General features: G+C 69.5%; 92 protein-coding genes (2 of these 92 only partly in view). 39 read left to right on the top strand and 53 right to left on the bottom strand.

Annotation, left to right across the window (positions count from 1 at the left end):
- Positions 1 to 471 carry the 5' portion of a mannitol dehydrogenase family protein gene (locus EDD31_RS07355; RefSeq protein ID WP_123303576.1) on the bottom strand. Its footprint begins 1,014 nt before the window's first position, so the window shows 471 of its 1,485 coding nt (coding positions 1–471); it begins with the start codon at positions 469 to 471; the stop codon falls past the left edge of the window.
- A 115-nt stretch (positions 472 to 586) separates the two neighbouring features.
- Positions 587 to 2,266, bottom strand: coding sequence for a ribonuclease J (locus tag EDD31_RS07350; protein ID WP_281270430.1), 1,680 nt, complete (start codon positions 2,264 to 2,266; stop codon positions 587 to 589).
- 226 nt (positions 2,267 to 2,492) lie between these two features.
- Here EDD31_RS07350 and uxaC point away from each other — a divergent pair, with 226 nt between their 5' ends.
- Positions 2,493 to 3,923, top strand: coding sequence for a glucuronate isomerase (uxaC, locus tag EDD31_RS07345; protein WP_123303575.1), 1,431 nt, complete (start codon positions 2,493 to 2,495; stop codon positions 3,921 to 3,923).
- Between the two features lie 51 nt (positions 3,924 to 3,974).
- Here uxaC and EDD31_RS07340 read toward each other — a convergent pair whose 3' ends face one another.
- Positions 3,975 to 4,436, bottom strand: coding sequence for a PPOX class F420-dependent oxidoreductase (locus EDD31_RS07340; protein ID WP_123303574.1), 462 nt, complete (start codon positions 4,434 to 4,436; stop codon positions 3,975 to 3,977).
- Between the two features lie 225 nt (positions 4,437 to 4,661).
- Here EDD31_RS07340 and EDD31_RS07335 point away from each other — a divergent pair, with 225 nt between their 5' ends.
- Complete coding sequence (locus EDD31_RS07335) at positions 4,662 to 5,657, top strand: hypothetical protein (protein WP_123303573.1); 996 nt, start codon at positions 4,662 to 4,664, stop codon at positions 5,655 to 5,657.
- Positions 5,658 to 5,717: 60 nt separating this feature from the next.
- On the opposite strand, the gene pgm is transcribed toward EDD31_RS07335, so the two are convergent.
- Entirely contained in the window at positions 5,718 to 7,397 is a 1,680-nt protein-coding gene (pgm, locus tag EDD31_RS07330) for a phosphoglucomutase (alpha-D-glucose-1,6-bisphosphate-dependent) (RefSeq protein ID WP_123303572.1), read from the bottom strand.
- Between the two features lie 134 nt (positions 7,398 to 7,531).
- On the opposite strand from pgm, the gene EDD31_RS07325 reads away from it, so the two are divergent.
- On the top strand, positions 7,532 to 7,885 hold the full coding sequence (locus EDD31_RS07325) for a rhodanese-like domain-containing protein (protein ID WP_123303571.1): 354 nt from the start codon (positions 7,532 to 7,534) through the stop codon (positions 7,883 to 7,885).
- A gap of 99 nt (positions 7,886 to 7,984) precedes the next feature.
- On the opposite strand, the gene EDD31_RS07320 is transcribed toward EDD31_RS07325, so the two are convergent.
- The 3 genes from EDD31_RS07320 to EDD31_RS07310 form a co-directional block, all read right to left on the bottom strand.
- The gene (locus EDD31_RS07320) at positions 7,985 to 9,055 is read right to left on the bottom strand and encodes a Fic family protein (protein ID WP_123303570.1); all 1,071 of its coding nucleotides are present in this window, start codon (positions 9,053 to 9,055) and stop codon (positions 7,985 to 7,987) included.
- Positions 9,056 to 9,182: 127 nt separating this feature from the next.
- Entirely contained in the window at positions 9,183 to 10,451 is a 1,269-nt protein-coding gene (locus EDD31_RS07315; protein WP_123303569.1) for an anhydro-N-acetylmuramic acid kinase, read from the bottom strand.
- On the bottom strand, positions 10,448 to 12,307 hold the full coding sequence (locus tag EDD31_RS07310; RefSeq protein ID WP_245991015.1) for a gamma-glutamyltransferase family protein: 1,860 nt from the start codon (positions 12,305 to 12,307) through the stop codon (positions 10,448 to 10,450). Before EDD31_RS07310 ends, EDD31_RS07315 begins: the two co-directional genes overlap by 4 nt.
- A 357-nt stretch (positions 12,308 to 12,664) precedes the next feature.
- Here EDD31_RS07310 and EDD31_RS07305 point away from each other — a divergent pair, with 357 nt between their 5' ends.
- Both EDD31_RS07305 and EDD31_RS07300 read left to right on the top strand, forming a co-directional pair.
- Entirely contained in the window at positions 12,665 to 12,901 is a 237-nt protein-coding gene (locus EDD31_RS07305) for a DUF6458 family protein (RefSeq protein ID WP_123303568.1), read from the top strand.
- 152 nt (positions 12,902 to 13,053) lie between these two features.
- Positions 13,054 to 14,295 (top strand): alpha-hydroxy acid oxidase, encoded by a 1,242-nt coding sequence (locus tag EDD31_RS07300; RefSeq protein ID WP_123303567.1) that lies wholly within the window; start codon positions 13,054 to 13,056, stop codon positions 14,293 to 14,295.
- A gap of 59 nt (positions 14,296 to 14,354) precedes the next feature.
- Here EDD31_RS07300 and EDD31_RS07295 read toward each other — a convergent pair whose 3' ends face one another.
- The 3 genes from EDD31_RS07295 to EDD31_RS07285 are packed head-to-tail and all read right to left on the bottom strand — an operon-like array spanning position 14,355 to position 16,500.
- The gene (locus tag EDD31_RS07295; RefSeq protein WP_123303566.1) at positions 14,355 to 15,200 is read right to left on the bottom strand and encodes a fumarylacetoacetate hydrolase family protein; all 846 of its coding nucleotides are present in this window, start codon (positions 15,198 to 15,200) and stop codon (positions 14,355 to 14,357) included.
- Positions 15,201 to 15,253: 53 nt separating this feature from the next.
- Positions 15,254 to 16,177, bottom strand: coding sequence for an aldo/keto reductase (locus EDD31_RS07290; RefSeq protein WP_123303565.1), 924 nt, complete (start codon positions 16,175 to 16,177; stop codon positions 15,254 to 15,256).
- Positions 16,174 to 16,500 carry an L-rhamnose mutarotase gene (locus EDD31_RS07285; RefSeq protein WP_123303564.1) on the bottom strand — a complete coding sequence of 109 codons (327 nt, stop codon included), beginning with the start codon at positions 16,498 to 16,500 and terminating at the stop codon, positions 16,174 to 16,176. The genes EDD31_RS07290 and EDD31_RS07285 overlap by 4 nt, the downstream gene beginning before the upstream one ends.
- Before the next feature lie 162 nt (positions 16,501 to 16,662).
- On the opposite strand from EDD31_RS07285, the gene EDD31_RS07280 reads away from it, so the two are divergent.
- Entirely contained in the window at positions 16,663 to 19,797 is a 3,135-nt protein-coding gene (locus EDD31_RS07280; protein WP_123303563.1) for a glycoside hydrolase family 2 TIM barrel-domain containing protein, read from the top strand.
- Positions 19,798 to 19,824: 27 nt separating this feature from the next.
- Here EDD31_RS07280 and EDD31_RS07275 read toward each other — a convergent pair whose 3' ends face one another.
- On the bottom strand, positions 19,825 to 20,853 hold the full coding sequence (locus EDD31_RS07275) for a LysR family transcriptional regulator (protein WP_123303562.1): 1,029 nt from the start codon (positions 20,851 to 20,853) through the stop codon (positions 19,825 to 19,827).
- A 293-nt stretch (positions 20,854 to 21,146) separates the two neighbouring features.
- Between EDD31_RS07275 and EDD31_RS07270 the strand changes: the two genes are divergently transcribed.
- The 9 genes from EDD31_RS07270 to EDD31_RS07230 all read left to right on the top strand — a co-directional run bounded on the left by EDD31_RS07270 (position 21,147) and on the right by EDD31_RS07230 (position 30,316).
- Positions 21,147 to 22,130, top strand: a complete 984-nt coding sequence (locus tag EDD31_RS07270) for a Bug family tripartite tricarboxylate transporter substrate binding protein (RefSeq protein ID WP_123303561.1) — start codon at positions 21,147 to 21,149, stop codon at positions 22,128 to 22,130.
- Positions 22,131 to 22,159: 29 nt separating this feature from the next.
- The gene (locus tag EDD31_RS07265) at positions 22,160 to 22,717 is read left to right on the top strand and encodes a tripartite tricarboxylate transporter TctB family protein (RefSeq protein WP_123303560.1); all 558 of its coding nucleotides are present in this window, start codon (positions 22,160 to 22,162) and stop codon (positions 22,715 to 22,717) included.
- Positions 22,718 to 24,220 (top strand): tripartite tricarboxylate transporter permease, encoded by a 1,503-nt coding sequence (locus EDD31_RS07260; protein ID WP_123303559.1) that lies wholly within the window; start codon positions 22,718 to 22,720, stop codon positions 24,218 to 24,220. It abuts the gene before it with no gap.
- The gene (locus EDD31_RS07255; protein WP_148058895.1) at positions 24,217 to 25,395 is read left to right on the top strand and encodes an MFS transporter; all 1,179 of its coding nucleotides are present in this window, start codon (positions 24,217 to 24,219) and stop codon (positions 25,393 to 25,395) included. Before EDD31_RS07260 ends, EDD31_RS07255 begins: the two co-directional genes overlap by 4 nt.
- Positions 25,395 to 26,132: a VOC family protein gene (locus tag EDD31_RS07250; protein ID WP_170163232.1), complete on the top strand. Its 738-nt coding sequence runs from the start codon at positions 25,395 to 25,397 to the stop codon at positions 26,130 to 26,132. The genes EDD31_RS07255 and EDD31_RS07250 overlap by 1 nt, the downstream gene beginning before the upstream one ends.
- A 134-nt stretch (positions 26,133 to 26,266) precedes the next feature.
- Positions 26,267 to 27,289 carry a quinone oxidoreductase family protein gene (locus tag EDD31_RS07245; RefSeq protein WP_211336081.1) on the top strand — a complete coding sequence of 341 codons (1,023 nt, stop codon included), beginning with the start codon at positions 26,267 to 26,269 and terminating at the stop codon, positions 27,287 to 27,289.
- On the top strand, positions 27,286 to 27,708 hold the full coding sequence (locus EDD31_RS07240) for a PaaI family thioesterase (protein WP_123303555.1): 423 nt from the start codon (positions 27,286 to 27,288) through the stop codon (positions 27,706 to 27,708). The genes EDD31_RS07245 and EDD31_RS07240 overlap by 4 nt, the downstream gene beginning before the upstream one ends.
- 9 nt (positions 27,709 to 27,717) lie before the next feature.
- Complete coding sequence (locus EDD31_RS07235) at positions 27,718 to 29,208, top strand: class I adenylate-forming enzyme family protein (protein WP_123303554.1); 1,491 nt, start codon at positions 27,718 to 27,720, stop codon at positions 29,206 to 29,208.
- Positions 29,209 to 29,215: 7 nt separating this feature from the next.
- Complete coding sequence (locus EDD31_RS07230) at positions 29,216 to 30,316, top strand: PLP-dependent cysteine synthase family protein (RefSeq protein ID WP_245991009.1); 1,101 nt, start codon at positions 29,216 to 29,218, stop codon at positions 30,314 to 30,316.
- 69 nt (positions 30,317 to 30,385) lie between these two features.
- Here the strand turns inward: EDD31_RS07230 and EDD31_RS07225 are convergent, their stop codons facing one another.
- From EDD31_RS07225 to EDD31_RS07210, 4 genes are all read right to left on the bottom strand, one after another.
- Complete coding sequence (locus EDD31_RS07225) at positions 30,386 to 32,209, bottom strand: glycoside hydrolase family 20 zincin-like fold domain-containing protein (protein ID WP_123303553.1); 1,824 nt, start codon at positions 32,207 to 32,209, stop codon at positions 30,386 to 30,388.
- Between the two features lie 76 nt (positions 32,210 to 32,285).
- Positions 32,286 to 33,050, bottom strand: coding sequence for an SDR family NAD(P)-dependent oxidoreductase (locus tag EDD31_RS07220; RefSeq protein WP_123303552.1), 765 nt, complete (start codon positions 33,048 to 33,050; stop codon positions 32,286 to 32,288).
- Complete coding sequence (locus EDD31_RS07215) at positions 33,047 to 34,399, bottom strand: enolase C-terminal domain-like protein (RefSeq protein WP_123305283.1); 1,353 nt, start codon at positions 34,397 to 34,399, stop codon at positions 33,047 to 33,049. The genes EDD31_RS07220 and EDD31_RS07215 overlap by 4 nt, the downstream gene beginning before the upstream one ends.
- A gap of 131 nt (positions 34,400 to 34,530) precedes the next feature.
- Positions 34,531 to 35,463, bottom strand: coding sequence for an amidohydrolase family protein (locus tag EDD31_RS07210; protein WP_170163231.1), 933 nt, complete (start codon positions 35,461 to 35,463; stop codon positions 34,531 to 34,533).
- 129 nt (positions 35,464 to 35,592) lie between these two features.
- On the opposite strand from EDD31_RS07210, the gene EDD31_RS07205 reads away from it, so the two are divergent.
- Complete coding sequence (locus EDD31_RS07205; protein WP_123303550.1) at positions 35,593 to 36,288, top strand: FadR/GntR family transcriptional regulator; 696 nt, start codon at positions 35,593 to 35,595, stop codon at positions 36,286 to 36,288.
- Here the strand turns inward: EDD31_RS07205 and EDD31_RS07200 are convergent.
- On the bottom strand, positions 36,278 to 37,390 hold the full coding sequence (locus EDD31_RS07200; protein ID WP_123303549.1) for an App1 family protein phosphatidate phosphatase: 1,113 nt from the start codon (positions 37,388 to 37,390) through the stop codon (positions 36,278 to 36,280). The genes EDD31_RS07205 and EDD31_RS07200 overlap by 11 nt on opposite strands.
- Before the next feature lie 142 nt (positions 37,391 to 37,532).
- Entirely contained in the window at positions 37,533 to 38,702 is a 1,170-nt protein-coding gene (locus EDD31_RS07195) for a dipeptidase (protein ID WP_123305281.1), read from the bottom strand.
- Positions 38,703 to 38,887: 185 nt separating this feature from the next.
- On the opposite strand from EDD31_RS07195, the gene EDD31_RS07190 reads away from it, so the two are divergent.
- The 5 genes from EDD31_RS07190 (at position 38,888) to EDD31_RS07170 (ending at position 47,216) form a co-directional block, all read left to right on the top strand.
- Complete coding sequence (locus EDD31_RS07190) at positions 38,888 to 40,993, top strand: glycoside hydrolase (RefSeq protein ID WP_170163230.1); 2,106 nt, start codon at positions 38,888 to 38,890, stop codon at positions 40,991 to 40,993.
- A 65-nt stretch (positions 40,994 to 41,058) separates the two neighbouring features.
- Positions 41,059 to 42,225, top strand: coding sequence for a serine hydrolase domain-containing protein (locus EDD31_RS07185; RefSeq protein ID WP_170163229.1), 1,167 nt, complete (start codon positions 41,059 to 41,061; stop codon positions 42,223 to 42,225).
- On the top strand, positions 42,226 to 43,011 hold the full coding sequence (locus tag EDD31_RS07180) for a potassium channel family protein (protein WP_123303546.1): 786 nt from the start codon (positions 42,226 to 42,228) through the stop codon (positions 43,009 to 43,011).
- A gap of 201 nt (positions 43,012 to 43,212) precedes the next feature.
- Positions 43,213 to 44,697, top strand: a complete 1,485-nt coding sequence (locus tag EDD31_RS07175; protein WP_123303545.1) for a hypothetical protein — start codon at positions 43,213 to 43,215, stop codon at positions 44,695 to 44,697.
- Between the two features lie 251 nt (positions 44,698 to 44,948).
- Entirely contained in the window at positions 44,949 to 47,216 is a 2,268-nt protein-coding gene (locus EDD31_RS07170) for an LLM class flavin-dependent oxidoreductase (RefSeq protein WP_123303544.1), read from the top strand.
- Positions 47,217 to 47,281: 65 nt separating this feature from the next.
- Here the strand turns inward: EDD31_RS07170 and EDD31_RS07165 are convergent, their stop codons facing one another.
- The gene (locus tag EDD31_RS07165) at positions 47,282 to 47,710 is read right to left on the bottom strand and encodes a hypothetical protein (protein WP_148058894.1); all 429 of its coding nucleotides are present in this window, start codon (positions 47,708 to 47,710) and stop codon (positions 47,282 to 47,284) included.
- A gap of 206 nt (positions 47,711 to 47,916) precedes the next feature.
- Here EDD31_RS07165 and EDD31_RS07160 point away from each other — a divergent pair, with 206 nt between their 5' ends.
- A complete protein-coding gene (locus EDD31_RS07160; RefSeq protein ID WP_123305279.1) occupies positions 47,917 to 48,723 on the top strand; it encodes an IclR family transcriptional regulator in 807 nt (268 codons plus the stop codon).
- Positions 48,724 to 48,732: 9 nt separating this feature from the next.
- Here EDD31_RS07160 and EDD31_RS07155 read toward each other — a convergent pair whose 3' ends face one another.
- Positions 48,733 to 49,275, bottom strand: coding sequence for a GrpB family protein (locus EDD31_RS07155; protein WP_123303542.1), 543 nt, complete (start codon positions 49,273 to 49,275; stop codon positions 48,733 to 48,735).
- Positions 49,276 to 49,460: 185 nt separating this feature from the next.
- Here EDD31_RS07155 and eda point away from each other — a divergent pair, with 185 nt between their 5' ends.
- Together eda and EDD31_RS07145 are read left to right on the top strand one after the other, a co-directional pair.
- On the top strand, positions 49,461 to 50,099 hold the full coding sequence (gene eda / locus EDD31_RS07150) for a bifunctional 4-hydroxy-2-oxoglutarate aldolase/2-dehydro-3-deoxy-phosphogluconate aldolase (protein WP_123303541.1): 639 nt from the start codon (positions 49,461 to 49,463) through the stop codon (positions 50,097 to 50,099).
- A gap of 151 nt (positions 50,100 to 50,250) precedes the next feature.
- Positions 50,251 to 51,354 (top strand): sugar kinase, encoded by a 1,104-nt coding sequence (locus tag EDD31_RS07145; protein WP_211336179.1) that lies wholly within the window; start codon positions 50,251 to 50,253, stop codon positions 51,352 to 51,354.
- A gap of 68 nt (positions 51,355 to 51,422) precedes the next feature.
- On the opposite strand, the gene EDD31_RS07140 is transcribed toward EDD31_RS07145, so the two are convergent.
- The 7 genes from EDD31_RS07140 to EDD31_RS07110 form a co-directional block, all read right to left on the bottom strand.
- Positions 51,423 to 53,471 (bottom strand): alpha-glucuronidase, encoded by a 2,049-nt coding sequence (locus EDD31_RS07140; RefSeq protein WP_123303540.1) that lies wholly within the window; start codon positions 53,469 to 53,471, stop codon positions 51,423 to 51,425.
- Positions 53,468 to 54,154 carry a DUF624 domain-containing protein gene (locus EDD31_RS07135; protein ID WP_123303539.1) on the bottom strand — a complete coding sequence of 229 codons (687 nt, stop codon included), beginning with the start codon at positions 54,152 to 54,154 and terminating at the stop codon, positions 53,468 to 53,470. The genes EDD31_RS07140 and EDD31_RS07135 overlap by 4 nt, the downstream gene beginning before the upstream one ends.
- Positions 54,151 to 55,698 (bottom strand): GH39 family glycosyl hydrolase, encoded by a 1,548-nt coding sequence (locus EDD31_RS07130; protein WP_123303538.1) that lies wholly within the window; start codon positions 55,696 to 55,698, stop codon positions 54,151 to 54,153. Before EDD31_RS07130 ends, EDD31_RS07135 begins: the two co-directional genes overlap by 4 nt.
- A 109-nt stretch (positions 55,699 to 55,807) precedes the next feature.
- Positions 55,808 to 57,469: an extracellular solute-binding protein gene (locus EDD31_RS07125; protein ID WP_123303537.1), complete on the bottom strand. Its 1,662-nt coding sequence runs from the start codon at positions 57,467 to 57,469 to the stop codon at positions 55,808 to 55,810.
- Positions 57,470 to 57,547: 78 nt separating this feature from the next.
- Entirely contained in the window at positions 57,548 to 58,483 is a 936-nt protein-coding gene (locus tag EDD31_RS07120; RefSeq protein ID WP_123303536.1) for a carbohydrate ABC transporter permease, read from the bottom strand.
- Positions 58,477 to 59,523, bottom strand: a complete 1,047-nt coding sequence (locus tag EDD31_RS07115; protein ID WP_483964251.1) for an ABC transporter permease — start codon at positions 59,521 to 59,523, stop codon at positions 58,477 to 58,479. Before EDD31_RS07115 ends, EDD31_RS07120 begins: the two co-directional genes overlap by 7 nt.
- Before the next feature lie 241 nt (positions 59,524 to 59,764).
- Positions 59,765 to 62,146, bottom strand: a complete 2,382-nt coding sequence (locus EDD31_RS07110) for a beta-xylosidase/alpha-l-arabinosidase (protein ID WP_123303535.1) — start codon at positions 62,144 to 62,146, stop codon at positions 59,765 to 59,767.
- A 120-nt stretch (positions 62,147 to 62,266) separates the two neighbouring features.
- On the opposite strand from EDD31_RS07110, the gene EDD31_RS07105 reads away from it, so the two are divergent.
- Entirely contained in the window at positions 62,267 to 63,262 is a 996-nt protein-coding gene (locus EDD31_RS07105; protein WP_342768028.1) for a LacI family DNA-binding transcriptional regulator, read from the top strand.
- A gap of 171 nt (positions 63,263 to 63,433) precedes the next feature.
- Positions 63,434 to 64,144 (top strand): alpha/beta fold hydrolase, encoded by a 711-nt coding sequence (locus EDD31_RS07100; protein ID WP_123303533.1) that lies wholly within the window; start codon positions 63,434 to 63,436, stop codon positions 64,142 to 64,144.
- Positions 64,145 to 64,174: 30 nt separating this feature from the next.
- On the opposite strand, the gene EDD31_RS07095 is transcribed toward EDD31_RS07100, so the two are convergent.
- From EDD31_RS07095 to EDD31_RS07070, 6 genes are all read right to left on the bottom strand, one after another.
- Entirely contained in the window at positions 64,175 to 65,254 is a 1,080-nt protein-coding gene (locus EDD31_RS07095; RefSeq protein ID WP_123303532.1) for a VIT1/CCC1 transporter family protein, read from the bottom strand.
- 145 nt (positions 65,255 to 65,399) lie between these two features.
- Complete coding sequence (locus EDD31_RS07090; protein WP_123303531.1) at positions 65,400 to 65,681, bottom strand: YtxH domain-containing protein; 282 nt, start codon at positions 65,679 to 65,681, stop codon at positions 65,400 to 65,402.
- Positions 65,682 to 65,785: 104 nt separating this feature from the next.
- The gene (map, locus tag EDD31_RS07085; RefSeq protein ID WP_123303530.1) at positions 65,786 to 66,574 is read right to left on the bottom strand and encodes a type I methionyl aminopeptidase; all 789 of its coding nucleotides are present in this window, start codon (positions 66,572 to 66,574) and stop codon (positions 65,786 to 65,788) included.
- A 35-nt stretch (positions 66,575 to 66,609) separates the two neighbouring features.
- A complete protein-coding gene (locus tag EDD31_RS07080) occupies positions 66,610 to 67,260 on the bottom strand; it encodes a ThuA domain-containing protein (RefSeq protein WP_123303529.1) in 651 nt (216 codons plus the stop codon).
- Between the two features lie 118 nt (positions 67,261 to 67,378).
- On the bottom strand, positions 67,379 to 68,524 hold the full coding sequence (locus EDD31_RS07075) for a GNAT family N-acetyltransferase (protein ID WP_170163228.1): 1,146 nt from the start codon (positions 68,522 to 68,524) through the stop codon (positions 67,379 to 67,381).
- Between the two features lie 124 nt (positions 68,525 to 68,648).
- On the bottom strand, positions 68,649 to 69,734 hold the full coding sequence (locus tag EDD31_RS07070) for an endonuclease/exonuclease/phosphatase family protein (RefSeq protein WP_170163227.1): 1,086 nt from the start codon (positions 69,732 to 69,734) through the stop codon (positions 68,649 to 68,651).
- A 261-nt stretch (positions 69,735 to 69,995) separates the two neighbouring features.
- On the opposite strand from EDD31_RS07070, the gene hrpA reads away from it, so the two are divergent.
- From hrpA to EDD31_RS07045, 5 genes are all read left to right on the top strand, one after another.
- Positions 69,996 to 74,690: an ATP-dependent RNA helicase HrpA gene (hrpA, locus tag EDD31_RS07065; RefSeq protein WP_123305273.1), complete on the top strand. Its 4,695-nt coding sequence runs from the start codon at positions 69,996 to 69,998 to the stop codon at positions 74,688 to 74,690.
- Positions 74,691 to 74,766: 76 nt separating this feature from the next.
- Positions 74,767 to 75,813, top strand: coding sequence for an L-threonine 3-dehydrogenase (gene tdh / locus EDD31_RS07060; protein WP_123303526.1), 1,047 nt, complete (start codon positions 74,767 to 74,769; stop codon positions 75,811 to 75,813).
- Between the two features lie 6 nt (positions 75,814 to 75,819).
- Positions 75,820 to 77,007 (top strand): glycine C-acetyltransferase, encoded by a 1,188-nt coding sequence (locus EDD31_RS07055; protein ID WP_123303525.1) that lies wholly within the window; start codon positions 75,820 to 75,822, stop codon positions 77,005 to 77,007.
- A 213-nt stretch (positions 77,008 to 77,220) separates the two neighbouring features.
- Positions 77,221 to 78,270: an FAD-dependent oxidoreductase gene (locus EDD31_RS07050; RefSeq protein ID WP_123305271.1), complete on the top strand. Its 1,050-nt coding sequence runs from the start codon at positions 77,221 to 77,223 to the stop codon at positions 78,268 to 78,270.
- A gap of 70 nt (positions 78,271 to 78,340) precedes the next feature.
- Positions 78,341 to 78,661: an antibiotic biosynthesis monooxygenase family protein gene (locus EDD31_RS07045; RefSeq protein WP_123303524.1), complete on the top strand. Its 321-nt coding sequence runs from the start codon at positions 78,341 to 78,343 to the stop codon at positions 78,659 to 78,661.
- A gap of 104 nt (positions 78,662 to 78,765) precedes the next feature.
- On the opposite strand, the gene EDD31_RS07040 is transcribed toward EDD31_RS07045, so the two are convergent.
- The 10 genes from EDD31_RS07040 to EDD31_RS06995 form a co-directional block, all read right to left on the bottom strand.
- Complete coding sequence (locus tag EDD31_RS07040; protein WP_211336080.1) at positions 78,766 to 81,708, bottom strand: endo-beta-N-acetylglucosaminidase; 2,943 nt, start codon at positions 81,706 to 81,708, stop codon at positions 78,766 to 78,768.
- 53 nt (positions 81,709 to 81,761) lie between these two features.
- A complete protein-coding gene (locus EDD31_RS07035; protein WP_123303523.1) occupies positions 81,762 to 83,963 on the bottom strand; it encodes a glycoside hydrolase family 3 N-terminal domain-containing protein in 2,202 nt (733 codons plus the stop codon).
- Positions 83,960 to 85,258, bottom strand: coding sequence for a glycoside hydrolase 5 family protein (locus EDD31_RS07030; protein WP_123303522.1), 1,299 nt, complete (start codon positions 85,256 to 85,258; stop codon positions 83,960 to 83,962). The genes EDD31_RS07035 and EDD31_RS07030 overlap by 4 nt, the downstream gene beginning before the upstream one ends.
- The gene (locus EDD31_RS07025) at positions 85,255 to 86,148 is read right to left on the bottom strand and encodes a carbohydrate ABC transporter permease (protein ID WP_123303521.1); all 894 of its coding nucleotides are present in this window, start codon (positions 86,146 to 86,148) and stop codon (positions 85,255 to 85,257) included. Before EDD31_RS07025 ends, EDD31_RS07030 begins: the two co-directional genes overlap by 4 nt.
- A complete protein-coding gene (locus EDD31_RS07020) occupies positions 86,145 to 86,990 on the bottom strand; it encodes a carbohydrate ABC transporter permease (protein ID WP_123303520.1) in 846 nt (281 codons plus the stop codon). The genes EDD31_RS07025 and EDD31_RS07020 overlap by 4 nt, the downstream gene beginning before the upstream one ends.
- Before the next feature lie 101 nt (positions 86,991 to 87,091).
- Entirely contained in the window at positions 87,092 to 88,438 is a 1,347-nt protein-coding gene (locus EDD31_RS07015) for an ABC transporter substrate-binding protein (RefSeq protein WP_211336079.1), read from the bottom strand.
- A gap of 2 nt (positions 88,439 to 88,440) precedes the next feature.
- Entirely contained in the window at positions 88,441 to 91,587 is a 3,147-nt protein-coding gene (locus tag EDD31_RS07010; RefSeq protein WP_123303519.1) for an alpha-mannosidase, read from the bottom strand.
- Between the two features lie 110 nt (positions 91,588 to 91,697).
- Entirely contained in the window at positions 91,698 to 92,723 is a 1,026-nt protein-coding gene (locus EDD31_RS07005) for a LacI family DNA-binding transcriptional regulator (RefSeq protein ID WP_123303518.1), read from the bottom strand.
- 317 nt (positions 92,724 to 93,040) lie between these two features.
- Positions 93,041 to 93,583 (bottom strand): nucleoside deaminase, encoded by a 543-nt coding sequence (locus EDD31_RS07000; protein WP_123303517.1) that lies wholly within the window; start codon positions 93,581 to 93,583, stop codon positions 93,041 to 93,043.
- Between the two features lie 10 nt (positions 93,584 to 93,593).
- Positions 93,594 to 94,877, bottom strand: coding sequence for a cytosine permease (locus EDD31_RS06995; RefSeq protein ID WP_123303516.1), 1,284 nt, complete (start codon positions 94,875 to 94,877; stop codon positions 93,594 to 93,596).
- Positions 94,878 to 95,281: 404 nt separating this feature from the next.
- On the opposite strand from EDD31_RS06995, the gene EDD31_RS06990 reads away from it, so the two are divergent.
- Complete coding sequence (locus tag EDD31_RS06990) at positions 95,282 to 96,760, top strand: DEAD/DEAH box helicase (protein WP_123303515.1); 1,479 nt, start codon at positions 95,282 to 95,284, stop codon at positions 96,758 to 96,760.
- An 85-nt stretch (positions 96,761 to 96,845) separates the two neighbouring features.
- Here the strand turns inward: EDD31_RS06990 and EDD31_RS06985 are convergent, their stop codons facing one another.
- The gene (locus EDD31_RS06985) at positions 96,846 to 97,808 is read right to left on the bottom strand and encodes a diacylglycerol/lipid kinase family protein (RefSeq protein ID WP_123303514.1); all 963 of its coding nucleotides are present in this window, start codon (positions 97,806 to 97,808) and stop codon (positions 96,846 to 96,848) included.
- Between the two features lie 179 nt (positions 97,809 to 97,987).
- On the opposite strand from EDD31_RS06985, the gene EDD31_RS06980 reads away from it, so the two are divergent.
- Positions 97,988 to 98,503 carry a methylglyoxal synthase gene (locus tag EDD31_RS06980; protein WP_245991002.1) on the top strand — a complete coding sequence of 172 codons (516 nt, stop codon included), beginning with the start codon at positions 97,988 to 97,990 and terminating at the stop codon, positions 98,501 to 98,503.
- Here the strand turns inward: EDD31_RS06980 and EDD31_RS06975 are convergent.
- Positions 98,472 to 99,536 carry a LacI family DNA-binding transcriptional regulator gene (locus EDD31_RS06975; RefSeq protein ID WP_211336078.1) on the bottom strand — a complete coding sequence of 355 codons (1,065 nt, stop codon included), beginning with the start codon at positions 99,534 to 99,536 and terminating at the stop codon, positions 98,472 to 98,474. The two genes, EDD31_RS06980 and EDD31_RS06975, sit on opposite strands and share 32 nt — an antisense overlap.
- A gap of 246 nt (positions 99,537 to 99,782) precedes the next feature.
- Here EDD31_RS06975 and EDD31_RS06970 point away from each other — a divergent pair, with 246 nt between their 5' ends.
- On the top strand, positions 99,783 to 101,051 hold the full coding sequence (locus tag EDD31_RS06970; protein ID WP_123303513.1) for an MFS transporter: 1,269 nt from the start codon (positions 99,783 to 99,785) through the stop codon (positions 101,049 to 101,051).
- Positions 101,052 to 101,318: 267 nt separating this feature from the next.
- On the opposite strand, the gene EDD31_RS06965 is transcribed toward EDD31_RS06970, so the two are convergent.
- A complete protein-coding gene (locus tag EDD31_RS06965; RefSeq protein ID WP_148058892.1) occupies positions 101,319 to 101,915 on the bottom strand; it encodes an NUDIX domain-containing protein in 597 nt (198 codons plus the stop codon).
- A 68-nt stretch (positions 101,916 to 101,983) separates the two neighbouring features.
- Between EDD31_RS06965 and EDD31_RS06960 the strand changes: the two genes are divergently transcribed.
- A complete protein-coding gene (locus EDD31_RS06960; RefSeq protein WP_170163225.1) occupies positions 101,984 to 102,931 on the top strand; it encodes a phosphotransferase enzyme family protein in 948 nt (315 codons plus the stop codon).
- 66 nt (positions 102,932 to 102,997) lie between these two features.
- On the opposite strand, the gene EDD31_RS06955 is transcribed toward EDD31_RS06960, so the two are convergent.
- The gene (locus tag EDD31_RS06955) at positions 102,998 to 104,203 is read right to left on the bottom strand and encodes an MFS transporter (protein ID WP_245990999.1); all 1,206 of its coding nucleotides are present in this window, start codon (positions 104,201 to 104,203) and stop codon (positions 102,998 to 103,000) included.
- 87 nt (positions 104,204 to 104,290) lie between these two features.
- Between EDD31_RS06955 and EDD31_RS06950 the strand changes: the two genes are divergently transcribed.
- Positions 104,291 to 106,552: an MMPL family transporter gene (locus EDD31_RS06950; protein ID WP_123303509.1), complete on the top strand. Its 2,262-nt coding sequence runs from the start codon at positions 104,291 to 104,293 to the stop codon at positions 106,550 to 106,552.
- A 71-nt stretch (positions 106,553 to 106,623) separates the two neighbouring features.
- Positions 106,624 to 107,127 carry an ATP-binding protein gene (locus EDD31_RS06945; RefSeq protein ID WP_211336077.1) on the top strand — a complete coding sequence of 168 codons (504 nt, stop codon included), beginning with the start codon at positions 106,624 to 106,626 and terminating at the stop codon, positions 107,125 to 107,127.
- Between the two features lie 46 nt (positions 107,128 to 107,173).
- Here EDD31_RS06945 and EDD31_RS06940 read toward each other — a convergent pair whose 3' ends face one another.
- The 3 genes from EDD31_RS06940 to EDD31_RS06930 form a co-directional block, all read right to left on the bottom strand.
- Entirely contained in the window at positions 107,174 to 109,438 is a 2,265-nt protein-coding gene (locus EDD31_RS06940; RefSeq protein WP_123303508.1) for a SpoIIE family protein phosphatase, read from the bottom strand.
- A gap of 124 nt (positions 109,439 to 109,562) precedes the next feature.
- Entirely contained in the window at positions 109,563 to 111,314 is a 1,752-nt protein-coding gene (locus tag EDD31_RS06935) for an ABC-F family ATP-binding cassette domain-containing protein (protein ID WP_123305260.1), read from the bottom strand.
- A gap of 199 nt (positions 111,315 to 111,513) precedes the next feature.
- Positions 111,514 to 111,705: a hypothetical protein gene (locus tag EDD31_RS06930; protein ID WP_123303507.1), complete on the bottom strand. Its 192-nt coding sequence runs from the start codon at positions 111,703 to 111,705 to the stop codon at positions 111,514 to 111,516.
- Between the two features lie 218 nt (positions 111,706 to 111,923).
- Between EDD31_RS06930 and EDD31_RS06925 the strand changes: the two genes are divergently transcribed.
- Positions 111,924 to 112,415, top strand: a complete 492-nt coding sequence (locus EDD31_RS06925; RefSeq protein WP_211336176.1) for a GNAT family N-acetyltransferase — start codon at positions 111,924 to 111,926, stop codon at positions 112,413 to 112,415.
- 91 nt (positions 112,416 to 112,506) lie between these two features.
- A complete protein-coding gene (locus tag EDD31_RS06920; RefSeq protein ID WP_170163224.1) occupies positions 112,507 to 113,412 on the top strand; it encodes a GNAT family N-acetyltransferase in 906 nt (301 codons plus the stop codon).
- 15 nt (positions 113,413 to 113,427) lie between these two features.
- Here the strand turns inward: EDD31_RS06920 and EDD31_RS06915 are convergent, their stop codons facing one another.
- The 4 genes in view from EDD31_RS06915 to crtI are tightly spaced (each overlapping or abutting the next) and all read right to left on the bottom strand, a layout consistent with a single transcriptional unit that may run on beyond the window.
- Entirely contained in the window at positions 113,428 to 114,279 is an 852-nt protein-coding gene (locus tag EDD31_RS06915; RefSeq protein ID WP_123303505.1) for a prenyltransferase, read from the bottom strand.
- Positions 114,269 to 114,598: a lycopene cyclase domain-containing protein gene (locus tag EDD31_RS06910; protein ID WP_123303504.1), complete on the bottom strand. Its 330-nt coding sequence runs from the start codon at positions 114,596 to 114,598 to the stop codon at positions 114,269 to 114,271. Before EDD31_RS06910 ends, EDD31_RS06915 begins: the two co-directional genes overlap by 11 nt.
- Positions 114,595 to 114,924, bottom strand: coding sequence for a lycopene cyclase domain-containing protein (locus EDD31_RS06905; RefSeq protein WP_123303503.1), 330 nt, complete (start codon positions 114,922 to 114,924; stop codon positions 114,595 to 114,597). The genes EDD31_RS06910 and EDD31_RS06905 overlap by 4 nt, the downstream gene beginning before the upstream one ends.
- On the bottom strand, positions 114,921 to 115,343 hold the 3' end of the coding sequence (gene crtI / locus EDD31_RS14735) for a phytoene desaturase family protein (RefSeq protein WP_170163223.1). The gene runs 1,140 nt beyond the window's last position; 423 of the gene's 1,563 nt are visible here — the last part of the coding sequence; the start codon falls outside the window, past its right edge; its stop codon occupies positions 114,921 to 114,923. Before crtI ends, EDD31_RS06905 begins: the two co-directional genes overlap by 4 nt.

Genomic DNA, 115,343 nt, shown 5'->3' with positions numbered 1-115,343 from the left:
ATCAGCCTGCACGCCCTCGTCGCGGAGGTCGAGGCGATCACCGCTGCGGCGGTACCCCTTCTCGGTCACGGTGAGCGTCACCAGGTGGGTGGTGGGAGCCGCGAGGCGGGCCAGGACCTCACCTGTCTGCTCACCGGGGAAGGAGACCGCCCGCACGGCGCCCACGATCCGCAGGCTCCGCTCGGGCTCTCCGGCACCATCCAGACCACAGGTCAGGACTCCGTAGAGGCCGTCCTGCGGATCGAGCTGCTCGGCAACGCGGGCCGAGCGCTGGGTGACGGCATGGATGCCCCAGCCGCTCTCACCTGCTGCGGCCATGGCGTCCTCGGTGAACACCGCCTGATGGGCTCGGTGGAAGGCCCCGACACCCAGGTGCACCGAGCCGGTGCTCATGGCGCGGGGGTCGAGCGCGGGACGACGCGCGGCCGGACGGGCTTGGTCCAGCGTGGCGAACGAGAGACGGGACGTCATGACACACCCTTCGGGGTCGGACGGGACCGGACCGCGGCCCGGAATGTGCGGAAACGCTTACATCCTAGGTGTCACACCTGAATGATGTGGCAGTTTCCGTGTGTTTCCGGAGCGCTCAGTCGTCGACGACGACGGCCATGACCGCCGGCGGGCGGCGGTAGCTGCGCTGGAGGTGACGGGAGACGGCGTCGACGATCACGGACTCGAGCTTGCTCAGATCATCGATCTTCTTGGTCTGCGGGCGCGCCAGGGCTTTCTCCACCGCTGCGACCACGCCCTCGAAGGCCTTCTTGTCCCGCACGAAACCGCGGGTGAGGATCTCCAGCGGCTCCGTGAGGCTGTTGTTCTCGTCCACGACGGCCAGCACCGTGAGGACTCCGCCCTCCCGCAGCACCCGGCGCTCCTCGAGGATGCGCTCGGTCGCCTTGCCCACGGCCTGACCCTCGACATAGACCAGGTCTGCCGGGACCTGCCCGGCAATGGTGACCTGACGGTCAGCCAGGTCGACGGCAACCCCGTCACGTACGACGACGACGTTCTGCTCCGGGACCCCGGTGCGGCGGGCAAGCTCTGCATTGGCCTGCAGGTGCTTGGACTCCCCATGCACAGGCATGACGTTGCGGGGGCGGATCAGGTTGTAGCAGTAGACGAGCTCACCGGCGCTGGCATGGCCGGAGACGTGCACCTTGGCGTTGCCCTTGTGCACCACAGTGGCGCCCAGGTCGATGAGCTTGTTGATGATGCTGTAGATCGCGTTCTCGTTGCCCGGGATGAGCGAGCTGGCGAGCAGCACGGTGTCACCCTCGGCAAGCTTGATCTCGTGGCCGTTGTTCGCCATCCGGGCCAGCGCGGCCATCGGCTCACCCTGTGAGCCGGTACAGACCAGCGTGACCTTGTGATCCGGCAGATCACCCAGCTTCTTGAAGTCCACCAGCAACCCTCGCTTGATGGTGAGGTAGCCGAGATCGCGCGCGATCTTCATGTTGCGCACCATCGACCGGCCCACGAAGGCCACCTTGCGCCCACTGGCCTCGGCCGCGTCGAGCACCTGCTGAATGCGGTGCACATGGCTGGCAAAGCTCGAGACGATGACGCGGCGCGGAGCATTCGCGAAGACCCCCTCGATCGCGGGCGTGAGGTCACGCTCGGACATCATGAAGCCAGGAACCTCGGCGTTCGTGGAGTCCACGAGGAACAGGTCGACGCCCTCCTCACCCAGCCGGGCGAAGTGACGCAGATCAGTGATCCGGTCATCGAGAGGGAACTGGTCCATCTTGAAGTCACCGGTGTGCAGGACCAGCCCGGCCTTGGTGCGGATCGCGACCGCCAGCCCATCCGGGATGGAGTGGTTCACCGCAACGAACTCCAGGCCGAAAGGGCCGCTCCGGTGCTGCTCGCCGGCCTTGACCTGAACCGTGCGCGGCTTGATCCGGTGCTCCTTGAGCTTGGCGGTGAGGAAGGCCAGGGTGAGCTCGGAGCCGATCACCGGGATGTCCGGCCGTTCCTTGAGCAAGTAGGGCACACCGCCGATGTGGTCCTCGTGCCCGTGCGTGAGCACCACCGCCACGACGTCGTCGAGCCGGTCACGGATGGCGGTGAAGTCGGGCAGGATGACATCGACACCCGGCTGGGTTTCCTCGGGGAACAGCACGCCGCAGTCGACGATGAGCAGTTTGCCGTCGTACTCGAAGACGGTCATGTTCCGCCCGACTTCACCGAGCCCTCCGAGTGGAGTCACCCGCAGGGCACCACGTGCCAAGGGGGCAGGAGCAGAGAGGTCATTCGGCAACAGCACGCAGTCGTCCTTTTGTTGATTCAGTGGGGAGAGGTCGCTCAGGGGCGATGATCCTGGGGTGGTATTGCGCCCCGCAACGAGTAAGACACTACTGCCACGTCACAGTTGATCACCGATCCGAGCGGAGAACCGATCACCACGTGCTGGACGCCGGCGACTGGTAGGTTCGGGTGGAAACGCTTCCATCTCGGGACGTCCCGCCGTCCGGATCGCAATGAGGAGAGCCATGAGCTGGAGCCTGCACCCTGAGCGCGCACTGCCGTCCGGCGAGTTACGGCCGATTTCACGCGAGATCTACCACGCGATCGCCGACCTCCCCCTGGTCTCCATGCATGGTCACGTGGATGTGCGCGCCTTCGCCGAGGACGCGGCCTTCCCGGATCCGGCCCAGCTCCTGGTGGTCCCGGACCACTACCTGGTGCGCATGCTCGTCTCGCAGGGCGTGCCGCTCCCCGCGCTGGGCATCCCCCCGATGGACGGCGCGGGCCCGGCAGGCGCACCGCTGGAGACCGACCCGCGGGCGATCTGGCGGCGCTTCTGCAGCCACTGGGCGCTCTTCCGCGGAACACCTACGCGGTATTGGCTGGAACACGAGCTCATCGAGATCTTCGGCGTGACCGAGGAGCCGTCGGCGGAGAGCGCAGACCGCATCTTCGACGAGATCGCGGCAGCACTGGAGCGCCCGGACTTCCGGCCACGGGCGCTCTTCCAGCGCTTCAACCTCGAGATCCTCGCGACCACCGACGGCGCCACCGACGATCTCGCGGCCCACCGCTCCCTGGCCAGACAGGGATGGGGAGAGCGGATCGTGCCCACCTTCCGGCCGGACCCGCTCCTTCACGTCAACCGGCCGGATTGGGCAGGCCAGCTCGCCGCGCTCTCGCAGATCACCGGCGTGGACGCGCATTCCTACGAGGGCTACCTCTCCGCCCTGCGCCAGCGACGCCGGGACTTCCGCGACGCCGGGGCTCGCGCCACCGATCACGGGCACCTGCTGGCCGACACCACGGAGCTGAGCGCGGAGGAGGCCACCCGCATCTTTGCGGCCGCGCTCAGTGGCAAGGTCACGGCACAGGAGGCGCAGGCTTTCAGCGGGCACATGCTCTTCGAGATGGCGCGGATGTCCTGCGAGGACGGATTGGTCATGCAACTGCATCCGGGCTCCCTGCGCGACCACGACCGCGCCGTGGCGCGCCGCTACGGGCACGACAAGGGCTTCGACATTCCCATCCACACCGAATACACCCGGGCCTTGCGTCCCGTGCTGGAGGCCTTCGGCCACCATCGCGGCTTCCGGTTCATCGTGTTCACGCTGGACGAGACTGCCTACTCACGTGAGCTCGCCCCCCTCGCCGGGGCCTACCCGGCCATGCGCCTGGGAGCACCCTGGTGGTTCCTCGACTCGCCGGAGGGCATGCGGCGCTTCCGCGAATCCGCCACCGAGACCGCCGGCTTCTACAACACCACAGGCTTCGTCGATGACACCCGGGCCTATGCCTCGATCCCCGCGCGGCATGATCTCGCGCGACGCATCGACGCCGGGTTCCTGGCCCGGCTCGTGGCCGAGCACCGGATGGGGCTGGACGAGGCCATCGAGACCGCCATCGATCTGAGCTACCACCTGCCGAAGGCGGCCTACCCGGCGCTCCCGCACTAGCCGGGCGCGGCGGGTCGTTGGCTGAGGCACCGCCGGGTCATACGACCAGGTTCAGGCGAGCCTCGCGGGGAAACCTCCGGTGGCGACTGGCCCCCAACGCTCGATGCTCACCCGGATCAGCGATTTGCCCTGCGTCACCATGGCCTCGCGGTATTCGTCCCAATCGGGGTGCTCACCGGAGATCGAGCGGAAGTAGTCAACCAGCGGCTCGATGGATTCAGGGATATCCAGCACTTCGGCAGTGCCGTCCACCTGCACCCATGCGCCACCGAAGTCATCGGAGAGCACACAGAGGGAGGCGCGCGGATCACGCCGGAGATTCTTGATCTTCGCGCGCTCGGGGTACGTGGAGATCACCACCCGTCCTTCGGCATCGAGGCCGCAGGCCACCGGGCTCATCTGAGGGCCACCACTGGCCCGGTGGGTGAGCAGGATGGCGTGGTGGCGCTCGCGGAGAAAACTCTCGAGCTCTTCGCGGGAGGCCTGGGTGTTGGTTGCTATGGAGCGCGCCATGTTTCTCAGCCTACGATGCCCACTGCAGGTACGCGATGGTGCGAGCCAGCACCTGCGGTCGGCGAAGGCCGCAGTTCCAGCACTCATCCTGAGGGGGATCGCATGACTCGCGCACTGCGCTCGGACCAAGCCCGCCGCGGCTGGATCACTACGGCTGCATCTTTTCTGTCCGCGAGCGCCCTGGTGGCCTGCACGTCGGCTGGGGGGAGCAGCACAGGCGAGGGCTTGGCAACGGACCTCGCCTACCTGCCCGTTCCTGCTGAGGGCGACGCCGTCACCATCCAGGCCACCGATCTGGACCACGTCGCAGAGGTGACCGGGCATCCCAAGCCCGATCCGGAGGACGGTGCCGACGCCTTCCTCGACTGGGCCGTGGCGGTCGGGCCGAGCCAGGGGGGCCCGGTGACCACCGCACTGGGGCCGGACTCCCTGGGGTGGTCAGCCAATGCGGCATTCGCCGATGAGGTGCACGAAGCGCTGGGGGTATCTCTGCTCTCCGTCGACCGCTTCACGGAGGTCCTCAGCCCGCCGAACAGCGCCGCGGTGCTGCACGGGCCATACGACACCGAGCTGATCGACTCGGCGCTCGGTGGGCGCACCGAGGATGTCTGGCAGCTCGGAGATCCCGACGGAGGCCTCGACCCCGAAGCCGCCCGGCTCATTGCTCCCTCGGGCAGTGGGACCCTGATGGAGGTGGACGACCGCCTGCTGATCGCTCCTCGGCCGGAGCCGGTCACCAGCCTGCGCGACAACCAGGCGACCACCTTCGACGAGGATGCGCCGGCGGTCGCGACCGCCGAGGCTCTCGATGCCGAGCCCTGGTACAGCGCCACGTTGATCCCCGACCCGTACGGCCCGCCGGATCCCGCCATGTTGCTCGAGATGGACATCGAGGAGTTCGAGGCCGCGCTGGGCTACGAAGGGCTCCTTCCTTTTGCCTGGCTCGGGGTCGGCCTGGACCTCGACGGCGAGGCGCATCTCGTCCGGGCCGTCTACACCCACCTCGACGAGGACTCCGCCCACGCCAACGCCGAGCTTCTCGAAGCGATCGTGACCGGGGGCCGCACCCTGCAGGGGCAGCCCTACAGTGACCACTTCGAGCTACGCACCCTCGAGGTGGAGGGTGAGCAGGTGCTCATGACCCTCGAGCAGCTCGACGGCGCCCCGGGCGTGGCCCGGAGCATGCTGCAGCAGCGAGAGGGCCTGTTCTTCTACCGCTGAGGGAATCCTCTCCTGCGGAGCAGCTGGCGCGGCCGGGCGAGCCTCAGCCCTGCAGTGGCTTCAACCCTGCAACGCGGTGTCCACCACCTGCTTCGCCTCGGCCTGCACCCGGGCGAGGTGTTCGTCACCGCGGAAGGACTCGGCGTAGATCTTGTAGACGTCCTCGGTGCCCGAGGGGCGGGCAGCGAACCAGGCGTGATCGGTGGTGACCTTCAGCCCGCCGATGGCTTCGCCGTTGCCCGGCGCCTGGACCAGCTTCGCGGTGATCCCATCGCCGGCCAGCTCGGTGGCCTCGACGTCCTCCGGGCTGAGCTTGGCGAGCTTGGCCTTCTGGGCCCGGTCAGCGGGGGCATCCACGCGTGCATACGCGCTCGCACCGTGCTGCTCGACGAGTGCGCCGTGCAGCTGCGAGGGCGTGCGGCCAGTGACCGCGATGATCTCCGCCGCCAGCAGGGCCAGCAGGATGCCGTCCTTGTCCGTAGTCCACACCGTGCCGTCGGTGCGCAGGAAGGAGGCGCCCGCAGACTCCTCACCGCCGAAGACCACCGAACCATCGAGCAGGCCGGGCACGAAGTGCTTGAAGCCCACCGGCACCTCCAGGAGCGTGCGACCCTGAGCCGCGACCACCTTGTCGATCAGGCCGGAAGACACCAGGGTCTTGCCCACGGCGGCACCCGCCGGCCAGGAGCTGCGGTGGCCGAGCAGGTAGTCGATAGCCACAGCCAAGTAGTGGTTCGGGTTCATCAACCCGCCGTCCGGGGTGACGATGCCGTGGCGGTCGGCGTCGGCGTCGTTGCCGGTGGCGACGTCGAAGGGAGCGGCAGTACCGTCGCTGCCGGCCATGACCGTCCGCAGGGAGGCCATGGCGTGCGGGGAGGAGCAGTCCATACGGATCTTGCCGTCGCCGTCGAGAGTCATGAAGGACCAGCGCGGGTCGACCTGATCGTTGACCACCGTGAGGTCCAGGCTGTAGCGCTCGGCGATGGCGCCCCAGTACTCCACGGCTGCGCCGCCGAGCGGGTCGGCGCCGATGCGGACCCCGGCACCACGGATGGCCTCAAGGTCAAGCACCGAGACCAGGTCATCAATGTAGGCGGTGAGGAAGTCGTTCTTGCGCACGTGCTCCGCGGCCACCGCCTGCTCGAAGGACAGGCGATCGACGCTCTCGCCGGTCCGCAGGATCTCGTTCGCCCGGGCCGCGATCAGCGAGGTCGCCTCGGAACCGGCCGGGCCGCCGTGGGGCGGGTTGTACTTGAAGCCGCCGTCGCGCGGCGGGTTGTGCGAGGGCGTGACCACGATGCCGTCCGCGCGGCCCGGGCCCTCGATGCGCACTCCCCCGGTGGTTCCGGCGCCGTTGTCCCGCAGGATCGAATGCGAAATGGCCGGTGTGGGGGTGTAGGAGTCGCGCGCATCGATGCGAGTCTCCACGCCGGCCGCGGCGAGGACCTCGATGGCCGTGCGCCAGGCGGGCTCGGAGAGGGCGTGGGTGTCCCGGCCGAGGTAGAGCGGGCCATCGATACCCTCTGAACGGCGGTACTCCACGATGGCCGCCGTGGTGGCCACGATGTGCGCCTCGTTGAACGCGCCGTCCAGGCTCGAGCCGCGGTGCCCGGAGGTACCGAAGACGACCTGCTGGGCCGGATCGTCCAGATCGGGCGTGCGGTCGTAGTAGGCAGAGACCACCTGGTCGACGTCGATGAGGTCCTCGGGACGGGCCACCTGGCCTGCGCGCTCGTGCATGCTCTGATCCTGCCAGTCCCTTCCGCCGCGCGCAGGCCAATCCGCCCGATCCTGACGGGCAAGCTCTGGCGGCAGGAGAGCGGACCGCGGCGGCGGGTCGCGCACCGACGGATCACGCGCAATAGGCTGGGGTCATGGCCTTCTCTGCGACTCCCGGATCCGACCTTCCCGTCACTGACCTCGATACCGCGCAGCCCGTTCCTAACGGGTACGCACTCCTGGACGTGCGCGAGCAGGACGAGTGGGATGCCGGGCACGCCCCCGGCGCCATCCACATCCCCATGGGCGAGCTGCCCACGCGGATAGAGGAGCTACCCGAGCAGGACCTCCTGGTGGTCTGCCGCGCCGGCGGGCGCTCGGCGCGCTCGGTGCAGTGGCTGACCGCGAACGGCTACGACGCCTACAACATCGACGGCGGCATGAAGGGCTGGGCGCAGGCAGGCCTCCCGCTTGAGCGCGAGGACGGCGAGGAGCCCGAGATCATCTGAGCTCCTGGCGTTCGAGCGCACACGCCCCGTCGAGCTCGCACGACGTGGAAAGAACGGCCCTGGTTCTTTGCACGTTCAGGGTCCATGACAAGCGATTTATCAGGTCCGCAGGGTCTCCATCAAAGCCACGTTGATATACAGCACCTCTCGTCCGACAGGGACCGTCTCAAGCGCTCCAGCCCGCACAAGAGCTCTGAGCCACTTGGTCGCCGTGGGGCGAGACACGCCACACCGTTCCATCACGTCGCGCGTCCTGGCGTAGGGCTGTTCCATGACCACTGCCAGGAGGTCAGCGTTGACGGACCCCAAAGCCTCACGCATGACCCCGCCGATTCCGACCTGAACCTCACCTATGCGCTCGACGAGCCGACCGGTGCGAATCGATGTCTGCCGGACTCCCTCAAGCATGTAGAGGATCCAGTCCTCCCACGCAGCGGACGCAGTGACGTCGAGCAGGCGCCGGTAGTAGGCGTCCTTGGTCTCGATGATGTACCGAGAGAGGTAGAGCAGCGGCAACTGGAGGAGTCCAGCTGCACAGAGCATGAGGACATTCAGGATGCGCCCGGTACGGCCATTACCATCGGTGAAGGGATGGATGGCCTCGAACTGGTAATGGGCAACAGCCATGCGCACCAGGGGGTCGAGGGATGACTCCCCGTTGATGAATCTGGTCCAGTTCCGCAACAGGTCGTCGATCACGGTCGGGGAGGCGGGCGGGGTGTAGACACGTCGTCGTGACGAAGGATCACCGATGATCACCTCACGATCGCGAATCGGCGTCTCATGACCCCTGATGATCGAGCAGAGCCGGACTGCCGATTGCGCCGTGAGAGGACGTTGCCCAAGCTCACCGAAGCCAGCACGGAGAGCCGACCGGTACCGCAAGGCTTCTCTGGTGGCCGCTGACGCGTGAACGTCGGAGAGCGCAGCCGAGAAGAGCTCATCCGTCGTCGTCACGATGTTCTCGATCTCTGAACTGGCTTGCGCCTCCAAGAGCGGGATCGCGTTGATGAGAATAGTCGGATTGGGCAGCGCGCTCGCTCTAGCGTCGAACCGTGCCAGCGCGTCGCGGGCATCGATGGCGGCCTTCAAGACAGCGCGGGTCTCCAACTCGGCTGCCGGTGGCAGGGGAGGCAGGGCCTCGTAAGGCGCGTCAGGCGTCCAAGACATTGGCCCACCCTACAGGACGTGAAAAGAAACTGAGAAAAACTTGCCACGTCTTCGCGACATGACAAGACGATTGCCACGACTATTGCCACGACTGGTGGCGGGGTGCCGACGGGCGGCGCCCGGAAGGTCACCCCACGCGCAGCCACGCGGGCGGCTGCTCGCGGGGTTCGGGCAGCCGTAAGGGTCCGGCGCCCGGCGTGAGCGAGCCCAGGAGGCGCGGGCCGCGCGCGCCCGAGGCCGGCATGCTCGCGGGAAGGCCGTGCCAGGCGTACCAGCCGAGCAACGCCATGAGCAGCGCTTCCTTCTCCTGCTCCCCGACGCCGAGGTCCGCACTGCTCCGGACCTGCACGCTGGGTAGCGCGCGGCGCAGGCCGCTCATCAGCACGGGGTTCCTGGCGCCGCCGCCGGAGGCGTAGAGCTCACTGACCCCGGCGTCATGCAGGGCGCGGGCGACCGTGTGCACCGTGAGTTCCGCGAGGGTTGCCAGAAGGTCCTCGATAGGCAGCGCTTCGGTGTCGGTGCGCGCCAGGACCGCGCGCAGGTAGTCCAGGTGGAAGAGTTCTTTTCCGGTGCTCTTCGGCGGAGCCTGCCGGTAGTAAGGATCAGCCAGCAGCGACTCAAGTAACGGCGCGTGCACCGAGCCGGCTGCCGCCAGCGCGCCATCGGCGTCGTAGCCCTGAGGGTGGGCACCACGATCGCGCACCACGGCGTCCATCAGGGCATTGGCGGGGCCGGTGTCCCAGGCACGCACTCCCGCGTCCTCCACCACGGAGACGTTGGCGATTCCGCCGAGGTTCAGGGCGGCCGGCCGGGCGCCGGCCCGCACCCGGTCGGCGAGCAGCAGTTCGTCCAGCAACCCCACCAGGGGCGCGCCGTGCCCACCGGCGGCGATGTCCCGAGCGCGCACGTCGGCGAGGACCGGGGCGCCGGTGGCTTCAGCGATCCACGCCGGCTGGCCGAGCTGCAGGGTGCCGCGCGCCGCCGGGGTGCTCGGGGTTCCGGTGCTGCTTTCGGAGGCCGGTTCCACCCAGTGGAAGACGGTCTGGCCGTGGGAGGCCACCAGGTCCATGGGGCCGGCGCCTTCCACGGCGCGCGCAGCGAGCTCAGCGAAGGCCTGGCCGATCTGCGTGTCGAGCCGGGTGACCTCGGCCAGGGTGGTGGGGGCCGGCGGCAGGGCGGTGACGAGGCGATCCCGGAGCCCGGGTTCGTAGGCGGCTGACACATGAGTCACCACGCGTGCGATCAGGCCCTCGCCCTGCGGCGTGAACTCCACGACCGCGCCGTCGATGCCGTCATGGGAGGTGCCCGACATGAGGCCGAGGATCCGGACCGCCCCCTCAGGCTGATCTGCGGTGCTGCGCTGGTGGAGGTGTGCCGTAGGCCGCCCGGGACTCATCGCCCCGCCGCGTAGCCCTGGGCGCCGCGCGGATTGGCCGCCGCCTGCAGCAGACCGGTGGCGGGGTCACGCGTGACGGCGGAGAGCCGTCCCAGGGACCACTCGCCCGCACGGACCACCTGGTGCCCGCGTGCCTCGAGTTCAGCGATGACCTCACCGCCGAGTCGGTCTTCGACGACCGCGCCCGCCGGGGTCCACTGCCGCGGCCAGAAGGAGTTGACCAGGGAGGTGGTGTGCAGCGCGGGGGCGTCGATGGCCTCCTGAGGGCTGTACCCGCCGACGATGGTGCGCAGCAGGTAGAGCAGTTGCCACTGGTCCTGCTGGTCCCCGCCGGGCGAACCCAGAGCAGTCACCGCCTGGTCGTCCCGCAGCACCAGGGTGGGCGTCAGGGTGGTGCGCGGCCGGCGGCCCGGGGTGAGCGTGGACGCCGCGCCTTCCTCGAGCCAGGTCATCTGCAGGCGGGTGCCCAGGCAGAAACCGAGCTCGGGGATCGTCGGGTTCGACTGCAACCAGCCGCCGGACGGCGTCGCCGAGATCATGTTGCCCCAGCGGTCGACGATGTCGAGGTGGCAGGTGTCGCCGCGGCGTGCCCCGGTCGCCGGGTCGGTGACCGGGTCGCTCGGGTCCGTCTGGCTCGCCCCCGGCACGGTGGGCTCCCCGGTGCCGGCGGCACCTCCGGCGTGGTCAGAACGCAGGGGCGGGGCGAAAGCAGGAATGCCGTCGATGGCGCCGGGGCGCAGGACCGAGGACGCGTCGTCACCGATCAGGGTGCGGCGCTCGGCTGCGTACTCCTCGGAGAGCAGGGTGCGCAGGGCCGCTGCGGCGCGCTCGTCGTCGCCGTAGTAGGCGTCCCGGTCGGCCATGGCCAGCTTCTCTACCTCGAGGATGGTGTGGGCGCCCAGGGCCGTCGAGGGGTCCAGGCGGGCGTTGTCCAGGCCGTCGAGCATGGTCAGCATCTGCAGCAGTACCGGGCCCTGCCCCCAGGCGCCGGTCTTGGCGATGGTGTGACCGCGGAAGGTCGCGGTGGTGGCGGGTTCGTAGTCCGCCTCGAAGGCGGCCAGATCGGCCGCGGTGATGACGCCGGTATGGTCTTTGCCGTCGGAGTGGCGGTGCGGTTCGCGCGCTGCCCGCTCGATGGCCTCGGCGACGAATCCTTCCCGCCACGCGTTCCGGGCGGCCTCAATACGCGCCGTGCGGCCGGCGTCCTGACCGGAGACGTCACCGGCCTCGACCAGGCGCTCCAGGGTGCGGGCATAGGCCTCGTTGCGGATCAGCTCCCCCGGCTGAGGCGCGCGACCGCCGGGCATCCACAGCTCCCCGGACGTCGTCCAGTGCTCGGTGAAGAGCTCCCGCAGGCTCTCGATCTGAGCGCAGACGCGCTCGAGCACGGGGTGGCCGTCACGGGCGTAACCGATGGCCGGCTCGAGGACGTCGGCCAGCTCCCAAGTACCGTGATCGCGCAGCAACACCAGCCAGGCGTCGACGGCACCCGGCACGGCGGCGGCGAGCGCACCAGAACCGGGCACGAGGTCCAGGCCTTCGGAACGATAGTGCTCGATGGTGGCGCCGGCCGGTGCCGGCCCCTGACCGACCAGCACCGTGGGCTCGCCGGGCTGCTCCGCAGTGACGAAGACGCCGGTCATGTCACCGCCAGGGCCATTAAGGTGCGGTTCGACCACGTGCAGCACGAAGGCCGCGGCAGCTGCGGCGTCGAAGGCATTGCCTCCGCGCTCGAGGACGGACTGCGCCGTGCCGGTGGCCAGCCAGTGGGTCGTGGCCGACATCCCGAAGGTGCCGTGCAGCGTGGGCCGGGTGGTGAACGGTGCGGGCGGGGTGAATGCGGAAGAACCGGTCATGTTCCGACCCTATCCCCGGCCAACCCTGACCGATCCCGCGGCCCATCCCCGGCGATCCCGCGGCCCATCCCGCGGCCCATCCCCGGCGATCCCGCGGCCCATCCCCGGCGATCCCGCGGCCCATCTCCGGCGATTGTGGTCAGTATGTGTCGCTTCAGAAGCGATCTGCGGCCTCCATTCCGACGCGAAGTCACCACAAACGCCGGAGGGGTGAAGACGCCAAACGCGGGAGGGGTGAGGACGCCGGGTCGTCCGATGATGCCGCGCTGCCAAGATGCGCTGGCCCGGCATTCCCCCGAGACTGGCGGCTACTTGAGTCGTGCGACGGAAGCGTTGCACCTGAAAGGAGTGTGCGACATGGGTATTGGCATCGGCATCTTCCTCATCGCGCTGGGCGCGATCCTGACCTTCGCGGTCTCCGACCCCATTCAGGGTGTGGACGTCACGATGATCGGCTACATCTGCATGGGTGTGGGTGCGCTCGCCCTGGTGATCGCGCTGATCATCAATGCACAGCGCTCCAATACTTCACACACCCAGCGCGTGGAGCGCACCCCGGCCGACCCCCGCAACGACCCGCCCCCGGCGGCCTGAGCGAGAAGCCCGTCCGGCTCGGCACGGACGGGCGCATGACCGGTCCGTAGACAGAATCCTGCTGCTCCTTCGCGCCGCGTAAGGTCTTGCCGAGGACCAGGTGTCGGCCGGCCCACGACGCCGGCCCGCCACCACGAGCGCGAAGGAGCAGCATGGTCGAGCGGCAGGTACCCCGGCCCACCGAGGTCTTTGAGCTCTTGAAGCTCAAGAGGCCCGATCTCAACGCCCGGCGCCGCCGGCTCTCGGCTGCGCTCACGATCGCCGACCTGCGCGCCATCGCCAAGCGACGGACCCCCGCGGCGGCCTTCGACTACACCGACGGCGCAGCGGAGAGCGAGCTGTCGCTCAGCCGCGCCCGCCAGGCCTTCGAGGATGTCGAGTTCCATCCCGACGTGCTCCGGCCAGCCGAGGACGTGGACACCGGCGTCCACGTACTCGGGGGCCACAGCGCCCTTCCTTTCGGCATCGCGCCCACCGGATTCACCCGGCTCATGCAGACCGAAGGGGAGACCGCCGGAGCCGGGGCCGCCGCGGCTGCCGGCATCCCCTTCACTCTCTCCACCCTGGGTACCACCTCGATCGAGGCAGTCAAGGCGGCGAACCCCGCGGGGCGGAACTGGTTCCAGCTCTACGTCATGCGCGATCGCGAGATCTCCTACGAGCTCACCCGCCGGGCAGCGGCCGCCGGCTTCGACACGCTCTTCTTCACCGTCGACACCCCGGTGGCCGGAGCCAGGCTGCGCGACAAGCGCAACGGCTTCTCCATCCCGCCACAGATCTCGTTGAAGACCATCGCGAACGCGATACCGCGCCCGTGGTGGTGGGTGGACTTTCTGACCACTCCGAAGCTGGAGTTCGCGTCCCTGACCACCACCGGCGGCACCGTGGGAGAGCTGCTCGACGCCGCGATGGACCCCACGATCAGCTACGCGGATCTGGAGGTCATCCGCAAGATCTGGCCCGGGAAGATCGTGGTCAAGGGGGTGCAGAATCTGCCCGATGCCGTGCGCCTGGTGGAGGCCGGCGTGGACGGCATCCTGCTCTCCAACCACGGTGGCCGCCAGCTCGATCGCGCCCCGGTGCCCTTCCATCTGCTGCCCGCCGTGGCGCGGGAGGTGGGCCAGGACGCCGCTGTCATGGTCGACACCGGCATCATGAACGGCGCCGACATCGTGGCCTCGGTGGCCCTAGGCGCCGACTTCACCCTGGTGGGCCGGGCCTACCTTTATGGCTTGATGGCCGGCGGGCGCGCCGGCGTGGACCGCGCCATCGCCATCCTGCGCGAAGAGATCGAGCGCACCATGAAGCTCCTGGGAGTCTCTTCCCTGGAGGAACTCGAGCCCCGCCACGTCACGCAACTGACCCGCTTGGTGCCGGTGCCGCAGCCAAGCTGAGGCTCCCTGCCGCACGCTGGGGCGCAGGCTCGGCGCCTCGCGCCCCAGCGGTCAGGACCTCACGCCTGGGCGAAGACCTGGCGCTGACGACCCAGCCCCTCGATCTCCACCTCGACGACGTCGCCGGCCTTGAGGTAGGGGAACCGGCCGGACAGGGCCACGCCCTCCGGCGTGCCGGTCAGGATCACATCGCCGGGCTCCAGCACCAGGTACTGGCTCAGGTGGTGCACGATCACCTCGACCGAGAAGATCAGGTCGGCGGTGGTGGAGTCCTGGCGGATCTCGCCGTTGACCCAGCTGCGCAGCCGCAGGTTGTTGCCGTCCACCTCATCGGCGGGCACCAGCCATGGCCCCAGTGGCGAGAAGCCGGGGGCGCACTTGCCCTTCGACCACTGTCCACCGGAGACCTCGAGCTGGAACTCCCGCTCGGAGAGGTCGTTGGCGCAGACGAATCCGGCGATGTGCTCGCGCGCCTCCTCCAGCGAGGAGAGGTAGGAGGCGCGGCGGCCGATGACCACGCCGAGCTCGACCTCCCAGTCGGTCTTGGTCGAACCACGGGGGATGAACGCCTCGTCATAGGGGCCGGCCACCGTGTTCGCCGTCTTGAGGAAGACCACCGGCTGTTCCGGGGGCGCCGCGCCCGATTCGGCGGCGTGGGCGGCGTAGTTCATCCCGATGCAGATCACCGCAGAGGGCCGGACCACCGGAGAACCGATGCGCTCACCCTCGATCGAGGCGGGCGGCAGCTCACCGGCTGCCAGCGCCTGGCGCACCCGGCCGATGCCGTCAGCCGCCAGGAAGGCGCCATCGAGGTCAGCGGTCAGATCGCCGAGTTCGTAGACAGTGCCGGCCTCCTCGACCACCGGGCGCTCGCTCCCGGGCTCGCCGATTCTCAGGAAATGCATGGACGTCCTCCTTGGATCGTCAGGGGTGTGATCAGTTCTCGGAGCGCCACGGCTCAGGGCAGCCGGCCCTGGTCGGGCACCAACTCGTCGAGCTCGGCCCACAACTCGGCCGGCACCTCGGCAGCGAGCTGAGCCACGGTGTCGCGGATGCTGTCCACCCGGCCGGCACCGGTCACCACCTCGGTGACCGCAGAATGACGGCTCGGGAACTGCAAGGCTGCAGCCCGGAGGCTCACACCGTGGCGCTCGCACGCGGCGGCCATACGCTGGGCGGCCTCGACGATCCACTCCGGCGCCGGCGCATAGTTGAAGGGCGCCCCGGGCTGGGGGTCCACGAGCAGACCGGAGTTGAGCACGCCGGCCGCCAGCACATCGACGCCGTGCTCGGCACAGGCGGCCAGGAGGCCGGCCTCCGCCCGGCGATCCAGCAGCGAGTATCGCCCGGCGATGAGCACGGTGTCCGCGCCCGCCTCCCGCACGAAACGTTCGGCCACATCGGCGTAGTTGGTGCCCACGCCCCAGCCGCTGAGGAGCCCTTCGTCCCGCAGGGCGGTCAGGGCCGGCCCGGCCTCGCCCAGGGCCTGGGGCATGTGGTCCTCCGGGTCATGGACGAGCAGCACGTCCACCCGGTCGAGGCCGAGGCGTTCCAGCGACTCGTCCAGGGAGCGGCGCACCCCGGCAGCGGAGTAGTCCAAGCGGCGGGACCGCCGGGGGGCACCGAAGAAGCCCGCGGCGCCGTCCTTGGCGGCGGGATCGTCATAGAGCAGCCGGCCCACCTTGGTGGAGAGGGTGAACTCCTCCCGCGCCTTGGTGCGCAGGAAGGCGCCGAGGTACTCCTCGGACTGCCCCGCGCCGTAGTGCGGCGCCGTGTCGAAGCTGCGGACTCCGAGCTCCCAGGCGGTGTGCAGCGCAGCGTGCGCCTCCTCCTCGGTGATGGGGCGGTAGAGCCCGCCCATGCTGGCGCAGCCGAGGATCATGACGCCCCTCCGGGCAGCGTCCAGACCACCGGCAAGGACGCACCGGCACCATCGTCGGAGTAGTCGTGCACGACCTCGAGCATCTCGCCCATGCGCGCCTGCCAGGCGACATTGACCGGCAAGTGCTCCAGCTCGCTGAGCAGGGTGGCGTAGTCCGCGCAATCGATCATGTGGAAGAGGTCCTGTCCGCTGCGCCAGATGGTCCACTCCCTCACCCCGGCACCGCGGATGGCCTGCATGAGTTCCTCGGGCACCTCCCGGTGTGCAGCCTCGTACTCCTCTTCCCGCCCCGCCTGGATCCGGGTGTGTAACGCCACGCGCATCGCGCTCCTCCTTCGGGTACTGCCCCGTTGTTCTTGCCAGTATTGGCTTCTGCCGAACATACTCTCAGAAAGATCGGAGGTTTAGCGGCGCATCTCGCCGCTCGACACCGCAGCTCCAGGCCATGCGGCGACAACCGGTGCCTCTTCCGGCACAGACCTCCGATGTTCCAGTCCTGCGACCCACCCACCGACCAAGGACGGCCCGTGCGTACACCCGCATACTTGACCGATCACTCCCCCGGCTACGGCGCCCTGCCGCCGCGCGCCCGGCTCGACTCCAACGCCCCCGAGCTGGACCTCACGGGCACCTGGGACTTCCGCCTGCACCAGGTGGCCGAGCCCGGCATGGCACCGTGGGAGGACGACGACGCCGCCCCCTGGGACTCTCTGGAGCTGCCCTGCCACTGGGTGCTGGCCGGCGACGGCGCCTACGGCCGGCCCGCCTACACCAACGTGGTCTACCCCTTCCCGGTGGAGCCGCCCTTCGTGCCGGACGCCAACCCCACCGGCGATCATCGCCGTACCTTCACCCTCCCCGACGCCTGGCAGAGCGCGGAACGCCTGCTCCTGCGCTTCGACGGCGTCGAATCGGCGTACCGGGTCTGGCTCAACGGCACGGAGATCGGCGTCGGCAAGGGGTCGCGCCTGGTGCACGAGTTCGACGTCACCGACGCCGTGGCGCCCGGCGAGAACGTGCTGGCCGTCCGGGTGCACCAGTGGTCCGATGCCACCTACCTCGAGGATCAGGACCAATGGTGGCTGCCCGGGATCTTCCGCGACATCACCCTGCTGGCCCGACCGGCCGCGGGAATCCATGACCTCTGGCTGCGCGCCGGCTACGACCACGTCACCGGGCGCGGCAGCCTCGTCGCCGAGGTGGACGCCGCGGCGGCGGCCTTCCCGCTCCGCCTGCGCATTCCCGAGCTCGGCGTCGACGTCACCTGGGCAAGCTCCGAGGAGATCGCCCCGCTGACGTTCCCCGCAGTGGAGCCCTGGACGGCCGAGACCCCGCGCCGATACGGCGTCGAGCTGCACAGCCAGGGCGAGCAGGTCCGCGTACACACCGGATTCCGGACCGTGAGCATCGAGGGCGACCAGTTCCTCGTCAACGGGCGCAAGGTCATGTTCCGCGGGGTGAACCGCCACGAGATCGAGGCCAGTCGCGGCCGGGTCTTCGACCGGGCGCACGCCCGCGAGGATCTCCTGGAGATGAAGCGGCACAACGTCAACGCGATCCGCACCTCGCACTATCCTCCCCACCCCGGCGTGCTCGACCTGGCCGACGAGCTCGGCTTCTGGGTGATCGACGAGTGCGACCTGGAGACCCACGGCTTCTACCTCGAGGGCTGGGAACACACCCCGCCGAACGCGCCCGCGGACGATCCGCGCTGGCGCGAAGCCCACCTGGACCGCATCACCCGCACGGTGGAACGCGACAAGAACCACCCCTGCGTCGTCATCTGGTCCCTCGGCAACGAGACAGGCACGGGTCAGAACATGGCCGCCATGGCCCACTGGGTGCACAGCCGCGACCCCGAGCGCCCGGTGCACTACGAGGGCGACTACTGGGGCGAGTACACCGACATCTACTCCCGGATGTACACGCAGGTCACCGAGCTGAAGGCCATCGGCGGCGACACCGGCGACATCGCCTACGTCAGCCCTGGCGCTGCGGACCGGCTCCGCGCGAAGCCCTTCCTGCTGTGCGAATACATCCACGCCATGGGCAACGGCCCCGGTGGGATCGCCGATTACGACGCGGTCCTGCGCGCCTACCCGCGACTGCACGGCGGCTTCGTGTGGGAGTGGCGCGACCACGGCCTGCTGACCACCACCGAGGACGGCACGTCCTTCTACGGCTACGGCGGTGACTTCGGTGAGGAACTGCACGACGGCAACTTCGTCACCGACGGCCTCCTGCTCTCGGACGGCACGCCATCACCGGGCCTGAAGGAGTTCGCCGCCGTCGTGGCACCCGTGGTGGCCGTGCTGCACGGAGAGGGCGAGGACACCGTGGTCACGGTGACGAACGACCGGCACACCGCGGACACCTCGGACCTGCAGGTGCGCTGGATCGTTCTCGCCGACGGCGAAGAGCACGCCAGTGGGCTGGTCGACCTCGCCGCAGTACCGGCCGGGGAGCGCGCCAAGGTGGCTCTGCCCGAGGAACTGCGCGCCGCGCTCAGGTCCGCCGGGGAGACGCTGGGCGTGGGTACTGAGGAGATCTGGCTGACCCTGCAGGTCGAGCAGGCCGGGCCGACCGAATGGGCACCGGCCGGGCACGTGATCTCCGCGCGCCAGCGCGACCTGAGCGACTCGGCGCTGACCGGCCGCAGCGCTCGTGTTCCGGCGGCCGCGGCTCTGCCCCGGACGGGTCGCGCCGAGCCGGTGATCGAGGAGCAGGAGATCGTGCTGGGCCCGGGACGCTTCGATGCCCGGACCGGTGCCCTGAACTCCCTGGGCGGGGTGCGCGTCAGCGGCCCCGCACCGGAGCTGTGGCGCGCCCCCACCGACAACGACCGTGGTGGCGAATCGGCCGAGTACGAGGACGTGCCGGTGGGGCAGGAATCCCGCGCGCGCGGGGAGTCGGTGGCCGAGCGCTGGGAGCGCCAGGGGCTGAACCGCTTGCACCACCGGGTGCTCGGCGTGCGTGCTGAGGCCGACCGTCTCGTGGTGCGCTGGCGGAGCGCTGCCGCGGCGTCCACTCTGGCCATCGAAACCGTCTTCACCTACCTCGTCACTGGGCAGGGCGAGCTGGGGCTGCACGTGTCCATCAGTGCCGACGGCCGCTGGCCGGGGACCTGGCCCCGGGTGGGCGTACGCCTGACCCTGCCGGCCGAGTTAAGCGAGGCGACCTGGCACGGCACCGGCCCCGAGGAGTCCTACCCGGACACCGACACCGCCGCACTGGTGGGCCGGTACCGGCGGGCCATCGACGAGCTCGGCGTGGAGTATGCCAAGCCGCAGGAAACGGGTCACCGTCCAGAGCTGCGCGAGCTCGAACTCGCCGGCGGAGGCACCACGGTGGGGGTGCGCAGCTTCGCGGGCGGCCTGGGAGCGGCCGGCAGCGCCGTGCACGTGGGACGCCCGGGCTTCACGGTCAGCCGCCACACCGCCCAGGAGCTCACCGCGGCCACGCATCCGCACACGCTGCCGCCCTCGAGCGGAGTGCACCTGTACCTGGATGCGGCGCAGTACGGGATCGGCACGGGTTCCTGCGGGCCAGGCGTCCTGCCGAGCCACCAGCTGGTGCCGGGGAGCTACGCCTTCGCCGTCGCGCTCCGAGCGCAGGGCTGACCGCTCGCGAGGGCCGGGGCGTGGCCGTCAGGTGACGGCCACGCCCTCGTCGTCCGATGCGAGAGGTTCGTGGGGCGGGGGGCCACCCTCCGGCGCCTCACCATCGGCAGCCGAGAGCCGCCAGGGGGAGCCGCTCATCCCGGTGATGGCACTCATCACCGCCGCGACCGGGCGGGACTCAAGCAAATCGCGCGGAACCACCAGGTAGATCTCCCGGCTGGAGGGCGGCGTCACCGGGCGCACCACCGCGCCGGCGGGCAGCACGGTGCTCTCCAGGGCCAGCCGGGGCAGGATCGCCACGCCGAGGCCGGCGGCGACCATGGCAACCACTGCGCCGAAGTTGTCTGTCTCGAAGGCGATGTTCGGCTCGAAGCCCAGATGCTGGCAGGCGTGGATCACGTGATGCCGGCAGCGCGGGCATCCGGCAATCCACTCGTCGTCCTCCAGGGCGGAGAGCTCGACCAGCTGCTGGGCCGCCAGGGGGTGCCCCGCCGGGAGGACAAGAAGCATCTCGTCCACGAAGCGGGGCAGGGCGATCAGCCCGCGGCCGGCGAGCGCCGCGGCATCCATGGGCTCACCCGGATAGCTGGGGACCAAGGCCAGATCGGCCTCGCCGTCGAGCACCTGCCGGGTCGCCTCCTTGGGCTCGGCCTCGGCATAGCTCACCGCCACCCCGGGCGCAGTGCGCCGGAGCTCGCCGAAGATCGTGGGGATCAGCGTGGACGACGCGGTGGCGAAGGCCACCATGCGGACCTTCCCTGACCGGAGCGACTGCAAGCCGGCGAGTTCCTGTCCTGCGGCATCGAGGGCGCGGAGGATCTCCGGCGCGGCACGGGCGACCACCTCACCAGCCTCAGACAGCCGCACCTGACGCCCGGTGCGGATCACCAGGGAGATGCCCAACCTGGCCTCGGCGCGCTGGAGGTGCTGACTCACCGCCGGCTGGCTGGAGCCGAGCAGGCGCGCGGCGGCCGTGATCGAACCGGTCTCCTCCAGCGCGTGGATGATCCGGATCGAGTGCAGGTCGATCTCGGGTTGCCCACCGGGCACGGTCATGGCCACCACCTCATGCTACGGCCGCCTCAGCACGCGACGCCTGGCAAGGGCACCCCTCGGCATCGCGGCCGTGGTGGCCATCCACACAGCGGTCCACCATCCGTCCGCATCCCCATAACTCTCCGTTATGGAGTACATTGCAAGCCGTGCCTGCCGGGCGGGCCTTTTATCTCAAAGGACGCCGGGAGGAAATCCAATCGAAATGTCGCGGCGTTAGTTTTGCGACGGACTCGCAGGTTCTCACACGAACCACAGCCCAGACAATGGGAATGGCTTCATCAGGAGGTTGAAGAATGCACGGGTTTACTGATCTTTCAGCCGCGCGCCGCACCGGTCATCGCGCGGTCGTCCTGCTGGCCGCGGGGAGCCTGCTCACTCTGGCCGCCTGCTCCGAGGATGCCGAAGACTACCCGACCGGTTCGCTGGAGATGATGATCCCCTGGACCGCCGGCGGGGGCTCCGACCTGTCCTCCCGGCTCTTCGCGAGCCACCTCGAGGATCACCTGGGTGTCTCCATCACCCCCGCCAACGAGCCCGGCGCCAACGGCTCCCTGGGCTGGGGCAGTCTCGCCCAGGACTCCAACGACGGCTACAACATCGGGCTGCTCACCTACGACGTGCTCAGCAACGAGGTTCTCGACCCGCAGGCACCGGCCATCGAGGACTTCGACATCCTCGGCCAGTACGAGGAACAGGCATTGTTCTTCTACGTCCGCTCCGACAGCGAGTACGAGAGCGCCGAGGACCTCGAGGGCAGCTCGCTGATGATCGGCACCTCCGGCATGGGGGGCATCGACCACCAGGCACCGGCGGAACTGGAAGGCGAGCTCGGCGTCGAGTGGCAGTACACCCCCTTCGACGGACACGCCGATGGGCTGACGAACCTGCTGGGCGGAAACATCGACGCGTTCGTCTTCACCCCGAACATCGCCGCGGAGTACGTGGAGTCCGGCGATCTGCGCATCCTCGGCACCTTTGCCGAAGAGCGGGTGGAGGAGTACCCCGACGTGCCCACCTTCGCCGAGCTGGGCTACGAGGTCGCCCCCATCGCCTCCTTCCGTGGCATCGCCGCGCCCGCCGGTCTCGACGAGGACGTCCGCGCGACCCTGGTCGAGGCGATCGCCGCGACCGCCGAGGACGAGGAGTACCTCGAAGCCGCCGAACAGGCCGGCAACACGCCGTTCTACCGCTCCGGAGAGGACTTCGAGGCGTACATGAACGATCTGCGCCCGGTGATCGAGGGGCTCCTGACCGACATGGGCTTGGCCGAGAACTGACCGACCAGCCCACCGCTCCGAGAGTGCTGATGAACGAGACCCTGCTCAAGCTTGCCCTTCCCGGGGTGCTCTTCGTCTTCGCGATCGGAATCATCGTGCAGGCGTTCCAGATGACCGGACCACTGGTCGAGTCGGATGGGCACATCTACCCGATCGTGGTGGCGAGCCTGCTGGCCGTGGGTTCCCTCTCCTCCATGGTGGTGGCGGTCCGTGAACCGTCCACCGCCGTCGATGCGGAGGTAGTGGCTCCCGTGCCGGCGGAGGGGCGGGAGAGGGCGGCACAGGAGAGCGGCCCCGTGGCCACCGAGCAGGAGACCGCCACCGAGGACGCCAGCCAGGACCGCGGTGCCAGCACCCGGGTCCTCGCGGTGCTCGGCGCCAGCACTCTCTACCCCGTGATCATGCCGCTGATCGGTTTCCACCTGGCCACCGTGCTGTACGCCACCGCGCTGAGCCTGCTGCTGCAGGACCGCTCGTGGAAGGGAGCCGGCCTCGGGCTGGCGGCCGGGGTGGGCGTGACCGTCTTCTGCCACCTCGTCTTCATCGAGGTCCTCAACGCCCGCCTGCCCTCGGGGTCGGTGTTCTAGATGGATCTGCTCGCCATCCTCTCGGCGGTGTTCACCCCCGCGAGCCTGATGTGGATCCTCATCGGCGCCCTGGCCGGCATCGTGGTGGGTGTTATCCCGGGCCTGACCGCCACCGTGGCCATCGCGCTGCTGGTGCCGATGACCCTGGACCTCGATCCGCTGCACTCGATGCTCATGCTCACCGGCATCTTCGCCGGAAGCATGTACTCCAACTCCATCACCTCGATCACGCTACGCACCCCCGGTAACCCCTCGGGTGCGGTGACGATCATCGACGGCTACCCCCTGGCGCTGAAGGGGCAGGCCGGCCGCGCCATCGGCCTGGCCGCCTACGCCAGCGCCGTCGGCGGGGTCTTCTCGGTGCTGGTGCTGTGGCTGTTCTCCCCGATGCTGGCCTCGGTGGCGCTGCGCTTCTCGCCGGTGGAGTACTTCGCTGTCGGGATCCTCGGGCTGACCACGGCCGTGGCCATCAGCGGCGGATCCCGCGCCCGGGCACTGACCGCCGTCACCTTCGGTCTGGTGGTGGGCGTGATCGGCACCGATCCGTTGACCAACCTGCCGCGCTTCACCTTCGGGCAGTCTGAGCTGCGGCTCGGGGTGCCCTTCCTCGCCGCGATCATCGGCGTCTTCGCCATGGCCGAGGTGCTGCGCCTGGCCGGGGTCCCCGGCCGCAAGACCCGGGTGGTGTCCTCCATCGGGCGGGTGATGCCCACCCGCCCGGACATGCGCCGCACCCTCCGCCCGGTGCTGCGTGGTTCCGTGCTCGGCACGATCGTGGGCATCCTGCCCGGCGGGGGCGGATCCATGGCCTCCTACCTCGCCTACGGTGACGCCAAGCGGAAGTCCAAGCACCCCGAGGAGTTCGGTAAGGGGTCCATCGAGGGCGTGGCGGCCCCCGATGCCGCCAACAGCGGCATGACGGGCGGGGCCATGGTGCCGCTGCTGACGCTGGGCATCCCCGGCGACGCCACCACCGCAGTCATGCTGGGCGCCCTGATCATCCAGGGCATCAATCCCGGGCCGCGCCTCTTCGAGAGCTCCGGTTCCGACCTGGTGTACCCGCTCTTCGCCGGCATGCTGCTGGCGAACGTGGCCATGGTGATCATGGGCCTGGCACTGGCCAAGCCGCTGGCCAGCGTGGCGCTCCTGCCCCGCACTGTCCTGCTGCCAGCCATCGCGACCCTGTCCTTCACCGGCGCCTTCATCGCCACCGGTCAGACCTACCTGCTGTGGATCACCCTGATCTTCGGGGTGATCGGCTACCTGATGGTGCGGTACGACTACCCGGTGGCAGCGCTGGCCCTCGGGCTCATCCTCGGGCCCATCCTGGAGTCCAACCTGCGCCGCGGGCTGATGCTCAACAACGACGACCCCACCGTCTTCCTCACCCGGCCGATCTCAGCGGGCATCCTCGGTCTCGCCGTGCTGCTGCTGGCGCTGTCGCTGTTCAGCACGTGGCGGGCCAAGCGCCGCGCCGCGCAACAGTCCAGCATTCCGGCGTGAGCGCGGGCTCCGCAGGAGGCTCGCCGGCATCGGCCGGTGCCCAGGTGGTCGCCATCGCCGTGGCCACTGCGGTGGCCACACTCGGCGTGGCTCCGGTGTTCACGCTGGGCGCTGCCGCGGTGTTCATGCAGGAGTCGATCGACTTCGGCCCGGCGGATCTGGGGCTCTCCGTCGCACTGTTCTACGTGGTCGCCGCCTTCCTCGGTCCGAGCATCGGTGGCCTGGTGGGGCGGTGGGGCTCGCGGCGGCCCATGGCGGTGGCGGCCGCGGCGTGCGTCGTGTTCATGGCCGCGGTGGCGCTGGCACCCTCGCGAAGCATGGTCCTGCTGCTGATGCCGGTGGCGGGCATTGCGAACAGCATGGCGCAGCTCGGCGCTAACGTGCACCTCTCCGGCGCGGTGGGCCGCTCCCGACAGGGCGTGGCCTTCGGCGTTCGCCGCTCCTCCCTGCCTCTGGCCTCCGCACTGGCCGGGGCCGCGGTCCCGGCGGTCGCACTGACCGCGGGCTGGCGCTACCTCTTCGCGGTCTTCGCCGGGCTCGCCGCACTGGCGCTGGCCGGAGTACTGAGCGAACGCCGCAAGGTGCACCCGCCGGCCGGCGGCGAAGCATCCCTGAGCGCGAACCAGCGCCGGGAGCTGCGGTTGCTGGCGGTGGCGAACATCCTCGGGATGGGCGCAGCCACCGCGATGGCCACCTTCCTCATTCTCTTCCTCACCGCCGAGCACACCTCCGCCGCGACCGCGGGCACCATGGGGCTGCTCGGCGGCCTGAGCTCGGTGCTGGCCCGCGTCCTGCTGGGCGTAAGTGCTGATCGCTGGCGATTGCCGATGCTCCCCTTGATCTCGGTGATGATCCTCGGCGGAGCCACCGCGCTGAGCATCTTCGCCCTGGCCGGGGCGACCTGGCTGGTGCTGGCCGCAGTCATCCTCGGTTACGCGGTGGGCTGGGGCTGGACCGGCCTGATCGACCTGTACGTGGTGCGGAACAACCCCGAGGCACCCGGCCGGGCCACCGGGGTGACGTACGGCGGCGCCGCTTTCGGTGCCGGGATCGGCCCACTGGTGGTGGGCTGGATCATCGACGGCGCGGGGTACACCACGGCATGGTGGGTCTGTGCCGCTGCCTTCGCCCTGGCCGCCGTCCTGGCCCTGGCCACCCGATGGAGGAGAACATGATGACCGACCACACCGCCCCCGGCCCGCGACCGGTGCTGACACCGAGTGACGTCCGCTTCGACCACGCCGTGATCGGGGTGCGCGACCTCGACAGGGCCACGGCGGCGCTGGTGGCTGCCGGCCTCCGGCATTGCGGGGGCGGGGAGCACACCGGCCGCGGCACCGCCAACAGCCTCTTCGCGCTCGCCGAGGGGTACCTCGAACTCCTGACGGTCACCGATGCCGAACTCGCCCGGGCCCACTCACCCAACCGGGCCCAGGTGGCCGATGCCCTGGCCGACGCCGCCGTCGCACCGCTCGGTTTCGCCCTCCAGGTTCCCGACGTCGCGCAAGCCGGCGCTGCCCTTGAGGCCGCCGGGCAGGCCGTGACCGGCCCGGTGGACATGCAACGGCAGAACCCCGACGGCGCGGTCCTCACCTGGCGCAATCTCTACGTGGGGCCCACCCAGTGGCGGACCCCCTTTCCTTTCCTCATCACCTGGGACACTCCGAACGACGTCGTCTCCGGGCCGGAGGAACCCGCCCTGCAGTGCCTGGACCTCGCCGGGACCGACGACGCGGTGCTGCGCACCTACGCGCTGCTGGGCGCCGACACGGCCGCGGAGGGGATGCTGCTGGCCGGCGTCCAGGTGCGGTGGTCGGCCGCGGGCACGGGGCTGGAGGGGATCCACCTCACCGGACGCCCGCCTGCCGGACCGATCGGCGCCGGGCTCGATTCATTCCTACACTGGACATGAATTGCAGCAATCACATCACCAGACGTGATGAACACTATTCGCGGGCCACCGGAAGATTCACGCCCGCGAAATACTGCGAATGTAGAATGTGAATTGATTCGCACCACGAAGGGATTCCTACTGTGCCGGACACCATGAAGGCGCTCGTTCTCAGCGAGCACGGCGACCTCGATCAGCTCACGGTGGTCGACGACCACCCCCGCCCACAGCTCGCTGCCGGGCACGTGGTGCTCAAGGTCACCGCGAGCTCGTACAACTACCACGACCTCTTCACCGTCAACGGGATGCCAGGCATCAAGGTCCCGCTCCCGATCGTCCCCGGGCTCGACCTCGCCGGTGAGGTCACTGAGGTGGCCGAGGACGTGTCCGGTTGGCAGGCCGGCGACCGCGTACTGGTGCATCCGCGGCACCCGGAAAAGGGCCTGATGGGCGAGATGCTCGACGGCGGGATGGCCGAGTACGCCCTGGTCCACGCCTCCCAGCTCATCCGCATCCCCGAGGGCGTCACCGACGTGCAGGCCGCTGCCCTGCCGGTGGCCTACGGCACCGCGCACCGCATGATCATGGGCAAGGGCGAGGTCAAGGCGGGCGACAAGGTCCTCATCCTCGGCGCCTCCGGCGGAGTCGGCACCGCCTCGGTAGTGCTGTGCAAGAAGCTCGGCGCTCACGTGATCGCTGCCGCCGGCTCGGACGAGAAGTGCCAGGCCCTGCTGGAGATGGGCGCGGACGAGGTCATCAACTACCGCGAGGAGAACTTCCTCGACTGGGTCAAGGCCCACTACGGCAAGCCGCACCGCCTCAAGGGCACCGGCGGCGTCGACGTCGTCATCAACTTCACCGGTGGTGACACCTGGGCTCCCACGCTCCGCTCGGTCAAGCTGGGCGGCGCCATCCTGGTCTGCGGTGCGACCGCCGGCTACGACCCGAAGGAGGACCTGCGGTTCATCTGGTCCTTCGAGCTGCGGATCATCGGCTCCAACAGCTTCCGCACCGAGGACTTCGAGGCGCTGCTGGAGATGTGCGCCGCCGGAGAGATCGACCCGCCGGTCAGCCACGTCCTGCCGCTCAGCGAGTCCATCGAAGGATTGCGCAAGGTGCGGGATCGTGAAGTCCTGGGCAAGATCGTGATCGAGCCCTGGGCGGAGGTGGCCCGATGAGCGAGCAGGCACTGACCGCCGAGGCGCTCCAGGAGCGCCTGCGCAAGGCTCCCTTCCACGAGTGGCTGGGCCTGACCGTCACCGCTGTGAGCGAGGACAGCCTGGAACTGCAGGCCGCCTGGCGCCAGGAGTGGGCCAACTCCACCGGCATCACCCACGGCGGGGTGGTCGCCTCGTTGCTCGACCTCGCGGCGGACTGGTCGCTCGTGGCCACCCAGTCCGACCCAGCGCCCACCATCGACTTCACCATTCACTACCTGCGCCCCGCCAAGCCCGGCGACCTCACCGTGCGGGCGCACATCGTGCGCGCCGGCCGCTCGCTGACGGTGGCTGAGGCCGAGGTGCTGGACGCCGCCGGCAAGAAGATCGCCGTCGGCCGCGGCACCTACGCCTCTTTCGCGACTCAGAAGAAGGACTGAAGAAGCACCATGTCCGCCCGCACCACCACGGCCAACATCGCCGACCGCGTGGCCGGCGACCGCCCCGAGGCTCCCGCGCTGATCGCCGCGGGGGCCTCGGGCCGCCAGTGGAGCTACGCCGAGTTCGAGGCCGCCGTGCAGTCCCGCGCCGCGGACCTGCACGGCCGTGTCACGCGCGGGCAGGCCGTGGGCGTGCTGGCGGAGAACTCGCCCGAGTGGCTGGTGGCCTTCTACGCCATCCAGCGCATGGGGGCCGTGGCGGTGCCGATCAGTCCGAAACTCCCCACCGAGGGGGCCCGCGAACTCATCGCGGTCTCCGAGCTCTCGCTGCTGCTGGTCGACGGCCGCGAGCGGACCGGCGCCAGGATCGGCGACGTCGGCGTGCCGGTGGCCGACCTCGCGGCGCCGGTGGCACCGGCCACCTTCGAGACCGTGGCGGTGTCACCCGAGGACGACGCCATGGTGCTGTTCACCTCCGGCTCCACCGGCCTACCCAAGGGCGTGCGGCTCTCCCACCGCAGCCACTCCTGGGTGATCGATCAGCTCGCAGTGCCCACCGCTCCGGGTGCTGCGCGAGTGCTCATCGCGGCGCCGATGTATCACATGAACGCGCTGAGCAACTCCCAGCGCGCCCTGTACGCCGGCGCCACCGTGGTGGTGCTGAACCGCTTCGAGCCGGCCGCCTTCCTCGCCGCCGTCAGTGCGCACCGGATCACGCGGCTCTCCGGAGTGGCCCCCATGTTCGAACTGATCCTGCAGCGGCCCGAGCTCGTCGCAGCGCACGACCTCAACTCGGTGCAGGAGATCTATCTCGGCTCCGCCCCGGCCGCCTCAGGGCTCTTCCCGCGCCTGCGGCAGGCTTTCCCCGAGGCGCGGATCAAGCACGGTTTCGGTACCACCGAGTCCGGACCGGTGGTCTTCGGACCCCACCCGGAGGGCCTGCCCACTCCCGACGGCTCCGTGGGCGTGCCCCATCCGGCGGTGGAGGTCCGCTTGGTGGGCCCGGACGGCGCGGTCCGTCACGATCGCGGGGTGCTGGAGGTCCGTTCTCCGGCGCTGATGTCCGGCTACCACCACCGGCCCGATCTGGTCCCTCCGGTCACCGAGGACGGCTTCCACCACACCAAGGATGTCTTCGCCGTGGACGAGGACGGGTTCTACACCTTCCAGGGCCGCGAGGACGACATGTTCGTCTGCGGCGGCGAGAACGTCTACCCCCGCGCCGTCGAGCAGGTGCTCGAAGAGCACCGCGCCGTGCGCGAGGCCGTGGTCGTTCCCGTCCTGGATGCCGTCAAGGGATTCAAGCCGGTGGCCTTCGTGACGCTGCAGCCCGGGCAGCAGGCCGCTGAGGGCGAGTTGAAGCAGCATGTGCTCGACCACCTCGAGCCCTACGCCCATCCGCGCCGGGTCTGGATACTGGATGACATGCCGCTCACCGGCGTCAACAAGGCCGACCGCACCGGGCTGGCCCGCCGAGCGGCCGAACTCCTTGAGAGCTGATCAGAACATGGGGCAACGACGGGTCACCGAGCGGATGAGCGCTGACCGCGCGTGGGTGTCCGAGGCGGTACGGATCGTCCAGGCGGACGCCAATCGCAGCGCTGATACGCATCTGCGGGTCTTCCCCCTGCCTGCGCAGTGGGGGGTGGACCTCTACCTCAAGGACGAGTCGGTCCACCCCACCGGCTCCCTCAAGCACCGCCTTGCCCGCTCGCTGATCCTCTTCGGGCTGGTCAACGGCGACATTCACGCCGGCACCACCCTGGTGGAGGCCTCCTCGGGCTCGACCGCCGTCTCCGAGGCCTACTTCGCCCAGATGCTCGGATTGGACTTCGTCGCGGTGGTCCCAAGGAACACCTCCTCCGCCAAGCTCGCCCTCATCGAGCATCACGGCGGCACCTTCCACCTCGTGGACGATCCGGCGGACGTCTACGTCGAGGCGGAGCGACTCGGCGCCCAGCAGCACTGGTTTTTCCTCGACCAGTTCGGCCGGGCCTCCGACGTCACGGACTGGCGCGGGAACAACAGCATTGCCTCCTCCATCTTCGAGCAGATGGCACTGGAGCGGCACTGCGAGCCGGCATGGATCGTGGTCGGAGCGGGAACCGGCGGCACCAGCGCCACCATCGGCCGGTACTGCCGCTACGCCGGCACCGCCACCCGCCTGGCCGTGGCCGACCCCGAGGGCTCGGTCTACGCCGAGGCCTGGCGCACGGGACGGACGGATCTCACCGGGCCCGGTTCGGCCATCGAGGGGATCGGGCGCCCGCGAGTGGAGCCGTCCTTCGTGCCCAGCGTCATCGACCGCATCGAGAAGGTCACCAACGCCGAGTCAGTGGCCGCCATGCGCTTGTTGGCGGACGTCACCGGTGCCCGCGCCGGCGCCTCCACCGGCACGAACCTCGTGGCATGCTTCCGCATCATCGGCGAGATGCTCGCCCGCGGCGAACAGGGCAGCCTGGTCACCCTCATCTGCGACAACGGCGATCGCTACCTCGACAGCTACTACGACGAGGGTTGGCTGACCCGCCAGCGGATCGATCCCGGCCCGGCCCTGGAGAGCTTCCAGGACTTCTTACGCACCGGCCGGATCGAAGGCTCCCGCTAGCCCGCACCTGCCCAGGGCACTCCGGAGCACGTCGGCAGGTGCGGGTCAGCGGATGGTACGCGCCAGTCCCTACCTAGTGCGGTCGCTGCTGCGGGCGAGCAGTGCGTGGCGCAGTGGGTCGAGCCAGGCCAGGGAGTCGCGCAGGCCTCCCGGCCGTGCGGAGATCAACCACGCCTGCTGCTGCTCGGCGAGCAACACCTCGAGCCGGTCGGAGAGCTGCTGAGCCGCTGCCGGATCACCGGCTGGCTCCACGTACTCGCCGGCCGCGTCCACCTCGAGCACCCGTGAGGCCAGCAAATCCGCCGCGAAGATCGCCCAACGCACGGCCTGGCGGATCTCGGCGATTGCGAGGGGACCGTCGGCACTGGCCGGGCGGGCGCGGTCCAGGGCCTCCAGCGCGCCGGTGAGCACAGAGCGCGCGGCGGTGAGCTGTTCGGCGTCGGGGTACTGGTGCGGCTCCAGCGCACCGGCATGGCGCAGCACCTCGAAGAGCGGGCTGGCATTGCGCACCGGAGGCAAGTTGCTCGCCACCCGGCCCAGATCGACCAGCAGCTGCCCCAGCTCACCGGCGCTGTCCTCGAAGACACCGTCGAGCGCGGCGGCGATGTCGAGGTCCCGGTTGGCCCGGAGCGACCAGGAGACGGCGCCGGCGAAGAGGATCGGGCCATAGGTCACCGGGGGCGGGTCGTAGTGGCCGCGGTCGCCCCAGCAGGTGAGCAGGAAGCCCTCGCTGTCGTGGGCGGTGCCCACTTCGGCGGCGTCGAGGATGTTGCCCACCGCGTTGTCGAGCCGGCCGATCAACGACAGCCAGGTGCCGGTGCCCGGCGCCACCCAGAAGGGTTGGCCGGCATCGACCAGTGCCTGGGCCCGCGGGGCGAAGCCCATGATCTCGTCCGGGTCGGTGCCGTGGGCCAGGAGAGCGGTCCGTTCGCTCTCGCTCATCAGCGCTGCGACGGCGCGCATGTGCTCCGGGGAGTCGTACTGCCACACGATCGGCACGGTGCCCGCAGGGATACGGTCGATGACCTCGGGGTGAGCGGTGAGGATGTCCGCCCAGAACTCCACCGTGTACCCGGCCTCGGTCCACGGGCGGGCCACCTGGTCCACGTAGTCGAGGAAGACCGGCCCCAGCCCCTCAGCCTCCGCCCGGTCCTTGCTCACGCCGGTGCCGAGTTCCCAGGTCTCGTCCGCGCCGATGTTCAGACGGCGTGACCGCAAGTTTCCGGTGAGTTCAGTGAGGAGTTCGGTGACGAACTCGGCGTTCTCCGCGGTGGGCGCCAGGGTGGAGGGCGCCCGGATGAGGCCGGCGAAGCTCTGCGGCTCCACGTTCTCGGCGCGGGGCAGGTAGGTCTCGTGCGAGAGCCATCGCTCCCAGTGGCCGAAGGTGTTCTGGTTGGCCACCAGCTCGATGCCGCGAGCCAGGCACTGGCCCTCCAGCCAGTGCAGATCCCCCGGGGTGATCGGCGAGGCGTCCCGCCAGACCTCCTCATGACCGGCGTAGGCGAAGGTGTGCTCGGTGTACAGCTCGAGCTGGTTGTACCGGGCCAGCGCCAGGATCTCCACCAACCGCGCCAGCGCGCCTCGGGTGGGCACACGGTCGCGCGAGACGTCCAGCATGAAGCCTCGCCGGGCGAAGTCGGGCCAGTCCTCGACCACGACGGCGTGCTGACGGTCGGTGGGCTGGGCGCGCAGCTGGTCCAGGGTCTGCTGGGCGTAGCGCAGGCCGGCGGCGTCGGCGTAGCTGAGCCGAACCTGCCCCGGCCCGTACTCCAGCCGGTATCCCTGAGCGGGGAGCGCCGGATCGTGGTCGACGGTGATGGGCGCCTCCGTGGCCGGGGCGGGACCGCCGGTCACGGTGAGGTGACGGGGAGTGGGAAAGAGATGCATGGTCATCGCAGGTCCTTATCGGGAGGGCTGGGCGGGCCACTACCCAGGGTGTCACCGCCGGCCCTACCGGCCCGGGGGTTGTTCACTGACCGGGCGCGCGGACCCGCAGGCCATCCATGCCGCCGTCGACGGCCAGGGAGGTGCCGGTGGTCGACCCCGCATCCGGGGAGGCGAGATAGGCGACCGCGGCGGCCACCTCCTCGGCAGAGACCAGGCGGCCATGGGGCTGCCTGGCCTCCAGCGCGGCCCGCTCGGCGGCGGGCTCGGCAGCGCTGTCCAGCAACCGCCCCACCCAGGGTGTTTCCACGGTGCCGGGATTCACGCAGTTCACCCGCACGCCCTCACGGACGTGGTCAGCGGCCATGGCGAGGGTCAGGGAGTAGACGGCGCCTTTGGAAGCCGCGTACAGCGCCCGGCGCGGCAGCCCGGCACTGGCCGCGATGGAGCAGGTGTTCACGATCGCCGCATGCGAGGAGTGACGCAGGTAGGGCAACGCGGCCCGGGCCACGCGGACCATGCCGAGCACGTTGACGTCCAGCACCCGGAGCCACTCGGCGTCCTCGTTCTCCTCGATGGTGCCCTGGGCGCCGATGCCCGCGTTGTTGATCACGATGTCGATACCGCCGAAGTGCTCGGCGACGGCGCTGATCGCGGTGCGGACGGAGGTGTCGTCGGTGACGTCGGCGGTGAAGCCGGCGAGTGGCTCCTCGAGTCCGGCGTCAATGCTGGCGGGCAGGTCCAGCACGGCCACCTGGGCGCCCCGCCCGGCGAGCAGCCGGGCGGTGGCCAGGCCGATCCCCGAGGCGCCCCCGGTGACCACGGCGGTGAGGCCGGCGAAATCAGTCATCGTGCGGGCTCCTTCATGTCAGTCGTGGCCGTGGTCTGCGCGTCCTCACGCCAGATGATGCCGCTGGGGTAGGTGTGCTCCTCCACCGACTGGGCCCGGAGTTCCGCGCCCATTCCCGGCTCGGTGGGCGGCAGATAGCGCCCGCCGGCGATGCGCACCGGAGCAGTGAAGTGCTCGTGGAGGTGATCGACGTATTCCACGGCGCGGTCCTCCATGGACGCGGAGATCGCGACAAAATCGGCCATGGCCAGGTGCTGGACGAGTTCACACAGCCCCACTCCCCCGGCGTGGGGGAAGACGCGCACGCCGAACTTCCGAGCCAGCAACAGGATGGCGAGATTCTCATTGACCCCGCCCACGCGCGCGGCATCGATCTGGATCAGGTCCACGGCCTCGGCCTGGAACAGCTGCTTGAACATCACCCGGTTGTGGGTGTGCTCACCGGTGGACACCGGCGTGCTGATGGAGCGTCGGATCGCCGCATGGCCGAGAACGTCGTCCGGGCTGGTGGGCTCCTCGATCCAGGCGAGATCGTAGGAGGCGAGCGCGTTCATCCACTCCACTGCCTCGGCCACATCCCAGCGCTGGTTGGCGTCCACAGCGAGGTCTACGCCGGGCCCGACAGCGTCGCGGGCAATCTGCAGACGCCGGAGGTCGTCCTCCAGCGAGAGACCCACCTTGAGCTTGATGGTGCGGTACCCCTCCTCGACGGCCTCGCGGCACAGCCGAGCGAGCTTCTCATCCGAGTACCCCAGCCAACCCGGCGAGGTCGTGTAGGCGGGGTAGCCGCGGCTCTCCAGCTCAGACATCCGCTCGGCGCGCCCGGCGGCGGCCTCCTCGAGCATGGCGAGCGCTTCCTCCCGGGTGAGGGCATCGGAGAGGTAGCGCCAGTCCACGCAGTCCACGAGCTGTGCGGGATTCATCTCGGCGATAAAGCGCCACAGCGGCTGGCCGGCACGACGCGAGGCCAGATCCCAGGCGGCGTTGACCACGCCGCCGATGGCCATGTGCATCACGCCCTTCTCCGGGCCCAGCCAGCGCAGCTGGGAGTCCCCGGTCAGGTGCCGGGAGAAACCACCGAGGTCGGAGGTGAGTGCCTCGACGTCCATACCGACCACGTGCCCGGCGAGTGTCTGGAGGGCGGCGGTCTGCACGTCGTTGCCGCGCCCGATGGTGAAGACCAGCCCGTAGCCACATAGCGGCTCGCCACTGGCGGTCGGCTCGTCGGTGCGCAGCACCACATAGGCGGCCGAGTAGTCCGGATCAGGGTTCATCGCGTCCGAGCCGTCGAGGTGCCTCGAGGTCGGGAAGCGGACATCCCTGGTCTCCAGAGCGGTGATGGTCGCCATGTGCGGTGGTCCCTTCAGAGCCTGCCCCACGAGCAGGCCTTGCCGTCTGATCCTAGAAACATCCGATGTCTAAACATCCGATGTCTAGCACACGGAGCGGCACAGGCGCCAGTGGCACCCCCGGAGCCAGATCAGGCGGCTGGTGCCAGGCGGTAGATCCGGTGGGCGTTCTCGTGACCGATGGCCCGCCGCTCCCTCTCACTCAGCTCAGCCAGAAGGCTGACCTGGGCACCCATGATGTCGGCGTACTCGCCGGCGAGAGTGGAGACCGGCCAGTCACTGCCGAGCATGAGGCGGCCGGTGCCGAAGGACTCCAGTGCATGGTCGAGATACGGGCGCCACTCCTGCGCCTCGGCCGTGATCGTCGCCAGACCAGAAAACTTGGCAGCCACCTGCGGATGCGCGGCTACCTGCCGAATCTGCGCTCTCCACAGCGCAGCCTCCTCACTCCCCCACCCGGCAGTGATCGGCGGTTTGCCCAGATGGTCGAGCACGATCGGCAGACCGGGATGACGCTTCGCGACCTCGGGAAGCTGTGCGAGGAGATCGGGGCGTTCCGCCACGGCGTCAAAAGCCAGTCCCTGCGCTTCGAGCACTGCCATACCGGCAGCGACGTCGGAGCGCAGCATCCAGCGATCGTCGGGTTCATCGTGGATGAGGTGGCGCACCCCCACGAGTTCGGTGGCCGGCCGCCGGTCGATCTCCCGTTCCACCGCTGCGGCATCAGCCAGGGGTAGCCATCCCACGACGGCCACCTCCACAGGCTCAGCGGACACGGGGGAGGCGCCGCCGTGGCCTGCGGCGGGAAGCCGGGCTTCGCGGGCGACCCGCAGCAGCTCGTCGGTCTCGGCAAGCTGATCAGAGGCCTGGACCAGCACCACGCGCTCCACACCTGCTGCGCAGAGCTGCGGCTGCACTTCGGCCCAGGTGTGCGTGCGGCGCAGCGGCCCCGAGGTCAGCCACGGATAACTCACGCCATAGGGGCCGCCACGCAGGTCCCAGACATGGAGATGCGTGTCGGTGAGGGGGGCGGCAGACCCCGGCGTACTCTGCGGCTCCGGCATGATCGTGCTCCTTGAGGTGGATTGCTCCCACCTATAATGGCCCAAGACCTCCGATGTTTCGTCTCGCCAGCGACGTGCCATCCTGCTCACCTGAACCGCACACCATTTCGCCGCCGATGAGGAGATGCCATGGCCGTGACCGATGACGCCATCGCGGCCATCAAGGCCATGATCCGCTCCGGCGAGCTGCAACCGGGGGATCGCCTGCCCCGTGAAGCCGATCTCGCCGCCGCCGTCGGGGTCTCTCGCAACTCCTTGCGCGAGGCCGTGCGCGCCCTCAGCCTGGTGCGGATCCTGGACGTCCGCCAGGGCGATGGCACCTACGTCTCGGAGATGAGTCCGGAGAACCTCATCGAGGCCCTGAACTTCCTGCTGGAGTTCCGCCAGGACGCCGGGGTGATCGAGTTCTTCGAGGTCCGGCGGATTCTCGAACCGGCGGCGGCCGCGCTCGCGGCACGCACCATGACCGAAGCATCGGTGCGTGACCTACGCGCGCTGATCGAGGAGTCCAGCTCGGCCACCGATGTCACGGATCTGGTGAGCCACGACGTCACCTTCCACGCAGCCGTGGCGCGCGGCGCCGGCAACTCCGTCCTGGCCTCCATCATCGAATCCATCTCCATGCCCACGGCCCGGGCGCGGATCTGGCGCGGCCTCACCGAGGACGATGCGGTGGCCCGCACCCTCGCTGAACATCAAGCGATCGTGGATGCCATCGCCGCCGGTGATGACCAGCTTGCCTCCGCACGCACGCTCTCCCACGTCTCCGGGGTGCTGGCGTGGCTGCGCCGCGCCGAGGACGGCGGCGGGACCGTCAGTTCGTGAGCCGCCGCTCCTCGGCCGCGTGGCGTTCGTCGACCACCTCGGGCAGGAGGGTGGCCAGAGCGTAGCCGTCTCGGCCCCGCACCGTCGGCACCCCGTGCTCGGCCGAGGCGTTGCGGATCGCGGGCGGCTGCTCGATGGCCTCGGGCGTGCCGTGGGCGAGCACCTGCTCGGTGGGGGTCAGCTCACGGATCGCGACCGCCGTCACTTTCCGAGGGTGCTCCCGCGCAATCTCGTCGTAAACCATGGGGTCGTGCTGGCCGTCATCGCCCACGAGCACCCAGCGGATCTCAGGGAAGGTGATCATGAGGTTCCGGAGCTGGACGCGTTTGTGCTCCACTCCGCTGCGAAAGAGCCCGGTGGGAGTGGGGCCCCAGTTGGTCATGAGCATCGGACCCTCGGGGTAGCCGTGCTGGCGCATGAAACGGCGCAGGGTGGGGACCGTGTTCCAGGCCCCGGTGGAGAGATAGAAGATCGGGGCGCCGTCCTCCTCCTCGAGCAGTCGCTGGTAGAGCGAGGCCATGCCCGGCACGGCGTTGCGCGCGGAGGTGAAGCGCACGAAGGTGTTCCAGGCTGCGATGAAGACACGCGGCAGCATGGTCACCACGATCGTGTCATCGATGTCGGAAACGATGCCGGTGCGCACGGCGGGATCCACCACCAGCACTTTGGCGGTCACCGGCCGGGCGGCGAGCGCCTCGATCTGCACCTCCTGCCATCCCGGCTCCAGCCCGTGGTCGCGCACCAGGACGTCGATGTAGCCCGAGCGGTCGGTGGTGGTGCGGATCGACTGGCCCCCGGCATGAACTATGACGGGCAGGTAGCCCACCTGGGCGGTGAAGAAGGATCGCCAGCCGCGCTGGGCTTCGGCAGCGACCTCGGCGGGCCGAGTGGGCATCCGCGCGTGATCGTCCTCGAGGTCGTCGAAGAAGTCCGGCCCGTCCGGATCGGCCATGATGACGCGCCCGAAGACGTGCAGGCTGCGATGCGAGCCATATCCGCTCAGGCCCACGATGCGGGGAACCCAACCGCGGCGCCGTAGGTAGACCACGCTCCGGCGATTGATCGAGCCCTCGAGGGCACGGGCGGCGCGCGCGATTCCCATAGGCACCACGCTAGGGCATCACGGCCCGACGGCGACTCGGCAGCCGCGATCCTCCCGGCGTGGCCGCGATTGCGCCGCCCAACCACCGCCCATCGCGCCGGCTACTCGCGGTGCCCGCCGGCGTTTCGGAATCCGGGGCGGGTCAGAGCCCCGGCAGCTCGCTCGCGACGTCCTCGGCCGCGCCCATCACGCGGAGCACGTTCTCCCCAGCGAGCTTGGCCAGATCGCTGCGGGACCAGCCGCGCTCGGCCAGCGCGGTGAGCAGCCGGGGGTAGCCCGAGACATCCTCAAGGCCTTCGGGCAACCACGGACAGCCGTCGTAATCGCCGCCGAGACCGATGTGGTCGATGCCGGCCACCTCGCGAGCATGCTCCACGTGCGCCACCACATCCTCGATGGTGACCCGGGGGCGCGGGTGACCGGCCTCCCAGGCCTCCGCGTGCGCCTCGCGGTCACCGCCGTCGAGACCCTCCAGGGCTGCGGTGCGCTCCTGGTACCAGGGCCGGATGTCGGGATGCACAAAACTCGGCACGAAGGTCACCTGCAGGACCCCGCCGTTCCCGCGCAGAGTCTCGAGCGCGGCGTCGGAGGCGTTGCGGGGGTGGTCGCACACGGCACGCACGGAGGAGTGGGAGTAGATCACGGGCGCCGTCGAGGCCTCCATCGCGGCGAGCTGCGTGGCTTCGGAGGTGTGGGAGATGTCCACGAGCATGCCCACGCGGTTCATCTCGGCGACGACCTCGCGACCGAACTCGGTCAGACCTTGCGCTGCCGGTTGGTCGGTGGCCGAGTCGGCCCACGGAACGTTGTCGTTGTGCGTCAGGGTCATGTAGCGCACGCCGAGCGCGGCCATGACCCGCAGCGTTCCCAGCGAGGAGGCGATCGAGTGCCCGCCCTCGGCGCCGAGCAGGGAGGCGATTCGCCCGTGGGCAAAGGCCGCGCGGGCCTGGTCAGCGGTACGCACGAAGCGCAGGTGCTCGGGGTACTGCGCGATGAGCCGGTGAGCGACGTCGATCTGCTCCAGGGTGACCACGGCCGCTTCCGGCTCCGGCAGCGTGGAGGGCACGTAGACCGACCAGAACTGCACGCCCACCCGGCCCTGGCGAAGCCTGGTCAGGTCGGTGTGGAACTCCGGCCGTGACGCGGCCAAACCCTCCACCGAGGGGCGCGGCGCAGGCCCGTTCGCGGCGACCGGGTCCTCTCGCAACGCCCAGGGGAGGTCATTGTGGCCGTCCACCAGCGGAGTGCTCCCCAGCACTTCCTCGACGAGGTCGGCAGCGGACGAGGACTCGGCGTGGGCGTGTTCAGGCATGACGACCATTCTTCCGTCACCGCGGGTCCCGGGATCAACCCGTCCAACCGGAGCGCCATTGCGCCCGGACGCCGCTGTGGAGTCTGAGCCTTGCCTCACCACCACCCTGTCGGTAACGTGGGTCACATTCCGAAACAGAATCGAAATCTTTCGGAGTCCAGGACAATGGCGACTTGGAGTAGATGATGGCTGGACGTCAAGGGGGGCGCGGACGGCGCCTGCTCGCAGTGGGAACGATGACGGGCCTGGCGGTGAGCGCCACCGCAGCCGGCACGGCATTAGCCCAACCGGAGGGGGACACGCCACGCGCGGTCGTCGATTGGTCGGTGGAGCGGCAGACGGTCGACGGATTCGGAGGGTCGTGGGCCTTCCACAAGGCGGGATCCGTCCAGCGCCTCGGTGACCCCCTCGCCGGGGAAGTACTCGACATGATCTTCGACGTCGACCAGGGCATCGGCCTGGACATCGTCCGCGTCATGGTGGGCGATGGCGGCATCGACGAGTGGGGCGATGAGCTCTTCGACGGGCCGTCCGAGACGATCCAGCCGGATCCTGGCCCCTATGTGTGGGACCGGCCCGACTGGGACGAGGTCAAGGACGACTTCGACGCCTACCAGATCTGGCTGATGCAGGAAGCGCAGGCACGAGGGGTCGAGACAATTCTGGCGAGCGTGTGGAGCCCGCCGGCGTGGATGAAGGAGAACGAGAGCGTCACCGGCTCTCCGGGCGGCCTGCCCAACCGCCTCCGGCCGGACATGTACCAGGAGTTCGCCGACTATCTCGCCGCCTACGTGCAGGGTTACTCCGAGCACTTCGGCATCGAGATCACCCACCTCTCCCCCACCAATGAACCCGATCTCTCCACGAGTTACTCCAGCAGCGAGTGGTCTCCGGCCGAGCTGAGCACCTTCGTGGGTGAGTACTTGGGCCCCACCTTCGAGGCCGAGGGCATCGACACCCAGATCGTGGTTGGGGAGACTGTCGGGTTCCACGAGCAATGGGTCCTTCCCTCGCTGCTCGACCCGGGCACCGAGCCCTACGTCGACGTCGTGGCCGCGCACGCCTACACCGGGCTGATCAATGGCGCGACGACACCCCGGCCGGAGGCCTTCGAGGTCACCAACCAGCTCGGTAAGCCCGTGTGGCAGACGGAGTACATGAACCAGGGAGCACCGGCCGACAACTCCTTCCAGAACAACACCATCTCCGACGGCCTGCGTTACGCCACCTTGATCTCGAACATGTTTGAGACCTCCAGCCTCAACGCCTACTTCTGGTGGTGGCCGGTGGCCAACAACGGCGCCGACGGGTCCGACCTGATCCGGCTCGCCAACGACGGCACTCCCCAGAGCGGCGCACCGACCGAGACCGGCGAGTTCCGAACCTTCAAGCGGTACTACACGATCGGCCAGTACAGCCGGTTCATCTCCGATGGCTACGTGGTGATCGAGGCAGATCACCAACCCGTGGAGGGCGTGACGGTCAGCGCCTTCAAGGAGGAAGAGACCGGGCAGTTCACGATCGTGGTGGTCAACACCAACGAGGACGACCTCGACCTCACCGTGGATCTCGAGGGCGGGTTCCCGCTCCCTCCGGAGACGAAGGAGGACTGCAAGAACGGTGGCTGGCGGGAGTTCACCGACCCCAGCTTCCGCAATCAAGGTCAGTGCGTCGCTTCGGTCGCCTCTGGCAGTGGTACGCCGTCGGCTGTGGTTCCCTACCGGACTTCGGCCAGCGAGAACATGCGCCAGCTCGAGGCGATCGGCACCGTGGACCGGTCCTTCACCGCAACGCTGCGCGGGCAGAGCGTGACGACCTTCGTGCCGAGCGGCAGCGAGCTGCCGGAACTGCCCGATCGGAAGGACGTCTTCTCCACCTACCTCGCCGCGGAGAACGACGGGCAGTCGCCTGGTTTCGGCGTGCTCACCACCGAACGTGGCGAGGTCGTCACCGATGTGAGTGACGGGAGCTTTCTACGCTATGCGAACGTGAACTTCGCCGATGGTTCGGCCGCAGGCACTGCGGCGCAACGGGGCCAGCTCCGGATTCACGCCGAGGTGGCACCCCGGGCGGGTGGTGCCATCGAGGTCCGTCTCGGTGACCCCGGAGGAACCCTGGTGGGCACGATGGCCGTGCCCAGCAGTTCCGGTGAACCCGGCGAATGGATCACCGTGTCGACGGACATCGACACCAGCCCGGGAGGAGCGCGCGGTTTCCACGATCTCTATCTGGTGTTCACCGGGGGCCACGATCCGCTCTTCGACATCGAACTGACGCGCTTCAGCGACTGACCCGGAGGCGGCGGCTCCGGCGCCGGCCGGGGCCGCCACCGTCCACCACCCGTAGGCTTGCGCAGGTGAATCTCCAGGCCTCCCTGACTGCCCTGCTGCACGAGTCCACCCAGCCCGCCGCTGCGGGCCCCGCCCCGGCGATCGCCGCCGGAGAAGAGGCGCTGCCGGCCACCCCCGGAGCCGCAGCGGCCATCTTCCACCGTGGCGAACTGGTGGCCCGGGCGCACGCCGGCTACGCCGTCCTCTTCGACGCCGACGGTGCACTGCTGCCTGAGGCTGACCGTGAGGCGATCACCGCAGATCACCGCTGGGATATCGCCTCGATCACCAAGATCGCCGTCGCCATGACGGCTCTGGTCCAGGCCGACCGCGGCGTGATCGATCTCGAGGCCCCCGTGGTGGAGTACCTTCCCGAGTTCCGGCACGCCCGCGCCGGCGCCGAAGGCGAACGCGGCGTCAGCCCGGAGGTCCGGGCGGAGGTACGCCTGCGGCACCTCCTGAACCACACCGCCGGATTCCCCGCGGTCTCCCGCCTCTGGCAGGTCGAGGGCGGGCGGCAGGCACGCGCCGAGCACGTGCTCTCCACACCGCTGGAGCGCGCCTCGGGCAGCGAGCACGTGTACTCCTGTGTGGGGTTCATGACGCTCGGACTGGCCCTGGAACGTCTGACCGGCGTGGGCCTGCCGCAGCTCATGACCGAGTCCGTCCTCGAGCCCCTTGGGCTGTCGCGGACGTCGTACGGGCCGATCAGTGGACCGGTAGCCGCGACCGAGTATCAACCCGGCCCTGGTCGTGGGCTGGTGCACGGCGAGGTCCATGACGAGGCCGCGTGGGCCCTGGGCGGCTCGGGCAACGCCGGGCTGTTCTCCGACGCGCTCGACATCGCCCGCCTCGGCGAGGAGGTCCGCACTGGCGCGGCGGCACTCCTTCGCGAGGACACCCGCGCTCTGCTCTACCGCGGGACACTCGGGACCGCGGAGACCGAACGCGTGGGTTACGACCAGGCCCTCGGCTTCCGCCTCGGCCAGCAGAACTTCATGGACACCACCGATCGCGGCGTGATCGGCCACACCGGGTTCGTGGGGACCTCGCTGGTGATCGACGCCGCCCGCGAGCTGACCGTGGCGCTCATGACGAACCGGGTCCACCCGGATCGTTCCGCGTTCACGGTCATGCCCCTGCGGCGCGCTGTGGCCCGCGCAGCCGCCGAGTGGGCCGAGATCGAGCACTAGGTGACCGAGCGGACGCAACGCGAGGAACGTCGCCAGCGGTGGGAGCGCCGGGCGGAGTGGCCCTTGGTGGCGAGCGCCCTGCTCTTCCTGGTCGCCTATGCCCTGCCCATCAGCTGGCCCGAGGCGCCGTCCTGGGTGCCCGTGCTCTGCGGGATCACACTGACTGCGGTGTGGATCGTCTTCGGCCTGGACTACGTGGCCAGGCTGGTCCTCTCCTTCGACCGCCGCTCCTTCATTCGGGAGAACCTGCTTGACCTGGCCACGCTGGTGCTTCCCTTGCTCCGGCCCTTGCGACTGCTCCGCCTCGTCACTCTGCTCTCGGTGCTCAATCGCACCGGCTCGGGCCGCCTTCGCGGTCAGGTGGTGACCTACATGGCCGGCGGGGCGATCCTGCTGGTCGTCAGCGGCGGCCTCGCGCTCACCGACGCCGAGCGGGGCCAGCCCGGCTCGACGATCGACTCGGTGGGCGATGGCCTGTGGTGGGCGGTCGTCACCGTCACAACCGTGGGTTACGGCGACACCTACCCCGTGACCACCGTGGGCCGGATCATCGCGGTGGGCCTGATGATCGGTGGCATCGCGGTGCTCGGTCTGGTCACGGCCACGCTCGCCTCCTGGCTGGTAGAGCGGGTCACCGAGAGCAACGACGCCGAGCGCGCCGCCTCGCGCTCCCAGGTCGCCGAGCTGGGCGCGGAGCTCCGTGAATTGCGTGCGCTCGTGGAGCGGGGAGCTCCGTGCGATCACGGCGAGGAGCCGCCGGCGGCGCCATCCCCGCCTGCGCGCTGACCGCCACACCTCGCTCACCCGAGCTGCCCGGAAGGGCTGTGCGGCGCGCCGTGGCCCGCGCAGCCGCCGACTGGGCCGAGGGCATGTGACCCCGCTCTCGGTCTGAGCAGGACCACCCATCTTTCTTGACGGGAACGATTCTCACTCTCTACTCTCCGAGCAGCACGATTCACCACCACCTGCCTGAGAGGTACTGCCTTCATGTCCCGTTCCGTGACCCACCCGGGCGCACGCCCGCTCGCCCTGCGCGTCGGCGCCGGCCTGGCCGCGCTCGCTCTGCTCGCCGCTTGCGGCACCGACTCCGGCGACGAGGAAACCCCGGACACCGGCGACACCTCAGCCGATGAGGAGCACGACGACCATGACGACGATGGTCATGACGACGACCACGACCACGAGCACGACGAGGAAGGCGAGCGCGACTTCGTCGAGGTCTCCACGCTCGATCACCGCATCGTCTTCACCTACGACGGTGGCGTGGCCACCCTGGACACCGGCAGCGGTGAGGTCATCGATGATCAGGAGATTCCCGGCTTCCTCCGCCTGAACGCCGCCGGCGACGGCCGCCATGTGCTGGTCTCGACCGGCGAAGGCTGGGAACTGTTCGACGTCGGCCTGGATGCCGTGGAGCACGGCGACCACTACCACTACTACGAGGCCGATCCGTACTGGCCGGACTACGTCTTCGAGGCAGAGACCCCGGCGCACGTGGTCACCCACGCCGGCCTGACTGCCCTCTTCGACGACGGCACCGGCAACATCACCCTCTTCGACCCCAGCGAGCTCGGTGAGGGCGAACCGGAGACCGACAGCTCCTACTCGGTGCCCGAGGCCCACCACGGTGTGGCGGTGGCGCTGTACGACGACGAACTCGTCATCACCGTCGGAGACGCCGACGGACGCACGGGTGCCGCGCTACTGGACGCTGACCGCGAGGTCATCGCTGAGGCGGACAACTGCCCCGGCGTCCACGGCGAGACCGTGGCTGAGGACCACGCGGTGGTCTTGGGCTGCGAGGACGGCCCGATCATCCTGCACGGTGACCACTGGCACAAGGTCGAAGCCGACACCGGCGACAACGACTTCGCCCGCACGGGCAACCTGTTCGGCACCCACGCTTCGCCCATCGTGCTGGGCGACCTGCGCACCGACCCCGACGAGCCGATGACCAACGTGGTCCTCGTGGACACCCGCGACGACTCGATGCAGCTCGTCGAGGTGGATGCCCCGTACAACTTCCGCGGCCTGGCCCGCGGCCCGCAGGCCGAGGCCCTGGTGCTCACCGAGTCCGGTGCGCTGCACGTGATCGACCCGGAGACCGGGGAGATCGAGAACTCCATCGACGTCGTCGAGGAGTGGGTGGAGCCCGAGGTGTGGCAGCAGCCGCGCCCGGCCTTGGCTGTGGCCGGCGAGATCGCCTACGTCACTGAGCCCGCCACCAACCAGATCCACGCGGTCGACATCAGCGGCGGTGACGTGCTTGCCAGCTACGACCTCGAGGTGGTGCCGAACGAGATCACCGTCGTGACCGGGTTCCCGGGCGAACCCGGCGAGCACCCGGAGGAGCACGACCACGGTCACGACGACGGCGAGCACGCCCACGAGGATGACCACGACCACGGTGATGACGAGGACCACGACCACGACCACGACCACGGTGACGACGAGGACGACCACGACCACTGAGGTCTGATCTCGGGACTCCGAATCTGACTCACCACCACGCTGAGCCCTGATGTTTCGGGTCGATCCTTGATGCCAGACATCAGGGCTCGGTCCCGGGCATCAGGGCTCGCGCTCGTTGGAGGGGGCGTTGGGGCCTGCTCGTTGGCTCACGCTCGTTGGAGGGGGTGGGGCGCGGCGGGCGGTCGCGTGGGCCAGGGCTCACACTCAGCGCCGTCCGGAATCAACCACGACCCCCGTGACGTTGCCCTGACATGACGGATTACGGCCACGACCTCACCTTCGGGGCGTTCATCACCCCCACCGCATCGAACCCGCAGGAGCCGGTGCGTCTGGCGCAGGCCGCCGAAGCCGCCGGTCTGGATCTTGTCACCTTCCAGGACCACCCCTACAACGCCCAGTTCGTGGACACCTGGACGCTGATGTCCTGGGTGGCGGCCGCCACCGAACGCGTGACCGTGGCGGGCAACGTGCTCAATCTGCCACTGCGCCCGCCCGCGGTGCTGGCACGCGCCGCCGCCAGCCTCGACCTGCTCTCCAGCGGCCGTGTGGCGATGGGCCTCGGCGCCGGCGGCATGTGGGACGCCATCGTCACCATGGGTGCGCAACGCCTGACCCCGGGCGAATCGATCGACTCCCTGTCCGAGGCGATCGACGTCATGCGCGAGCTGTGGAACACCCGCCAGCGCGGCATGGTGCGCCTCGACGGCGAGCACCACCAGGTGGTCGGAGCCCGCCGCGGCCCGGCGCCCGCACACGACATCCCGATCTGGATCGGCGCCTACAAGCCACGCATGCTGCGCTTGACCGCCCGCAAGGGCGACGGCTGGCTCCCCTCGCTGCCGTATCTCAAGGACGGCGACCTCGAGCGAGGCAACCGCATCATCGACGAGGCCGCCGAAGAGGCCGGCCGGCACCCGGCCCAGATCCGGCGCATGCTCAACATCGGCGGCGCCATCCTGCCCAGCCCGCAAGGCCAGCTGCAGGGGCCGGTGGACCAGTGGATCGACGAGCTCACCGAGTTCGCCATCGAGCATGGGGTCGCCACCTTCATCGCCATGGGCGACGACCCCACGCTGCTGGCCACCTTCGGTGAGGAGATCGCCCCGGCCGTGCGGGAGAATGTGGCTGCCGAGCGCCGCCGCGCTGGCACTGTGCCTGCGGAGGCCCGTCGCGGCACGGCCGCGTTGTCCCTGCGCCGGGAGCACATCGACTACGACGCCATTCCCGCCAGTTTGCTCGCGCGCGCCGTCGAGCCGGGCGACAAGGAGTACGACACCGTCCGGCACAACTACCTGCGCTCCGGGGCGCCGGGCCTGGTGCTCCGGCCGCGCAACGCCGAGGAAGTGCGCGAGGCGCTGCTCTTCGCTCGCCGCCAGCCTGTGCCGCTCGCGGTGCGCTCGGCCGGCCACGGGATCTCAGGGCGCTCCACCAACGACGGCGGCATCGTCATCGACGTCGGCGCCCTGGACGGCATCGAGCTCCTCGACGAGGACGCCAGCCTGGTGCGCGCCGGCGCTGGTGCCACGTGGGGCCAGATCGCCGGCGTACTCACCCCGCGGGGGCGTGCGATCACCTCAGGTGACTATGGGGGCGTGGGCGTGGGTGGGCTGGCCACCACGGGGGGCATCGGTCTCCTCGGGCGCCGGCAGGGCCTGACCATCGACCGCGTGCGCGCCTACGAGGTCGTTACCGCGGACGGCGAACTCGTGCGCGCCAGCGCCGAGGAGAACACCGGGCTCTACTGGGCCATGCGCGGGGCCGGAGGGAACTTCGGCATCGTCACCGCCGTCGAGCTCGAACCAGGCGAGGTCGGCAACGTCATCCACTCGGTCATGACGCTCAGCGCACAGGATCCGGTGGCCCTGCTGCAGCACTGGGGCGCCGTCCTGGAGGGCGCTCCGCGCGAGCTCACCTCCAACCTCTTCCTCGGCGGCAACACCGCTCAGGGCATGACCGCCCAACTGATGACCGTGTGGGCCAACGAGGACTCCGAGACCGCCATGCCCTGGCTGGAGCAGCTGGCAGGCGCCGGGCAACTGCTCTCACACCAGGGCTATGTCATGCCGTATTCCAGCGTGGTCCAGGCCGCCGATGCGCACCACACCGGTGGCGGCGATCCCTACTCCCGCTCGGGGCTGCTCACCCACCTGGACACCGACACCGCCCGGGCGATCTCGCGCTTGGCCGAATCGGGCGCGTCGAACGTGATAGCGATCCGGGCCACCGGTGGCGCTGCGGCCGACGTCGACCCCCAGGCCACCGCCTATGCGCACCGCCACCAGAACTTCTCACTGGCCGCGATGGGCGGGAGTGCCGATCGGTTGAACTCGGTGTGGGACACCCTGATCCTTCCGGCGCAGGACGGCTCCTACCTGTCCTTCAGCAGCGACACCCGCCCGGAGCGCCTCAGCGAAGCCTTCCCCGAGCCGACGCTGGGCCGGCTGCGCCGCCTGAAGCATGAGTGGGATCCGGACAACGTCTTCAACGCCAACTTCCCGATCGCGCCCGAGCTGAGCTGAGGGGGCAGGGCTACCGCTGGGCGACGCTGAGCTGGGCGGCGCCGGCCGGGCCGCGGCCGCCCGTGCTAGTCCCCGGCTTCCTGGATGGCTTCGCGCTCTGCGGCCGAGAACTGCGCGTCCAGATCGTCGACGATGATCTCGAAGGCGGTCCCGCCGTCCGGCATCCAGAGGAGTTCGTCGCCGTGGTCGACGCTCAGACCGTCCGCAACGACGCGCACCTCCGCGCCCTCGAGCCCCTCGAGCTCGCCCTCGACCAGGAATCCGCGGAAGCCGAGGCCTGGGTGGTCCTGACGAGTCTCGGCCATGCCGGTCACCGTGTGGATGTGTTCGACCAAGTCCTCGGCGGCCGACTCCGAGAGCGCCCACTCGGGATTCTCCTGACCGGAGTAGAGGTCAGCCGTGACCTCGACGTCGATGCGATCACCGGCGTCGTTCGCGCCACAGCCAGTGATGAGGATCCCGGCGGTCAGTGACGCGACGGCCCTGGGGAGCACCGTCGACCGCAGCCTGCCAGGCACTGGAGCTGAAGCTGGATCTTCGGTCGTGGACCGCATCGCCTGACCAGCCCTTCCTGGAGCATTCCCCCGCGGGCCGCGGGTTGCGATCCATGGTGCCGGATCCGCCACGGCCTGTCGCCGGAATCGGTACCCGGGGCGATCCCTCAGCCGAGACGTGAGCGCAGGGCCCTAGAGTGGCCGCCATGGTCACCGAGGCTCGCACCACTGAGGACGGCGCCACGCCGTCGTCGCCCGTGGAGGCCGTCGACCGCGCTTTGCTGGCGCTGCAGGCACTGGCCCAGGCGGGTGCGCGCGGCGCCTCCCTGGCCGAACTCGCCTCGGTCCTGGAGCTGAACAAGACCACCCTCCATCGCACGCTCGCCGCCCTGCGTTATCGCGGCTTCGTTGCGCAGGACCCGGCCTCGGGCGCCTACGTGTTGGGGCCTTCGGCCACCCAGCTGGCCGATGATTACCTCAGTGACGAGAATCTGCCGGCCCTCCTGCATCCGGCACTCGTGGCGCTCAGTGGCGCGGCCGCCGAACTCGCACACCTCGGGGTGCTCTCCGGCAGGCACGTGATCTACCTCGACAAGGTGGAACCGGATCGGTCGGTGCGGGTGTGGTCGGCGGTGGGACGCCGCTCCCCGGCCGTGACCACCGCACTCGGCCGGGCGCTGCTGGCCTACCAGCATCTCGATCGCTCACTGCTGCCCAGCTACTTGGGGGTGGCAGAGGACTCAAGGTCTGCCGCGCGCGTGCCCGAGGCAGAGGAACTCTGGACCACGCTGGAGTCTGCGCGCGAACGCGGCTACGCCACCGAGGTCGAGGAGAACGAACCAGGCATCTCCTGCCTCGCGGTCCCTCTACTGCGCGCCGGAGCCGCCGTTGCCGCGGTGAGCATCACCGCGCCCGCGGAGCGCATGACCCCGGACCGGGTAGAAGCCCTGCACGAGCAGATGCGCACGCTCCTGCCGCCTCTGCTTCCCACAGGGCTGAACCTGCCCGCCTGAGGAAGCGGCTCAGCGGCGGGTGTTCAGGGTGAAGATCAGCGCCTTCTCCTCGTCGGAGAGGTCGGAGAGCGCGAGCACCTCTTGCAGCACGTCCGACTTCCGCGCGGTGTAGGTGTCAATGTCCATGTCGGGATCGCGAGACAGTTCCCGCTTCACTGCACTGTATCGCTCGCACAGATCCGGACGGCGCCTGAGGACATCCCGAACAGCCAGATGGTTCCGCAGGTGGAGCGAGCCCTCCACAACGACATAGACGTTTCGCCTCGGGTCATCATCGGGCGCAGCCAGCGACTCCCGGCCCGTTATGCCCAGGTCGCCGCGGTGGACGTACCCGACATCGGCGAGCGCCGAGATCGCGGCATCGACGTCGCGGCGCTCCACCACGATGTCGATATCGATCTTGGGCTTGGCGGCCAGGCCTGGCACCGAGGTCGACCCGACATGCTCGATCGACACGACGGGCACAGCTGCGAGCGCGCGCTGCAGGTCGCTCGCCACGCGCTCGAACTGCGCTGGCCACTGGTCGGAGTAGGGCACGACGTCGATGGGCACGGCACGATGATCACACACGCTGCCCCGAGGCCGAGCAAGCGGCTCCGAGAGCGCAGCCGCGGCTCGCGGCGGCCCGCATGAGAGGCGGCGCGGGTGGTCACGCCTTCCCCCGAACCGACATTCATGGCATTCTTGTTCCGGAGAGCGCGACGTGCGTTCCGCTGAGCGAAACGGAAGAACTTTCGATGACGAGTAGCCCGACCGATACCCTCGCCGCACTCAAGGCCTCCCGTCTGGTGCCCGTGGTCGTCCTGGACGACGCGAAGGATGCCGACCCTCTGGCTGGCGCTCTGGTGGACGGTGGCCTCCCGGTCGCTGAGGTCACTTTCCGCACCGCGGCCGCCGAGGACTCCATCCGCGCCATGGCCGACCGTGGCGACATCCTGCTCGGCGCCGGCACCGTGCTGACCACTGATCAGGTCGACCGCGCCGTCGCCGCCGGCGCCTCGTACGTGGTCTCGCCCGGCCTCTCGCGCGCCGTGGTGGAGCGCTGCGCCGAACACGGCATCCTCGCGCTGCCGGGCGCCGTGACCGCCACCGAGATCCAGGCCGCCCTCGAGCTCGGCCTGACCACCGTGAAGTTCTTCCCCGCCGGCACCTCCGGCGGCGCTCCGGCCATCAAGGCACTCTCGGCACCCTTCGGCGGTGTGGAATTCGTACCTACCGGCGGAGTGAGCCCGAAGAACCTCGCCGAGTACCTGGCCGTCCCAGCTGTGGCCGCCGTGGGCGGCTCCTGGATGGTGCCCAAGGACCAGATCGCCGCCGGTGACTTCGCCGGCATCGCCGCACTCACCCGCGACGCCGTCGCGCTCGCCCGCGCCTGAGAACACCCCCCGCTGAGAGTGAGGAATTGGTCGCTCGCAACCACCAATTCCTCACTCTCACGCACAGCCCTCCGAGCACAGCCCCCCTCCCGAGCACAGCCCCCCGAGCACAGACCTCTCACCCACAGCCCCTGCATCCCCGGAAAGGACCATCGTGGCTCTCGATCTCCGCCCCGTCTCCGACGTCACCTTCGACGCCGTCTCCCTGGGTGAGGTGATGATCCGCCTCGATCCCGGCGAGGGCCGCATCCGCACCGCCCGCTCCTTCCGCGCCTGGGAAGGCGGTGGCGAATACAACGTCACCCGCGGCCTGCGCCGATGCTTCGGCCTGCGGGGCGCCATCGTGACCGCGCTGGCTGACAACGAGATCGGCCGGCTGGTGGAGGACTGCATCCTCACCGGCGGTCTGGACACCCGCTTCATCCAGTGGGTCGACTACGACGGCATCGGGCGCAGCGTGCGCAACGGCCTGAACTTCACCGAGCGCGGCTTCGGCGTGCGCGGCGCCGTCGGGGTCTCTGACCGCGGGAACACCGCGATCTCCCAGATGAAGCCCGGCGACGTCGATTGGGACCATCTCTTCGGCGAGCTGGGCGTGCGCTGGCTGCACACCGGCGGCATCTTCGCCGCTCTCTCCGAATCCGCTGCCGAGACCGTCATCGAGGCGGTGACCGCGGCCAAGAAGTACGGCACGGTCGTCTCCTACGACCTCAACTACCGCCCCTCGCTGTGGAAGGGCATCGGCGGTCAGGCCAAAGCCCAGGAGGTGAACAAGGAGATCGCCCAGTACATCGACGTCATGATCGGCAACGAGGAGGACTTCACCGCCTCCCTCGGCTTCGAGGTCGAGGGCGTGGACGAGAACCTCTCCAGCCTCGAGGCGGACAAGTTCGCCACCATGATCGAGACCGCGGCTGCCGCCTACCCGAACTTCCAGGTCATCGGCACCACCATGCGCACGGTGCACAGCGCCTCGATCAACGACTGGGGCGCGCTCGCCTGGAGCCCGGAGACCGGCGTCGTGCAGTCCACCCACCGCGAGCGCCTGGAGATCATGGACCGCGTAGGCGGCGGCGATTCCTTTGCCTCCGGGCTGATCTACGGCCTGCTCGACGGTCAGGACCTGCAGACGGCCGTGGACTACGGCGCAGCCCACGGCGCACTGGCCATGACCACTCCGGGCGACACCACCATGGTGACGAAGGAACAGGTGCTCAAGCTCGCCGGCGGTGGCTCCGCCCGCGTGGACCGCTAGGGCCTGCCGAGCCGGAGCGCGACCCCACCTCTCCCGCTGAACCGCCACCACGGCCGCCACAGACGCCCCTAGGGGTGGATGTGGCGGCCGTGCTCATCGGCGACGCCGGATTTGCGCGAGAAGTAGGTGGTCAGCTGATCGCGCCACTCGACGGCCGAGCGGAGTTGCTCTGCGAAGCGCTCGCTCACGCGCTGCGCCACCGGCGCCGGAGCCCGGTGCCGCACCGTTTCCCACGCGGCAACCATCTCCTCCACCCGCTCCACTCCGGCGAAGTGGGTGTCGTAGATGTGCTGGATGACCGTCTCCCCGCTGCCCAGCCGGTGCGTGTACGGCACGTGGTGGAAGAACAGGAGCAGCTCGTCCGGGCAGCTGTCCAGCTGCTCGTAGCGCGCTGCCCACGGCAGGGGATACTGCCCGGTGAACCCCGTACCGGTGGCCACAGTGCGGTCCACCCCGATGCCCTCCCGGTCGGCGAAGTGGTAGGTGCCCCAGGGCGTGTACTCGTAGCCGTCGACGTCAGGCCCGTAGTGCTGCCCGGGGCGCACCATCCAGCCCACCCCGAGCGGTGCGGTGTAGTCCTCGTAGGTCTGCCAGGAGTCACGCAGCAGCTCGACGACGACGTCGCGCAGCTCCACATCGTCGTAGGTGGACTGCACCCATTCCCGGAGGATGTCTTCCGGCGCGAGGGCAGGGTCCCAGGCCAGTCGTCCGAAGGCGAAGAGATTGGCCTGGGCGAAGGGATGCCCGCACCAGTGCTCGTCGGCCCCCACATTGGAGACGGCAACCACGGCGTCGACCAGGCCCGAGACCCGGCGGGACTCTCCGCCACCGACGTCCTCGCCCTCGAAGTCGAAGCCGAGCACCTGGGACCACAGGGGGGCCAGGTAGCAGGCGTGCTTCTGCTGGCCGGTGTACTCCTGGGTGACCTGGAACTCCGCGGCCAGGCGCGTGCCGGGCATGGCGCCGATGACCGGGGAGACGGGTTCACGCACCTGAAAGTCCATCGGGCCGTACTTGACCTGCAGGATCACGTTCTCGTCGAAGCCGCCGTCCAGGGGGACGAAGTGGTCGAAGGCGGCGCGGGCGCGGTCGGTGGAGCGGTCCCGCCAGTCCTGCTGGTGGTTGTAGACGAAGGCCCGCCAGAACACCAGGCCGCCGTGCGGCGCCACCGCACGGGCCAGCATGTTCGCCCCCTCGGCGTGATCGCGCCCGTACCGGTAGGGCCCGGGCTGACCCTCGGAGTCGGCCTTGACCAGGAACCCGCCGAAATCCGGGATCTCGGCGTAGATCGCATCCGCCGTCCGCGACCACCACTGCGCCACATCGGGGTCGGCGGGGTCGGCGCTGGGCAGGCCGCCGAGCAGCATGGGCGAGGAGAAGTTCACCGAGAGGTGCACCGCGATGCCCTGGGCGCGGAAGATCTCGGCCAGGCGCACGACGTCCCCGAGCCGCTCGGTGAGCAGTGTGGCCTCCAGCGGGCCGACGTTCACGTTGTTGAGCGCAACCCGGTTGATGCCGGTGGACGCGAGCAGCCGGGCGTAGTGGTGCACCCGGGTGAGGTCCTCGCGCAGGGCGCCGTCGGCATAGAACAGCGAGCCGCCCGAATAGCCGCGCTCGACCTGGCCCATCACCGGATGCACGGCCATGTTGTCCCAGTGGTTGAGCATCCGGATGGCGGTGGCCGGGGCGTGGATCTCCGCCTCCGGGCCGTCGGCGGCAGTTCCGTTCCGGAGCTGACGGCGCCAGTGGTGGTAGCCGTAGAGCAGCCCGCGGTCCGATCCGCCGACGACGGCGACGCGCCCCGCCTGCCGCAGCACCGCGAAGCCCTCCTGCGACAGGCCCTCCGCCGATTCGACGTCGAAGCCAGCCAGGTCACCGGAGGCGAGTTCGTCGGCACGGTCGGCGGTGGTGAAGACCACGTCGGCCTCTGCTGTGCCGTCGACCAGCTGACCCGCGCCGGCGCCGGTCAGCTCCGCGAGCTCGGCCCGCACCGTGTCGATCAGCGGGCCCACGCCGGCGAGCTTGAGCCGGAGCGATCCGCGTTCCGGCGCCGGAGGCAGCCAGGCGGGATCGGCTCCGGAGGGCAGGGCGGGCCACGGGTAGTTCTGAGAGGTCACGGTGTTCCTTCTGTGGTGAAGTTCGTGGTCACATCGCGGATCAACGGAGCACTGGTCCGCACCAGCATCCACAGCAGCACGGGCGCGGCAAGCACCAGGATCGGCTCGAGAGTGAGCACCACGATGCCGAGCGCGATGATGACGATGGCGAGCGCGCCCAGCCCCACCAGGGGAAGCCGGGCCAGGTAGTACACGGACAGGCGGGCCACGTCCCGGGCCCGGAACGAGAAGAGCGCACTGATCAGCAGGGCCTGCAGCACCCAGACCGTCAACGCGACGCCCAGCACGAGCAGGAGCAGGCCGTAGCCCGCGGGCACCCCGGCGAGCTCGATGTTCACCAGGGTGAATCCGATGACGGTCACGGCCAGGAGGTAGGGCACCCAGAGCTTCAGCGCATCCACCACGCCGAGGCGGTACCCCCGCCAGAAGGCACGCGCCGGGCTCAGCTCCTCAGCGCGGTCCGCGTCGTGCAGGGCGAAGACGGCCGCCGAGATCGCCGGCCCCACGGGCACGAGGACCGCGGCCATCGCCGGCAGGTTGCCGGGTGAGGCATCGAGCAGCAGGACGAGCACCGCGCTGGGCGCGGTCACCAGGACGAGCAGCAGCCCGGTGATGAGCAGCGTGTACACCGAGGCGGTGGCCCGGCCCAGCGGCCCGCTGCCGAGTTCTCGAGCCTGACTCACGGCGCGCTGTCTCCATAGGGCCCGCGGCCCAGGATCCGGCGGTCGTCGAGCCACGGCGGCGTCTCGTCCTGGACTGGGTCGATCTCCACCAGGCTGACGCCGTGCCGACCGAGCGTGAGGTCGAGTGCCACCCGGCCTTCCTCGACCGGCACGCTGCGATGACGGCGCATCGGTTCGGCGGCCGCGTGCAGGAGATCCAGCTGACGGGCACGCGGTGACCGCGGGCGTCCCATCTCTTGCCAGGCGGCCCAGGCATTGCCCTCGGTCTCGTCCACCGAAGAGATCATCACGAAGGCGCTCTGGCGTGCGGTCTGCCCGCCGGCGGCCGCGCCCGGCAGCGGCACGCTGAGCCGCACCCGGTGGCTGGGCGGTTCCGCCTCGTCCTCGCTGCCGCCCACCGGCTGCCAGGCGAGCACCGCGATCCGGCCGTCGTCGTGGCGGGTGACCAGGTGGTCCTCGCCGCGCGCCAGCACCTCGGCGCCCATCCGCGCCATGAAGGCGTAGAGGTGAAAGGTCGGCTTCTTGATCTGACGGTGGGTGAGCATGCCGAAGCCGCCATGGAAGATGGCGGACGGCACCCCAGCCTCCTCGAACATGTCCGAGAAGGTCCAGTACGACATCGAGTCGACGATCTCACCACCGGCGGCGAGCACCGGTGCCAGGTAGGCGGCGTTGTACGCGGTGTCGTGCACCGGGTTGTCGGGCCGGTAGGAGGAGTTGAACTCGGTGATGTGCACGGGGAGCCCAGCGAGGGCGGTGCCCTCCAGGTGGCGACGCGGGGCGTCGAACTGCTCGAGCAGCGCCTGTGGTCGCTGCAGGCTCTGATACACGCCGAGCGGCACGTGCTGCGCCGGGCCGGAGGTGTAAGCGTGCCGGGAGACGAAGTCCACGGGAAGTTCTCGCCGCGTCACGAAGTCCGCGAAGGGCGCCCACCACTCGTCCGAGCCTGGCGACAGGGAGGGACCCCCCACCTGAAGGTCGGCGTCGACCTCCTTCACCGCGATCGCACTGGCTTCGTAGAGCTGGTGGTAGGCATCCTGATCGGCGGACCAGAACACGGAGAGGTTGGGCTCGTTCCACACCTCCACCGGCCAGGTGCGCACTTCCTCGATGCCGTAGCGGCCGATGAGGTGGCGCAGCAGCCCACGGATCAGTGCGGCCCACTCACTCAGATCGCGCGGCGGCGTGACGTTGCCCTGCCACCAGAACACGGTCTGCGCACCCGAGGCCAGCGCCTCCGGCATGAAACCGAGTTCGAGGAAGGGCTTGATGCCGAGCTCGAGGTAGGTGTCGATCACCTGGTCGATGTAGGTGAAGTTCTGCAGCACCCCCCGGTGCCCGGCGTCGTCGTAGGGGCGGTGGATGCCGACGTCGTCGCCGAGGATGCCGTGCCCGCGGATGTAGCGGAAGCCGATCTCCTGCTGGGCGAGGGCCAGGGAATCGCGGTAGTCACTCCGCAGGGCCAGGGAGAAGCGGCCCGTGCCCACGCACTCGCGCCAGGCGTTGCTGAGTTCGCCGATCGGGGTGGCCGGTACGTGGATCATGGATCCTCCTGAAGATGGCTGAATCGGTACGCCGCGGCGTGGCCGCCACCTCGAGGGCGGCGGCCACGCCGACTTTCTGCTCAGACGACCTGAGCGGTCTTCCGCTCACTCAGTCGTCGAAGGCCTCCTCATCGAAATCGCGTGTTGCGGCCTCGTTGGCGGTGTTGACGTAGTTCTCCATGCCGTAGCCCTCAAGTTCCGTCACGTACTGGTCCCATTCGTCCAGCGAGCGCTGGCCGAGGATGAATCGCGTGGTGTTCTGCTGGACGTGGTCGTTCAGCGTGTTGGCGGTCAGGGACTGCGTCTCCTGCTCGGCCTCGTCGTAGGGGTAGGGCGGGCCGGGCTCGATGATCTCCTTCTCACCCATCGCCTCGACGAACTCGGTCACCTCGTCGCGGAACATGGAGGTCAGCAGTTCCGCGCTGGCACCGTGGGTGGGCATCCACACGCCGTTGTGGAAGCCGTAGTCGGTGTTCAGCACGGAGTCCGCACCGGGGTTGAGGTTATTGATGTCGATGTGGTCGGCGAGCACGCGCTCGTCGCCCTCACGGGTGTAGGTCTCCCCCTCCACGCCCCACTTGGCGAACTCCATGCCCTCGTCGGAGTAGTACAGCCAGTCCCAGAACTGCAGGGTGGCCACGAGCTGGTCCGAGTCGGCGAGATCGGCGGAGAACATCGCGCCGAAGAAGGTACGGGTCTCCGAGGAGACGTCACCGGCCGGGCCAGCCGGAACGCGGATGAGCTGCACGTCCTCATCACCGTCGAAGCTGTCGCGGTAGGTCAGGATTTCCTGCGTGTTGGTGCCGATCACGGCGCTCTGCCCGTTGGTGAACTTGCCGATGGCGGTGTCGTCGTCCTGGGTGACCGACTCCGGATCCAGGATGCCGCGCTCCACGAGATCGTGGAGGTAACCCACCAAGTCCCGGTACTCATCCATCGCACCGGCGTAGACGTACTCCCCGGCGTCGTGGTCGTAGTGCAGGCCGTCACCGTAGTTCCAGCCGGCAGCGGTGCCGAAGCCAGCAGACATCATGCTCATCGAGGCTTCCATGGGGCCACCGCCGCTCCAGCGGTCGGACCAGGCGTAGTCGAGGTCGTGGTCGTTCATGACGGTTTCCATCATGTCCGCGAACTCGTCCCAGGTCTCCGGGTCCTCGGTGAAGCCGGACTCCTCAAACAGGTCGGCGCGGATGGCCACCGTGTACTCGGGGTTGGGTACCTCGTAGAGGCCCGGAAGCATATAGAAGTTGCCGTCGAGCTGCAGTTGCTGGTCGAGTTCCTCCTGCAGGTCCCACGCCTCGATCTTCTCCTGCAGATGCGGCATGAAGTCGAGGTACTGCGAGATCGGCAGTAGCACGCCCGATCCTACGAACTGCCCCTCGTCGCCGGGCTGGGAGGTGGGCACGATGTCCGGGATGTTGCCACCAGCGATGGCCAGGGAGCGGCCCTCGTCCCAGTCCGAGAGCGGAACGATCTGGTTGGTGAAGGTGACGTTGTGGTGCTCCTCGAGATAGGTGAAGAAGAGCCAATCCTCGTCGAGCGGGTAGTTGGGGTGATCGCGGTAGAGCACGGAGATGTTCAGCGGCTCGTCACCGGTGGCGACGAACGTCGTACCCACCTCGAAGTCTTCCATCGCGTGGGTGTTCTGGGTCTCCTCGACCTCGTCGGTGTCGACGTCGTCGCTTCCACCGCCTCCACAGGCCGCCAGGACCAGGGCCACGGCAGCGGCCGAGGCGATGCCGCCCGCCGCGCCCATTCGTGTGCTTCTCATGCTGTTTCCTCCAGGAACGTCGTTGTTCTGCTTGGTCGATCGTCGGTCAGGTCGGTTGGGGAGTGGGTTCATAGGCGGTCACTGCTTCACGGCGCCGAGCATGATGCCGGAGACGAAGTACTTCTGGATGAAGGGGTAGAGGCACAGGATCGGGAGCATCGTGAGCAGCATGGCCACGGCCTGGATATTGGCGTTGATCTGGGCCGAGTCCGTCCCGAGCATCTCGGTGGAGAGGGCGCCGGCCATGAGGTTCCGCAGATACATCGTGACCGGGTACATGCTCGCGTCGTCGAGATAGATGAAGGCCGCGAACCATTGGTTCCAGAAGGCGACCGCGTAGAACAGGATCATGGTCGCGATCACCGCCTTCGACAGCGGCAGCACGATCCGGAGCAGCACCCCGTAGGTGGTCAGGCCATCGATCCGGGCGGCTTCCTCGAGATCGCCGGGGAAATTCTCGAAGAACGACTTCATGATCAGCAGGTTGAAGGCGCTGATCGCGTTGGGGATCACGATCGCCCAGATCGTGTTCCGCATCCCCAGGTAGTCCACGAGCACGTAGTTGGGGATCAGGCCGCCGTTGAAGACCATGGTGAACAGGGCGATGCCGATGAAGACCGTGCGGCCCTTGAGGTGGAATTTCGAGATCGCGTAGGCGAACGTGGTGGTGAGGACCATCGAGATCGCCGTCGCAGTGACGGTGTAGACCACCGTGTTCCGGTAGTTCAACCAGAACCGGTTGTCCCCCATCACCGCGTTGAAGGTCTCAAGGTTGAAACCACGCGGGAAGATGTTGACCTCGCCGCGGCGGATGTACATCTCCGCGGAGAACGCCTGGGCCATCACGTTCAGGAAGGGGTAGAGGGTCACCACGCAGACCAGGATCAGGAAGGCCGCATTGGCATACCGGAAGATGGTGTAACCGCGGGTGTCTTTGACCGTGACGGGCCCCGGCGCACCGAGAATCTGATCGGCGGCCTGCTTGGCGCGGTCATCTATCTGTGTACTCACCAGAGACTCTCCCCTACAACACGCTTGGCGAAGAAGTTCGCCCCGACGATGAGCACCGCACCGATGATGGCCTCGAAGAACCCGATGGCCGCGGCGTAGGAAAAGTTCCCACCCTGCAGGCCCACCCGGTAGAGATAGGTGGCGATGACATCTGCGGTGGAATAGATGGCCGTGTTCTGCAACAACAGCACCTTCTCGAAACCAACCGCCATGAAGTTACCGATGTTCAGGATCAGCAGCACGATCATCGTCGGCCGGATGCCGGGCAGAGTGACGTGCCAGGTCTGACGCAGCCGGCTGGCGCCGTCCACCCGCGAGGCCTCATAGAGTTGCGGATCGATCGTGGTCAGGGCCGCCAGGTAGAGGATGGTGCCCCACCCGACCGTCTGCCAGATCTCCGAGGAGATGTAGATGGCACGGAACCACTCCGCGTGCTGCATGAAGGCGATCGCATCGCCGCCGAGAGCCGTGATGATCTGGTTGACGGTGCCGCGCACCGAGACCAGCTGCAGCACCATGGCTGCGACGACCACGATGGACATGAAGTGTGGCAGATAGGAGATCGTCTGCACGGTGCGCTTGAAGATCCGCGAGCGCAGCTCGTTCAGAAGGAGCGCCAGGATGATCGGGAGCGGGAAGATGATGATCAAGCCCAGGCCACCGAGGATGATCGTGTTCCAGAAGGCGTTCCAGAAGCTGGCGTCGCCCATGATCATGCTGAAGTAGCGGAAGCCGACGAACTCGTCGCCGAAGATCGAGCCACCCGGCCGGTAACGCCGGACGGCGATGACGTTCCCGAGCATCGGTACGTACCGGAAGATCAGGAACCAGATCAGCGGGATCAACAGCAGCGAGTAGAGCCGCCAGTCCTTCTTCAGCGCGGTTTGCCACTCCTGGCGGTGCCGGCGGGCCCACTGCGTGGGATTCTCCCGTCGCCGACGTGGCCCGCCGGACGCAGCGTCGCGGACCTCATCCGTGGCCTCGTCCAAGGCACCGGGGGGTGCGGCAGTGAAAGTGGAACCGCTTCCACCCGCGGCCGTCACGATGGACCGGCCTTCATTGTGTTCGCCATGTGGCGTCCCCACCTCTATCTCACATCGTCGTGGATTCCGAGTGCGAAACTATCGGCTCTGCAACTCTACTTTTCGAAACCTAGGCGACCGATTCCGCCTGGTCAACCCCTCCCGGAGACTCGTCACCGAGCTGTAACCGGGAGAAATTGGCGCAAAGTGGCGCCCGGACGGCACCTGTCCGATATCGACACCCTCCCTGCTCGTGGCCGGCTTACGTCGGCTCGACCTGCACCGGCACGGTCAGCCGACGCGAGTGATCCACCTCCCGTTCGTTGCCGGTGATGGTGACCGGGAGTGCGGCCACGACATCCGCGGAGGACCGCGCCAGCCGCAGCTCGATCGCCCCGGGCTCGACAATGCGGTCGTGTGACCGGCCGACGAAGGAGGTGACATCGGCCGGAACGCTGAAGCGCACCTGCGCCGAAGCCCCGGCAGGCAGCGGCGCACGGGCGTATCCGATGAGCCGCATCGTCGGCCGCGTGACCTGGGCGACCGGGTCATGCAGGTAGAGCTGGACGATCTCAGTCCCCTCCCGGTCCCCGTGGTTGGTCACCGTGACGACGACGTCGACCTCGCCGTCGACGGCCAGCTCCGGCGCAGAGACGCGGGCGTTCTCCCACCGGAACTCGGTGTACGACCGGCCGTGGCCGAAAGGCAAAAGGGCAGTCGGGTCGATGTTCGAGACCCCGGACTTCGCGCCGAGAGGCTGGGTCAGGTACGTGCCGGGCTGGGCGCCAGGCTCGCGCGGGAGCGAGACCGGTAGGCGGCCGGAGGGGTTGGTGTCGCCGCTGAGGATCTCGGCGATTGCCCGGGAACCCAGCTGACCAGGGAAGAACGCTTGCAGGGACGCAGCCGACCGTTCCAGCAGCGGGCCCACCGCGTAGGGGCGGCCGGTGATGAGCAGGAGCACTACGGGAGTGCCGGTGTCCAGGATCGCCTCGACGAACTCGTGCTGAACTCCCGGAAGCCGCAGATCCGTGGCGTCGCAACCCTCACCTGAGGTGCCGCGACCGAAGAGCCCGGCACGGTCACCGACGGCGACGACTGCGACCTCCGCCTCCCGCGCGGCCGCGACCGCCTCGGCAAAACCGGAGGTGTCCGCGGTGTCCACCGAGCACCCGGGCGCATAGCTGACCTCGCCATCGGGGAACGCGCGGCGGATCTCCTCGGCCACGGTCGGGATCTCGATGCCCATCTCGACCTCGGGGTGGTGCACACCGACGTGGGCGGGGAAGGAGTAGCAGCCGAGCATGGCCATCGCGTCATCGGCGCGGGGGCCGACGACGGCCACCCGTGCTGCGCGCCCGAGCGGCAGCACGCCGTCGTTGGCGAGCAGGACCACCGATTCGCGCGCGAGCTCCAGCGCCACCCCGCGGGATTCCTCGTCGTCGAAGACGATGGACGCGGCGCCGGCCTCCCGCAGAGCCGGCGGCTCGGGATCGTAGTCGGCCTCGAGCAGGCCGAGTTCGATCTTCTGCCGCAACACCCGGCGCAGCGGGGCATCGACCAGGGAGATGTCCACCTGGCCGGCCGCAATGGCGTCGAGCAGCGGCTGACCGTAGCAGTGCACCGTGGGAAGTTCGACGTCGACGCACGCTTCCAGAGCCAGACGCGCGGCCTCGGCCTCATCGGCGGCGACGCCGTGCAATGTCCGGAGGAAGTTCACGCCGAAGTAGTCGGCGACCACCGTGCCGGTAAAGCCCCAGCGCTCACGGAGGAGATCCGTGAGCAATGCCGGGTCGGCGTGCGAGGGGACGCCGTCGATCTCGGTGTAGGAGGCCATGACGGAGCCCGCCTCGCCCTCGCGCACCGCCATTTCAAAGGGGGCGAGGACAAGATCGGCAAGTTCGCGCGGCCCGATCGAGACGGGCGCGAGGTTTCGCGCCGCCCGGGAGAGGGAGTAACCGGCGAAGTGCTTGAGGGTGGCGATGATGCCCTGGCTCTGCAGGCCGCGGACGTAGGCGGTGGCCAGTGTGCCGATGAGGTACGGGTCCTCGCCGATCGTCTCCTCCACCCGGCCCCAGCGGTAGTCACGCACCACGTCGAGGACCGGAGCGAGGCCTTGATGCACCCCGGCGCTCCGCATCGAGGCGCCGATCTGCTGGGCCATCCGCGCCACCAGCTCGGGGTCGAAGGACGCTCCCCAGGACAGCGGCACCGGGTAGGCGGTGGCCTGCCACGCGGCGAAGCCCGCCAGGCATTCCTCGTGGACCAGGGCCGGGATGCCGAAGCGATTGGCCGCCATCACCTCGCGCTGCGAGCGGGCCAGTCCGGCAGCTCGCTTCGTCGGATCGACCGGCACGGTCCCGAAGGGCCGGGTCAGCTGACCGAGGCCATCCGCGATGACCTCGTCCCAGTCGATCTCGCCCAGCATGTCGGACTGGTGCGGGGCGACGTCACCGTCGGTGGCGTCTGCGCCGACCCAGAGCCCGACCAGTTGGGAGACCTTCTCCTGCGGCGTCATCCGGGCGACGAGATACTCCACGCGCTCGTCGGTGCTGAGCCCGGCGTCCTGCCACGGCCGCGACGGCGGGGCCTGGTCACTCCCGGTGGCCGCCCGGGGGCGCTCGCCGACCTGGGACTCTTGATTCATCTCGCACCTTCCGCCATTGGTTCTCGTGCGGGGCCGGGGAAAGCGCTTCCACAACCGGCCGCAGGCTCGAAAGTACCACAGGAGAATCTCGCAAGTGTTTCGACGGCGTAGACTTCGATCGTGACTACGATTGCCAGGATCGCCAAGGAAGCCGGGGTGTCCGTTCCCACGGTCTCCAAGGTACTTAATGGCCGACCGGATGTATCCGTCCCCACCCGCCAGCGCGTGGAGGAACTGCTCGCCAAGCACCAGTACCGCAAGCGCAACGGCCGGGCGAGTTCCTCACAACTGATCGACCTGGTATTCCACGAGTTGGCATCCGCGTGGGCGATCGAGATCATCCACGGCGTGGAGCGCGCAGCACGCGAGAACAACATGTCCGTGGTGCTCTCAGAACTCGCCGGTGCGCACCGGCCCCGCCAGGCGTGGATCGACCAGGTGGTCGCCCGTCAGCCTGCCGGAGTGATCCTGGTGCTCTCGGATCTTGACGCCACTCAGCGGCACCAGCTCGAGACGCGGTCGATCCCCTACGTGGTGGTCGATACGGCCGGCGAGCTCCCTGCAGGGGTTCCGGCCGTCGGTTCCGCGAACTGGAACGGCGGCCTGATGGCCACGCGGCACCTGCTGGAGCTCGGGCACCGGCGCATCGGCGCGATCACCGGGCCGGAAGACGTGATGTGCTCGCGACAGCGCTTGGACGGCTATCGCGCCGCCCTGGATGAGAAGGGCCTCAGCTTCGAGCCGTCGCTGATGCTCGCGGGCGAGTTCACCACCGAGTCCGGATACGAGCGCGGCATGGAGTTGCTGAGCCTGCCTGACCGCCCCACCGCCATTGTGGCCGGCAACGACTTGGAGGCGATGGGCCTGCTGCGGGCCGCGCGCGACAAGGGCCTGCGAGTTCCCGAGGATCTCTCGATCGTCGGCTACGACGATCTCCAGGTCGCTTCCTGGACCACGCCGCGCCTGACCACGGTGCGTCAACCCCTGCTGGACATGGCCCACACGGCCACCACCATGGTGCTGCAGCTGGCCGCGGGCCGGACGCTGGCGATGCCACGCATCGACCTCGCCACCGAGCTGATCGTCCGCGAGTCCACCGCGCCGCCGCCTGCGTAGCGGAGCGTGGCGTGAGGGACGAGGGCCACCGCAGCGCAGCGGGCGAGCAGCGCGCAGACCCAGCGCCGCCGCCTGCGTAGCGGAGCGTGGCGTGAGGGACGAGGGCCACCGCAGCGCAGCGGGCGAGCAGCGCGAGTGGCAGGGTGCCCGCCGTCGTGCGAACGTCTACTTATGAGTAAGCGATCCGACATTGTCCTCGTCCCGGGTATGTGGCTCGGCGCCTGGGCATGGGATGGCGTCATCCCGTTCTTGGACCAGATCGGCCACCGGTCGCATCCCATGACGTTGCCCGGGCTGGAGGAAGACCAGCCCCGACGACGAGTGAGCCTGGAGGAGCAGATCGCTGCGGTCCGCGAGCAGGTCGCCACGCTCGAAGGACCGGTGGTGCTGGTGGGTCACGGCCATGGCTCCACGGTGATCAACGGGGTCGCCGATCTTGAGCCGCACCGGATCTCGAGGCTCGTCTACATCGATGAGCCGCCGATGGCCACGGGTCAGCGTCTCCGCATGGAGCCGGACCCGGGCCGGGAATGGCTGGAGTTGCCCTCGTGGGACACGCTGACGGAATGGGGCATGAGTTCCAAGGGCATCAGTGCGCACACACTGGAGGTCATCCGCGACCAGGCGGTTCCACAGCCCGCCGGCGTGCTGGAGGCGCGCGTCATGCTCACCAACCCGGAGAGGAAGCAGATCCCGGTCACGATGGTGTGCTGCACCTTGCCCGCCGGCGCTGTGGCGGAAGCCCTGGAGGTGCAGAAGTCCTACGCGGCCGAGTTGCAGGGCGCCACGCCGACCCTGGTGGACCTTCCCACCTGCCACTGGCCGATGTTCTCCCGCCCGGAGGATCTCGCCTGGGCCATCGATCTCGCCGCTCGAGCCTGAGCCCGCCCCTCTCCTGCGCGGCGGCCGACCTCAGACCGCCACGCCCAGCGCCGTACCCAGTGCATAGGTGATGGCCGCGGCCCCGTAGCCGATCGCCAGCTGCCGCAGCGCGCGCTTGAGCGGTGAGGCCCCCGAGAGCAACCCCACCACGGCTCCCGTGCCCAAAAGGGCCACACCGACCAGCGAGGCGGCCAGCAGGACGGCGCCAGCACCAGTCATCCCCATCAGCCAGGGCACGATCGGGATGAGCGCGCCGGAAGCGAAGAAGGCGAAGGACGACAGCGCCGCGCGCCGTCCGGTGCCGACCTCTTCGAAGGTGTCCACCCGATCGGCAGCCGGTGCGGGAGTGCCTGCCGCGACACGAGCGATCACCTCGGTCGCGTGCTCTTCGGCCTCGTCCTGGCTCAACCCGCGTGCCCGGTACACCAGAGCGAGTTCGTTCGCGTCGACATCGAGGGCGGGTACGTGATCCTCGGTCTGCGCATCAGGGGTCGAGGCGGTGAGCAGTTCGCGCTGCGAACGTACCGAGACGTACTCGCCCGCTGCCATGGACATGGCTCCGGAGAGCAGTCCCGCCACTCCCGCCACGAGCACCGCGGACGACCCGACACCGGCCGCGCCCACGCCCATCACCAGGGCCAGGTTGGAGACCAGCCCGTCGTTGGCGCCGAAGACGGCGGCACGGAAGGTGCCGGAGATCTGTGCTCGCCCCCGTGCGGCGAGCGCCCGGACCACCTCGGCGTGGATCCGCTCATCGGCCGCCATGGCCGCCGTGGCGTCGTCGTCGCGGTCATAGCCGGAGCGGGCCTCCGCGCGCTGGGCCAGTGCCAGGACGAAGACGCCACCAAAGGTGCGAGCGAGCCACCCGAGGAAACGGGTGCGGAGATCGCCCTTGCCCGGGTTCGCTGCGTGCTCACCCAGGAGCGCGCGCCAGTGGTCCTCGTGCCGGCGTTCGGCCTCAGCGAGTTCGAGCAGGATCTCCCGCTCCTCGCCATCCCGGCGCCCGGCGAGGTGGCGGTAGACCGCACCTTCGGCGATCTCGTCGGCCAGGTAGCGGCGCCAGCGGCGGATCTGCTCTGCGTTGGGCGGCGCAGTGGATGAGGGGGGCATCCGAGAATGATGGCGCCCCGGATCTCCCTATCTCAAACGTGCCGGTCAACCGAAAGCTCGGATTTCGGGTGACCCCCTAGCCGGGCAGTCAGGCCCGCGATGCTGCGGCGTCCGGCGTGCTGCCTGGGAATCTCCGAGTAGGTGATCAGGGTTGCGGTTGCGGTGGCGTCGGGCGGGGAGCGCCCGAGTTGTCCTGACCGAAGACCTTCGACTTCACGGTCGCGGCCACCTTGTCAGTCACCATCGAGCCGTACTCCCGGCCCAGGTCGCTGGCCTTCTCCTCCACCGAGTGCACGCCCTTCTGCACCGGTCCTGACTGCCACACCTTGCTGCTGGCGTTCTTGATCGACTCGTAGCGTTCACGGCCCGCCCGGGAACCCAGGACGTATCCGATGGCGAGGCCGGCAAGGAACGGGATCTTGGCCATGGCTGCTTCCTCCGTTGATCGAGTACTTGACGACCCTATCCGGGTTGACCGCACATGCGAGCCGAGAGGGACGGGCCGAACGCCCGAGGCGTGCCCGGCGGGAGTCAGCCTGCTGCGGGCGAGGCGACGGGAGCGGTGAGCACCAGCGGTGCGCCGTCGGTGATGGCGATGGTGTGCTCGGAGTGGGCGCCACGGGATCCATCCACCGAGCGCAGGGTCCAGCCGTCCGGATCGGTGTAGATCTCGTCGGTGCCGGCCATGAACCAGGGTTCAATGGCAATCACCAAGCCGGGGCGCAACGGCAACCCGCGCCCGGCCCGGCCGGTGTTGGGCACGTGCGGGTCGCCATGCATGGTGCGTCCCACGCCGTGGCCGCCGAACTGGGTGTTGACGCCGTAGCCGTAGCTCGCAGCGACCTGGCCGATCGCAGCGGAGATGTCGCCCAGCTTGTGACCGGGCGTGGCCACGGCGATCGCGGCGTCGAGGGCTTCGCGCGTGGCACGGATGAGCTGCAGGTCGGCCTCGTCCTGGGGAGTGCCGACGACAAAGCTGCGCGCGGAGTCCGCCACCCAGCCACCCAGCTCGATGGCGAAGTCCACGGTGAGCAGATCGCCGTCACGCAATCGGTAATCGTGCGGCAGGCCGTGCAGCACCGCGTCATTGACCGAGGTGCACAGCACGTGGCCGAAGGGGGAACCACCGAAGGAGGGGTGGTAGTCGATGTAACACGAGGTTGCTCCGGCCTCGCGGATCATGCGGTGCGCGAGCTTGTCGAGCTCGAGGAGGTTCACCCCCACGGTGGCGTGTGCTTCCAGGGCATCCAGGACCGTGGCGACAAAGGCTCCGGCCGGCTTCATGGCCTCAACCTCGGCCGGGGTCTTCAACTCGATCACCCTGCCAGCCTACGTGGAAGGGCTCGCTGCCGGCGTCAGGACCACAGGCTCCGCAGTCCGCCGGCGAGGTGGGAGAGGAAACGCGGGTTGGCGTACAAATCAGGGCCGTGCCCCAGTGCGGTGTACCAGCACTGGCCGGCCCCGTACCGGGAGGTCCACGCGATCGGATGATCCGTGCCCATGCCCCCTCCCTCGTAGGAGCCTTCGTCTGCGGTGAGGAGGACCTGGACCTCGCCGCGGGGGTTGCGGTCGAAGTTGTACCACTCGTCGGTGTGCTCCCACACCTCGGGCAGCAGGTTGGTCGACCAGTGGTGCGGATCCTCCACGTGCACGCGCCCGGTCTGCACAGGCGGGTGGTCGGTGAAGCGGGCCCCGACGATCTTCGCGAACTCAGGCCAGCTGGGCTCTGCCGTGGAAGCGGCATGGATTCCCGCCCACGCACCACCGGCTGCGAGCCAGCGGGCGAAGGCCTCTCGTTGCCCGTCCTCGAGCACATCTCCGGAGGTCGACAGCCACACCACCACGGCCACGTCTGCCAACCGTTCGGGCTCGAAGATGGCGGGATCCTCGGTGTGGGTCACCGTGAAACCGTCACTCTCGGCGAGTATCTGCACCGCGGCTACCCCGGCCTCGATCGATTCGTGACGGTATCCGGTCGTGCGGGTAAAGACGAGCACTTCACGCATCAAGCCCCCCTGATGGCCATGGCCTGGTACGACGGTCATTGGTCCTGGTCAGGATAGTCGGCTCACGGACCATCGGCGTGACGGGCCGCGCAATCTGTGGACAGGCCGGGCGAGAGCCTCAAGTCGACAGTGGCGTCTCCAGCTTGGCCTGCCACGCACCTTCCAAGCTCGCCACGCGGAATCCCATACGCACGTTGATGGAGAGCATGTAGCCGTTCTCGTCAGCGTTCCAGGTGTGAATCCGCTCGACCCCAGGAAGAACGCGACCGAGGTACTGCAGATTCGCCGCCTTGACCCACAGGCCGAGACGCTTACCCCGGTGATCGCCGTGAACGAGGGTCTCCTCCTGGAAGGCATAGGGCTGGCCGTGCGGCGCCACGATGAGGGTAAAGGCCACGAGCTGGCCGGTGGGCACATGCTCGACCACGGTCTGGACGTAGCCCCGGCGAGCTTTCTCGAGACGCTCATCGATCAGCCGGACCCGCTCGGCGTCCCAGTTCTCCTCCTCGATGGCCAGGCCACCGCTGGGCACGTCGACGCTCATGCGCTGGTAGAGCGCTGCCATGGCCTCGAGGTACTGCTCGGGGGTGGTGTCCTGCCACTGCAGCAGGCGATAGTCCGCACCGGCCTTGCCTCGGGCTTCCTCGCACCATGCCTCCAGCTGCTCATCCGGGCTGCGGCCAGGCGCCTCGACCGGGACGGGCAGATGCAGAGTGGAGTGCCGCTCCACCTGCTCGAGCTGAAAGCCGTGGCGCTGCGCGAAACGTGCGCTGGCATCCACCGCAAGCGCGCCGGACTGCGTCGGCGGGACCAGAGCCTCTTCGCCGGCCTGTGGCTCGCGGCCTTCCACCCAGCCCTGCAGCACCGATCGCTGCTCCTGGCGGGCCCGTTCCTTGATCGCGGTCACGAGCGCGGAGCCGAGGCCCAGGTGGCGATGCGCTGCACGGACCATCACCCAGGTGATCACGTTGTTCACGTTGTCCGTCAGGGGAAGCAGCATCGCCCCGATACCGAGCACCTCCGCGGCGCGCCCTGGCTCGCCGTCAACGGAGGTAGGCACCGCGGCGAAGTAGATCTTGCGGTAAGTGCGCTGATCGATCCACTGTGGGAAAGCGCTCTCGGCCGGAGTGGCCAGATCGCGGTGGCCCAGCAGAGCCATCTGGTGCTCGACGTCCATCTCCTCGGCGGCGCGCACGACAGGCGGCGGGGGACCATCAGCGCTCTCGGGCAAGCGGACCTCAAGGATCCGGAAGTCTGCGTTCATGGGGTCAGCCTGCCCCGCCGACGGTTCCGGCCGCACGTGTTTTTTCGACACTGCAGTCCATGTCGCGGCAGGGCAGAGTCCCGAACGGATCGCCCAGTTCGCCCAGCTCCTGGAGCGATAGCGCTCAGCCGATGGGCTGGAGCCGCACAAGCACAGCGCGATGATCTGAACGGCCGGACTCCACGACCTGGCCGGCCACGGTCTCATAGGCCTGGGAGTCATAGAGCACCCGGTCGATCGGGGCGCCGATCAGCGCGGGGAGGTTGGCCGGCCAGGTGGCGATCCCTCCGACTCCCGCTTCCACAGCGGCGTCGTCACATCGTTGCAGGTCCTGCAGCGGCCGGTGATCGAGTGTGGCGTTGAAATCCCCGGCGATGATCAGCCCCCGGGGGCCGCGCGGCTCACACAGTTCCATCACCGTCGCGAGGTCCTCGAGCCATTCCTCGTGCAGCTCGGCGACGGGCGCGGTCACGTGCACACCGAGAATCGCCGGCCCGACGCCGTCGGCAGGCTCCACGCGCAGGGAGACACGATGGGTGCCTGGCGGCGTGACCACCACGTACTCGCCGAGCGAGCTGGAAATCAGCACGGCGATGTCCTGGCCAGGCTGGAGATCCGAGGCCTCGTCCTCCTCGTTCTGGCCCTCATCGCCGTTGCTGTCGGCGCCCTCACCCTCGGGGATCACCGGCGTGAACACCTGGTAGCTCTGCTCGGCCTGGTCCATCAGCACAGCGGCTTCCTCGGCCACCTCGGCTGGGGTCTCGTTCAGCACCAGCACGTCCGCCCCGGCGCGGCCAGCGATCTCAGCGATGCTCTCGGCACCGGTGTCACCGCCGTCGGTGTTCATCGTGAAGACGGTGATCCGGTCGTCGTCGCGGTCGGGGGCGAACTCCGCCGGGTTGGTGACGCCGCGGCTCCAGGTGTAGCTCCCGTGCCCTACGGCCACCAGGAGCATCACCAGGGTGAGGACCAGGGTGCGGGTACCGCCGCCGTACCCGATCTTGCGCACCAGCCCCGCGATGAAGAAGACCAGCGCGAGGACTAGGAAGACCGCTACGAGCAGCGAGCGCAGCGCAATCACCTGGCTGACGGGGTAGGTCACGGTCAGGTCGGCCCAGGGTGAGATGACCACGCCGATCCACTCCGGATTGAGGGTCAGCACGGACGCGACCGCTACGAGGGCCGCGAGGACCCAGCCAAGGATGCGCACCGGGCTATTCAAGCAGGTGGGGATGGTTCGCCAAGCCGGATTCCGACAGGGAGAAGGAGCAGGAGCGATGAGCCGCCACTCGCGCCGCCCCACATCGCCGGGCGCTCCACGTCGCCGGCTGCGCCACATCGTCGGACGCTCCACGTCCTTGCCATCGCGCCACTCACAGGCGCTCCCAGCTGGCGCGATCGCGACGAGGTGGCGCGCTCGGCGGGAAAAGTCCACGACTCCGCCCACCCGCTCGTGGGACGATGGGACGTCGTGAGTACCGAGGAGCAGAGTTCGCGGCCGGGGCGCCGGCGTCGGGGTGGGCGCAGGCCCAGCACCGATGGGCGTTCGGGCGGCTCGAACCAGCCTGCGGACAGCACCAAGCAGCACCAGGGGCGAGGTTCCGGTGGCGGCCGCCGTGCCTCTTACCGCCCGCACACTGCGGAGCAGCTGGCCGCCCGGCGCGGTGCCCTGCCGGTCATCACCTACCCCGAGCAACTGCCCGTCTCGGCCCGCCGGCGCGAGATCTCCGAGGCCATCCGAGACCACCAGGTGGTGATCGTGGCCGGGGAAACCGGCTCCGGGAAGACCACCCAGCTTCCCAAGATCTGCCTGGAGCTCGGCCGCGGCATCGCGGGCACCATCGGTCACACCCAGCCCCGCCGGATCGCCGCGCGCACCGTGGCCGAACGCATCAGTGAGGAACTGGGCGTGGAACTCGGCGGCGCGGTGGGCTACCAGGTGCGCTTCACCGACCAGATCTCGGCCACCACCCTGGTCAAGCTCATGACCGACGGCATCCTGCTCGCCGAGATCCAGCAGGACCCCCTGCTGCGCCGTTACGACACCCTCATCATCGACGAGGCCCACGAGCGCAGCCTCAACATCGACTTCATCCTCGGTTACCTCGCGCAGCTCCTGCCGCGCCGGCCGGACCTGAAGATCATCATCACCTCGGCCACGATCGATTCCCAGCGGTTCGCCCGGCACTTCGGCCGGTTCATGGCTGACGTCGAGGCGCCGCCGGCCGGGCCAGCCGGGCCAACCGGCGGTGATGCCGGCGGTGATGCCGGTCGTGATGCTCCTCCGAGCGCGCCGGTCATCGAGGTCTCCGGCCGCACCTACCCGGTCGAGGTCCGTTACCGCCCTCTCGTGTCCGAGGATCCCGAGGACGGCGAGGGCGACGGCGGCGTCGCGGGTGAGCAGATCGATCAGGTCACCGGAATCCTCCAGGCCGCCGACGAGCTGCTGGCCGAGGGCAGTGGTGACATTCTCGTCTTCCTCTCCGGGGAACGCGAGATCCGCGATACCCATATCGCACTGCAGGAGCATCTGGGCGAGCGCTACCTCGCCCCGGGCCACGGCACGGGCGGCGGGCATCATCCGAGCGCCGTCGAGGTGGTGCCGCTCTACGCCCGGCTTTCCGCCGCCGAGCAACATCGCGTCTTCGAAGCACACACCTCCCGGCGCATCGTGCTGGCCACCAACGTGGCCGAGACCTCGCTGACCGTTCCCGGGATCCGCTACGTCATCGACCCCGGCACCGCGCGGATCTCCCGGTACTCGAATCGCACGAAGGTCCAGCGCTTGCCCATCGAGCCCATCTCGCAGGCCAGCGCGAACCAGCGCGCCGGCCGCTGCGGGCGGGTGGCCGACGGCATCGCCATCCGCTTGTACTCCGAGTCCGATTACGCGGGCCGCCCGGAGTTCACCGAACCGGAGATCCTGCGCACCTCGCTCGCCTCGGTCATCCTGCAGATGGCCGCGCTCGGCCTAGGCGAGGTCGCCTCTTTCCCGTTCGTGGAACCGCCCGACACCCGCGCCATCCGCGACGGCCTGCAGCTCCTCCACGAGATCGGAGCCATCGAGGAAGCCCACCCAGCGTCGGGCTCGCCGTCGTCCTCAGCCCCGCCGTCGTCCTCAGCCCCGCCGTCGTCCTCATCGATTGTGGGCGCCAACGGTCGGAATGAGAGCACCGAGGCCACTTCAGAGCGACCGGAAGTGAGCACAAACGCCGCGGGTGGGGGTGGGCGGCGGGCAGGGCCCGGGAGGCGCGGCACCGGCCGCGAACCGTCCCGCGGTCCGCGACTCACCCCGGTGGGCCGCCAGCTCGCGCGCCTGCCGATCGACCCCCGACTCGGGCGGATGCTGGTGGAGGCCCAGCGCAACGGCTGCGCTGCCGAGGTGATGGTGATCGTGGCCGCCCTCTCCACCCAGGACGTCCGCGAGCGCCCGGCCGAGCACCAGCAGGCCGCGGATGCCAAACACCGCCGCTTCACCGACCCCACCTCGGACTTCCTCGCCTACCTCAACCTGTGGCGCTACCTGCGCATTCAGCAGCGTGACCTCTCCGGTTCGGCCTTCCGCCGGATGTGCAAGTCCGAGTTCCTCAACTACCTGCGCGTGCGCGAATGGCAGGACGTCGTCGTCCAGTTGCGCCAGCTCGCTAAGCCGCTCGGGCTGACCATGAAGCCCATCGCGCTGCCGCACGATTCCGACGTCGCCGCTACCGCGGAGCGCACCCAGGACGGCCGGCCCGACCCGGCGCTGGCGGCAGTGGCCATGACGCGCTCCTCGGAGGCCGCGAGCGCGGACGGCATCCACCAGTCACTGCTCACTGGCCTGTTGTCGAACCTCGGCTCCTACGACGAACGACGCCGGGAGTACGCCGGGGCACGCGGGACGCGCTTCGTGACCTGGCCCGGTTCGGGGTTGGCGAAGAAGACCCCCGCCTGGGTGATGGCCGCCGAGCTGGTGGAGACCTCCCGGCTCTTCGCCCGCACGGTGGCCCGGATCCAGCCCGAGTGGGTGGAGCCGCTGGCCGCGCACCTGACCAAGCGCGTCTATTCCGAGCCCTTCTGGTCCACCCGTCAGGGCGCGGGGATGGTCAAGGAGAAGGTGCTGCTCTACGGCATGACGCTGGTGGCCGAACGGCAGGTTCCGCTGGGGCGCCTCGGCGAGCTTGTGCTCGGCGACGCCACCGCACGCGAACTGGCCCGCGAGATGTTCCTGCGCGAGGCCCTCGTGGGCGGAGACTGGCGCACCCACCACGAGTTCTATGCCCGCAACCGCGAGCTGCTGGCCGAGGCTGAGGAGTATGAGCACCGGGCTCGCCGGCGCGGTCTGGTGCTCGACGAGGACGGGCTCTTCGCCTTCTATGACGAGCGCATCCCTGAGCACGTCACCTCCGCCCGGCACTTCGATTCCTGGTGGAAGAAGGCCAAGCGCGAGCATCCCGAGCTCCTCGACTTCTCCCTGGAGATGCTCGTGCCCAGCGCCGGTGAGGTCAGCGCCGCGGACTTCCCCGAGGCCTGGCGCCAGGGTGATCTCACCCTGCCGCTGACCTATCAGTTCGAGCCGGGCACCCATGCCGACGGCGTCACCGTGCACGTGCCGGTGGAAATCCTCAGCCGCCTGCGTCCCGAGGGATTCGACTGGATGGTGCCGGGTCTGGCGCTGGAGCTGGCCACCGCAACCATCCGCGGTCTACCCAAACCGGTGCGGCGCCAGCTCGTGCCCGCTCCCGACGTCGCCCGCGAGGTGGTGGCCCGCCTCCCCCGCTGGTCCGAGGTCGCCGCCGAGCCTGAGGCCCCCTCCTACCGTGAGGCCTTCACGGCTGCGGTGCGTGAGTTGCGGGACGTCGAGATCCCGGGCGAGGCCTGGGAGCAGGCCCAGCTTCCCGAGCACCTACAGATGACCTTCCGGGTGCTGTCCGAGCGCGGCGCGGTGCTGAGCGAGGGCAAGAACCTGCTGGCGCTGCAACGCGAACTCGCCCCGCAGACCCAGGCGGCGGTCTCCTCCCTAGTACGCGGGGCCGTCGCACAGGCCATGGCGGACGCGCAAGCCACAGCCGGCCGGCACCCCGGCGCCCCCGTGGGCACCGACGGCGCAGGATCCGGCGCAGGCGATACCGACGCCGCGGGCGCGGGCAGTTCTGCTGCCGGCGCTGCGGGCGGCGCCGCTGCTGGGATCCCGGAGCAGGTCGATCTGCGTACCTGGCCGGAGATCGGCGCGGGCACCATCCCGCGGCAGGTGGAGTCGGCCGGCCCGCACGGCCTGGTGGTCCGCGGGTACCCGGCGCTGGTCGAGGAGCGCATCCAGCCCGCACCGGCGTCGGGGTCCGCGAAGGACGCATCGGCGGCACCGGCGAAGAAGCCTGGAAAGAAGGGCAAGAAGGCTGCCGGCACCCCGGCGCGCACCGGAGTCTCGCTGCGGGTACTCGCCGACGCCGCGGAGCAGGCCAGCGCACACCGTCGCGGGTTGCGGCGCCTGCTGCTCACCGAGACGGCGCTGCCCACCCAGCGCATCACCACCCGCTGGGGCGGCCAGGAGGCACTGGTGCTGGCCACCAGTCCCTACCGCAGCACCGAGGAGCTGGTCACCGACGTTCAGCTCGCGGCCGTGACCGCGCTGGTCGATGAGTGGACGGCGGAACACGGGCCGGTCTGGGACGGCGCGGCCTACGGGGAGCTGCGCGGGCACGTGCGCGCCGCACTCGAGGAACAGGTGCACCAGATCGTGCGCTCCGTCGTGGCCACTCTGGAAGCCCGGCGCGAGCTGGAGGCCACCATCACCGCCACGACCTCGATGCATCTGCTCAACACCCTGACCGATGTGAAGGACCAGATGTCGCGCCTGACGGGCCCGGGATTCGTCTCCGCAACGCCGTCAGCGCAGCTGGTGCATCTGCCGCGGTACGTCCGCGCCGCGCAGCGCCGCATCGAACGGGCGGCGCAGAACGTGCACCAGGACGGCAATCTCGCCTGGTCCATCGGGGAACTCGAGGACGCCTACCGGGCCGAGGCCGAGGCCACCGAGCGCCTGGCCCCCGATCCGGGGCGCGCGGCCAAGCTGGAGGAGATCCGCTGGCTGCTCGAGGAGCTGCGGGTCAGCTTCTTCGCCCAGCAACTCGGCACGCCGGTGAAGGTCTCTGAGAAGCGCATTCGCCGCGCCCTCGCAGCCCTGTAGGACGCAGGCGATACCGCCGGCGCCCCGGTAGCCTCGTCGTCGACGCCCTCGACGATGAGGTCAGGAGGTGGGGCGTGTGAGAGCACTGTTCAAACCGGAGCCACGAGCCGGACTGGAGTGGGTGGAACGCCCCCATCCCGGCCCGCCGGGCTTCGGCGAGGTCTTGGTGCGGGTGCTGCGTACCGGAATCTGCGGCACTGATCTGCACATCGAGGCCTTCGACTCCTGGGCGCAGCACCATCTCCACCCACCGTTGATCCCGGGTCACGAGTTCTACGGCGAAGTGATCGAGGTGGGCAACGGCGTCCGTGAGACCACCGTCGGCGACCGCGTCTCGGCAGAGGGCCACATCGTGTGCGGGACGTGCCGGAACTGCCGCGCCGGGCGCCGGCAGATGTGCATCCGAGTCTCCTCGCTCGGCGTGGACCGCGACGGCGCCTTCGCCGAGTACGTGCTGATTCCCGCGGAGAACATCTGGCACCACATCCCCGGCACCGACCCGGACATCGGCGCGATCTTCGACCCCTTCGGCAACGCCATGCACACCGCTCAGCTCTACCGGTTGGCGGGTGAGGACGTGCTGATCACCGGCGCGGGCCCGATCGGGCTCATGGCCGCGGCCATCGCGCGCCACGTGGGGGCGCGGTACGTGGTGATCACCGATGTCTCCGCCCCCCGCCTGGAGCTGGCGCGCAGGATCGGCGTCGACGTCGCCATCGACGTCTCCACCACCACCATTCCCGAGGTCATGCACGAGCTCGGGATGGAGGAGGGCTTCGACGTCGGGCTGGAGATCTCCGGGGCGCCGAGCGCGCTGACCGGCATGATCGACCACCTGCGCCACGGCGGGCAGGTGGCGATGCTGGGCCTGCCGACCCAGCCCATCGACGTCGACTGGCCCAAGGTCGTCACTCATATGCTCACCATCCGCGGGGTGTACGGCCGCGAGATGTACGAGTCGTGGAACGCCATGAGCGCCATGCTTGAGTCCAGCCCCACGCTGCGGTCCGCCCTGGACACCATTATCACCGATCGCTATCCCGCCACCGAGTGGCAGGCCGCCTTCCACCGCGCCCGAGAAGGCACCGGCGGCAAGGTCGTTCTCGACTGGGAAGGAATCTAGGATCCGATGCTGAACGCACACACCCGCGAGCGCCTGCGCGCCGACCTCGACGCCATGCGCACCGCTGGAACGTACAAGTCCGAGCGGAGCATCTCCACCGCGCAAGCAGCCGAGATCACCTCCGGCGGCAACGAGGTGCTGAACTTCTGCGCGAACAACTACCTCGGCCTGGCCGACAGCGCGGCCATCCGCGACGCGGCGACCACTGCGCTGGAGCGCTGGGGCTATGGGATGGCCTCGGTGCGCTTCATCTGCGGCACCCAGGATCTGCACCTGGAGCTCGAGCGCCGCGTAGCCGACTTCCTCGGCACCGAGGCCGCCATCCTCTTCTCCTCCTGCTTCGACGCCAACGGCGGGGTGTTCGAAGCCCTCTTCGGCCCCGAGGACGCGATCATCTCCGATGAGCTGAACCATGCCTCTCTCATCGACGGGATCCGGCTGTGTAAAGCCGCGCGGTACCGGTACAAGAACCGGGACATGGCCGACCTGGAGACCAAGCTGATCGACGCGGCTGATGCGCGCGAGCGGGTGATCGTCACCGACGGCGTCTTCTCCATGGACGGGTACTACGCGCCACTGGATGAGATCTGTGAGCTGGCCGAGAAGCACGAGGCCCTGGTGCTGGTGGACGACTCCCACGCCGTCGGTTTCGTCGGCCCCGGCGGGCGGGGGACCCCGGCCCGCTTCGGCGTGGCCGACCGGGTGGACCTCTACACGGGCACCTTCGGCAAAGCGCTTGGCGGCGCCTCGGGCGGTTACGTGGCGGCGAGCGCCGAGATCGTCGACATGCTCCGCCAGCGCGCGCGGCCGTACCTGTTCTCCAACTCGCTGGCCCCGGCCATCGCGGCGGGCACCCTGGCGGCACTCGACCTGATCGCCGAGGCCGACGACCTGCGGGAGCAACTGCTGGAGAACTCCGCCCACTTCCGGCGCCGGATGAGTGAGGAGGGCTTCGAGCTACTCCCGGGTGAGCATCCGATCGTGCCGGTGATGTTCGGCGACGCCGCGTTGGCCGCGCGCATCGCCGATCGGATGCTCCAGCACGGGGTGTACGTCATCGCCTTCAGCTACCCGGTGGTGCCCCGGCAGCGGGCGCGCGTGCGGGTCCAGCTCTCGGCGAGCCACACCGCCGAGGACATCGAGCAGGCGGTGGCGGCGTTCGTGGCGGCGAGGGAGGAGGTGGGGGCCGCCTGAGACAGAGCTCCGGCCGGGCGGCTGGGCCGGCCGGACGCGGGGCTGGCTCCGCCAGCGCTCATCGGGTAGAGAAGCTGGCGCTGAGAGCCACTTTCTCTACCCGATCCACGGAGGTCACGGCGGGGCGGCGCTGGGGCGGGAGCGCCGGGCAGGCGCGGCGCAGGGAAGCACTGGTCGTGACCTGGTGTTGGCTTGGGAGTGAGCGAGCTGCAGATGCGCGCCGACGTCGTGGTGATCGGCGCCGGGCAGGCCGGCCTGTCCGCCGGGCATCACCTCATCCGCCGCGGCCTCGCCCCGGTCATGCTCGATGCTGAGGACGGGCCGGGTGGCGCGTGGCGCCACCGGTGGCGGTCCCTACGCATGAACACGGTCAATGGCATCCATGACCTGCCCGGCATGCCACTTCCCGAGGTCGACCCGGCCGAGCCCAGTGCCGAGGCCGTCCCCCGCTACTTCGCCGACTATGAGCGCCATCAGCAGCTACCCGTCATCCGCCCCGCCCGCGTGCGCAGCGTCCGCCGGGCCGACGGCGACCGGGCCGGCGAGCTCCTGGTCGACGTCGACGGCGCCCTCGAGGGGACCATCGCCACCCGCGCCGTCGTCAATGCCACCGGCACCTGGAGCAAGCCCTTCTGGCCGCGCTATCCGGGGCAGGAAACCTTCACCGGCCGCCAGCTGCACGTGGCGGGCTACGAGCGCGCCGAAGACTTCGCCGGTGAGCACGTGATCGTGGTCGGCGGCGGCATTTCTGCGGTGCAACTTCTCGACGAGATCTCGCAGGTCACCTCCACCGCCTGGGTCACGCGACGCGAACCGGTCTGGCGCGAGGGCGACTTCGATCAGGAGGCCGGCCGGGAAGCTGTGGCCATGGTGGAGGAACGAGTACGGCGTGGGCTCCCGCCGCTGAGCGTGGTCTCGGTGACCGGTCTGATCAAGACGCCCGCGCTGCGCGCCGCCGAAGAGCGGGGTGTTCTCGAACGCCACCCGATGTTCACCGCTATCGAACCGACCGGTGTGCGGATGGCTGATGGCAGCTTCCGACCAGCCGACGTCATTCTGTGGGCCACCGGCTTCCGGGCTGCACTGGACCATCTGCGGCCCCTACGGCTGCGTGGGCGTGGCGGTGGGATCGCCATGGACGGCACCGCGGTGGCCGGCGAACCGCGCGTCCACCTGATCGGTTACGGCCCGTCCTCCTCCACGATCGGAGCCAACCGTGCTGGGCGCGAGGCAGCCCGGCGCATAGCGCGCTTGCTGGGCTGACGGCACCCCACGCCACCCCACGGCACGGCACGGCACGGCACGGCACGGCACGGCACGGCACGATGGGGGCATGACCGTCATCAAGATCAACGCCATTGACGTTCCTGCCGGCTCCGGCGACGAGCTGGCCCACCGTTTCGCGGCCCGTGCCGGGTCGATCGACGGAGTGGACGGCTTCCTCGGTTTCGAGTTGCTCAAACCCACCGATGAGCGCAGCACGTGGCTGGTCCTCACGCGCTGGCGCGACGATGCGGCCTTCGAGGCCTGGCGCGACTCGGCCGCCTTCGGCGAGAGCCACCGCCACGGCTCCAGCGACGGCGCGAAGCAACGCCCGGTGGGGACCTCCGCTCAGCTCTGGAGCTACGAGATCGCCGGCGGCAGCACCAGCTGAGAGCGGCCGCCCGGGCCCTGCACGGAGCTCGGGGCGACGCCCAGCGGACGATTCCAGCGGCCCGTCCTGGGCCGGCCGGCAGGCCGACCCAGGACAACCGCCCCTCAGGCGCGCAGGCGCCCGCGCAGCCGGAGCGTGGCACCCAGTCCGATGAGCGCGGCCGCCGCAACCATCAGTGCCGTGACCGGCGCACCCGTCTGTGGCAGGTCACTCCCCAGTGCGGCGCCACCGCCACCACCCAGGCTCGCATCCTCCGCAGGGTCCGGGCTCGGCTCCGGACCGGGTTCCGGACCGGCCCCTGGAGCCGGTTCCGGGCTCGGTTCGGGATCCGGTTCCGGGCTCGGTTCGGGGTCTGGTGTGGGTTCCGGATCCGGTGCAGCGTCCCCCTCACGCAGCACAGTCTCCGCCTCGTTTCCGGCGTAGTCCCGGATGATCGCCACGACCTCGCTCTCAGAGCTCGACAGCTCCTGCGTCAGAGAACCGAGATCCGTGCGGCCGCGAATCATCTCCGGGCGTTCGCCCTGGCTGTAGGTGGTGTCGAACATCAACGGTTCGCCGTCCTCAAGCACCGTCAGCGTGCTCCAGTCGTGCAGCGCCGGGCGCCGCAGCTGGAGGGTGTCGCCATCCAGCTGAGCGAAGCTCTCCGGATAGGGCTCGATCTCGAAGTCCGCGAAGCGCCCCATGGCCGAGACCGGCGTGCCCTCCTGCGGGTGCACGGTGACCCGCACGTGCCCACCATCGACCGGAACATCCTCGACGGTCACCGAGACGCTGCCCGCGGCGGCAGTCAGCTCGGTCTGGAAGGGCTCTGCTCCGGCGTACTCAGCCTGCACGCTCACCGTGGCAGGCGCGCTCAGCTCCTGGTCCCAGGAGATCAGTAGTTCTCCGTCGTCACCGGCCTCAGTGTGGACCGCGCCAGGACCGCCGCTGACGTCGTACTGCACGACCGCCGGCTCGCTCGCGCTGCCGTCGTGCCCGATGGCGTGGAGCTCGAGCATGGCGGTCGAGCGATCGAAGTTCTTGACGTAGAGCACCTCGTCGTAGGTGCCGCCGAGGTACTCGCCGTCGGCGTAGAGGTCGTAGCGCTGCACGGTGTCGTAGTCGTCGAGGTCCCAGCGCACGAAGAGCTCGTCACTCGCCGTCAGGGCTCGGTCGATCTCCAGACCGCTCGGCGCCGCGGGAGTCTGCTCCGCGCCGTCGCGCACCGTGAGCTGGCCGAGGTTCACCTGGACGTCAGCGGCGCTCTCCGTCTCGAGTGCTACACCCAGGGTGGAGATGGTCTCGCCGGCAAGGTCAGCGAGGTCCACGACCGCGGTACGCCATGCGCCGGACTCCCCCCCCTCCATCTCGACCGGACGCTGCACCACCGCCTCGGGAGCCGAATCCAGTACCAGGGCCACCGACAGATCGACGTCCGCCCCAGCGGGCTGGGCGTAAGTCAGCTCAAGGGAGCTTTCCGCTCCGACCTCAAGCTCACTCTGGAAGAGGCGGAGCACCGCCTCGCCGTCCAGCTCGCCACCGATGGCCAGCGACGAACCACCCTCGAAGGCCCCGAGCTGGGCGTAGTCAAAACGCTCAGCCGGCGCATACTCCGGGCCGTAGTCGTAGTCGACCTGCAGGCCGTCAGCCCCGTCACCCTCCAGCCACCACTGCCAGGTGACCGGGAGGTCCTGGATGGTGATGTTGCCCCATTCCACCTCGCTGACCAGCTCTCCATCGCGCCAGTAGCCCAGACCATGACCGGTGTTGAAGGTGGTCGAGAAGGTACTGCCAGTGATCGCGTTGCGTTCGGCGATGTAGGAGTTCATGCCCTGCCAGTCATCCTCGGCCGGGCTCCCTGCGCCGGTCTCGGTGCCGGTCCACCAGCGGCGTTCGCGGTCGAAGGCTTCCCACTGCATGTCGTTCTCGGTCTTGTGCTCGTAGTCGAAGTGCACGAAGTCCGCCCCGAGCGTGGCGATGGCGTTCATCGGGGCGCCGTCCTCATCGAGGTTGTCGCGCAGGTCGTAGGGCTGGTCGAACTGGTACATGCCGGCTTCCAGGCCCGCGAAGACCGTGCTGAGCGGGTCCAGCCCCAGGGACTCGGCGTATTCGGCCGACTCCGCGAGCATCTCGTGGTCCCACCAGTAGTTCAGGAAGATCGAGTGCGCCAGGTCGCCCCGTTCGGCGTTGCGCACGAAGGGGCTGTTCAGCTCGGTGAAGGCGTTCTCGTACAGCGTCTCCCCCGTCTCGGCGTGCACGGAGTCGTACCACTGCACGTAGACGCCGCTCTGGCGCAGCTCAAGCAGGAAGTCCTGGTAGACGCCGATGTCCTCCGGGTCGACCCGGCCCTGTTCCTGGTTGATGAAGTAGCCATCAAAACCGAAGTAGTCCGCGATCTCCACGAGCTTGGCGACGGCGGGGAAGGAGCCGGCCTCGTCCCGGACCAGGATCTCCGAGTAGTCCTGCGAGCCACGGTCATTGTCGGAGAAGAAGATCGTGCCCAGGGAGAGCACGCCATTGCGGTGCGCGGCGTCGGTGTACCCGGGGTTCGGCAGGTTGAGCATGCCGAACTCGAACCAGCGCTGGGTCCACTCCGCCTCAGGGTCGTACAGCTCCTCCGGCATCCCCTGGGAGGCCATGCCGTGCCAGGAGGCGTAGTAGTCGGTGTACTGCCAGAAGCTGAACAGGTGCTGGGCGAAGACATTCGTATAGGGATGGCTCTCGAAGAAGGCGTTGCCATAGTCCCCGGAGAGCGCGAGCATCTCCGTCTCCGCAGGCAGGTCGGGGTTGCGCTGGGTCGGGGCATGCGGCTGGGCCCGCTCCTGCAGCGGTACTCGCGAACGCAGCTGCTCGGCGTGGGGGTCGGTGGTGGGGTCCCATTCCAGCAACTGGTCCGGGTTATAGCCGTGCTGATAGGGCTGGTTCTCGCCCTTGGCGCGCTCACCCTCCCACGGAAGGGTGTCCGCCGCGGCGGCGGTCGCCACCAGGGCCAGGGCCGCGGTGACTGCAGTGCCGGCCATGAGGCGGTGCGGCGCGCGGGATCGGCGCGGCGCGGGTTGCTCCGTCATGCTGTGACTCCTTTGTGTAGCAGCGGGATGGGAAGGAGAGGTGAGGCCTCTCCTCAGCCGACTGTTGGGCGTGGGGAGGCGGTAGCGCTCAGGCCACGGACCGTGACGGCCGTGGAGCTGGCGCGGGAGGTACCGGCGAAGAATCTCGAGGCCGGGATCGACCAGGTCACCTCGGCGCTCTCACCGGCAGCGAGCGCGATCCGCCGGAAGGCGAGGAGTTCCTGGCGCCGCGGTACGCGCAGGCCACCGCGGCGGTGAGCGAAGACCGGGAGCACCGTCTCCGTGGGCCGCTGCCCCGGGTTGCGCACCCGGACCGCGACGACAACCTGCTCTGCGCCAACGTCGAGGCGAAGCTCTGCGACCTCCACCTTCTGGTACTCCAGGCCGTGACCGACGGGGAACAGCACCGGCTCGGCCACATCGAGGTAGACCCCGGTGGCATCCTGGCGATCGTCGTGGCGGACCGGCACCACCGAGGGGTGACTGGGGAGAGTCATCGGCAGCCGCCCGGTGGGCTCGGCCTCCCCCAGCAGCACGGCCGAGATCGCCTCGGCACCCCATGGCCCGGGATAGCCGGCCCACAGGACGGCGTCGACGGACTCCAGCACGCCGGTCAGCACGTGCGGGCGCCCCGCCACGACGACGGCGATCAGCGGCACGCCCGGTGCCAGATGATGACGGGCCCGGCGGACGAGTTCGTCTTGAGCGCCGGGCAAGCTGACGTCGGCGAGGTCGACGCCCTCACCTCCGGTGGCCTGGCCGGCCCTGCCGGCGATGGCACCGTTGTCAGCGAATTCGGCGTCGTAGGGACGGTGGCTGGTGCCACCGATGACCACGATGCCGGCGTCGGCCTGCCCGAGGTGCGCCGGGATGGCGTCCTCGCTGATCAGGATCTCTGCCTCGGGCAGCTGCGCGCCCAGAGCCTGGCCGATGCTGGGTGCCGATCCGGGCGGGAGCGGGGGAACGTAGTCACCGAGCAGGGCGGGCACATCATCGGCCCACGGGCCCACGACCGCGAGTGTCGTCAACGCGCTCGGATTCAGCGGCAGTGCCCCCGCCTCGTTGGTCAGCAGCACCAGCGAGCGCGCGGCGAGCGCACGGGAGCTGTCCGGGGTGACCGCGGTGGCGGAGCCGAGAGTCAGGCTCTCACGCTGCGGCGTCACTTCCGCCGGTGCGCGCACGTCGAGGAGCCCGAACCGCTCCTTCAGGTTCAGTACGCGGCGGCAGGCCACGTCCAGCGCCGCGGCCACCTGGTCATCCTCTTCGGCCAGGCGCGGCAGGAGCGTGAAGGCCTCATCCCACAGCGAGAGGTCGATGCCCGCGAGCAGCGCGGCCCGAGCCGCTCCAGCGAGGTCACCGGTCATGTCCACGAGCCGGTCGATGGCGAGGCCGTCGGCCATGACGATGCCGTCGAAGCCGTGGCGGGTGCGGAGGTAGCCGGTGAGCAGCTCGGGATTGGCGCAGCAGGGCACGCCGTCGATGTCGTTGTAGGCGGCCATGAAACCCAGCGCGCCGGCGTCGATTCCCGCCTCGGCGGGGGCGAGGTGGATCTCGTGGAGGTCCTGCGGTCCGAGATGGGCCGACTGCCCGTTGCGTCCGCCCACAGCCTCGCCCTGGGCGGCGAGGTGCTTGAGCACCACGGCGACGCCGTCGGTACCGATCCGCGACCGGCCCGGGCCCTGCATGCCGTCGACGACGGCGTGGGTGAGTTCCGCGGCGAGCATCGCGGACTCCCCGAAGCATTCTTCGGCCCGGCCCCAGCGTGGGTCGCGGAGCACGTCCAAGGCGGAGACCAGCGCGATGTGCACTCCTGAGGCGGACAGTTCGCTGCCCACGCGGTGGGCCGCTTCGCGGACTCGCGCGAGGTCCCAGGTGCTGGCGAGATTGAGGTTGACGGGGAGCACGGTGCCCCCCAGAGCCTGGTGGCCGTGGGGGGCTTCTTCCACCAGCAGCGCTCCGGTCCGGTGCGGGCTGGCGGCAAGCACGGCCTCCTGCAGTGCGGCGGCCGCGTCGGCGCGCTCCTCGGGGCGGATGCCGGTGCCCCAGTGCTGGCCGGACCAGGCATCGGCCCGGAAAAGGCCGTAGAGCGCGCCGAGACCACCCCAGCGCTCGATCTCCTCGCGCGCGGAGTCAGTGACCTCGAACCCGTCACCAGTGCGACGCAGTGCTGTCCATCCGTGCAGGCGCTGATTGACCTGCCCGGCCTTCTCCTGCACCGTCATGGCCGCAAGGAGGGCGTCCACCTGAGATTTCATCGGGCTCCCGCTGCCAGGGCCTCGGCATCGCTGACGGCCGAGTAGGCGCTCTCACCCACGCCCTCGGCGTGGTGCTGCGCGGTGATGCCGCGGCTCGCCAGGTCTTGCGCCGACGCCGCGGTGGTCGAGGTGACGACGGTGGGGCGCTTGCCAGCGCTGGCGAGATCCATCCAGGCGGTGAACACCGAGCCCCCGGGCGCGAGGTCCGCCCGGCGTAGCGGCACGTCCTGGGCGTCGACCGGGACGACCACGGCCTCGCTACGCTCGGGCGGCGGGTGCTGACGCTGGCGCACATCCTCGGCCACCTCAGCGAAGGCGCGGCCCAGCGGCTTGACCCTGCCCTCGGCATCGAAGAGCCCCAGGGAGTACTCCAGCTCCGGGAAGTCGGCCAGGGATCGGTCGACGTCGTGGGAGCACCACCAGGTCACCCCCCACAGCGCGGTGCTGTCGGCCAGGTGCTGCACGGCGCGCTGACAGAACTCAGGTTCCTCACCGGGCTCGAGGCAGTTCAACGGGGCACCGATCTCTTGCAGCCACACCGGTCGGGCGGGGTCGGTGGCGAAGGCGCGGGAGAGTTCGGTGAGGTACTCCGCGTGCCGCACGCTCTCCGCGGACAAGGCGCCGTATCGCTGCGCGGTGCCGTTGAAGATCCAGGAGTGGATGGCTGTGACGTCACCCAGGCGAGAGGCGTGAGCGGGCTCGAAGGGGTGCTCGTCCAGGTACCAGACCGCGTCGTACTCGGCGTGCAGGCGCAAGCCCCTGCCATCCTCCGGCACCGCCTGGAGCAGGGTGCGGATCCACGTCTCGGCCTCCTCCGGGGTGGCACGCATCGGCGCAGGGTGCGGGTCGCCGGAGAACTGGTTCACCTCGTTGCCCAGGGTCAGCCCGACGTAGTTGGGCAGATCGGCGACGGCCTCGTGCAATGCCCGCGTGAGCTCGGCCTGCGCCCGGAGAGCTCCGGCGTCAGTGAACATGTTCGTCGCGTGCCACGAGGTCAGCCAGGCAGGGAGGAAGTCGAAGCTCGACATGTGCCCCTGGATCACGTCGACCGAGGCATCGAGCCCCATCTCGCCGGCCGCCTCCACCACACCGCGCACATCTGACAGCGCGCGTGGCCGGATCAACGTCCGATTGGGCTGGAGCACCGGCCAGAAGGGGAAGATCCGCACGTGGTCCAGGCCCAGCGCGGCAATGGCCTCGAGATCCCGCCGAGTGGCATTGAGGTCAGGTTCGAGCCAGGAGTGGAACCACCCCTGCCGCGGCACGTAGTTGACGCCGAAGCGCGGCATGGTCATCCCTTGATTCCTCCTTGCTCGAGCCCGCGGACGAAGTAACGCTGCAGCGCGGCGAAGAACACGATGATCGGGACCAGCGCGATGATGGTGCCGGCGGCGATGAGCCGCGGATCGTCGTAGAAGGTGCCGCGCAGGTAGTTCAGTCCCACGGTGAGGGTGTAGTTGCTCTCGGACGAGAGCACGATGAGCGGCCACAGGAAGTCGTTCCATGAGCCCACGAAGGCGAAGATCGCCACTACGGTGACGACGCCCTTGACCTGGGGCAGGCAGATGCGCAGGAATCGCTGCCACACGTTCGCGCCGTCGATCACGGCCGCTTCTTCGAGCTCATCGGGAATGCCGAGGAAGACGTTGCGCATGAGTAGCACATTCAGCGGTGCCACCAGGGTCGGCAGCGCGACCCCGAGCAGGCTGTCAGTCAGTCCTGCTGATCGCACCAGCAGGAACTGGGCGATGATGATGGCTTCGACCGGGACCAGCAGTGCGGCCACGAAGAGGGCCATGGCGGCGCCCCGGAAGCGGAACTGGAGCCGGGCCAGTGCGAATCCTGCGGCCGTGGCGAACAGGACGTTCCCACCCACCACGATGGCGGCCACGATGGCGGAGTTGAACACGAAGCGCAGCACGGGAATGCGATCGAGCACGCTGGAGTAGTTCTCCAGCGTGGGGTCCTGCGGGATGAGTTGAGGCGGCCGCTCGTAGAGCGCGTCGCCGGCTCCCTTCAGCGAGAGAGACAGCTGCCAGATCAGCGGGCCGGCCAGCAGGAGCACCATCAGGATGAGCACGGCATAGCGGGCCACGGTGGCTCCGCTGGCCCTCTTCCTGCGCCGCAGCGGTTGCTGCGGCGGAACCTGGGGTGCCGGGAACGTTCCGGCGTTCGTGGCGGTCATGAGTTCTTCCCCTGCCGGTTCTGCGTGACGAGCTGCAGCACCAGGAAGATCGCCATGATCACGAACATGACGAGGCTGATGGCGCCCGCGTAGCCGGTCTGTGCTTGCAGGCCGGTGCCTTCGCGCTGGATGAGCATCGTCATCGTGACGTTCTCCCCGCCCACACCACCGGTGCCATCGGTGAGCACGTAGACCTCACCGAAGACGCGGAAGGCGGCGATCGAGGAGAAGATCCCGATCAGCCCCATGGTGTTGCGCACCCCGGGGATGGTCACGCTCAGGAACTTGCGGACGACGCCGGCGCCGTCGACCGAGGCGGCGTCGTAGAGGCTCGGATCGATGTTCGCGAGCGCAGCCAGGTAGATGACCATGTAGTAGCCCATGCCCATCCAGATGGTCACGAACATCGCGGAGAAGAGCAGCAACCACCGGTCGGTGAGGAAGGGGATCGGGCCCGACACGATCTGGAGCCAGCCCAGCACCTCGTTCACCAGCCCGCGCCGTTCGAGCATGTTGGTCCAGATCAGGCCCACGATGACCGGGGACATGATCACCGGAAGGTAGTAACTGGTGCGGAAGAAGCCAAGGAAGCGGCCGTCTCCCGCGGCCAGGGTGGCGAGGATCAGGGGCAGCACCACCATCACCGGCACGACGACGACCACGTACAGCGAGGAGTTCAGCAGCGCGCTGCCGAAGCGGGCATCGCTGAGCAGTTCGCGGAAGTTCCCAAGGCCGATGAACCGGCCATCACGCAACAGCGTCGCGTCAGTGAAGGAGAGGGCGAAGGTGTTGAAGAACGGGAAGACGATGAAAGTGGCGATGATCAGCAGCGCGACGCCCATGAACAGCCACGGCGCGTACCACGGCGCTCTCGCCCAGGCCCGCCCCGAGCGGGCGGGCCGCTTGATGCGCCCCGCCCGCTCCGGTGTCACTGCTGCGGTGCTCACTGATTCGAGAGCCGGTTGTTCGAGTAGGCGACAGCGTCATCCAGTGCTTCCTGGGCGGTCTTCTGCCCCTGGATGGCCTGGGCGATCTGCTCGCGGAGGTACTCCACGTCGGCACCGCCGGAGAAGGCCGGCGGCCACCAGGCCACGGCCTCGCGAAGCTGATCGGCAGCCTCGACGCGGACCGCGCCGTTGTCCGTGCCGTCGTCCTCGGTGAAGTGCGGGTCGTCGAGCAGCTCAGCGATGGAGGGGAAGACGTTGGCCGCCTGCGCGAACTCCATCTGGTTCTCGGCGTTGGTGAGGAAGCGGGAGAAGGCCATGGAGGCCTCGGCGTTCGGGGTGTCGGCGTTGACCACGATGGCCTGGATGTACATGTTTGGTGAGGTGTTGTTGATCAGCGGCCCCATGGCCGCGGCCTCGTAGATGTCCGGGGCCGTGTCGCGCAGCTCCTGCAGGGTGTAGGAGCTGCCCGGCAGCCACCCGACCTCGCCGGCCTTGAAGGCGTCGAGTTCCCCGGTCTGCAGCGCGTTGAGTGCCTCGGCGGTCAGCCCGGCGTCGCTGTACAGGTCGATGAAGTGCTGGACCAGCTCGACGCCTTCGTCGTTGTTGAAGGTGAACTCGGTGGCGTCCTCGTTCATGAGTTCCACGCCGTACATGCCCATCATCTCGATGGTGGGCAGGCGCCCGATCATCGAGACGCCGTCACAGTTCTCGCCCATGGTCGAGCCCTGCTCGAAGAGCTCGTCGTAGGTCTCGGGGAGGTTCTCGGGATCCAGCCCGCACTCCTCGAAGAGGTCGGTGTTGAAGAAGGAGGGGCCAGTGTTGAGGTACCACGGATAACCATAGGTGCCGCCACCGGCACCCTCGAAGGTCATGCCCTCCCAGGCCTCGGGCAGGTAGGTCTCGGCCGCCTCGGGGTCGGTCTCGGAGATGTCCATCAGCATGCCGGCGGCCGCCAGGCTGTAGGCCAGCTCCGGACCGACGTTGATGACGTCGGGCAGGTTGCCTGCTGCGGCGTCGGCAGACAGCGTGTCCTGGAAGCCTTCGGGCGGGTGGTCGAGCCACTCCACGGTGACGTCCGGGTACTCCTCCTCGAACTCGGCGACGAGGTCGGTGAAGTACTCCTCGTAACCACCGCGGAGGTTCCACGTCATGAAGCTGATCTCGCCGGAGATCTCGGCGTCGGCGTCCCCGCCGTTCTCGGTACCGGCGTCACCGCCGTTCTCGGAGCCGGCGTCGCCGCCGTTCTCCTCCTCCGAGGTTCCGCCTCCGATACCGCAAGCGGTCAGGGCGAGGGCACTGGCCGCGCCGATCGCGGCCAGGCGAGTGGGGGTGGTCCTGCGCATGATTACTCCTTTGTCATCGAGGATCCGGCAGTGCGCCGGATCCGCAGGGTGGTGAGTTGGAAAGGGCCGAGGCGAAGCTCGGCGCCACTGAGGGGGCGAGGATTGTGGCCGGCCAGCGCCTCGGGCAGTCCGCCAGCCGCCCCGGGCGAGGTGATGTCGCCGAGCGGGTACTCCAGCAGATCGGTCTCCTGCACCTCGGCACCGGCGAGGTCACGCGCTGCGCGCAGGTGCCCGCGGGCGCGGCCGCCGGCGACCTCTGCGATGCGTGCGATCACGTCACCTGAACCGTCGTCGGCGAGCTTGATCCAGTCGACGACCGCGGCGCCCTCGTCCAGATCGAGAGTGACCAGCGGCTCGAGCTCCGGCAGGCCGTCCAGTGCGGGGGCTGCCATCGCATAGGCAGCGGTGACCGTGGTGGGTTGATCGGCAGCCACGATCGACCACCGCATGCGGTGCTGCCCGAGGTCGGCACCCGGATCGGGGTAACGGGAGGCGCGCAGCAAGGACAGCCGCACCTGGGTGGCGCCGCCGTCCAGCGGGGTGACGTCGCATCCGTGGCTGGAGTCGTTGACGACGCCGACGCCGTGGCCGGGCTCGGCCAGGTGCAGGTAGCGGTGTTGGTTCACCTCGTAGCGGGCCTCGTCCCAGGAGGTGTTCGTGCTGACGGGGCGCTCCACGTAGCCGTACTGGGTCTCGTAACGAGCGGAGGGGGCGCGCACATCCAGCGGGAGGGCGACCTTGAGCAGGTGCTCGCGCTCCTGCCAGTCCACGTCGCAGGCCATCTGGAGTTCAGCCGCGCCCGGAGCGAGCGAGTAGCTGAGCGTGAAGCGCGACGCGCCGTGGGAGTAGGCGACGTCCACTCGGGCATCGCCGTCGGCGTCGACGATCTCGATGCTCTCGGGCTCGTTCAGCGCCTGCGCCAGCTCGAGGACGTGACGGTCGATGTCCCAGGCGTCCCAGCGGATCGGCTCGTCGCGGAAGAGCACGAGTTCACCGAGGCGCCTTCCTGCGGGAACCAGCTCACGATCTGCGGTCAGATCCCGCAGCGAGGTGACCGTGCCGGAGCCGTCGAGGGTCACCCGGAGCAGCCCGTTGTCCAGCGTGATGTCCTCGCCGCGCTCCGCGGCCACGGCAGGCTGGTTCCCCTCGTGCTGATGCTCGAGGTGCCACTGGCCGGAGGCGCCAGGGAAGAGGGTGCCCGGCGCAGTACCCGAGCCCGGCGCCGGACCAGATGCCTGCGGGTGGGAGCTCAGGGCCTGGAGGGCCTGGGCGGCGAGAGCGCGGAGCCGTTCATCCAGCGTGCGATAGGTGCCACGAGCCTCGCGATGCACCCAGGCGATGGAGGATCCGGGCAGGATGTCGTGGAACTGGTGCACCAGCACGGTCTGCCAGATCTCATCCAGCTCGAGCGCCGGGTAGGGCGCTCCGGCGCGCACCGCCGCGATGGCAGCCAGGTGTTCCACGGTGCGGAGCATCGCCTCGGCCCGGCGGTTGCCCTGCTTCATGGCGAGCTGGGAGGTCAGCGTGCCGCGGTGCAGTTCGAGATAGAGCTCGCCCTGCCACACGGGCGGGCCCCCTGCGGCAACGTACTCCCGTTCCGCCTCGGTGAAGAACTCCGAGGGGGCACGCTGCTCCACGCGGGGCGCGCCCTCGAGATCACGCAGGCGCGAGGCGCGTCCGAGCATCTCCCGGGTGGGTCCGCCGCCGCCGTCGCCGTACCCGAAGAGCAACAGAGAGTGCGAGGAGCGGGCCTTGTCGCGGAAGGTGGAGACGGCGTGGTGCAGCTCCGCCGGGGTGACCTCGGCCGCGTAGGTCTCGGCCGGCGGGAAGTGGGTGAAGATGCGAGTGCCGTCGATGCCTTCCCAGGAGAAGCTGTGGTGCGGGAAGGTGTTGGTGTCGTTCCAGGAGATCTTCTGCGTGAGGAACCAGCGGAAGCCGGCGCGCCGGGCGAGCTGGGGCAGCGCGCCCGAGTAACCGAAGCTGTCCGGGAGCCAGACGCCGTCGGTGTCGATGCCGAAGCGGCTCTGGAAGTACCGCTTGCCGTAGGTGAACTGCCGAACCATGGACTCGCCGGTGGGCATCACGGCATCAGCCTCGACCCACATGCCGCCCACCGGGATGAAACGCCCCTCGCGTACGCGTTCGCCCAGTCGGGCAAAGAGGTCCGGCCGGTCCTCCTCGATCCAGGCGAACTGCTGAGCAGAGGACATCGCGTAGGTGAATTCCGGATCGGTGTCCATCAGGTCGAGCACGTTGGACACCGTGCGGGCGACCTTGCGGCGGGTCTCGCGCAGCGGCCAGAGCCATGCGGAGTCGATGTGGGCGTGCCCGACCGCGCTCACCCGGTGGGCGGTGGCGTGAGCGGGCTGCGCCAGCACCTCAGCGAGCTCGGCCCGCGCGGCCGAGGCGCTCGTCAGATCCGCTGGGTCGTAGGCGTTCAGCGCGCGACCAATGGCCTCCACCAGGCGCCAGTAGCGCGGCTCCGTGTCGGAGAGCTCCCGCGCCAGGCCCCCGGCTACCTCGAGGTCACGCACCAGCTCCCAGACCTCGCGGTGCCAGGAGGCGATCTCAGCTGTGCGCAGCAGATAGGGCGTGAAGCTCTCCGCAGTGTGCTTCTCGCCGACATCGGTGACTTCGAAGGGGGGCAGGCCGAGCACCAGCGGGTTCGCAGCGGCCTCGATGTAGAGGGTGAAGGACCCGTCCGGACGCAGCACCCCGTCGGGGGCACCGGGCCCGCGCAGGCGCACCCAGCCGTGCAGCGGGTGCAGCGCCTTCACCGCAGTGCCATCGGGACGGTGGACCAGCGCCTCGCCGTGCCCGCCCACGGAGTGGGGCTCCCACCCCAGATCGAGGACCAGTTCGATGATGCCCGTGGCCTCACCCGGCACCGTGCCCTCGACGCGGAACCAGGTGGTGCTCCAGGCCGGCCCCCAGGGGGAACCCACCGCGAAGGGCGCGTACTCGGGCGCCTCCCGGCCGGGCAGGGTCTCAAGGCCGAGGGCATGGGAGGCCGGAACGGGTTCGCCGTCCCCGTCCACGCGCCAGGCGTGCAGCTCCACGGGCGCCAGCCGCTGATGCACGGCCGGCTGAATGCGCTCGCGCAGCACGCGCTCAAGGCGGTCGAGAGTGTGATGAGGGTGAGAATGCACAGCGGCTCCATGGCGCGGAATGAGGATTGCTAAAGCCCTTTAGTTCCTCGAACGTAAACCCGGTCAGCGAGTGCTGTCAACACCGGGAGGAGCCTGCGAGGGCGCCGGCCTCAGGCGCGTGCGGAATCCGTGCTTGCCCGGACGATGAGCTGCGGCGTCTGCTCCTGGCTGCTCTCCGGGGGCTCGCCGGCGAGGATCTTGAGCAACTGCTCCGCCACATCGGCGCCGAACTCGTGCGTGTTGCGGTGCAAGGCCGTCAGGGGCGGGTGCATGGCCTGGCAGACCGGAGTGTCCTCCCAGGAGACCACAGCGAGGTCCTCGGGCACATGGCGGCCGAGACTACGCAGAGTGAGCATGAGCGAGACGGCGACGATCTCGTTGTCGCACACCACTGCTGTGGGCGCCGGGGCGTGTGCGAGCAGCTCGCGTGTGGCCGCCGCAGCGGCTTCGGAGGTGAAGTCGGTGGAGATGACGTGTCCGCCGTCGAGTTGCTCGGCGACGACCGCATCGAAGGCATCGAGACGACGGCGCACGTGCAGCAGATCCCGTGGCCCGCTGACGTAGGCCACATGGCGGTGGCCGAGCTCGCGCAGGTGCTGGAGCACGAGGGTCATCGCGGCGGCGTCGTCGATCGAGACCGAGGGCAGCAAGCCCTCTGGATCCGGCCCGCCAGCCAGGACTGCGGGGAGGCCGAGGTCCACCATGGCACGCGGGCGGGGGTCATCGGCGCGCAGGTCCACCAGGACCACGCCGTCCACCCGCCCCTCCGCATGCCAGGTGCGATAGACCTCGATCTCCTCCTCGACCGTCTGCACCACCTGCATCAGCAGGCCGCACTGCGAGCGGCTCAGTACGGTCTGCATGCCGGTCATCAGCCGGATGAAGAAGAGTTCGGAGTCGACGGTGGCGGTGTTCTGGGTGAGGACGAGGCCGATGGTCCTCGAACGCGCTCCGGAGAGCACCCGGGCGGCGTAGCTGGGCCGCCAGCCCATCTCCTCGACCACGTCGAGCACCTTCTTGCGGGTGGCCTCGGAGATCCCCGGCCGCCCATTGAGCGCAAAGGAGGCCGCGGTCTCGGAGACGCCCACCCGAGCGGCGATCTCCCGAAGGGTCGGCCGCTTGCCGTTCTGGCCCACCTACGCCTCCTCGCGGAACGTTCCCTGCGCCCGGTGCGGGTGCTCACCCGAGGGTACGGGCAGGTCGTACGGGTGCTCACCCGAGGGTACGGGCAGCGCGCGCGACCGCCACACTCGAGCGCGTCCACCCCGGAGCACCGCGCCCTCTCACCGAGCCACCCGGCCCTCCCCGCCCTGCTCTCCACCCCGATCTCCGCCCTGCTCTCCACCCCGATCTCAGCCCCGCCCCTCCCGCCCTTGGCCCCTGCGGTAGAGGCCCATCGGGTAGAGAAAGTGGCTCTCAGCGCCACCTTCTCTACCCGATCCGGTGCCGGCGGCTACTCCTCGCCGATGTCCTCGTTCCAGAGATCGGGCTCGGCAGCGATGAACTCCTCCATCAGAGCCACGCATTCGGCGTCGTCGAGAACCACGACCTCCACACCGCGCAAGCGCAGCAGATCCTCAGCGCCGTAGAACGTGCGGTTCTCCCCGATGATCACCCGCGGGATGCCGTAGAGCAGGATCGCGCCGGTGCACATGTCGCAGGGCGAGAGGGTGGTGACCATGGTGGCCCGGGCGTAGACGGAGGCGGGCAGTCGCCCGGCATTGGCCAGGCAGTCCGTCTCGCCGTGCAGGATCGGGCTGGCGAGTTGCACACGCTGGTTGTGCCCGGAGGCCAGCACTTCGCCGTCCACCACCAAGGCCGCGCCGATCGGCACCCCGCCTCCGGCGCGCCCGTCGCGGGCCTCCTGGATGGCGACGGCGAGGGCTTCGCGGTCCGATCCCACCGGCCGCCCGGCGTACGGGCCAGGCCGCGGTATGTGGGGCTGCGCCGGACCGGGCTGCGCCGGGCGTGACTGTGCTGCGTGCTGCTCGGCCATCACTCCTCCTTCAGGCCCGCATCGTGCGGGCGACGGTCTCACACACCGGGACCGCGAGCGCCGCCACGATGATGCCCTGGATCGCCGGGCTCCCGAGCCCGCCGTACGTGCCCACCAGGGCAGCCGCCGCTCCGGCGAGGTAGGCCACCAGCGCGCCCAGCCGGATCATCGGGATGTCAGTGAGCGCCGTGCCGGGGTCCTTGCCGCGCCACACGAAGAAGAAGGTGCCGATGATGACGCCTCCCAGCGGTGGGATCACCACACTCAGCAGGGACAGGAAGGAGATCAGGTTGTCCGCGATGCCGGTCAGGGCGAGCACCACCGAGATCACCACACCGCCGACGACGAAGGGGCGCTTGTCGGCCTTTTCGAACAGCTCCGCCCCGGCCACCGCGAAGGCGTAGGCCGTGTTGTCGTTGGTGGTCCACAGGTTCGCCACCAGCAGCACCAGCGCCATGCCCACGATGCCCATGGCGAGCAGCACCTCGACGAAGTCGCCCTCGCCGTAGGCGGCCACACCGACCCCGCCGAAGAACAGCATGGCGAACTGCACCAGCAGCACGGCCACCAGGGTGAGCACGAAGGTCCGGGTCGCGCCGTTGGCGAAGCGCGTCCAGTTACCGATCTGGGTGCCGCCGGAGATGAAGGTCGCGATCATCATGGTGATCGCCGTGCCCGGGCCGATGGAGCCGGCGTCCGCACCGCCACCGGCCAGCAGGTCGCTCCAGCCACCGGCCTCGCCGAAGGCGAGCACCGTGACCCATACGCACAGCACCAGCATGAGCGGCACGGAGATCCACGAGAGGATCTCGATGCCGCGGAAGCCGAAGTAGGCCGTGGAGGCCATGAGCACGCCGCCGACGATGACCACCAGCCAGGTGGCGCCGAAACCGGTGGAGGCCTCGATGAGGTTTGCCAGCACGCCAAGCCCCACGCCATACCAGCCCAGCTGGGTGCCGCCGAGGATGAAGGAGCCCCATTTCCCACCCACGCGGCCGAGCACCAGTCGCGAGACCAGCGCCGTGGTCAGGCCGGTGCGCTCACTGATCAGGCCCATCAGGGCCATGTAGAGGCCGAGCACCACCGTGGCCACGGCTGCCAGGCCGAGGAACTCCCCGAAGGGGAAGGCCCCGGCGACGTCGCCACCGACCACCATGGTGGGGGTGTAGAAGAGGAAGCCGGCGATGACGACCGCGACGGCGAGGGTGCCGGGGCGCTCGGCCCGCGGCACGCGCCCCAGTGGATAGTCACGGTCGCGGACCGTCTGACCGGTCGACTTCTGGGCAGCAGGCATGGGTTCCTCCGCGTGGCGGCAGTGCAGGGGGATCGCCCGAACTCTAGCGGCAGACCGCAATGCACCCAGCACGATTCCGCCCCGTGGCGTCCTGATCGCCGGCATCGGGAAGAGTAAGTGGCGCCAAGCGCCAGTTTCTCTACCCAGCAAGCCCCCGGCGGCGCACACGAGGCTCCCGGGCGGCGCACCCCACGGGCCCCGGCCAGCTGTGTGTGCCGTCTCCTTCCGCAGCCGCCCGCTACTCAGGCGTGTAGTGTCGTGGGCGTTGGACCGGCCAGTCTTGCCCCGGTCCCTGCGCGGCACATCGCTCGCGCCGCCCCAGGAACGGGGTCCTGCTTCCTCACTCCCGCCGGCTGACAGCCCGGGACAAAGCATCCGGCGAGACGCCGATCGAAAGAGTCCTCGTGACCAGCACTGCTCTCAGCCCTGCCCAGCCCACCCGGGCCGGCTCCACCACCTTCGCCGATCTCGGCGTACCCACCGACCTGCTCGCCATCCTGGATGCCGCGGGCATCACCGTTCCCACCCCGATCCAGGCCGCCACGCTGCCCGACTCCCTGGCCGGCCGCGACGTGCTCGGGCGCGGCCGCACCGGCTCGGGCAAGACCTACGCCTTCGCCATCCCCGTCATCGCCCGCCTCGCCGCCAAGGGCGGACGCGCCACGGCCAAGCGCCCACGCGCCCTGATCCTGGCGCCCACCCGCGAACTGGCCACCCAGATCGAAGAGACCGTGGCACCGCTGGCGCGCGCCGCAGGCCTGTCCACCCGATCGATCTTCGGTGGCGTCGGACAACAGCCCCAGGTGGACGCCCTCCGCCGCGGCATCGACGTCCTCATCGCCTGCCCGGGACGGCTCGAGGACCTCATCGGCCAGGGCCACTGCAACCTCTCGGCCGTGGACATCACTGTGCTCGACGAGGCCGACCACATGGCCGACCTCGGCTTCCTGCCCGCCGTGCGCCGCCTGCTGGACGCCACCCCGCGTGACGGCCAGCGCATGCTCTTCTCCGCCACCTTGGACAACGCCATCGACGTCCTGGTGCGCCGCTACCTCACCAAGCCGCGCGTGCACGAGGCCGACTCCGCGCAGTCCCCGGTGATCGCCATGGACCATCACGTGCTGCACGTGACCCGCGAGCTTCGGATCCCGGTGCTGGCCGACCTCGCCTCGGCGCCGGGCCGCACCATCATCTTCACCCGCACCAAGCACGGCGCGAAGACCCTGGCCCGCAAGCTCAACGGCCTGGGCATCCCCAGCGTGGACCTGCACGGCAATCTCTCGCAGAACGCCCGCACCCGGAACATGACGGCCTTCCACGAGGGCACCGCCTCCACCCTGGTGGCCACCGACATCGCCGCCCGCGGCATCCACGTGGACGACGTCGCCCTCGTGGTCCACGCCGACCCGCCCACCGAGCACAAGGCCTACCTGCACCGCTCAGGCCGCACCGCCCGCGCCGGCGCGGCGGGCACGGTGATCACCCTGGCCGCTGAGGATCAGCGCCATGACGTGCGGTCGCTGACGCGCGCGGCCGGCATCAAGCCCAAGAACACCACGGTGGCCGACACCGATCACCCCGTGCTCACCGAGTTGGCACCCGGCGCACGCTCGCGCCCCGGTGGCTGGTCCGCACCGGGCGGAGACGCCACCGGGCAGTCCCAGAACGGACAGGGGCGCTCTGGCGGGGGTCGCTCGCGTGGTGGCCGCTCACGTGGGGCCTCCGGCGCGGCGCGCTCGGGCGCAGCACGTTCCGGTGCGGCACGTTCCGGCGCAGGACGTTCCGGGAGCGGTCAGGGCGGCGGACGCCGTGGCGGACGTTCAGGTGGCGGACGCTCCTCCGGTGGGGCCGCCCAGGGTCAGTCCCGCAGCGGCCAGCGCTGACTCACTCGCTCAAGAACTGCCCGTCCGCCGTTTCGGCGAGCGGGCAGTTCTCGTTTCGGGACGACGCAGATTGGGACGATCCCGGCTAGGCAGCAGCGCCGGCGACGTCCTCGGCCTCTTGTGGCGCGATCGCGCTCCACGCCTCGGGCCGGAACTCCCAGCACCGCGCGGTGTACGGTCCGCGCACCTCGCCATCGAGATTGGTGGGAAAGGACGTGCCCGGCGCGGCCTCAACCTCGATCATCAGGCCCCGCGCAGTGCGCACATCCGGCCGGCGCACGTGCGCACCTCTGGTCAGCTGTGCGGCGTAGACCAGCCGTGCCAGCGGGGCCACCGCGCCGGAGACGACGATATCGGCCATCGCATCACGCGGATCCGCTCCCGGCACCAGGGGCACTCCGCCCCCCACCGTGCCACCGAGGCCGATGGCGACCATGAGCAGCCGCTCCCCGGGGCGCTGCTGGTCCACGCCGTCCACGCGCACCCGCAATCGCCAGCTGCGGTGGGTGAGGCCGGCGGCGAGTGCGCCGACGGGATACGCCAGCACGCCGAGGCGCACCCGCTGCAGCACCGGCTTGATCCGATCAGCCTTCCTCGCTGCCACGGCCCCGACACCCACGTGCACCGAGTTCACGGCCACTACGCCGTCCTCGGCGACCAGGACCGCCATGCCATGCGGCGTGCCAGACATCGCGAGGTGTGCCGCGTCGGCCGGATCCTGGGGCAGCCCGAGCGTGCGTGCCAGGTCATTCGCCGTGCCCAGTGGCACGATGCCGATCGGCCCGGCCGCACGGAGCGCACCAACGTCGTGCAGGCTTTGCACACCTGCGCGGATCGATCCGTCGCCGCCGATGATCACCAGGCGCCGGCCGGCCAGGCCGCGCAGGGTCTCGGCCAGATGCTCCAGGCTCGTCGTGGCCACCAGCTCCACCTGGGCCGAGGGCGGGCCGGCGGCCCGCATCGCCGCCACGGCAGCCTCCACCTGCGGCTGCGCCGCCGAACCGGCGTCGGCATTGACCACCGCGAGCACATCCTGATCGGTCGGCATCGCTCTCCTGCTCTCGTGGTCGTGGCTGGCTACCCCTCGTCCACCGAACCGTCGCTTGTGCCCTGGGATCGAGCGTATCGAAGGTGAGCTGACTCTTCTCCCGCTCACGTCTGGGAGGCTCTAGGGGATGATCAGGAGGCGGGCGCGAACACGCGCCGGCCACAGAATTGGAGGGACTCGTGACCACGACACCCACGCCGCGCCACATCGCCCTGGTGGCGCACGACAACATGAAGGTCGAGCTGCTGCGCTGGGCCGAATACAACCGTGGCACGCTCTCCCATCACCAGCTCTACGCCACGGGCACCACGGGCACCATGCTGGAGTTCGAGCTCGGGCTCCCGGTGCGGCGGTTCCTCTCCGGCCCGGTGGGCGGTGACCAGCAGATCGGCGCACGCATCGCCGAGGGCGCCATCGACCTGCTCATCTTCTTCTGGGACCCTCTCGAGGCCCAGCCGCACGACCCCGACGTCAAGGCGCTATTGCGCATCGGCGCGGTGTGGAACGTTCCCATGGCCTGCAATGTGGCCACCGCGGACTACCTCATCTCCTCGCCGCTGCTCGACTCCACCTACGCACCCCGACCCGATCTCTCGCCCCGCGCCTGGGACCCGGAGGCCGGAACGCCCACCGGCGGTGAGGGGATCCCGGGTTCGGGCGGCGCTAGCGCCGCGGGTGTGCCGTCGTCGACCTGACGGTCAGGGAGGGCGGCAGCACGACGTCGTGGGCCCGGTCGCGGCGGCCTTCGAGGCGTTCGGCGCAGGCCTCCAGTGCGAGCTCCGCCATAGCCACCGGATCCTGATGCACGGTGGTCAGGCTCAGATGGTGGAGCGCGGCCACCCGGCTGTCGTCGTAGCCGACCACCGAGACCTGCTCCGGCACTCCCGTGCCCGCGCGGAGGAAGGTCTCCACCACGCCGCGGGCGGCGAGGTCGTTGGCGGCGATCACCGCGGTGGGCAGGCGGGGCCGCTCCAGGAGCGCGCTGGCTGCCACCACCCCGGATTCCTCGGTGAAATCGCCGGCGAGGATCTCCACGTGCTCCACGAGATCGTGGTCGGCCATGGCGTAGAGATAGCCTTCGCGCCGCTCCGGCGCGCCCGGCTTGGCTCCGCCCTCAAGGTGGAGGATGTCGCGGTGCCCCAGGCCCACCAGGTGGTCCACCGCGAGCCGGGTGCCCGCGGCGTCGTCCGTGCGCACCGTCTCGACGCCCGTCACGCCGCTGCGTTGGGCAACCTCGACTACGGGCACCATCCGGGCCACCTCTGCCAGGTGCTCGGGCTCGTCGACGTCCAGGCCCAGGATGATGACGCCCTCGCAGTGCAGACCCAGCAGCTCATCGACGGCGGATCTAACCCCGCGCACCGGCGCTGCGGCGGAGAGCACCAGGGAGTACTCGTGATGCGCGGCGACGTCGTAGAGGGCTTCGACCACGAGCGGGTCGTGCGAGTGCTCCATGCTGAACAGGACGCCGAGCTGACGGCTTCGGGCGCTGCGCAGCAACTGCGCGGCGACGTCGGGGCGGAAATCGAGCGCGTCGACGGCCTCGAGCACGGCCCGGCGGGTGTCCGAACTCGGGCCCGGCTTCTCGGCCAGCACGAGCGAGACCGTCTGCCGTGACACCCCCGCGTGAGCGGCCACATCGGCCATGGTGAGGCGCCGGGAGGTACCGCTGCGCAGGTCCTTCACTCCCCCTTCTCCGGACGAGGACGGATCCTGCTTTCTTCCCACCATTCCGCCACTTTATCGGTTTTGACCCAGGCTTTGACCGAGGTGTCATAGGTCACGATTTGGTCACTTGCGCGGGGTGTGCTTCAGGAGCGAAAGTCTTCTTAGCACGTGCGAAGCACGGCACTCTCTCCGGCCTCTCGGCCACCTGCACGACCCACTCAGAGTTCTTCCCCTGCGCAAACGCGCCGGGTAGTTAGCACGTGCCAACTACCCGGCGAGCTAGCCCTGTTTGTGAAAGGCCATCCCATGGCACTCCCCCTCATCGCCCTCGCCCTGGGCGCCTTCGTGATCGGCACCTCCGAGACCGCAGTGATGGGGCTTCTGCCTGAGATGACTCGCGACTTCGGTGTCCCGGTGGGACAGGGCGGGCACATCATCGCCGCCTACGCCCTCGGGGTGGTTCTCGGGGCGCCTGCGCTGACCGCACTGACCATCCGCCTCTCCCGCAAGCTGGTATTGGTGGGGGCCCTCGCACTGTTCCTGGCCGGCAACCTCGCCGTCCTGATGGCGCCGGACCTCATCACCGTGCTGGTGGCGCGATTCCTCACCGGCCTGCCGCACGGGCTCTTCCTCGGTGCAGCCACCATCCTCGCCACCCGAATCGCCCGCCCCGGCCAGCAGGCGACCGCCGTGGCCCGGGTGCTGATCGGCACCACCACGGCCAACATCATCGGACTGCCCGCGGCGACCTTCCTCGGCCAGGTCTTCGGCTGGCGTACGGCCTTCGCCGTGGTCACGGTGCTCGCGGTGCTGGCGCTGATCGCCGTCGCCGTCTTCACGCCGTCGGTCACCACCCGCGAGCCGGTGAACCTGCGCCGGGAGACCCGCTCGCTGGGCAAGGCCCCGGTGGTGCTGGCGCTGTCGACCACGGTGGTCGTGATGGCCGGTCTGATGATGGTCTACTGCTTCATCGCTCCCATCCTCTCCGAGGGCGCCGGAGTGCCCTCCAACAGCGTGCCCATCGTGCTCGCCCTGTACGGCATCGGCACCATGCTCGGCGCGCTCGTGATCGGTCCGCTGGCCGATCGTGCCCTGCGCCCGGCGCTCTACACCGCGCTCGTCCTCCTCACAGTGACGCTGCTGGTCTTCCGTGCCGCCATGGGCTCGCCCTGGCTGGCGATGGGAGCGCTCGTGCTGCTCGGGATCGCGGCCTTCTCGGTGAACACCTGCGTACAGCTGCTGGTCATCCGCGCCGGTGGGACCGCGCCGACCATGGCCGCAGCGGTCAACCACTCGGCCTTCTCGCTGGCGACCACGGCGGCCTCGGTCCTGGGTGGTGCCGCTCTGGGCTTCGGGCTGGACTACACGGCACTGCCGGTGATCGGGGCTGTGGTGGTTCTGGCCGGCCTCGCCGTGGCAGTGGCGGCTGGCCGGTCCGCGCGCCGCGTGCCCACGATCGTCATCGAGTCTCCCGCTCCGGCCCGCGCGGTGCCCGCTCTTGAGTACGTCCGCGTCATCGACCAGACGGGCCACCTCACCCCCGTGTCGGCACCCCTGGCTCCGGCGAGCCTGTAAGGCCGGGCCGGGTGGGGCTCGGCCGGGTGGGCCGGGTGGGGCTCGGCCGGGTGGGCCGGGTGGGCGCCGATTGTGGTCAGTTTGCGCCTGTTCAACACCGAATCTGGCCCTCAAAGCGGCTCCAAGTGACCACAAACGCACGAGAGGCGGCACGGGGGCACCGCGTGAGGGGGCGGCGCGGGGCACCGCATGCGGGGCGGCGCGGGGGCCGCATGCGGGGCGGCGAGAGGGACGGCGCGTGGAGAGGGGGCAGCCGCCGGTAGAGCTTCAGCTTCGCGCGCGGGGGACGCCGTCCGCGCAGAGCACCGGGCCGGTGCCGCCACGCGCCGCCTCCAGCGCGAGCGTGAGCCGGCGCCACATGCCGGCGTTGACGCGATCGCGGACCTCATCCATCGTGCACAACCGCACCGAGCGCAGTTCCGCGGCGGGCAGACGCAGGGCGTCGACCTCACTGTCGCTCAGGGTCCCGCCATCGAAAAGCCACATCACGGCGCTCAGGGCACGTTCGGCGCGCAGCACAGCGGCCTCGTCCTCGGTGAGGCGACCACTGGCCAGCAGGGAGGCCATGCCCTCGTCGAGCTGCACATCGGTGGTCAGGTGATCAATGAGCAAGGGCTGCTGGACGCGGAACTCCAGGCCGAGTTCCTCGCGGACTTCGCGCTCGGCAGTGGCCCAGGGCGCCTCATCGGCCTCGACCACGCCACCGGGGATCTCCCAGTTCTCCTTGTAGGTCGGCTCCACGAGCAACACACGTTCACCCTCACCGCGGATGACCACACCGGCGCCCATGCGGAAGTGCCGCAGGCCGGTCATGTAGGCCGCGTAGCGCAAGCGCGGAGCGGGCCGAGACTGAGAGGAACTCACTCGCTCGATCGTACGGGGCAGCGTTATTGGCTGGCAGCTCGCCACGGCGCGCCGCTAGCCTCTGGCCAGTGACCGATCGCGAAACGCCCACCACCGCTGACCTGGCTGCCGCATTCCGGCTGCGCCACATCGACGACTCGTCTCTGACCCCGCACGCCCGCGTCTACCGCGCCATCAGCGGGGACGGCGCGGCGGTCGTGCTCAAGCGCACCCCGGGCGACGCCGAGCGCACCACGGCGCTCGTGGCATGGACCGAGGCACTGGCCGGCGCCGACGTCCCGGTGGTGACCCCCGTTCCAATGCAGGCACCCAACCCTCGCGAGGTCGACGGCGAGCACTGGGTGGTCTATCCCTGGGTGGGTGGCGCCGACTACCAGGGCACGAGTGAGCAGATCCGGCTCGCCGGGGACTTCCTCGGGCGGATGCACGCTGCCGCCGTCCCCACCGCCGGGCTGCGCGAGTACGGGTGGCCTGAGACAGGGTGGGACGATGTCGCGACCGACCTGGAGACGCTCGATGGGATCCTCACTGCGCACGAGGGCGACGTCGCGAACGTCCGCGAACTCGGACGCCGGTGGTGGGAGGAGTCCTTCCCGGCCGTGCGCGCCGGCGAAGAGGCCCTGGCGCGCACCGCAGTGAGCAGTGACTACAAGGCGAACAACCTGATCTTCACCGACGCCGGCCCGGTGCTGGTCGATCCGGACAATGGCGGCCTCGAGCCACGGATCTTCGACCTGGCCCTCGCCTTGACGCTCTTCCACAACGAGTGCCCCGGCGCCCCCGGCCGGCTGTTCACCGCCGAGGAATGGCGCACCTTCGCCGGGGCGTACTTCCGCCACGTGCAGTTCAGCGAGGCCGAGCGGGGGCTCTGGCCGGCAGCCCTGGACCACATGCTGTGGGAGGAGGGCACCTGGGTGCTCGAGGACAACGACGACGCCGCCTGGGCTGATCCGCGACAGCGCGCCTTCCTGCTGGATCTGGCTGCCGCCAAGCCAGAGCGCTACCCGCTGCCCTGAACCATCGGAGTTCGGGGCGCAGGTGCGCGGTCGGGCCAGACCTGGGTTTCTCTGCCCGGTCCGCAGCTAACTCGCGGAGCGGGACGGACGTCCGCCCGGCATGCGCAGAGCAAGCACGGCGCCGAGCAGCATGATCCCGACGCCCACGCCGAAGGCCAGTGGATAGGAGCCGTGCTCGGCGATCCAGCCGGCCACGAGCGGCCCGACGATCGCGCCGAGGTCGGTGACCATGGAGAACACCGCCACCGGGGTGCCGGAGCGGGCCCCGGCAGCGTCGCCGACCGCGGCGGCCGGCGCCGCACTGAGGAAGGCCGCCGCCACGCCGTAGACCGAGAGGGCCGCGGTGAGCACCCAGATGTTCGGCGACAGTGAGACGCCGGCCATGGCGGCCGCACCCACCAGCCCGCCGGCGATCATGGCCGGTTTGCGGCCGACCGTGTCCACGAAACGCCCGGCGGGGCCGAGGGCGATGGCCTGCGCGATCGACGAAACAGTGAAGGCCACGGCCGTCCACGAGGGTTCCCCGTGCAGGACCTCCACGACCATCAGCGGAACCAGTGCGGAGCGGACGCCGAAAGAGGTCCAGCCCTGCCCTAGCCCGGCCATCGCGGCGGCCTGGAAGCGGGTGTCGCGCAGCACGTCCCCGAAGGGCCGGACCTCCACGCTGTCGTCGTTGCGCCCCTGGCCCGAGGAGCGCAACATGACCGCCCCGATCACTGCGGCAGCCACCAGCACCACGGCGTAGAAATAGAACGGTGCCGTCAGGGAGATGGTGGCCAGGGCCCCGCCGATGGCGGGCCCGCCCATTCCGCCCAGCAGGAATCCGCCCTGATAGAGGCTGGCGGCGCGACCCCGTTGCTCGGCCTGCACCGTGGCGAGCAGCAGGGTCATTCCCGCCACGGTGAACATCGCCGAGCCGATACCGCCGAGGCTGCGGAAGATCAGGAACTGGGTGTAGTCCATGGCCAGAGCCGCCGCGGCGGAGGACACCGCCACGATCAGCAGCCCGGCCACCAGCACCGGGCGCTCGCCGATGCGGGCGAGGAGCGGGCCGATCACCGGAGCGGTGAGCAGCCGGGCGAAGGCGAAGGCGGAGACCACGGCCGAGGCGGCGAAGGGGCCCACGCCGAAGTCCCGCGCGAAGACCGGCAGCACGGGCAACATCACGCCGAACCCCACCGCGACGGTGAAGGAGATGGCCGTCAGGACCAGAACGGAACGGGGGAAGGGTTGGCGCCCCCGGAGGAAACGTCTGATCGACACCGCACTCACCGGCTCATCCTGCCACCGCAGCCGGGTGTGGTGGCCTCCACGTGGGATAGGTGTGCGCCACACCGCTATGGGCCGCATGATGTGCCTATGCACTCGGTCTCCGAGCGGGATCGAACCTCCCGCCGCACCTCCCTCGCGAGGTGGCTCGTTCCCGCACTCCTCGTGCTTCTCTGGATCGGCGTGGCCGGGTGGGGCGGCCCGTTCTTCGGCCAGCTCTCGGAGGTGCAGTCGCAGTCCCAGCAGGACTTCCTCCCCGAGAGCGCCGAGTCCACTCAGGTGCTCGAGATTCGCGCCGAACTACAGGACGAGACCGACCCTCCGGCGATCGTGGTGGCCACCAATGACGGTGGGCTCTCACCGGAGGATCTCGCCGCCATCGAGGAGCTGCTGGAGGAGGTGGGCGGGCTCGAGGGTGTCGGCACCGTCTCACCCCTGATTCCCGCCGAGGACGCGGGCGCGGATCCGGACACGGTGGCCGGCGCGCAAGCCTTCGCCGCCGTCACCGGCGAATCCGAGGTGGTCGAGGAGATCCGAGCGATCCTGGATAGCGCTCCGGATGGCATCACCGTCGAGGTCACGGGACCGGCGGCCTTCGCTGCCGACCTCTCGGAAGCCTTCGGCGGAATCGACTCCATTCTGCTGCTCGTGGCCGTGGCCGCGGTCTTCCTGATCCTGCTGATCGTCTACCGCAGCCCGGTGCTCCCGCTGCTGGTGCTGACCAGCTCTGTAGCCGCCCTGGCGCTCTCCGTGGTCGCGGTCTACGCGATGGCGAGCGCAGGGTGGATCGACCTCAACGGCCAGGCGCAGGGCATTCTGTTCATCCTCGTCATCGGCGCTGCCACCGACTATGCGCTGCTGCTCATCGCGCGCTACCGGGACGCGCTGCGGGAAGAGCCCGATCCCCTCCGCGCCCTGTGGCGAGCGTGGCGGGCGGTCATCCGCCCGGTGCTCGCCTCGGCGGGCACGGTGGTGGCCGGCTTGCTCTGCCTGCTGCTCTCCGATCTCACCTCCAACCAGGCCCTGGGCCCCGTGGCCAGCGTGGGCATCGTCTGCGCCGTGCTCGCCACGCTGACCTTCCTGCCGGCGCTGCTCGCACTGACCCGCCGCGTGGCCTTCTTTCCGTTCATTCCTCGCGCAGCGCCGGCCGACAGCTCCTCCGCCCACAACTCCGACGCCGGAGGCCCGGGCCACAAGCGCGTGGCGACCCGCGCGGGGTTCTGGGGATGGCTGGCCGCCCTGACCGACCGCCACCCGCGACGACTCTGGGTAGGCACCGCCGTGTTCCTCATCCTCACCGCTGCGCTGGCCCCCACCTTCCGCGCCGCCGGCGTGCCGGAGTCGGAGTTCCTGCTCGGCGAGCCTGAATCCGTGACCGGACAGGAGACCCTGGCAGAACTCTTCCCCGGTGGCACCGGCAACCCGGCCATCATCATCGGCGACGTCGAGTTCCTCGAGGAGCTTGTGGAGGAGATCGAGGCTACCGAGGGCGTGGCCTCGGTAGCGCTCGGAACCGAGCCGGGAGAGGACGGGGTTCCATCCGCCGACGGGCCACCCACCGAGGGCGAGGGTGACGCCCCGGATGAGGCCGGGGGCCCGCCCGCCGACGCCGAGGAGCAGGAGCCGGCGACCACCGAGGTGGAGGGCCGCGAGGTCGCCGAGATCCAGGCGACGCTCAGCGACCCGGCCGATTCCGATGCGGCGATCGCCACCGTGGAACGACTGCGCGAGACGCTGCCGGAGATCGACGCGAATGTACTCATCGGCGGGGAAAGCGCCACCACCCTCGACACCCGCGACACAGCACGCTCGGACCTGTGGACGATCATCCCCCTGGTCCTGGCAGTGATCGCCGTGATCCTGATGGGGGTGCTGCGCGCGGTGATCGCCCCCCTGCTGCTCGTCGCTGCGACGACGGTCTCCTTCCTCTCCGCCCTGGGCATCTCCGCGGTGTTCTTCAACCACGTCTTCGGTTTCTCCGGTGCCGATCCCGTGGTGCCGCTGTTCGCCTTCGTGTTCCTGGTGGCGCTCGGTATCGACTACAGCATCTTCCTGGCCACCAGGATCCGGGAGGAAGCGGAGGTGATCGGCACACGCCGCGGCGCCCTGGAAGGCCTGCGGGTCACCGGGAGCGTCATCACCTCCGCCGGCATCGTCCTGGCGGCCACCTTCGCGGCGTTGGCTGTGATTCCGCTACTGTTCCTGGTGCAGCTGGCCTTCATCGTGGCTGTCGGAGTGCTCATCGATACGTTGATCGTGCGTTCACTTCTGGTACCGGGGCTCTTCTACGACATCGGCAGCAGAATCTGGTGGCCGTCCCGCCTCGCGAAAGGCGCGCATCGCGCGCAGTAAACACACTCGTCCTCTCTTCTGGGGGCGAGCCAGGCCGACAGCAGAGATGCTGCCTTCCATGAAGGAGATTCGTGAGCACCGAGGATTCGCCACCAGGCCCTGACCCCGCCTTCTTCAACGAGATTGAAGAGATGGACGGCGACATTTCCCGGAGCCGCCCACCGGCTGGCTTCGAACCCCACAGCTCGTGGACCCTGTCCTCAGCGGACGAACTGTCCCGGCTTCGCGCCGGCCTGATGGAGGCCCTCTCGGTCACCGGCGACGACGACGACCAGCTCCCGGACATCCCCGCGAAGCTGGCCCTGCTCGCCACCGAACTGGCGACCAATGCGCTCAAGCACGGCTTGCCGCCCACGATCGTGGAGCTCGCCCGCAAGGGCGATCAGTGGCTCATCGACGTCGCCGACCACGATGTCGACAGCGTGCCGGTCTATGCAGGTGTCCGAGTGCCCGGTGCCGGAGGCCTGGGCCTGCACCTGGCGCGCCTGCTCTCCGTCGAGGTGGGTTGGTACACCGGAACCGGCACCAAACACGTGTGGGCCATCTTCGCCGCCCCCTGGCCCTTGCGCGGTTGAGCCCGGGGCTCAGCTTCCGGCCGAGTCCCGGCCCACGCAGACCCGTTCAGATGCAGGCGAGCTCGGAGTCCTCATCGGGCTGCAGCTCGGAACCACCCGGATTCTGGTGACCGCGCACCATCAGCATAGTGACGTCGTCATCGAACTCCCCGGGAGACATCAGCGCTCCGAGCACGTTGAGATCCTGGGACCTTGCGACGTTCTCCCGGAGCTGCTCGATCCTGCGGTCCAGAGACTCACCGCGTCGCTCCACCAAGCCGTCGCTGTAGACCAGCAGGGTCTCATCGGGCTGCAGGGTGAAGGTCAGTGGCTGCGGCGGGCGCAGCAGGAAACCCAAGGGCAACTCATCGGCCAGATCGAGGCGGCGCGCGCCGCCGGCCCGGGCGATCATGGCGGGCGGATGCCCGCAGCTGAGGTAGTCGACCCTACCGGTCGCGGGGTCGAACAGGCCCAGCCAGAGCGTGGCCATGTCCTGAGGCAGCAACTGCCGGAGGAGTCGATCCAGACCGGAGACGGCAACCTGGGGCCGCGGATCGGAGATCAGGAGTGAGCGCAGGCCGTTGCGCAGCTGGCTCATGGTGGAGGCAGCGGCCAGGCCGTGCCCAGCCACGTCACCGACGACGAGCGCGATATCGCCAGAGGGAAGCTCGAAGACGTCGTACCAGTCCCCGCCCACGCGTGCGCCGTCGGCCGGGTAGTAGCACGCACCGATGGTCCACTTCTCCGGCGAGGGCAGCTGCTCGGGCAAGGAGGAGCGCTGCAGCGCCACGGCCGCGCCGGTCTCGCTCCTGAGCTGGTGGAAGAGCATCTCCACCAGCACCCGGCGCGAGGCGATCGCACCCTCCATGTCCTCCCGGCCCCACGGGCGGCAGGATCCGGTGACGCGCTCACGCCAGGCCGCGAAGGAGCGCCGTGGCCCCAGTCGTTGAGTGCCGTCCTCCTCGGTGACGGCGCGCTTCTCAGATGGATCCCCGCCCCAGGAGACTTCCCGCTGGGCCTCGCGGCGGAACAGGGCGAGTGTTCCACTGTCCGGTAGCCGGACCACCAGCGCTCCAGCCACGCCACTGTCCGCCTCGGACACCGAGATACCGGCCGAGGCGAAAGACTCACAGGTGTAGACCAGCCCGCCGAAGCGGGGCTCGGGTGTGAGGCCCAGGACGGCGGAGATCACCTCCGCATGGTTGGCCGGGGTCAGCCCGTGCACGGCGCTGTGGCCATCGACCTCCACCGCGATCCCGTCGGCGTCCAGGGTGCGTAGCAGGCGCGGAGCAGCCAGACGCTGGGCCAACGGAGCGCTACGCCGGTCTTCCACCAGCTCACGCAGGGCCTCCTGAACATCACTGGCCCGGTCTGCCCGGTCGGCTGCGGCGCGCAACGCCAGTCGTTGCGAGAGGCCGGCCGCCAGGGTTTCGACGGCGGCGCGCACGTCGAGGGAAGGCGTGTGGGCTCCGGAATAGTGGTGGCACGCCACCAGACCCCACAGCCGCCCCTCGTCGAGAAGTGAGACCGACATCGAGGCGCGCACGCCCATGTTGCGCAGGTACTCCACGTGCACGGGAGAGACCGCACGCAGCGTGGCAAAGGTGAGGTCGGTGGGATCGCCGGTACCGGGGCGCCGGTGCGGCAGTAACCGCGCCGGCTCCTCGTTGACATCGGAGATCAGTCGGATCCAGCTCTTCTCGTACAGGGCCCGCGCTTGGGCAGGGATGTCGGAGGCCGGGAAGTGCAGGTCGAGGAAGGAATCGAGCCCTGCTGCCGAGTCCTCAGCAACCACGCGGCCGTTGTAATCCCTGTCGAAGACGTAGACCATGACCCGGTCGAAGCCGGTCAGGCGCCGCACACCGGCAGCGGCCAGCGCGTACATCTGCTCGGAACTGACGGCCGCAGCCGCATCACGGAGCACATTGTGGGTCTCCGGGAAAACACTCGCCGGGCCCTCCCAATTGCTCCCCTGCATCGGCTCCACCTCGAGGATGAGGCTGCCCTGGCTACTGCGATGCAACGCCGCAAGGTAGGGAGTGCCGTCGACCATGAGGTGCTGAAGGGAGTCCGCCAACGGTCCACCTGTTGACGCCTCCGTGGCCAGAATGTCCGCCGCGGCGGGCCCGATCACCGAGGCCAGCGGCTGACCGACTGCGCCCTCGGCGCTGCAGGGCAGGAGTTCGTGGAGGTTCTCCGAGGCCTGGACGACCACGCCGTCCTCGACCACGAGCATGACGCCGCGTCGCTGCACTGAACCGGGGATGTGGATGGGCTCCGCCTCGCAACCTGCGACAAGTTCGGGCGCCAAGGGGTCAGGCAGGTTCATCATGCGCGGATTCTGCCCTTACGTCTTGGGTGCACGGCCAGCCGTGGGCCGGAGGGCATCCTTGCCACGAGGGCGACGCCGCTGGCCGACGAGAAATGATCACAACCAGGCCGAGAATAGCTGGTCCTCACGGCATTCCGTGCACACCGAGCTCGAGCCGCTCGCCACGCCAGGTGCGGCGTAGCCACCGGTCGTGCGAGGCGACAACGACGGCCCCGGGATAGTCCGGGATCGCCGCCTCGAGCTGCGTCACGAGCGTGAGCGCGAGGTGGTTCGTGGGCTCGTCCAGCAGCAGCACATCCGGTGGGTCGGCCAGCAGCACCGCGAGGGCGAGCCGGCGCTGCTGGCCCACGCTCAGCACACGCACGGGCCGGTTCTCATCGCGGCCCGCCAGCAATCCGAAGCGTGACAGCGGCACCTGCTCGGCTCGGCTCCGGCCGGCGAGATCCTCGTAGGCCTGATGAGCCGTGCGATCCGGCCCGCGCCCTTCGGGGTCGGGGAGTTTCACCTCCTGGGCGAGTAGCCCCACCCGCAGCCCTTCCGCCCGGTGCACGCTCCCCGAGGTCGGCGAGAGCTCCCCCGCGAGCGCGCGCAGCAGCGTGGACTTCCCCGAGCCGTTGGGGCCCGTGATCAACCACTTCTGCCCGGCGCTCACGCTGAGTGAGGTCGGCGGGAGCCGGCCGTCGACGGCGGTCTGCGCGGCGATGAGCACCGGCCCGGAGTGCCGGCGGCCGGGCTGGACGGGTTCCGCAGCCGAGAGTCCACGGAACCACAGTTCCGCAGGAGGCTTGCGGACCTGGGATTCCTCCAGGTCGGCCAGGCGGGAGCGGGCATCGTTGACGCGCCGGGACACGGCCTTGGCATTGCGATCGGCGTAGAACTTCTGGGCCATGCGGTTCTCGGTGCGCGGTGACCAGTTCTCGTGCCCGACCGTGTGGCTGGTGCGCACCCCGGCGCGCAGCCGGGCCAGCTCGGCCTGTTCCTCGCGGTACTGCCGCTCCCATCGCTCGCGCGCGTCCATCCGGGAATGCAGGTAGTCCGTGTAGCTGCCGCTGTAGCGGGTGGCCCCGATCCCACTGCCGGGGCCATCGGCTTTCAGCGGACCGGCCACGGAGTGCGGAAGAGGGGCGGGGTCGAGGTCGACCAAGGCGGTGACGGTCTCGTCGAGGAAGGCGCGGTCGTGGCTGGCCATCAGTACCGGGCCAGTCCAGCCGGCGAGTACGCCCGACAGGTGCGCGGTGCCGGCGTCATCGAGATGGTTGGTGGGTTCGTCCAGCAGCAACACGTCGGGGGCGCTGAGCAGCAACCACGCCAGGGCGAGGCGCGCGCGCTGGCCTCCGGAGAGCTGCCCGGTGGCACGATCGCGGGGCAGGTCGGCCAAGCCGAGCCCGGCGAGCATCGCGCCGAACCGGGCCTCGACATCCCAGACCTGGAGCAGCTCGGCGCGCTCCAGCGCGGTCGCGTAACGCTGGGCGGCGACCGCACTGTGCGGCTCGTCTGCCAGGGCGAGAGCGGCCTCATCCACGGCGGCGGCCGCGACCCGCGCCGGTCTCACCGCGGCCTCCAACGCTTCGGTCACGCTCGCTGCGGCGTCGAAAGGGGCCTCCTGGTGCAGCAGGCCGATGCGGGCGTTGCCGCCCCCGGGAGCGTCGGCGCGGATGGTGCCGGCATCAGGCGTGAGCAGCCCGGCCGCCAGGCGCAGCAGGGTGGTCTTTCCCGAACCGTTCTCACCGATCAGCCCCACCCGCTCGCCCGCGGGCACGGCGAAGGAGATGTCGGTGAGCACGCGGCGCTCACCGAAGGACAGCGAGATGCCCTCGATGCTGAGGTGCGGTGCGCTGCGGTGGGAGCTGCCGGGGTGCAGCAAGGCAGAAGTCATGGGCGCGGTCTCCTCGGTGCGGTCGGACTCCCGCGGGGCACAGGCCTCGGGCACAGGAGGGAATCGAGGGTCAGCGACGCATGCGCTCAGGCTAGGCAGGACAGTACGGCGAGCGCCACGGCTTTTCCGCTATCCGTGCCGCTCGCCATCGGCGCCAGTGCCTGGCGCGGCAGCCGACGCCGGCGCGGTCATCCGCCGGCTACCGTGAGTGCGGGCTGGTCGCGGGTCGTCCGAGGGTGAGGAAGCCGAGCGGGCGGTGGCCGGTCATCTCGGTGATGACGCCGTGCGCCGAGGGCACGGTGCGGCCGCCATCGACGCGCTGCCCGTAGGCGTACCAGAGCACCGCTCCCAGCTCGACCAGAGTCAGGGGACTGGGATCGAACCGGCGCATGCTGTGCCGCGCAGCGAGAACATCACCCCATCGTCTCGAGCCCGACGGGAGTGTGGGTACTGGCAGTGGCATGCGTCGACCAATCACCCAGCGAGCTGACGTTTCGACGATCTGGTCACCTTTCTGACGTCATCGAGGACGGCGCGGTGAGCGCGCGGCACCGCGCGCGCCACGGGATCTCCGGCGCGCCGCCGCACTAGAGTCACGCCGTGATCAGCATGCCCAGCATCCGCCCGCCACGGCCCGACGATGCCGAGGCCATGGCCTGGGTGCACAACACCGGGTGGCGGGAGACCTACTCCCACATCCTGCCCGAGCGCTTCTACGACGACGCCGCGCTGGAGCGCCGCCGGCAGATGTGGCGGCGGATCCTGGCTGAACCGGGCGAGCGACGCCTGGCGGTCGCGGACAGCGCGGGGCAGGTCGTCGGCCTGGCGATGGCCGGGCCAGCCACCGCAGACGATCCGGACCGCGGCACCCCGGCGCGCGAGCTGGAGCTCAACGTGCTCTATGTCCGCCCAGGCCATCACGGCAGCGGTGCCGGGCAGGCGCTGCTCGATGCCGTCCTCGGCACCGCGTCGGCGCAACTGTGGGTCGCGGAGGACAATGCCCGCGCCCGAGCCTTCTACGCACGCAACGGGTTCCACCCGGACGGCGCCCGCAACGATGACGAGGAGTTCGACGGGGCCGAGGTCCGCCTCGTGCGCTGAGGCGAGAGGCTCCGTTCTTGTGCAAATGATTCTCATCAGCGATGCTGACGGCACACACTCGGAGTACTCCGCCTCCATTCGGGAAGGGCCCATGACCGACCTGACCACCGCCCACCGCGAGCGCCTCGCCCTCATCGATCCCGCGCTGCCCGAGCAGGCGCCGTTGCCGGAGTCGGTGGAATCCGGCGCCCTCCTCACCGTCGACGGCGGCGCAGCCCACGTGGAGATCATCCGGAGCGATCTGGACTCCTTCACCGCCGTCTGGTCCGCCGATGAGCAGCACGTGATGCGAGCCCGGGTGCAGCACCCCGAGGCCATGGCTGCGCTGCTCTCCCGCTGGGAGACGCACCGGCGAGAACTCCCGGAGCCGGACGATGAGCTGGAAGATGTCGAGGCGATGGTGACCTGGCCCAGCCGCGACATCGCCATGGTGCGCCCCCTGCGGCGTGCCGGCTTCGCTCCCAAGACGGTGGTGGCGCTACGGCCGGCAGGCCGGCCAGCACCGGAAGGGAACCCCGAGGTCACCATCCGCAGCCTCACCGACGAGGATGTCCCCGTCGCCACACGGCTCTGGTTGGACCTCGTGGACAACGATCAGCACTTCCTGGACCATCCGCGCCGGCCCCGCGCCGAGGAGTTGATCCGGGAGTCCCTGCAGACGAACGAACGGCGCTACTCCTGGGTGGCCGAGCACGACGGCGTGGTGGTCGGCATGCTGCTGCTCTCGACCCCGGAGCACTCCGCGTGGATGCAGCCCTTGATCCGCCAGGACCCGGCGGCCTACCTCGGGGCGATGATGGTGAGCCCGTCCTCCCGCAGCGCCGGTGTGGGCGCCGCCTTGGTATCGCGTGCTCATCGGGCCGCGGACGACGCCGGCATCCCGGCGATCTCCCTGCATTACAGCGCGTCGAACCCGCTCTCGGCGCCCTTCTGGCACCGCAGCGGCTACCGGCCGCTGTGGACGACGTGGACGCGCTCGCTCCGGCGCACCGGGTAACCAGGGCTGCCGGCGCTACCAGGCCACCGCGATGAGCAGCATGGTCACCAGGAAACCCACCAAGTAGTTCGCCCCGAGGAAGCGCCGCCAGCCGCGGTTGGCCGCTCCGGAGTCCTCGTCGGACACGCTCGCGAAGGGCGCAGCCAGCGCCAGGTAGGGGATGACGAAGAGCGCCGCCAGCGCCCCGGGCCAGCCGGTGAGCAGCATCAGCAGGCCCGCGGCCAGCCAGGCCGCCAGTGCGAAGCGCACGGTCCAGGCAGCGCCGAGCACAGTGGCGATCGAGCCGATCCCCCCGGCGCGGTCGGGCACCACGTCCTGCACCGCGCCGAAGGCGTGGCTGGCCATGCCCCACAGGAAGAACGCCGCGAGCAGGGCGTACAGCGCCACACTCCACTCCGCGCCGGCGAGCAGCAGGCCATAGACCGCGGGGCTCACGAAGTGGGTGCTGGAGGTGATCGAGTCCAGGAAAGGTCTCTCCTTGAACCGCAAACCCGGCGCCGAGTAGGCCACCACGGCGAAGAGGCTGATCCCCAGCGCGATCCAGGACGGCCAGGAACCGAAGGTGACCAGCACCGCCGCCAGCGGCAGGCAGAGCACGGCGGCGGCGACCAGCGTGACGCGGTGCATGCGCGGCTGCAGCACCGCCCCTTCGGCGCCCCCCTTGCGCGGGTTGGCCAGATCGGAGGCGTAGTCGAAGACGTCGTTGATCCCGTACATCGCCACGTTGTAGGGGATCAGGAAGAACAGAGCGCCCACGATGAGGGCGGCGTCGATCTCCCGGGTGACCATCCAGTAGGCGGCGGCGAAGGGATAGGCGGTGTTGATCCAGCTCAGGGGCCGCGAGGTGGTCAGCAGGTCACGAAGCATCGCGTCGTCCTCCCAGCAGTGCCCAGAGCGCCGGGAGCAGGATGACGCCGGCGAGCGGATAGGCGAAGTCCTCGATGGGCGCCAGGCCGATCCGCCAGCCCAGGATCAGGGACTCGTCGTAGTCCACCAGGCCCACCCCGATGATGACGGTGTCGAAGATGGCGGTGAGCAGCATCAGCAGCGCGCCGGCGGCGAGCATCGCCTTCCACGGCATGCGAGCTTCCGCAGGGGCCCCGGGCCGGCGCGCTCGGCGGTGGGCCACCAGGGCGATGCCGGCCGCCACCAGCAGGAAGGGGATCGAGATCAGCAGATAAGTCACGCGGCCCGCTCCCGACGTCGAGCGGCGATCAGGCGAGCACCGTTGACCCAGATCATCGTCTGATAGCACAGGAAAATCAGGAAGAAGAGCTCCTCGAGCGGCAACTCGGGGCCGAGCAGGATGCCGGTCATGATCTCGCCCTCACCGCGGTAGAAGATGCCCAGCCAGATGCCCACCACGTCCCAGAGCAGGAAGAAGGCGACCCCCAGGGCCAGCACCACCGCGGCCCGGCGCGGCGCGCGGAAGAAGAACAGCTTCCACCGGTGGTCGATCAGCACCATGCAGCCGATGACCACCAGAAGCGTGGCCAGATAAACGACGCTCACAGCGGCGCCTCCAGCGGGGCGGCGGAGGAATCGCCGCGCAGGCGCTTGAGCACCAGCTCGGCGCTGATCAAGCACATCGGCAGACCGACGCCGGGCACCGTGGTGGCTCCGGCATAGAGCAGGTTCGCCACCTTCGACGATTGCGTGGAACCACGGAAGAAGGCGCTCTGCCGCAGCGTATGTGCCGGCCCGATTGCGCCGCCGCGCCAGGCGCCGAAGTCCCGTTCGAAGTCGGCCGGCCCCACGGTGCGCCGCACCACCACCCGCTCGGCCAGGTCCGGAATGCCGGCCCACGCGGAGATCTGCGCGATGGCGCGATCCGCGATGGCTTCGACGCCGGGGTCACCGGCGCCGTCGAGCCCGCCGGAACCGATGGCGGGGTTGGCGGGCGCCGGCACCAGGATGAACAGGCTCTCGTC

This window comes from Bogoriella caseilytica (assembly GCF_003752405.1).
In the GTDB taxonomy this organism is placed as follows: Bacteria; Actinomycetota; Actinomycetes; order Actinomycetales; family Actinomycetaceae; genus Allobogoriella; species Allobogoriella caseilytica.
The sequence above is the reverse complement of the archived record's forward strand: the minus strand, read 5'-3'. Positions and strand labels throughout refer to the sequence as shown.

Coding starts and splice junctions, on each gene's coding strand:
- uxaC (WP_123303575.1), top strand. CDS start 2,493: ATGAGCTGGAGCCTGCACCCTGAGCGCGCACTGCCGTCCGGCGAGTTA.
- EDD31_RS07340 (WP_123303574.1), bottom strand. CDS start 4,436: ATGGCGCGCTCCATAGCAACCAACACCCAGGCCTCCCGCGAAGAGCTC.
- pgm (WP_123303572.1), bottom strand. CDS start 7,397: ATGCACGAGCGCGCAGGCCAGGTGGCCCGTCCCGAGGACCTCATCGAC.
- EDD31_RS07325 (WP_123303571.1), top strand. CDS start 7,532: ATGGCCTTCTCTGCGACTCCCGGATCCGACCTTCCCGTCACTGACCTC.
- EDD31_RS07320 (WP_123303570.1), bottom strand. CDS start 9,055: ATGTCTTGGACGCCTGACGCGCCTTACGAGGCCCTGCCTCCCCTGCCA.
- EDD31_RS07315 (WP_123303569.1), bottom strand. CDS start 10,451: ATGAGTCCCGGGCGGCCTACGGCACACCTCCACCAGCGCAGCACCGCA.
- EDD31_RS07310 (WP_245991015.1), bottom strand. CDS start 12,307: ATGACCGGTTCTTCCGCATTCACCCCGCCCGCACCGTTCACCACCCGG.
- EDD31_RS07305 (WP_123303568.1), top strand. CDS start 12,665: ATGGGTATTGGCATCGGCATCTTCCTCATCGCGCTGGGCGCGATCCTG.
- EDD31_RS07300 (WP_123303567.1), top strand. CDS start 13,054: ATGGTCGAGCGGCAGGTACCCCGGCCCACCGAGGTCTTTGAGCTCTTG.
- EDD31_RS07295 (WP_123303566.1), bottom strand. CDS start 15,200: ATGCATTTCCTGAGAATCGGCGAGCCCGGGAGCGAGCGCCCGGTGGTC.
- EDD31_RS07290 (WP_123303565.1), bottom strand. CDS start 16,177: ATGATCCTCGGCTGCGCCAGCATGGGCGGGCTCTACCGCCCCATCACC.
- EDD31_RS07285 (WP_123303564.1), bottom strand. CDS start 16,500: ATGCGCGTGGCGTTACACACCCGGATCCAGGCGGGGCGGGAAGAGGAG.
- EDD31_RS07280 (WP_123303563.1), top strand. CDS start 16,663: ATGTTCCAGTCCTGCGACCCACCCACCGACCAAGGACGGCCCGTGCGT.
- EDD31_RS07275 (WP_123303562.1), bottom strand. CDS start 20,853: ATGACCGTGCCCGGTGGGCAACCCGAGATCGACCTGCACTCGATCCGG.
- EDD31_RS07270 (WP_123303561.1), top strand. CDS start 21,147: ATGCACGGGTTTACTGATCTTTCAGCCGCGCGCCGCACCGGTCATCGC.
- EDD31_RS07265 (WP_123303560.1), top strand. CDS start 22,160: ATGAACGAGACCCTGCTCAAGCTTGCCCTTCCCGGGGTGCTCTTCGTC.
- EDD31_RS07260 (WP_123303559.1), top strand. CDS start 22,718: ATGGATCTGCTCGCCATCCTCTCGGCGGTGTTCACCCCCGCGAGCCTG.
- EDD31_RS07250 (WP_170163232.1), top strand. CDS start 25,395: ATGACCGACCACACCGCCCCCGGCCCGCGACCGGTGCTGACACCGAGT.
- EDD31_RS07245 (WP_211336081.1), top strand. CDS start 26,267: ATGAAGGCGCTCGTTCTCAGCGAGCACGGCGACCTCGATCAGCTCACG.
- EDD31_RS07240 (WP_123303555.1), top strand. CDS start 27,286: ATGAGCGAGCAGGCACTGACCGCCGAGGCGCTCCAGGAGCGCCTGCGC.
- EDD31_RS07235 (WP_123303554.1), top strand. CDS start 27,718: ATGTCCGCCCGCACCACCACGGCCAACATCGCCGACCGCGTGGCCGGC.
- EDD31_RS07230 (WP_245991009.1), top strand. CDS start 29,216: ATGGGGCAACGACGGGTCACCGAGCGGATGAGCGCTGACCGCGCGTGG.
- EDD31_RS07225 (WP_123303553.1), bottom strand. CDS start 32,209: ATGACCATGCATCTCTTTCCCACTCCCCGTCACCTCACCGTGACCGGC.
- EDD31_RS07220 (WP_123303552.1), bottom strand. CDS start 33,050: ATGACTGATTTCGCCGGCCTCACCGCCGTGGTCACCGGGGGCGCCTCG.
- EDD31_RS07215 (WP_123305283.1), bottom strand. CDS start 34,399: ATGGCGACCATCACCGCTCTGGAGACCAGGGATGTCCGCTTCCCGACC.
- EDD31_RS07210 (WP_170163231.1), bottom strand. CDS start 35,463: ATGCCGGAGCCGCAGAGTACGCCGGGGTCTGCCGCCCCCCTCACCGAC.
- EDD31_RS07205 (WP_123303550.1), top strand. CDS start 35,593: ATGGCCGTGACCGATGACGCCATCGCGGCCATCAAGGCCATGATCCGC.
- EDD31_RS07200 (WP_123303549.1), bottom strand. CDS start 37,390: ATGGGAATCGCGCGCGCCGCCCGTGCCCTCGAGGGCTCGATCAATCGC.
- EDD31_RS07195 (WP_123305281.1), bottom strand. CDS start 38,702: ATGCCTGAACACGCCCACGCCGAGTCCTCGTCCGCTGCCGACCTCGTC.
- EDD31_RS07190 (WP_170163230.1), top strand. CDS start 38,888: ATGGCTGGACGTCAAGGGGGGCGCGGACGGCGCCTGCTCGCAGTGGGA.
- EDD31_RS07175 (WP_123303545.1), top strand. CDS start 43,213: ATGTCCCGTTCCGTGACCCACCCGGGCGCACGCCCGCTCGCCCTGCGC.
- EDD31_RS07170 (WP_123303544.1), top strand. CDS start 44,949: ATGACGGATTACGGCCACGACCTCACCTTCGGGGCGTTCATCACCCCC.
- EDD31_RS07160 (WP_123305279.1), top strand. CDS start 47,917: ATGGTCACCGAGGCTCGCACCACTGAGGACGGCGCCACGCCGTCGTCG.
- eda (WP_123303541.1), top strand. CDS start 49,461: ATGACGAGTAGCCCGACCGATACCCTCGCCGCACTCAAGGCCTCCCGT.
- EDD31_RS07130 (WP_123303538.1), bottom strand. CDS start 55,698: ATGATCCACGTACCGGCCACCCCGATCGGCGAACTCAGCAACGCCTGG.
- EDD31_RS07125 (WP_123303537.1), bottom strand. CDS start 57,469: ATGAGAAGCACACGAATGGGCGCGGCGGGCGGCATCGCCTCGGCCGCT.
- EDD31_RS07110 (WP_123303535.1), bottom strand. CDS start 62,146: ATGAATCAAGAGTCCCAGGTCGGCGAGCGCCCCCGGGCGGCCACCGGG.
- EDD31_RS07100 (WP_123303533.1), top strand. CDS start 63,434: ATGAGTAAGCGATCCGACATTGTCCTCGTCCCGGGTATGTGGCTCGGC.
- EDD31_RS07095 (WP_123303532.1), bottom strand. CDS start 65,254: ATGCCCCCCTCATCCACTGCGCCGCCCAACGCAGAGCAGATCCGCCGC.
- EDD31_RS07090 (WP_123303531.1), bottom strand. CDS start 65,681: ATGGCCAAGATCCCGTTCCTTGCCGGCCTCGCCATCGGATACGTCCTG.
- EDD31_RS07080 (WP_123303529.1), bottom strand. CDS start 67,260: ATGCGTGAAGTGCTCGTCTTTACCCGCACGACCGGATACCGTCACGAA.
- EDD31_RS07075 (WP_170163228.1), bottom strand. CDS start 68,524: ATGAACGCAGACTTCCGGATCCTTGAGGTCCGCTTGCCCGAGAGCGCT.
- EDD31_RS07055 (WP_123303525.1), top strand. CDS start 75,820: ATGCTGAACGCACACACCCGCGAGCGCCTGCGCGCCGACCTCGACGCC.
- EDD31_RS07050 (WP_123305271.1), top strand. CDS start 77,221: ATGCGCGCCGACGTCGTGGTGATCGGCGCCGGGCAGGCCGGCCTGTCC.
- EDD31_RS07045 (WP_123303524.1), top strand. CDS start 78,341: ATGACCGTCATCAAGATCAACGCCATTGACGTTCCTGCCGGCTCCGGC.
- EDD31_RS07040 (WP_211336080.1), bottom strand. CDS start 81,708: ATGACGGAGCAACCCGCGCCGCGCCGATCCCGCGCGCCGCACCGCCTC.
- EDD31_RS07035 (WP_123303523.1), bottom strand. CDS start 83,963: ATGAAATCTCAGGTGGACGCCCTCCTTGCGGCCATGACGGTGCAGGAG.
- EDD31_RS07030 (WP_123303522.1), bottom strand. CDS start 85,258: ATGACCATGCCGCGCTTCGGCGTCAACTACGTGCCGCGGCAGGGGTGG.
- EDD31_RS07025 (WP_123303521.1), bottom strand. CDS start 86,148: ATGACCGCCACGAACGCCGGAACGTTCCCGGCACCCCAGGTTCCGCCG.
- EDD31_RS07020 (WP_123303520.1), bottom strand. CDS start 86,990: ATGGGCGTCGCGCTGCTGATCATCGCCACTTTCATCGTCTTCCCGTTC.
- EDD31_RS07015 (WP_211336079.1), bottom strand. CDS start 88,438: ATGCGCAGGACCACCCCCACTCGCCTGGCCGCGATCGGCGCGGCCAGT.
- EDD31_RS07000 (WP_123303517.1), bottom strand. CDS start 93,583: ATGGCCGAGCAGCACGCAGCACAGTCACGCCCGGCGCAGCCCGGTCCG.
- EDD31_RS06995 (WP_123303516.1), bottom strand. CDS start 94,877: ATGCCTGCTGCCCAGAAGTCGACCGGTCAGACGGTCCGCGACCGTGAC.
- EDD31_RS06985 (WP_123303514.1), bottom strand. CDS start 97,808: ATGCCGACCGATCAGGATGTGCTCGCGGTGGTCAATGCCGACGCCGGT.
- EDD31_RS06970 (WP_123303513.1), top strand. CDS start 99,783: ATGGCACTCCCCCTCATCGCCCTCGCCCTGGGCGCCTTCGTGATCGGC.
- EDD31_RS06950 (WP_123303509.1), top strand. CDS start 104,291: ATGCACTCGGTCTCCGAGCGGGATCGAACCTCCCGCCGCACCTCCCTC.
- EDD31_RS06940 (WP_123303508.1), bottom strand. CDS start 109,438: ATGATGAACCTGCCTGACCCCTTGGCGCCCGAACTTGTCGCAGGTTGC.
- EDD31_RS06935 (WP_123305260.1), bottom strand. CDS start 111,314: ATGACTTCTGCCTTGCTGCACCCCGGCAGCTCCCACCGCAGCGCACCG.
- EDD31_RS06930 (WP_123303507.1), bottom strand. CDS start 111,705: ATGCGCCGGTTCGATCCCAGTCCCCTGACTCTGGTCGAGCTGGGAGCG.
- EDD31_RS06925 (WP_211336176.1), top strand. CDS start 111,924: ATGCCCAGCATCCGCCCGCCACGGCCCGACGATGCCGAGGCCATGGCC.
- EDD31_RS06920 (WP_170163224.1), top strand. CDS start 112,507: ATGACCGACCTGACCACCGCCCACCGCGAGCGCCTCGCCCTCATCGAT.
- EDD31_RS06915 (WP_123303505.1), bottom strand. CDS start 114,279: ATGCTTCGTGACCTGCTGACCACCTCGCGGCCCCTGAGCTGGATCAAC.